Genomic DNA, 113153 nt, shown 5'->3' with positions numbered 1-113153 from the left:
CCGCCGAGCCGCGCGATGCCGGGCAGGCGGATCGCGCGTGCGCCGTTCGACGCGAGGGCGTGCATCGGCATCAGCGGCTCGCGACGCGCGCCGTGTCTGCGCGCCAGTAGCCGTCGAGCCCGAGCTGCTTGAGCGCGGTCGCGACGAACGTCGGCGCGAGCAGCGCGTTCACGTCGACCGGCGCGGACGTCAGGCCGGCCTGGCGGCTGTACGCGACGACGTCGCGGTAGTGGCCGGTCAGCGCGGGCGTGAAGAGCGGCGTCCATTGCTCCTTCCACGGCGTCGATTCGTCCGCGTATTCGCGGCGCACGACGCTTTCCGGCTGGCCGGACGCGCTCAGGATCTTCACGTACGCATCGCGGTTCTGCGGCTGCGAGATCCAGTGCGCGGCACGCACGTAGGCGGTCGCGACGAGCTGCGTGATGTCGGGGTAGCGCCGCACGAAATCGTCGGATGCCCACAGTTCCGCGCGCATCTTCCAGTCGTCGGGCGCGGTCTTGGTCGACCAGATGATCTTGCCGACGTTCTTGTCGACGAGCGAATACGCGTCGGACAGCGTGAAGAAGCCGTCGACGCGGCCGGCCGCGACCGCTGCCGCACCGGCCTGCGGGTCGAGGTTGTAGATCCTGAAGTCGGACAGCTTCAGCCCGTTCTCGGCGAGCAGCTTGCTGAACGTGACTTCCCACGGCCGGCCGCGATTGAGCGCGATGCGCTTGCCTTTCAGGTCGACGATCGACTTCGCGCTCGAGCCGGCCGGCACGACGAGATACGTATTGCTGCCGACCCCGCCCGGCACGATCAGACGCGTATGCGTGCCCGATGCGTTGACGACGACCGAGGGCAGGTCGCCGTAGCCCGCGAAGTCGATGCTGCCGTTCGTGAACGCCTCGTTGACGAGCGTGCCGACCGCCGCGGTCGACACCGGTACCCATTGCAGCTTCACGTGCCGCGCGGCGAGCGCCTTCTCGAGCGACTTGTCGGCGTCGATCAGCGCGGAGGCGCCCGCGTACTGCGTCTTGCCGCCGCCCGAATAGGCGACGACGGCGATTCGCACCACCTTGGGCGCATCGTCCGCGTGCGCGGCCGGTGCGGCGAGCGATGCCGCGGCAAGCGGCAGCGCGGCGAACAGCGCACGCAGCGGGCGGCGCAGCGAAGCTAGGGAGAGCGTGTGTTTCATGATGGTCGGGATCAGTGGGCGGAAATGAGGCTCACGCGGGGGCTCACTCAGTGGCTCACGCGCGTTTCTGCCGCGACGGCCGCAGCACGTCGGCGAGCGGGCGCGGGTCGATCCAGTCGGCGACGTCGAAGTCGGCTTCCAGAAAACCCCGGTCGTGCAGGAATGTCTTGAAGTCGTCGAGCGCCGCGACGGATTCGTCGTCGAGGTTGACGCCGAGGTGCCGGTGCAGCTGGTTGCCGTACGCGGCGCGGACCCAGTCGATCGACGACGCGGTTTCGCCGGCCACGTAGTGCGCGGTTTCGTCGGGATGCGTGCCGGCCCATTCGCCGGCCGCGACCACGAGCTTCAGGAAGCCGGCGACGATGTCCGGATGGTTCGCGAGCACGTCCGCGTTGACGGTCAGCGGGCGCGGCGTGCCGTTGTTGTTGCGGATCGAGCGCTCCGGATGAAAGCCGATGTCGATCACGACATGCGCGCCGATCAGCTGCGCGATCTCGAGGCCGGTCGAGCCCTTCACGTAGATCGCGTCGACCTCGCCGCGCAGCAGTGCGCCGGCTTCGGCCGCGTACAGCGCGCGGCTCGAGAAGCCGTGCGGCGACGCGAACAGGTCCGCCGCGCGCGCCGGCCCGACGGCCTGCAGCGTGCGTGCATGCACGTCGACGAGTTCGACGTCGGCGGTGGTCAGCCCGTCGAGGCTCAGCGCGTTGACGAAGCCGCGCAGCGCCGACGCGCGAAAGATGTCGATGCGGTCGTCGGGGCGGCTCGGGATCGCGACGCGGCGCCCGCGCAACGCCTTCACGGAGCGGATGCCCGACTCGGGCCGCGCGAGGATCAACTGCGATTCGTCGACCCACGACAGCCCGATCACGCGCGTGTTCGCGCCGTTCGAGCGCGCCCACATCGCGGGGATGCTGCCGCCCTGGCGAAACGACTGCGCCAGCGTGTGGTCGCTGATCGACGACACGTCGTGCCGCGTGGCGCCGCGCGGCGAGCGGATCGCGACGCCGTCGGCCGACGTCTCGCCGTTGAGCCAGCCGAGATGCACGGCGATGCCGAGCGGGGTCGGCACGGGCGATCGGGCGTACCAGAACGTCTGCTGCTTGTCCGATGACGAATCGGGCCTGTCTGTCATGTGTGAGATTCCCTCTCTGCGTAAGCATGGTCGAAGCGCGGTCGCGCGCGGTGCCGCTCGGTGTCGGTGCGCACGCGCGGGCCGGTCAGCGTTGCAAGTTCCGGGCCAGTGAACGGAAACGGCGCGGCCGCACGCGGTGCGGGCGTCGCGCGGAAAGGGCGATGCGTGTGTCGACGCATGGCCTGTTGCGCCAGCAACAGTCGCGTGGGCCGCTGTTGCGCGCGCAGCAGCGGTGCGGCCGATGCAGCAGCACGGCACGGGCCTGTCGCGACCGTGCCGGCCACGGCCGGGCGGGTGCGATCCGGTTGCCGTCGACGCCCGGCGTGCAAGGCGCCGCGCAGGTTTGCAGGCGGCCGCGCAGGTGCCGCGTCGGGCAGGTTGGCACACCGCGTGCTTTACAGCGCAGCACACGGGCGGCACGGCGATGCCGCACGCAATCCGAATGGCCCGACCAGGAGAATCCCGATGGCTGTTGAATTTCTGTGGCGCCTGCCGATGCATGGCGACGGCAGGCGCGCACACGACCTGCATACACGCGGCGAATGGAACCGCCAGCGCGGATCGCGCGTCGCGCCGAAAGTCGACGACGACGAATTCGGCTACATCGACTATCTGTCGCAGGTCGCGCGCGCGGCCGATATCGCCGGCTTCCACGGCGCGCTGATCCCGATCTTCCGCTTCACGGAGGAGCCGTGGGTCGTGGCGGCCGCGCTGGCGCGCGAGACGCGCCGGCTGCGGCTCCTGATCGCGCTGCAGCCGCATTTCGTGCATCCCGTCTACGCGGCGCAGATGGCCGCGAGCCTGCAGCGGATCAGCCGTGGCCGCGTGGAGTGGAACGTCGTCACGGGCGGCGGCGGCCCCGACCAGCGCGCGTACGGCGACTTCATCGATCACGACAGCCGTTATGCGCGCACGGACGAGTTCCTCGACGTCGTGAAGGGTGTCGCGGCCGGCGAGCCGTTCACGTTCGACGGACGCTTCTACCGCGTCGAAGGCGGCGGCCTGCTGCCGCCGCTGAGCGGCCAGAAACCGCCGCGCATCTACCTGGCCGGCGCGAGCGATGCCGCGCTCGCGGTTGCCGCGAAGCATGGCGACGTGCACCTGAGCTGGGGCGAGCCGCTCGCGAAACAGAAGGAGGTGATCGATGCGGCCCGCCGCGCGCTCGATCGCCAGAACGCCGAGCGCGACCTGCGCTTCGGCATGCGCATCGACATCCTGGCGCGCGAGACCGAGGAGCAGGCGTGGGCCGAGTTGCGGCAGATGTTCGCGACGGTGGGCGACGCGACGCGCAACGGCTTCGGCGGGCGCGGCGAGTCGTCGGAATCGGTCGGTGCCAAACGCCAGTTCGCGCTGCACCAGGGCAACACGCAGCACTTCGACGACCTGATCGTCGGCCCGAACCTGTGGGCCGGGATGTCGCAGATTCGCGGCGGCCCCGGCTGCGTGATCGTCGGCAGCCACGAGCAGGTGGCCGAGCGGCTCGCGGAATACGTCGACATCGGCGTGTCGACGTTCATCCTCGCGAGCAACCCGCATCTCGAGGAGGCGTACCGCGTGGGCGAGGAAGTGCTGCCGCTCGTCGACGGCGCGCTGAACGCGCGCGGCACGCAGGCGGCGCTGCGCGTGGCCGGCGCATGAGCGCAACGGCATCCCCCCGCATTCCAACGACAAGGACATTCACCATGACGACACTCGCTGCGCAGGCCACGGCCCGCGACGCACTCTGGTACACGCGCTGCCCGGTGCCGACCGCGCTCGGCATCGCCGTGCACCGCGGCTGGTTCGACGAGGAGTTCGGGCCGGACGGCATCGCGCTGCATTCGCTGCAGGAAACGGCCGACGCCGGCAAGCGCGAATCGCACTTCGATCACAGCCTCCCGTCCTCGTTCCGGCAGGGCGGCAACATTCCGGCGCTGTGGGCGCGGGCACGCGGCGCCGATACGCGCGTGATCGGCCTGTCGTGGACCAACGAGTTCCAGGCGATCGTCACGCTGCCCGATCGCGGCATCCGCACCGCGCGCGATCTGCGCGGCCGGCGGCTCGGGTTGCCGCGCCATCCGATCAGCATCGACTTCTGGCGCGCGGCCGCGCTGAAAGGTTTCCTGAGCGCGCTCGAACTGGAAGGGCTCGGGCACGGCGACGCCGAATGGGTCGACCTGCCCGACGAACGCGAACGCCGCACCGGGCCGGCATCGTTTACGCGCGGCCCGCACGAGTACGGGATCGAGATCGCGGCGCTCGTGCGCGGCGAGGTCGACGCGGTGTTCGTGAAAGGAGTCGAAGGGCTCGAAACCGTGCACCTGATCGACGCGCAGGTGGTCATCGATCTCGGCGCGCACCCCGATCCGCTGGTGCGGATCGGCAACGGCACGCCGCGCACGCTGACCGTCGATCGCGCACTGATCGACGCGCGCCCCGATCTCGTGAGCCGCTTCCTGTCGGTCGTGGTGGGCGCGGGCGACTGGGCCGCGCGTCATCCGGCGGAGACGGTGGCCTATATCGGCCGCGAAACGCGCGCGTCCGACGAATGGGTGCGCTATGCGTACGGCGCGGACGTGCACCGCCATCTGGAGACGGGGCTCGCGCAGACGTCGATCGACGGGCTGGTGGCGTTCAAGGACTTCCTCGTCGAGTGGGGTTTTCTCGAACAGGATTTCGATGCGCGCGCATGGATCGACCCGGCGCCGTTCACGCGCATCGACCGGCAACGCCATGCGTGGGTCGCGTAGCGCGCCGCGGCGCGTCATTGCAAGGAGTCGAGCATGACAGGTCTGACGATCGAATACGGCGTGCCGCCGGCGCGCCGGCATGCGGCACGTGCGGCGCCGCGCACGGGCGCGGGTGTGGCCGCCGCGGTGGCTGCTGCATGGCCGCCGTCGGCTTCGCCTGCCGCACGGCCGGATGCGCGCGCGGCGAAGCCGGGGCGGTGGCGCGTCACGGGTGCGATTGCACTTGCCGTAGCGGCGCTGCATGCGGGCGTCGCGCTGCTGGCCGCACGCGCTCCCGCCGCGCCGCCCGTGCAGCCGCCGCGGCCGCTGCCGATGACGGTCGAACTGACGCGGCCGCCCGAACCGTTGCCGCAGGCCGCGCATCCGCCGCCACCGGTGCCGCCGAAGCCGCAGCAGCCGCTGAAGCAGGCGCCGACCCCGCCGAAGTCGCGTGCGGCCGTCGCGCATCCGGCGCCTGCGCCGGCTGCCGCGCAGCCTGTCACACGCGAGGCGGCACCCGCGCCGACGGCACCGGCCGTAGCCGCACAGGCCGCACCGTCTCCCGCACCCGCCGCGCCGGCGGCGCCCGTGCGTGAAACCGCGCCGATCGGCGACGCGGCCTACCTGCGCAACCCGGCGCCCGACTACCCGGCCTTTGCGCAGGACCAGGGCTGGGAAGGGCGCGTCGTGCTGCGCGTGCACGTGCTCGCGAACGGCACGCCCGATGCCGTCGACGTCCGCACGAGCAGCGGCCGCCGCATGCTCGACAACGCAGCGGTGGCCGCCGTGAAGCGCTGGACGTTCGTGCCCGCGAAGCGCGGCGACGAAGCGGTCGACGGCTGGGTCAATGTGCCGATCGATTTCAAGCTGGGCTGACCGACCGGGCGGCCCGCCACATTTTTCAAGGAACTCACATCATGAACGGTATCCCGACCACCTTCATCGTCCAGGGCGCGCTCTGGCTGCTCGTCGTCTTTTCCGTCGTCACGTGGACGCTGATCGTCGTGAAGGCGATCCAGAGCCTGCGTGCGAGCGCACGCAACCGGCATTACACGCGCGCGTTCTGGGCCGCGAACAGTTTCCACGAGGCGGCCGCGCTCGACGGCGCCGACAGCCCCGTGGGCGAACTCGCCGCGACGGGCTTCGACGCGCTGCGCCGCGCCGACGAAAGCAGCGCGCACGATCTCGAACACAGCTGGAGCCGCCACGACCTGCTCGAACGCCATCTGCGCCAGCAGATCCACAACGCGCGCCGGCGCGCGGAAGCGGGGCTCGCCGTGCTCGCGTCGATCGGCAGCACCGCGCCGTTCGTCGGCCTGTTCGGCACCGTGTTCGGCATCATCCATGCGCTGACCGCGATCACGCACAGTGCGTCGGCGAGCATCGATGTGGTCGCGGGGCCGATCGGCGAGGCGCTGGTCGCGACCGGGATCGGCATCGCGGTCGCGGTGCCGGCCGTGCTCGCGTACAACTTCTTCGTGCGCCGCGTGAAGGCCGCGTCGGCCGATCTCGATGCGTTCGCAACCGATTTCGTCACGCTCGCGCAGAAGGCCGGTTTCCGCGTGCCGCCCGCCGCCACCGCGCCCGCGCCGGCACGCCGTGCCGACGGCGCCCGTCAGGAGGCGTTCGCATAATGGCCTTCTCGTCCTCTTCCGACAACGACGACGTGCTCAGTGAAATCAACATCACGCCGCTCGTCGACGTGATGCTCGTGCTGCTCGTCGCGTTCATCGTCACGGCGCCGCTGCTCAACAACGCGGTGCACGTGAACCTGCCGAACACCGTCGCCACGGCGCCGGCCGACCGCAAGCCGAACGTCACCGTGAGCGTCGACGACAAGGGCGTCGTGTATCTCGACAAGCGCGCGGTCGCGCTCGCCGCGGTGCCGGCCGAGCTCGCCGCGCTGAAGGCCGGCCGGCCCGACGTCGCGCTCGACCTGCAGGCCGACGAGCACGTGCCGTACGGCACCGTCGCGAAGCTGATGGCCGCGATCGAGCATGCGGGCATCACGCGGCTGTCGGTGCTCACCGCGCCGCGCGGCTGACGCGCGGTTCACGACTCCTTTTCCGAACGCATCCATGAGCATCACGGCTTCCCATCACGTCCAGTCGATCTGGTACACGCGCTGTCCGGTGCCGACGCCGCTCGGCATCGCCGCGCATCTCGGCTGGCTCGACAGCGAGTTCGCCGGCGACGGCATCACCGTCCGCGCGCTGCAGGAGAGCCAGCACGCGGCGCTGCATCGCGCGCACGTCGATCATTCGCTCGACAACACGTTCCGGCAGGGCGGCAGCATTCCCGCGCTGTGGGCGCGCGCCTCCGGCGCCGATACCCGGGTGGTCGCGCTGACCTGGGTCGACGAGGCGCAGGCGATCGTCGCGTTGCCGGAAACCGGCCTGAAGCGGCCGAGGGACCTGCGCGGGCGCCGCATCGGGCTGCCGCGCCGCGACGGCGAACGTATCGACATCTTCCGCGCGGCTGCGCTGCGCGGCTTCGTCAGCGCGCTGTCGCTCGACGGGCTCGGCCCCGCCGACGTCGAATGGGTCGACGTGCCCGCTTCAAACCTGCGCGCGCCCGTGTCGACGCCGCTGACGCGCGACGCGGCATTCAGCCATCCGTCGAGCCTGTCCAGCCGGCGCCTTTATGCGGCCGAAGCGGCCGCGCTCGTGCGCGGCGAGGTCGACGCGATCTACGTGAAGGGGTCGCTCGGGCTCGAGACCGCACACCTGATCGGCGCGCAGCCGGTCGTCGACATCGGCTTTCATCCCGATCCGCAGATCCGCATCAACAACGGCTCGCCTCGGCCGCTGACCGTCAATGCGTCGACGCTCGAACGCCATCCCGACATCGTTCGCCGCTTCCTCGCGCGCGTGACCGACGTCGAAGGCTGGGCGCGCGAGCACGAGCAGGAAGTGCTCGGCTATCTCGGCCGCGAGACGGGATCGGGTCACGACTGGCTGCGGCTCGCGTACGGCACCGACGTGCACCGGCGGCTGCGCACGGATCTCGACGAAGCGTCGATCGCCGCGCTCGACGATTTCAAGCGCTTCCTCGTCGAATGGCGGTTCCTGCCTGCGGACTTCGACGTGCGCGCGTGGATCGACCGGCGCGCGCTCGACGGCATCGCACCGCTGTCTCGCGACGCCGCGCGGTGAGCGCGCCGGCACGCGTCGCCGACGCATGGCGGCGCGAGCGCTTCACCGGCGGTTTCATGCTGCTGGCGCTCGCGAGCGGCACGACGATCAGCATGGCGCAGCTCGCGACGACGTTGTATGCGCTCGCGCTCGGCGTCGACAGCGCGCGGCTCGGCATCATCGCCGCGATGGAGCCGCTCGGCATCGCGCTGATGACGCTGCCGGCCGGGCTGCTCGTCGCGCGCTACGGCGCGCGGCGCGTGTACTTCGCCGCGAGCATGGGGCCGATGCTGCTCAACCTCGTCGTGCCGTATACCGGCGCATGGCCGCTGATCGCGCTCACGCAAGTGCTGATCGGGCTGTGCATCCCGTTCCGGATCGTATCCATCAACGGCGTGTTTCTCGCGCGTCTCGCGCAGATCGGCCTCGCGCGCGCCGGCTGGTACCGCGCGGCGATGTCGGTCGGAACCGGCATGGTCGGGCCGTGGCTCGCGAGCTGGCTGATCGGCGCGCATGGCGCGGTCGGGACGTTCTGCGCGGCGTCGGCGAGCTTCGCGGGCATGGCGCTGTTCAGCCGGACGCTGCTCGGCGACGCCGAGGCCGTGCCGCGCGGCGCCCAACCGGAAACCGGCGGCCTGCGCGCGTTGCTGGCGCTCGCATGGAATCACGACGTGCGCGAGCAACTCGTGCTGGAGGCCGTGAACAGTGCGACGCGTTCGCTTGCCGGCGCGTATACGGTCGTGCTCGCGATCCAGTCGCTCGGGTTGTCCCAGGCGCACGCCGTCGCGCTGCTGACGTTGCAGGGCGTGGTCGCGGTGATCGCGCTGTTCGGGCTCGGCCATGTCGCGCAGCGGCTGAGCGCGCGCCGTTGCCACGGGCTCAGCCTGGCCGGTGCCGTGGCCGGCCTGCTCGCGCTTGGGCTCGCCCGTGACGCGTGGATCGTCGGCGCGGGGCTCGCCGCGCTGTGCGCCGGCTCGTCGCTGCTGCATCTCGTCAACATGCAGCGCCTCGGCCGTCACCCGGCGGACAAGAGCCAGGTGTCGAGCCTGTACAACCTCGCGTCGATGACGGGCGCGTTCTGCGGCCCGCTGGCCGGCAGTGCGCTCGTGCCGGCCGTCGGGTTGCAGGCCGTGTTTCTGTGCTGGCTGCCCGTCGTCGTGCTGGTCGCGTGCGCGTTGCGCGTCGCACACGGGCGGCGCGATGCGTCGCAGCCCGTGACTGCAAAGCTCTCCTGACCACCATCGGAGCGGGTGTCTCGCGATCCGGCAGTGTTGCGTGACAAGCAGTTTGCTTCCGTTCACAGATGCGCATGCAGCAACGCGCACCCCGCATACCTGCCGGAAGCCCGATACGACGGGCTTCTCGAGGCTGGCATCCGAATTGCAACAGGGAACCCGTGCGTCGCGCACGCACGTGCGTTCAACCGATCAAACAGGATGACTCATCGATGTTCAGGAAAAAACTAATCGTCACCGCGCTGGGGGGACTGCTGACGGGCGGAGCCGTATCGTTGCCCGCGTGGGCGGAAGAAGGTGCGGTGACGGCGGCACCGGACGAGAAACCGGCACAACAGGGCACGGACGATGCAGCCGCGGCTGCACCGACGGCGGCCCGTGCGACCCGCGGCACGGCCATCCGCGAAACGAACCTCGGCACGGTCACCGTGACCGCGCGCCGGCGCAAGGAGAGCATCCAGGACGTGCCGGTCGCGGTGAGCGCGCTGAGCGGCGACGCGATCAGGAACAACGAGCTGCGCGTGGTCAACGACGTGACGAAGTACGTGCCGAACTTCACCGGGCAATCGACCGAGGGCCGCGAGCGGCCGCGCTGGTTCCTGCGCGGCGTCGGCAGCAACGATCCGTCGGACCTGTCGCTGAGCCCGATCGGCGTGTACTTCGACGACGTGTACATCAACAGCGTGTTCGGGCAGGGGTTCCCGCTGTTCGACCTCGACCGCATCGAAGTGCTGCGCGGCCCGCAGGGCACGCTGTGGGGCAAGAACACGGTCGGCGGCGCGCTCAGCATCACGTCGCAGAAGCCGACCTTCGACGTGAGCGGCTACGGCAAGATCGGGCTCGGCCAGTACAACAGCCGGCTCGCGGAGGCCGCGATCGGCGGGCCGATCGGCAAGAACGACGTGCTGGCCGCGCGCGTGTCGGTGTATCACGAGAACGCCGACAGCTTCTACACGAATACGGTGCAGCAAGGGCGCTTCGGCGGCTTCCACGACAACGCGGTGCGCTTCCAGGTGCTCGCCGTGCCCACGTCGGACACCAACTTCCTGTTCAACATCCACGGCCGCAACTACACGGGCGGCGGCAATGCGTGGCACGCGCAAGGCGCGGGGCCGGGCGGCGCGAACCAGTTCGGCTTCGTCGGCTCGAGCGATCCGTACACGGTGTCGCTCAACGCGCCGTCGAGCGATCACATCTCGACCTGGGGCACATCGCTCACCGCGCACTGGCGCATCAACCCGGCGGTCACGCTCACGTCGATCACCGCGTTCGAAGGGCTGCACCGCTGGTACCAGGACGACGAGGACTATTCGGCGTTCGACGCCGCACGCTCGCACGATCGCCTGTCGAGCCGCCAGTTCTCGCAGGAATTCCGGCTCGAATCGCCGCAGAACGACCGGCTGAGCTGGCTCGTCGGCACCCACCTGTTCACCGAGCAACTGGCCGAGCAGGGTGCCGGCGGCGGCTTGCCGGGCTCGCCGTCACCCGCGTTCTACCACCTGACCGACCTCACGCAGCACACGCAGAGCGCGGCGATCTTCGGCAGCGTGAAGTACCGGTTTACCGACCGCTTCAACGTGACGGGCGGGCTGCGTTACACGATCGAGCGCAAGAACATCAACCTGACCGGGCTGCAGGGCACCGGCAACGTGACGTTCGACAATCCGGGCAGCTGGTGGGAGCCGTCGTCGGTGTCGTCGCCGCTGGCGGTCAGCGCGCGGCAGAACCAGACGAACACCTGGCGCGCGCCGACCTGGGACCTCACGCCCGAATACGCGCTCAGCAGCAACGTGCGTGCGTACTTCCGCTATGCGCGCGGCTTCCGTTCGGGCGGCTACAACGGCAACGCGTATACGCAGAGCACGGTGTCGACCGTGTCGCCGGAGTACCTGACCGACTATGAAGTCGGCATCAAGAGCGAGTGGTTCGACAAGCGGCTGATCGTCAACGCGAGCGTGTTCCACTACGACTATCGCGACATCCAGGTGTTCGCGCTCGCGCCGAACCCGTTCGGCGGCCCGCCGGTGTCGACGCTGTCGAATGCGGGGCAGGGGCGCGCGGACGGCTTCGAACTGGAGCTGAAGGCGCAGCCGGTCAACAGCCTCTACCTGTTCGCGAACCTCGGGATGCTGAACACGCGCTACACGGAGTTCCGCTATGTGCCGACCGCCGTCGGCAACTCGTTCGCGCGCTCGCCGCATACGACGATCAATGCGGGCTTCGACTATCGCGTACCGGTGTCGTTCGGCACGCTGATCGCAGGCGGTGACGTGAACTACCGCAGCCGCGAATACTTCAGCGCGACCCGGCAGACGATGCCGCAGCTCTGGCAGGGCGGCTACACGGTGTTGAACGCGCACGTTTCCTACACGACGCCGAACCAGAAGTACATCGTGACGGGCTACGTGACGAACCTGACCAACAAGGTCTACAAGAAGCTCGAGCTGCTGCCGTCGTATGGCGCGTATCCGGTGCTGTACGGCGATCCGCGCACGGTCGGGATCACGCTGACGGCGAAAATCTGACGGGCGGCACGGGCACGGGCACGGGCACGGGCACGACTCGCACGCGGCGACGCGGCGGCCCGCCCGTGTTCGCCGCGCGTCAGATCAGCAGCGACAGCGTCCTGAACAGCGCGAGATCCGCCTTGCGTGCCGACCGCGCGTGCCGGCGGATCACGTGCAGCAGGCAGTCGATGAAGCAGCGCGCCGCGTCGCTCAGCGTGCTGCTGCGCCGCGTGACGATCCCGAGGTCGCGCGGCTCGAAAGTCTCCTTCAGCTGCAACGCGCGCATCCGTTCGCCGAACGGCGGCACTGCAGCGAGAATCGTCGGGCACCACGTGCACATGTCGGCCTGTTCGAGCATCGTCTGCAGCATCGCCACCGACTGCGCGCGGACGATGCGCCGTTCGTCGATGTCGGCACCGTGGCGCGTGAACAGGTAGTCGACGAGCGCGGCCTGCCCGTCGGCCGCGAAATTCAGCACCCAGTCGTTCTCGAGCAGGTCGTGGATCGAGCGCGCGTGTTCGCGCGGATGGCCGGCGCGCACCATTACCGATGTCTCGTAGCGCAGCATCGGCTCGAACGCGAATTCCTGCGTGCCGCCCGGTTGCACGTGCCCGAGCGCGAAATCCATGCTGCCGTCGCGCAACAGCGGCTGCGCGACGGCCATCAGCGCCTCGTAGAGTTCGAGGCGCACGTCGGGCATCCGCTCGCGAAAGCGCAGCACCGTTTCCGCCAGGAACGTCATCGTGAGCCACGGCGTCACGCCGATGCTCAGCCGGCCCTCGATGCGGCCGCGCATGCGTTCGAGATCGCTCTGCGCGTGTTCGAGCTGCTTCAGCACGAGCTTCGCGTGCGTGAGCAGCGTCTTGCCGTATTCCGTGAAGCCGATTCCCTCCGGCGCGCGCACGAGCAGCGGCAGGCGCTCGCCGGCCTCCAGTTCGCGCAGCGCGCGCGTGACGGCCGCCTGCGACAGCCCGAGCGTGCGCGCCGCGCCGCGGATGCTCCCGGCCTCCGCGCTCGCGACGAGCGCCTGAAGCTGATGCAGCCTGATCGTACCCATGGTGCGATACCCGACAACGAAAGGTTGTCATCATAACGAAACCGCGGCTGTTCGCCGGGATTTTCGCTGCCTACGATGCGGCCACGATCGGTCATTCGGGCGATCGGCAACCGGCGTACGTCGAGGAGAATCGGGGTTGAACCACAAACCAGTCCAGCCGGAATTGGCGGCCATCGAAACGGAGATGATTGCGCTGCGCCGACGGCTGCACGCGCATCCTGAGCTCGGCTTCGAGGAACATGCGACGAGCGACCTCGTGGCCGGCTTCCTGACAACGTGGGGTTATCGGGTGACGCGCGGGCTCGGCGGCACGGGCGTGGTCGGCACGTTGACGCGAGGCACCGGTAAGCGGCTCGGGCTGCGCGCCGACATGGACGCGCTGCCGATCCGCGAGGCGACCGGGCTGCCGCATGCGAGCCGGTGCGACGGCGTGATGCATGCATGCGGCCACGACGGCCATACGGCGATGCTGCTGGCGGCGGCGCGGTGCCTGGCCGAGCGCGCCCGCTTCACGGGCACGCTGAACCTGATTTTCCAGCCGGCCGAGGAAGGGCTCGGCGGCGCGAAGCGGATGATCGACGACGGGCTGTTCGAGCAGTTTCCGTGCGATGCGGTGTTCGCGATGCACAACGTGCCGGGCCTGCCCGCCGGCGTGCTCGGTTTCTGCGACGGCCCGGCGATGGCATCGGCCGACGAGGTGCGCGTGCGCGTGACCGGGCGCGGCGGGCATGGCGCGGCGCCGCATACGACGATCGATCCGGTGGTCGTCTGCGCGTCGATCGTGATGGCGCTGCAGACCGTCGTGTCGCGCAACGTGAACCCGCAGGACCTGGCGATCGTGACGGCCGGCTCGATCCATGCGGGCACCGCGTCGAACGTGATCCCGCCGCACGCGGAACTGGCGCTGAGCGTGCGCGCACTGTCGCCGGACGTGCGCGCGCTGCTCGAACGGCGCATTCGCGAGATCGTGCACGGGCAGGCCGCGAGCTACGGCGCGTCGGCCGAGATCGATTACCGCCACGACTATCCGGTGCTCGTCAATCACGCGGCGGAAACCGCCTTCGCGCGCGACGTCGCCCGTGAATGGGGCGGTGACGGCGCGCTGATCCCCCATCTTCGGCCGATCGCGGCAAGCGAGGACTTCGCGTTCATGCTGAACGCTTGCCCCGGCAGCTACCTGTCGATCGGCAACGGTGACGGCAATGGCGACGGCGGCGCCGGATGCGGGCTGCACCATCCCGGCTACGACTTCAACGACGCGTGCCTCGCCACCGGCGCGAGCTACTGGATTGCGCTGGCGGAGCGCTATCTCGCGTGACGCGCCCGCATGATTTTGACTGACGATTCACACGAGGAAGGAGACTGGCAATGAAGCAGGGGAAGCAATGTAAACGGATGGCGGCGCTCGCGTTGGCGCTGGCGGCAGGGGCGGCGCATGCGGGTGACTGGGCGGGCAGGGAGATTCGCCTCGCGGTCGATCCGACTTACCCGCCGCTCGAGTACAAGCTGCCCGACGGCACGCTGACGGGCTTCGGGATCGACATCACGAATGCGTTGTGTGCGGAACTGCATGCGCGCTGCGTGTGGGTCGAGTCGAGTTTCGACGGGATGATTCCAGGGCTGCTCGCGCGCAAGTTCGACGTCATCGCGTCGTCGATGACGATTACGCCGAAGCGGCAGCAGCAGATCGCCTTCACGAACCGGATCTCGAATGCGCCGGCGCGCCTCGTCGCGCGCAAGGGTTCGCCGCTGCTGCCGACGGCCGACGCGCTGAAGGGCAAGCGCGTGGGCGTCGAGCAGGGCTCCGCGCAGGCCGACTATGCGATCGCGAACTGGCAGCCGGCCGGCGTGCAGATCGTGTCGTACCCGAACCAGGACCAGGTCTATGCCGATCTCGTGACGGGCCGGCTCGACGCGGCGTTCCAGGCATCGATCGCGGCGAGCGACGGTTTCCTGAAGAAGCCGCAGGGCAAGGAGTTTGCATTCGTCGGCGCGGCGATCGACGACGCGAAGTATTTCGGGCAGGGCGACGGGCTCGGGCTGCGCAAGCAGGACAACGACCTGCGCGACGCCTTCAACCGCGCGCTCGCGACGATCCTCGCGAACGGCACGTACCAGCGGATCAACCGGAAGTATTTCGACTTCGACATCTACGGCACGAAGTAAGCGGTGGCGCCATGCATGGCGCGGTAACGACAAAACAAATAAGGATGACGGATGAACTGGAGATTGATTTTCGTCGCGATGCCGGCGCTGTGCGCCGCGCCCGCGTTCGCGCAAGGCAGCGTCACGCTGTACGGCCTCGTCGATGCGGGCATCGACTACACGAACAATGTCGGCGGCCACGGCGCGTGGCAGATGGCGAGCGGCTTCGCGCAGGGCAGCCGCTGGGGGCTGAAGGGCAGCGAGGATCTGGGGGGCGGCTACAGCGCGCTGTTCCAGGTCGAGAACGGCTTCAACGTGAACAGCGGCACGCTCGCGCAGGGCGGCCGCATGTTCGGGCGGCAGGCGTACGTCGGCCTCGGCAGCGCGCGGTTCGGCACGCTGACGCTCGGCCGGCAATACGATGCGGTGGTCGACTATCTCGCGCCGACCACCGCGAACGGCAGTTGGGGCGTCTATCCGTTCTCGCATCCGCTCGACAACGACAACACCGGCAATACGTTTCGGGTCAACAACACGGTCAAGTATGCGAGCCCGGATTTCGCCGGCTTCTCGTTCGGCGGCACGTACAGCTTCAGTAACGACACGGGCTTCGCGAACAACCGGCAGTGGAGCGTCGGCGCGCAGTACGAGCAGGGCGGGTGGCTCGTCGGCGCGGCCTTCCTGAATGCGGACAACCCGGGTGCGACGCCGGGCGGCGCGATCGCGGGCTCGGGATCGGTCGGCGCCGATGCGAACTTCGCGTCGGCGCGGCTGCGGATCTTCGGTGCGGGCATCAACTACACGGCGGGGCCCGCGACGGTCGGGTTCGCGTACACGAACAGTAACGTCACGCGGCCGACCGCGAACGTCGGTTACCTGTTCGGCGACGAGACGATCGAGCCCGTGACCGGCCCGCTCGCAGGCGGCACGGTGACGTCGATCAAGTACCAGAACTTCGAAGTGAACGGCAAATACCAGTTCACGCCCGCGCTGTTCGTCGGGGCGCAGTACGTGTACACGACGGTGCGCTACGACGCGACGACGGGCACCGCGAAGCCGAAGATCCATTCGCTCGGGCTGATGGCCGACTACACGCTGTCGAAGCGCACGGACGTGTACCTGATGGGCGCCTACCAGCGGATCGCGGGCGACGCGACGGGCTCGTCGCTCGACCAGGCCTATGTTCCCGGCGCGGCAGACCTGTCGTCGACCTCGAAGCAGCTGATGATTCACGCGGGGATCCGTCACCGGTTCTGACGCCGGAGGCAGCGGGCGAGGCCGCCCGCTGCCCGTCACCCCGATGCGCTTACCGCGCGACGCGGATCACGACCTTGCCGAAGTGCTGCCCCGACTGCAGGTACGCATACGCCTGCGGCGCTTCGTCGAAGCCGAACACGCGATCGACCACCGGCTTGATCCGCTTCGCGTCTACGAGGCGCACGACGTCGTCGAGCATCGCGCGGCTGCCGACCATGATCCCCTGCAGCCGCCTGATCCCGCCGATCAGCGACAGCAGCCCGAGCTCGGGGCCGCCGAAGCTGCTGAGGCCGCCGATCACCGACACGGTGCCGCCCATCTTCGTCGCGGCGACCGAGCGCGGCAGCGTATCCTTGCCGCCGACTTCGACGACCAGATCCGCACCCGCGCCGCCGGTGAGCCGCAGCACGTCGTGTTGCCATTCGGGCGTGGCGCGATAGTTGATGGTTGCGTCCGCACCGAGCGCGCGGGCGCGTTCGAGCTTCGCGTCGCTCGACGACGTGACGATGGTGCGCAGCCCCGCGGCATGCGCGAGCTGCAGCGCAACGATCGACACGCCGCCCGTGCCGAGCAGCACGACGGTCGCGCCGGGCCCCAGGCCGCCGTCGGCGAACAGCGCGTTCCAGGCGGTGATGCCCGCGCACGACAGCGTCGCCGCCTCGTCGTAGTCCAGATGCGCGGGAATCGCGACCAGCGCCGCTTCGTCGGACACGAAGTGCTCGGCCAGCACGCCGTCGAAATGCGAGCCGGGCGATCCCGAGGTTTTCTGCGGCGTCGGCGGCCCGTCGATCCAGCGCGGGAAGTAGGTGTTGATCACGCGATCGCCGGGCTTGAAGCGCGTGACGTCGCGGCCCGTTTCGATGACTTCGCCGGCGCCGTCGGCAACCGGAATCAGCGCTTCGTTGCCGATGCCGAGATAGTCGCCGCGCGCGAACATCAGGTCGCGATAGTTCAGGCCGGCCGAATGGATCTTCACGACGACGTCGGTCGGCCCGACCGCGCGGCGTGTCGCGTCGATGCGCCGAAGCCCGGCCGCACCGTCGCCCGGTTTTACTTGCCATGCGTGCATGTCGACTCCTTTTTCGAGATAGTGCGGACTATCATAGTGTTGCTCGCATGGACGCATTGACGATAATTCGGCCGATGACTGTCGCCTGCATGGACACAAACCTGTTACCCCACCGGAGCGAAATGGCATGGACGAGCGGCTGAGAGGCGTTGCCGAATTTGTCGACGTGGTGGATTCGGGCAGCTTCGCGGCGGCCGCGCTGCGGCTCGGCGTTACGCGCTCGGCGGTCGCGAAGGTCGTCGCGCGGCTCGAACGCCGTCTCGGCACCCGGCTGCTGCAGCGCACGACACGCCAGCTCGGCCTGACCGACGAGGGGCTCGTCTATTACGAACAGTGCCGGCGGCTGCTCGCCGAACTCGGCGAGACGGAGGCCGCGCTCGACGCGGGCCAGCGCGAGCCGGCGGGGCGGCTGCGCGTCAGCGTGCCGGTGCTGTTCGGGCGGCAATGCGTGGCGCCCCTCATGCGGCGCCTCGTGGAGCGCCATCCGCGGCTCGAAATCGACGTGTCGTTCAGCGATCGCGTGGCCGACCTCGTCAACGACGGCTTCGACATCGCGGTGCGCATCGGCGAGCTCGCCGATACGAGCGCGCTCGTCGGCCGCAAGCTCGGCGTGCAGCGCATGGGCATCTGCGCATCGCCCGCGTATCTCGAACGTCATGGCCGGCCGGCGGGGCTCGACGAACTCGCGTCGCACGTCGGCATCGCGTATTCGCGCGGCGGGCAACCGACGCCGTGGCCGATAGTCGGCGCGAACGGCGCGGTGCACGACCATCGTCCGGCCGGGCGCCTGCGGCTCGACGACCTGCAGGCCATTGCCGATGCGGCCGCCGCCGGCGCGGGCCTTGCGTGGCTCCCCTGCTGGCTGATGGCGCCTTACCTGCGCGACGGCCGCCTCGCGCTCGTGATGGACAGCAACAGCGTGTCGGGCGCCGAAGTGTTCGCCGTGCGGCCGGCATCGCGCCACGTGCCGTCGAAGGTGCGTGTCGTCATCGATGCGCTCGTGGACGAGATACCGAAGATGCTCGCGTCGGATGGTTGAGGCGGGCGCGTCGGTCGCGGCATCCCCGCGACGCATGGTCGGCCGGTGCGGCGTATGATCGTCGCACACCCAATCCGCCGGGGGCACGACGTGATGAAGCGTGAACCGCAGGTCGCCATCGTCATCGCTATCGCAGCGACCGTTCCGAACCTCACCCGTTACACGGTTCTTCGGTGATGCGCTGGCCGGCATGCAGCCCCGGTGCGCACGGGGCAGACCTCCCTGCGACAACCCGGCGCGCGCGTACATGACGACGATCGATACCACGAAGGCCGCGCGGCAACCCGGCTGGCTGCGCATCGCGCCCGCACTGTTCCTGCTGCTGTGGGCAAGCGGCTTCGTGTTCCTGAAGCTCGGCTTGCGCTATGCCGATCCGCTCACCTTCCTCGCGCTGCGCTATGCGTGCGTCGTCGCGCTGCTCGCGGGCCCGTTCCTGTGGCTGCGCCCCGCGTTGCCGCGCACGGGGCGCGCATGGCGCGATCTCGTCGTGGTCGGCCTGTTGCTGCAGGCCGGTTATTTCGCGTGTACGTACCTGAGCCTGAAGCTCGGCATGTCGGCGGGCGCCGTCGCGCTCGTCACGTCGCAGCAGCCGATCCTCGTCGGGCTGCTCGCGCCGATGATTGCCGGCGAACGCGTCGGCGTGTTGCGCTGGATCGGGCTCGCACTCGGCGCCGCGGGCGCGGTCCTGGTGATCCTCGCGCGTTCGTCGGTCGATGTCGCGTCGCCGTGGGCGCTCGCGTTCGCGCTGTTCGCGCTCGCCTGCATCACCGGCGGCACGCTGTGGGAAAAACGCTTCGGCACCGACGTCCATCCGGTCACCGCGAACCTCGTGCAGTACGCGGTCGGCCTCGCGGTCACCGCGCCGCTCGCGTTCGCGCTCGAACCGATGCACGTGCAATGGACCGCCGGGCTCGCCGGTTCGCTCGCGTACCTCGTCATCTGCAACTCGCTGATCGCGATCTCGCTGCTGCTCGCGATGGTGCGGTACGGCGAGGCGTCGCGCGTGTCGGCGCTGTTCTTCCTGATCCCGCCCGCGACCGCGCTGATCGCGCTCGTGGCGCTCGGCGAGACGATCGGCGCGCTCGCATGGCCGGGGATGGCGCTCGCGGCTGCCGGCCTGTTTCTCGTGATGCGTTACTGAATACCGAACGCGCGCGGGATGCGGGGCGGCGTATCGATGCCGGCCGATTCGTGCGTGGCGGATCGCGTCGCGGCGCGCGATGCCGATGGCGGAGGGGCGGGCCGGCTGACCGCCGCGCGCGCCGATGCCGGTCGCGCCGCGCGGCAGGCGCTTGCCATGCGGCGCGACGGCCCCCAGGCCGCGCCGTATCAACCCGCCGTCCGATGCGGATTGCAGTCCGCCGAATACTCCGCATGCTCGCCGTTGACGTGCAGAACCAGCGTTGCCTTGCAGATATCGCTCGAATCGACGCTCAGCAGCAGCGTCGCGAGCGGCTGGTCCTCGCCGCCAGCGAGCCGCGATTCGCCGGAGCGCGTCAGCGAGGCCGAGCCCGCGCCGCCGGTTCGGGTGATGCGCAGGCTGTACGACACGTCGACCGGTGCAGCCGCCCGCACGTGCGGCACGATATTCACGCCGCCGGCACTGGCGGCGATGTCGAAATAGGCGTTGAGATCGTGAATGCCAACCATGATCGTCCCCTGTCGAATGAAAAAAGGCCGAACGTGTATCCGTCCGGCCTTTCCGTTACGCCGGCGGCACTTAATGCTGCTTGACCGAAACGGTGTTGTTGAAGCCGTTCTGGTTGGTGTTCGCGTAGTTGGCGTGCCTTGTTGCACCAGCGTGGCGTTGTTGTTGTAGCCGGTCTGCGTCACGTAGCCCGGATTCACTTGTGCGAAATATGGCGGCGCCCGATTTTCGGGTTATTCGTTCCTTGCCGAACGCAGCACATGGTGAAAGGAGTCAGCAAGAGGCGTGCCTGTTGTCGTTTCAAGCGGAATCTATTTTGAAATCGTTATTAGTCTAATTTTTCGGATGCGTAACTCATTCGCGTAAAACGTTTGCGGGTTAGATATTTGATTAACAAGCTTTCTTTTATATTCGGCGCATCAAGATTAAATCAGACGATAATTCCCACCAGTCGTGATTTGGAAATTCCTGGCGCATCTGATGCGCAGTAAACGTACCGTGTTGCCACGGACACGCCCGTAACGACACGACGTAACGTCCGTTACGCACGTAGAATCGTCCGATCAAAGCACCGGTTCCGGGCCTCCACCCTGGAAACCTCTCTCCACGCAATTCATGTGAACGGACTTCGGGAGCACGCATGTCATCTCGCACCTATCTCGTCACCGGCGCATCGCGCGGCATCGGCCTCGCGGTCAGCACCTTGCTCGCACGGCACGGTCATCACGTCATCGGCCTCGCGCGAAATGTGCAGGGCATCGACTTTCCCGGCGAACTGCGCGCGTGCGATCTCGCCGACATCGAACAGACGGCAGCGACGCTTACCCGTATCGGCGAGGAGCACGCTGTCGACGGTATCGTGAACAATGCGGGCATCGTGATGCCGCAACCGCTCGGGCAGATCGATTTCCGGTCGCTGCAGACCGTGTTCGATCTCAACGTGCGGGCCGCGATCCAGGTCACGCAGCACTTCGCGGACGCGATGAAGGCGCGCGGCCACGGGCGCATCGTCAACATCTGCAGCCGGGCGATTTTCGGCAGTCTCGACCGCACCGCGTATTCCGCCGCGAAGAGCGCGCTCGTCGGCTGCACGCGCACGTGGGCGCTCGAACTGGCCGAACATGGTGTGACCGTCAACGCGGTGGCGCCGGGGCCGATCGAGACGGAACTGTTCCGGCTGACGCGGCCCGTCGGCAGCGAAGCCGAACGCAAGGTGCTCGCGACGATTCCCGCGCGCCGGCTCGGCACGCCCGACGATGTGGCGGCCGCGATCGCGTTCTTCCTGTCGGACGAGGCCGGTTTCGTCACGGGGCAGGTGCTGGCCGTGGACGGCGGCGGCAGCCTCGGCGGACGCAGCTGAAGCACGACGCGCGGGCGAGCCGTCGCGCGCGGCCCGGCGGCGGCCGGCTTCGGCGCTCGGCCCGCGCGCATGCATACGCGCGTGCCGATGGCCGGTATTCGGCTTGCGCGCATATTCCGCCGCCCCGTTAGCATGTGACGAATCGGACTTTGGGTGCCGCGCGCGCGACGCTAAGATCGCCGATCCCGTAGATCGCGCGTTCCAGAACGATGAAAAAGTCCGCTTCGCCGTTGCATGCTTTTCGTTTCCGTGTCGTCTGCGCCGCGATTGCCGGCGCGTTGTCGCTTGCATCGTGCGGCGGCGTCGACAGCGATCCGCCGTCGTCATCGACGAACCCCGCGCCGCCGCTGGCGGCGAAACGCCCGAACATCCTGTACATCATGGCCGACGATCTCGGCTATTCCGACATCCATGCATTCGGCGGCGAGATCAACACGCCGAACCTCGATGCGCTCGTCGCGTCGGGCCGCATCCTGTCGAACCATCACACGGGCACGGTCTGCGCGATCACGCGCGCGATGCTGGTGTCCGGCACCGATCACCATCTGGTCGGCGAAGGCACGATGGGGGTGCCGACCGACGAACGGCGCGGGCTGCCCGGCTACGAGGGCTACCTGAACGACCGCGCGCTGTCGTTCGCACAACTGTTGAAGGATGCCGGCTACCACACGTACATCGCGGGCAAGTGGCATATCGGCTCGGGGATCGTCGGCAGCGCGACGGGCAGCGGGCAGACGCCGGACCAGTGGGGCTTCGAGCGCAGCTACGTGCTGCTCGGCGGCGCGGCGACCAACCACTTCGCGCACGAGCCGGCCGGCTCGTCGAACTACACGGAAGACGGCCGTTACGTGCAGCCTGGCCAGCCCGGGCAGCCGGGCGGCGCGGGCGGCAGCCCGGCCGTGTTCTATTCGACCGATTTCTATACGCAGAAGCTGATCTCGTACATCGATTCGAACAAGCGCGACGGCAAGCCGTTCTTCGCGTACGCGGCGTATACGTCGCCGCACTGGCCGCTGCAGGTGCCCGAACCATGGCTGCACAAGTACGCGGGCGTGTACGACGCCGGCTACGACGCGATCCGCAATGCGCGGATCGCACGGCAGAAGGCGCTCGGCCTGATCCCCGCCGATTTCAAGCCGTTCGACGGCCTGCCCGAAACGACGGCGGCGTCGCCCGCGACCGCGAACAACGGCACCGCGAGCGCGAAGTACATCAGCGCGGTGCATTCGGCCGCCGACGGCTACAGCGACTACGGCCCCGGCAAGGTCGACAAGCAGTGGTCGAGCCTGTCGCCGGCCGAGCGGCGGGCGCAGGCGCGCTACATGGAGATCTATGCGGGGATGGTCGAGAACCTCGACTACAACATCGGACTCCTGATCCAGCACCTGAAGGACATCGGCGAATACGACAACACGTTCATCATGTTCCAGTCGGACAACGGCTCGGAAGGCTGGCCGATCGACTCGGGCGCGGACCCGACGGCGACCGACACCGCGAACGGGCAGGACCCGGTCTACTCGACCCTCGGCACCGACAACGGCAAGCAGAACGCGCAGCGCCTGCAGTACGGGCTGCGCTGGGCCGAGGTGAGCGCGTCGCCGTTCCGGCTCACGAAGGGGTATTCGGCCGAAGGCGGCGTATCGACGCCGACGATCGTGCGCCTGCCGGGCCAGACGAAGCAGTTGCCGACGCTGCGCGCGTTCACGCACGTGACCGACAACACGGCGACGTTCCTTGCGATCGCGGGCGTCACGCCGCCGTCGCAGCCGGCGCCGCCGCTCGTCAACACGCTGACGGGCGTCGACCAGAACAAGGGCAAGGTGGTCTACAACAACCGCTACGTGTATCCGGTCACCGGCCAGTCGCTGCTGCCGGTGCTCACGGGGTCGGCGACGGGCGAGGTGCATACGACGCCGTTCGGCGACGAAGCATACGGCCGCGCCTACCTGCGCAGCGCCGACGGCCGCTGGAAGGCACTGTGGACCGAACCGCCGCTCGGGCCGCTCGACGGGCACTGGCAGCTTTACGACCTCGCGTCGGATCGCGGCGAGACGACCGACGTGTCGGCGCAGAACCCGTCGGTGATCGGCACGCTCGTCGACCAGTGGAAGACCTACATGAGCAACGTCGGCGGAGTCGAACCGCTGCGTCCGCGCGGCTACTACTGATACCGGGGCGACACGATGCGGTTCCGGTTCTGGACGATCGGCGCGGCGCTGGCTGCCACGTTGTTCGCCGCCGCGTTCGCGGCCGGCTATGCGAATCCCGTCGCGCCGGGGGGCGACGCATTCGACGACGCGAATCGCGGCCGCGCACTCGCGCCGCTCGGCTCGGAGCGGCAGTGCGCGCGCTATTCGGGGCTGCCGGCCGGGTGGCGCGACGACCCGAAGGCCGGGATGGTGCACCTGCGCGGCGGCGCGTTCGTGTTCGGCAGCACGCGCGGCTACGCGGACGAGCGCCCGGTGGGCGACGGCCGCACGCGCGTCGGCGGGTTCTGGATCGACCAGACCGACGTGACGATCGCGCAGTTCGCCGCGTTCGTGCAGGCGACCGGCTACGTTACCGAGGCCGAGCAGCAGGGCGGGGCGGCCGTGTTCCATGTGCCGACACGCGACGAGATGAACGCGCGCGACCTCGCGTGGTGGTCGTGGGTGAAGGGCGCGTCGTGGCGTCATCCGCGCGGGCCGGGCAGCGGCGTCGACGGGATCGGCAACCTGCCCGTCACGCTTGTCACGCAGCGCGATGCGCTCGCGTATGCGCGGTGGCTCGGCCGCGACCTGCCGACCGAGGCCGAATGGGAATACGCGGGCAAGGCCGGCCGCGACGACGCGTCGCTCGACGCGGCGCCGCGCGACGCGCAGGGCAAGCCGGCCGCGAACTACTGGCAGGGCGCGTTCCCGGTGCTCGACACGGCCGAGGACGGCCATGCGGGGCTCGCGCCCGTCGGCTGCTACGCGGCGAACGGGTTCCGGCTCTACGACATGATCGGCAATGCGTGGGAGTGGACCCGGGACGCATACACGGGCCCGCACCAGTCGCATACCAACGGCGACACGGCGGCCGTCGCTCCGCCGACGCGCCGGCACGATACGCCGATGGTCATCAAGGGCGGCTCGTTCCTGTGCTCGCGTGACTACTGCGTGCGTTATCGCGCGTCGTCGCGTGAACAGCAGGAAGCCGATCTCGGCGCGTCGCATATCGGATTTCGCACGATTCTGAGGGATGCGTCATGAAGCGCGTCGTGCACTACCTGGGCGCGTGGCTGATGGTTGCGTGCGGGGTCGTTCATCCGGCTTTGGCCGTCGCCGCTGAATCGACTGCGGCGACTGCAGCGACTGCAGCGGCCGTCCGCGTCGGCGTGACGCGCGGCGTGCATGCGCAGATCCTCGACGAAGTGAAGCGGGTCGCGGCGTCACGAGGATTCGGCATCGACGTCGTCGAATTCGACGATGCGTCGCGCATCGACGCGGCGCTGGCCGATGGCAAGATCGACGCGGCCAGCTTCGAGGACGCGCAACAGCTTGCCGCGACGCGCGCGCGGAAGCGCTACGCCCTGACCGGAATCGCGCCGACCGTCACGCTGCCGATGGCGCTGTATTCGCGCAAGCTCAAGAACCTGAACGAACTGCAACCCGGCGCGACGGTCGCGATTCCCGACGATCCGCGCGGGATGGCGCGTGCGCTCGTGCTGCTGCAGAACGACACGCTGGTGACGCTGCGCGAGCAGGCCGGCCTGCATGCGACGCTGCGCGACGTGACCGGCAACCGGCTCGGGCTGAAGCTCGTCGCGCTGCGCCGGGAGCGCCTTTACGCAGCGCTCGACAAGGCCGCGTTCGTTGCAATCGACAGCGACGATGCCGCGCGTGCCGGGCTGCAACCCGCGCGCGACAGCATCAGCCTCGAGGACGCGCGCTCGCCGTATGCGAACGTGCTGACGGTGCGCGACGCCGATCGCGCGAAGCCGTGGGTGACGCAACTCGTCGCCGCCTATCACTCGGACGACGTCGCGCGCTTCATTCTCATGCGCTACCAGGATTCGGTGCGACGGCCGTGGTAGACACCTACCTGCTCGCGTGCAACGCATGCGGACGCTGCTGCAACAGTGCGCCGACGCTGTCGTTGCGCGAACTGTTCCGGCATCGTCATCGCTTCGTCGGTGCGCTGACGATCCGTCGCGTGCCGAAGCGGCGGATCGGCGAGCGCTGGCGCGCGGGCGGCCGTGAATACGCGCTCGATGCCGACGATGTCGCGGCTTCCGATGCGCTGGCCGGGCAGCTGTTTCATCGCACCGGCATCGCGGGGAGCGAATGGATCGTGCTGACGCTGCAGGGCTACGACTATCCGTCGCTCGGCCGTTGCGCGGCACTGGCCGACGACGGCCGCTGCAGCGTGCATGCGGACAAGCCGTCGATCTGCGGCGCGGTGCCGCTCGATCCGATGCTGCCCGACCGGTTGCAGTCCCGAGTGCTGGCCGCGCGGCGCGACGATGCGGGATGGCTTGGCGCGAACTGCATTGTCGACACCGCGGGCGCGCAGTCTCCCGTCGAATCCTCTTTCCCGATTCCACTGGTGACGGCCGGACAGGTCGCAGACCGTGCGGCGCTCGATGCGCATCGCGATGCGCTCGTGTTCGAGCGCGCGGTGTGGCGCGATGCGGTGTTCGCATCGTTGACCGGCGGCGGGCAGGAGGGACATCGTGCGCTGTCGCGGCTCGCGCCCGGCGGGTACCTGACCGTGTCGATCGTGCCCGTCCTGCTCGCCGTTGCGTCGGTATCCGCGCATTGCCGCACGCTGTGCATCGACTTCATCGACGCTCAGCGTGCATTGATCGCCGCGAACATCGAAGCGGCACTCGCACGCCGCCATGCCGGCGACCGCCCGGCGACGCGTGAATTGCGCGGCTTCGGGGAGGCGCTCGAACGTGCACGGCACGCGCTGGCCGCGATGCCGGCGCCCGCGGCCGGCATGCGTGAAGACGCGCCGCGCATCGACGCATGGCTTGCCGGCCGGGCCGGTGCCGATCCGCTAGCCGCGTGACGATCGCGGCACGCCGCGCGTGCCTTACAATCGCCGCTCTTTCAATCGCATTCGATGGAGCAGGCATGTACGCGTCGACCTTCATTTTTCGCGCCGGACAATACGACGACGAATTTCATCGGCTCGACCGGCAGATCGCCGACATGGCGCGCGCGACGCCCGGCTATCTCGGCGAGGAGACGTGGGAAAACGCCGAATCGGGGCTGATCCAGAACGTCTATTACTGGGAGTCGGAGGCGGCGCTGCAGCAGTTGATGCAGCATCCGGCGCATCGCGAGGCAAAGGCGAAGCAGGCGCGCTGGCTGGACGGCTATCGCGTCGTGATTTCGAAGGTGCTGCGCGAGTACGGCGACGGCAAGCTGACGCAGCCGCATGCAGGGCAATCCGCGTGAATGGCTGTCTGAATCATTTATTTCGCATTGCAGATAAGTAACGGCGAGCCGCGCCCGGAAGCCCGTGTTGGGACGCGGGTTTTCGCGGTAACGCGTGCAAATTCTTCGTCAAGCATGGCTAGGGTGGCGGGGCTTCACGTCGCCAGTCCGTCCACCAACAAGGTCCTCACTCGATGTCGTTCGGAGCCTTGTCCATGTCGAATGTCGCCTTGCTCGCGAAGCGCCGCCGCGCGCTGCGCGATCGTACCGTTTCCGTTTCCGTTCCCGCACTGACGCTGATTGCCGCGAGCATCGGCGCGCAGGCTGCCCCGCGCGACAACGACGGCGACAGCCGTTTTGCGCCGGGTTTCGTGCCGGGCTGGCGTGTACGACAACGTGTCGGGCAATCCCCAGGCCGGTGCGATCCTGCCGCCGAACTGCGCGAAGACCACCGGCGGCTGCGGCACGGCTGCCGGCGCGCCGGACGACGGCACCTACCCGTACGTGTGGAACAACGGCCGCTACGACGGCAGCTTCGGCATCACGTTCCGCATCTTCCTCGACCAGATCACGCCGGCCGGCGTCGTCGTCGGCACGCTCGAAGTGCCGAACAGCCTGCAGAAAGGTTTCGCGCACGACCAGATGGTGACGAGCTTCAGCTCGAAGTCGGAACTCGGGCTGCACCTGTCTCTCGACGGCAGCTATCTGACGTTCATGGGTTACGTCGCGCCGGTCAACGCGATCGACGTGTCGAACTCGAACACGCCGCTCGCGGTCGATACGACGGACCCGGACGAGCAGAACTTCTATCGCGCGATCGCGCGCGTCGATTGCCACGGGCACTTCCGCTTCACCGAGACGAATGCGTACAGCGGCAATAACGGCCGCGCAGACGACGGCGGGCCTGCGCAACCTGATGGGCCGCGTCGAACGCGACGGCACGGTGACTATCTGGGCGATTACGTCGACGGTCAGCGGCAACGACGATGTCGGTGCCGATCCGAACCGGCTGGTTGCCGTGCGTGACGTGTTGAAGAGTACGAGCGCGACGACGGCGGCGCACGAGCAGTTTGCCGTGCTGCGGACTGCGAAGTTTGCGGAAGTGTTGCGGGGTATCGCGTTCGCGCCGGGTACGGAGACGGGGCGGTCGCACTGAGGCGGGTGAAACCCGGCTGAAGCGAAGAGCGTGGCCGCATGCTTGCAAGTGGCCCGTACGCTCGCGAACCGCCGCAAAAAGCCCCGAATGCAGGGTGGCCTTCGGGGCTTCCATATCTTCAGCGATGTATGGATTGACGTTCGCTTTGGCGATCGGGCCATTTTTGGCTCGGTCGGGCCAAAAATGGCCCGGTAAATCCCTTTTATTTTCAATCGATTGGTGTTGAGCGGGCCACGAATGGCCCGATTTCCACTCGAAAAAATCAGTTTTCGTGGCTTCACGTTCCCCGTCGTCTGTGCGGAGCGATGCGCATCCCCACTAATGCGCTGATATCAAAGGATTAAATGCCGATTTGAGAAAATTGGCACGGGCATTGCGTTACGTAGGCAGTCATCTCCCGATGGCAACACGGTCAGACGGCCGTGTCGATTCCAACAACAAGGACTGCATCCATGCCGACTCCCGCTTATATCAGCATCCAGGGCAAGACCCAGGGCAACATCACGCAAGGCGCCTTCACGGCCGACTCCGTCGGCAACGTCTATCAGGAAGGTCACGAGGACCAGATCCTGGTCCAGGAAGTCGAACACCTGATCGCCACGCCGACCGACCCGCAGAGCGGCCAGCCGTCGGGCCAGCGTGTGCACAAGCCGTTCATCTTCACCTCGCCGCTCAACAAGGCCACGCCGCTGCTGTACCAAGCCTTGGCCTCCGGTGAAATGCTCCCTGAAGTGGAAGTGAAGTGGTATCGCACGTCGACCGAGGGCAAGCAGGAGCACTTCTTCACCACCAAGCTCGAAGATGCCACCATCGTCAACATCAACACCGTGCTGCCGCATGCGCAGGATGCAACCAAGGCTGAGTACACCCAGCTGGTGAAGGTCGCCATGGCCTACCGCAAGATCACCTGGACGCACGCCATCGCCGGCACCGAAGCGTCGGACGACTGGCGCAAGCCCCAGGAAGCCTGAGGTCGGGTCACCCGTGTGACCGGCGCTTGAGCCGGTCGCTCAACTCAGCATGTAGATCGCCGGCCCGATAACGGGCCGGCAAGGGGCGCTCATGGTTGATCGAACCGACTTGAACTTTACTTTCACTATCGGCGACGAATCATTCGAGGTCGTCGAGTTCACTCTGCACGAGGGCCTGTCCGAGACCTTTCTCTTGCAGGTTGAATTGGCCAGCGCGAATCCCGCCATCGACTTTGGCGAGGTGCTCGATCGTAACGGCCTGCTCACGATTTGGCAGGGCGGGCAGCCGGTGCGTTACGTGCATGGTGCCATCTCGTCGTTCGTTCAGCGTGATACGGGATTTCGACGCACTCGCTATTCCGCGGTGGTCGAGCCGCGTTTGGCGCGTCTGAAGCTGTCCTCCGACTGGCGCATCTTCCAGACTTTGAGCGTGCCCGAGATCGCCACGGCCGTGCTCAAGGCACACCGTCAAACGCTGGACTACGAGCAGCGTGTCACCAACGAGCATCTGGCGCGCGAGTATTGCGTGCAGGCAGGCGACACCGACTACGATTTCATCGAACGTATCTTGCGCGAGGAAGGCTTCTTCTACGCTTTCCAGCACAAGGCCGATGGGCATCGGTTGATCCACTGCGATCGGCTGTTTATCTTCGGCCGTCAGCAGGGCGAGCCGGTGATCTACAACCCGACGCCCGGCGGCGACCAAGCGTCCCGCGTACTGGCCGGCCAAGATCTGTCGCGTCAAGGAAACCGCCAAAGAGAAACAAACTGTACCGAAAGGGGCCACGGATCAGCCGGTCATCGGACTGAGCGTGCGTGCAAAGCCTTCGTTTGCCAAAGACTCGCCCGTCCTTGGCTACCTGCCACACGGTGCTCGCTTTACGGTGCTCCAGCGCGACAAACAGTGGGTCAAGATTAAGCGCGTGATCGAGAAAGCGATCGTGCCGCCATCGACCGCGCAGACGGAGGTGCCTGCCGCCGCGCATAGCGGATGGGTCTCGATGAGCTGGCTGGAAGCACGAGGCCAGGCGCCGGAGGACTTTGATGTCGTGGTTACGCCAGCGAGCCCGCCGGCGGTCAAAGCTGGCGAACTGTTGGGCCACATGGGTGAGTATCGGCGAGTACAGGATCCGGGGCAGAGCCGCAGGCTGATGCATCACGAGATCATCGTCGGCCCGGAACTGCGAGCCTTTCTGGAAAAGAGTCGTGCTGCTGCGGCAAGGGCCACGCCTCAGCAGAAAACTCTGCTGCGGGTGGCGCCAGATGCCCAATTGCATAACCCGGTACTCGCGCCGCCGCAGGCCGGTTTGCTGCCGGTAGATACCATTGTCGCCTTGGACGGTGCGCCGCCTGACGATGCCCTGTACGTCAAAGTCAAGCCAACGGCGGTTATGCAGTGGATCGACCGCAAAGCCAAATTGCCGACGGGTGCCAAGGAGGCCAATCTGTTCCGTCTCAACGATGGGGCCGTGTACACGGCAGCGGATATCGTCCGCGTGCCTCGGCAGGGGACGGTCGGTCAACCTGGAGCCACGCGCTTCCGCGGGGTTTTCGTCGGGGCTGCCAGCCAAACACCGGTCTGGATCACCAAAGACGCATACACTGCGCTGGTCAGTGTCCAAGGAGGCAAGTTGTTGACAGCGGACTTGGCACAAGGGTGGGTAAGTTTTCCACTGACGTTCGCAGCCAACGGCCCCAAAAACGGTGCGCAGCCGCAGCACGTGTCACGGCTCATGTTGCAGCAATCGAGACCGGACAAACAAATCCCCACGGAGCTGCCCAAGGTGTTTGCCCTGGATGAAGCTGGTAACGCATGGTGGCAGGTGCGACTGAAAACCGTTGGCACCACCGCCATCGGCTGGGTAGGCGAAGCGGGCCATGCTGGTGTTTCCCTGCACTCGCCGTATGAGTGGGTGGACTTCAAACTGATTGAGTCCAAGCCAACCACGGCCGCCTACGGCAGCTATTTTGCCGACTTCAAGCAGATGGAGGAGTTTCAGCGCGGGCGATTGGGATTGAAGGACGCCGACCTCGACGTGCCGCTGCGCGAAGTGCGAGCGCTGCTCGATGCCAATCACGACGGTCAGCTCACCTTGGCCGAAGTGAAGGCGGCGCAGCGCGATCGTGACACCATCTACCAACTGTCTCGCGTCATCCTGCGCTATCCGAGTGAATGGAAGGCAGACAAGAAGGCGTGGGATGCCTACGATGCGTTGATACCACCGTCGTCGAAGATGGTCTGGGAGTCGGAGAAAGCGCGCGTCACGCAATTAGTGTGGTGGGATGCGGTCGTTGGGAAAGTTAAGGACTTCCCGGTTGATTCGTTCGTGTTTCACATTCACCCCGTAGGACTATTGATTAATTTTCTTGACGGCAGTATTTCAATTGAGGAGGCGCGCGTTAGGGCATTTCTTCGAACAGTAAGATTCAGTGAGGGCACAGAGGGCGTGGCAGGGTATGAGAGGCTCTTTGGTGGTAAATCGTTCATAAAGGATTTTGGTAGAACATTTTCCGATCATCCGAGAATATTAATTAAAGATTCAGGGTACAGTTCTACTGCTGCCGGCGCTTACCAGGTAATGGGTTACACATGGGATGACTCCCCGTCGATAAGGTGGCGAGAACGATTTTATGTGAGCGATTTCTCGCCTGTCTCGCAAGATAGATATTGCGTTGTCATTCTTAAAATGAAGAGAAAAGCTCTTGATTTCATAAAGAGCGGAGAGCTTTCGAAGGCTGTTTTCCAAGCAAATTGCAAACTGGAATGGGCGAGTTTTCCAGGAGCTCCGTATGATCAAGGAGGAGTAAGTTGGGAGGATTTGAATGCAAAATTCACCACGCTCGTTCGTGAAGAGCTTGCTGGAAAATCTGATCTGGCGGTGAGTCGAGGTGCACTAGATGATCTTATTGATTGATAGAAGGTATATTTTATGGGCTGTCTTATCCATCTTATTTATTGGAGTTCAGAATTTCTGTATTTTGAATTCACATGCTCGAGGTGTAATTCCAAAATTCTCGAATTATCGAGCTGATGTGTATCGCGGCCCGATACAGATTCCGTCCTTTGCTAGGAATGATGGGGGATTGTGGCGAGATAATTATGGGAAACTCATAGGTCAGCCCGATGTGAATGCTGGTGGTCGATTTTATATTGCTAGGCATAGCTGTGGTGCGGAGTGTCGATATTTTACGCTTTCAGATCTCTTGAGTGGGCAGGAATCAATGGTGCTTGCAGAGTTTTCTAACAATGGCATTGAGCCCATGAAGGATGCGCAGGGGCGGACCATTGTAATTGATCTGCATACTCGTCCAGACAGCTTTCTGATTAAAGTTCGATATCATGCTGAATCTAAAGATGGTGGTCGAGAAACTTGTAAAGAAAGGTATTTTGTTTTGAGTAAAGATGGATCGAAGATTCGGGCAATAACGTCGATGATGAATGGTTGCGCAGCCATGAATTGACCCGTTAATACTGCCGATTGAATGAGAGAATAGTCTGGAAGGTGTTCGTGATGAGGATTGTCAGATTTGCCATATATAGTTGTCTTGTTCTGATTGCAGGCGGTGCCTTAGCTGTCGCACTAGATGAATCAACGAACTTTCCTGATGGTTCTAGTCAGATCAAGGTGCGATGCCAGGAATTCGGCAGCGGTGCGAATTGCGGGATCTATGCATCCGGCTCAGCCGGCGAGAAGAAGATCATCGATTACCCTAATGCGCCAACGAATATATCGATGACTTCCGGAGTTTTTGTTATTGACCTTCCTTGTGGAACACAGTGTTCGACAACCTACTTCTATAGCGAGAGGAAAGGGCTGGGTGGTCCGTTCCCCTTCGTCGAAGCTTATGACGTGGAGCGTGGCGTTGTTTTGCTCAGCAAACGGAATCCTCTTCCTATGTACGCCATGTTCTCAAAGCAATCTCGAGTCGTTGGGGAGATTGCGTTGGATATACCCCAAGGGATGGATGCTTTTGCCTCCATTAAAGAGGTTGTGGTCGAAGATCACCGATTTGTGATTACTTATACCGATCGTGCTGGGAACGTCTCGAAGATTCGCCGTCGGGTGCCCATCCTGAAGGGTAGGTTAACTCGGTAAATGGTTTGCGCGCCAAGTTTTCGTCAGGTTTGTACACAATCTCTTGAAGGGCGGAGTTTCATGAGAAGCTCAGGTCGTTGTATTGGCTAATGAAGATGAATTTGATGAGACGGTGGATTTGATGAATAAATACGTTCACTCAGTTGGAGGGGGCGTATCGAGGTTGGAGGGGGCGTATCGAGGTTGGAGGGGGCGGATAAAATCTACTTTTGTTTGGCATGTACCATTATAATGTTATGCCAATAAATGGGTGGTTGGGGTTGAGGGCTGAGTAAGCTTCGGGGGCGACGTTTTATTGTATTTTCGATGATTTTATTAATTTAAAAATTTCTAAACCTATGTTTGAATGAAGTGCCGAAAGTCTGTCGGTGAAAATGACTTTAAAAAATATTCCAATCTTTCATCTGAATAAATTAGTTGGGTACACCCGCTACCTCGGAAACGTATTTTTATGTAATGGGCGGTTCCTATGGTTGGCTCTATCCAACGAAGCACAAGAGGCTGGGACAGTTCGATGTGTACGAGGTTGACAATGTGTTGTGTCGCGATGATTTGCCGGGCTTAGGGTAACCTGCCACGTGCTATACGGCAGCCTTGTCGCCGTTTGTCATCAGAAACCTACCGCTATCCATTTATGTCGACGCCGTTATAGAGAGGCCTCCTGCACCGGGAAATTAAATTGGCGCCAAGGCAAAGCGTCATGTCGAATCCGTTCGTGCGTTTATTGAATTACTCAAGATTCGTACCAGAAACGTCGAGCGGTGAGAGGAAGCCGGATTCGCTTCGATGGGCAACTCGGTGAGGAAGTGAACCCGCCCCCGTCCTGGTCACAAGCGAGATACCCGCCCAGGAACCCGAAAAACACCGCCTTGCGCGCCCCACGCCTCAAAGCGCTTCAACCAACCGCCGCGTACTCTTCTCGCAATACTCGTGACACGCGACCCGCGCCGCAATCGACGCGCCGTGCACGAACCTCGGCGCATCCGCCCGCCGCGACATCGACACGACGATCGACGGCGGCGACGGCTGCAGCGGCAGCTCGACGACTTCGCCGCTCTCGATCAGCGCATCGACGAACAGCACCGGAATCGCCGCGACACCGAAACCGTCGCGCACGAGCTGAACGATCACGGAGATGGACGGCGACCCGGTGATGCGCGTGTCCGACAGCGGCACGCCGTGCGCATGCGCAAGGGTACGGACGATATCCTCGAGCGCACGGTGGGGCGCCGTACCGCGCCCGTACGTGAGAATCGGCTGGCGCAGCACCTGCCGCGCGAGGCCCGAGCGCGTATTCGGCAGCAGCCCCGCCCGCGCGATCCAGCGCACCGGATAGTTCGCGAGCGCATCGCACACGACCGACGCTTCGTCGCTGCCTTCCACGCGGATGATCAGGTCGAGCTCGCCGGCCATCAGCCGGCGCTGCAGCACGACGCTGACGTCGACGGTCAGGTCGATTTCCAGCTGCGGATAGTCGGCCGCCAGACGCCGCATGTAGTGCGGCAGCCAGCTGTGCACGACGGTCTCGATCACGCCGAGCCGCAGCTTCCCGCGCAACGCACTTTCGCCGGACGCGGCGGCCTGCAGTTCCTGCGTCGCCTCGACCACGGCTTTCGCGTAGCCGAGCAGGTATTCGCCGTTCGGCGTGAGCCGGAACTCGCGGCTGCCGCGGTCGACGAGTACCGTCTGCAATTCGTCCTCGAGCGCCTTCAGGCGCTGCGAGATCGCGGCCGGCGTCGCGTGCAGCGCGGCGGCCGTCGTGCGGAAGTTGCGCAGCTTCGCGAGCGTGACGAAGGTTTCGAGAAAACGCGTGTTCATGGTGGTCGGCAAGGCGTTGGGCGCGCAGCTTGTCCCGCTGAAAAAATGAACGGGACTGGGGAAAACCCGGCTTCGTGTAAAGAAATTCTATACACGAAGCGCAAAAAAACTCGTTGGCGACAAAATTTTTTCTTTTCTATTCTTCGCCGTATCCGATGACACGGCACCGTCATCCCGACGACACACCGACAAGCGACAGAACCTCATGACGCCTTCCGAATTCCGCCAGTCCGTGCGCCGCGGCGCATTCCGCGGCCCGACCGCGGGCCATTGCGGTCCGTACGCGCAAGCGAACCTCGCGATCCTGCCCGATGCGTACGCGCACGATTTCCTGCGCTTCTGTCAGGCGAATCCGAAAGCCTGCCCGCTGCTGGGCGTCGGCGAACCGGGCGCGTTCCGGGTCGACGCGCTCGGCGAGGATCTCGACATCCGCACCGACGTGCCGAGCTACAACGTCTATCGCGACGGCCGCCTGACCGAGCGCGTCGAGTCGCTGGACGCGCTGTGGCGCGACGATTTCGTCGTGTTCGCGATCGGCTGCTCGTTCTCGTTCGAGGACATGCTGGCACGCGAAGGGATCGGCCTGCGCCACGTCGAGGAGGGGCGCAACGTGCCGATGTACCGCACGTCGATCCCGAACCGCCGGGCGGGGATCTTCGGTGGCCAGCTCGTCGTGTCGATGCGGCCGATGCGCGGCGCCGACGCGATCCGCGCGGTGCAGGTCACGAGCCGGTTTCCGGGCGTGCACGGCGCGCCGATCCATCTCGGCGATCCGCGCGAACTGGGCATCGCCGACCTTAACGCGCCCGAATTCGGCGACGCGGTGACGATCCGCGACGGCGAGCTGCCGGTGTTCTGGGCGTGCGGCGTGACGCCGCAAACGGCGCTGATGGACGCGAAGCTGCCGATCGCGATCGCGCACACGCCCGGCCACATGCTGATGACCGACATCACGAACGCGTCGCTGGCCGTATTCTGATCCGGGGCGACGACGGCCCGCACCACATATCGCACGACGTACCGCACCACATACCGCACGCACGACCGCCGTTTGACGGCGCATCACGACAGGAGCATCACCATGGAAAGCAAGACCCTCGCGGCGAACGCCGCGGAGCCCGCGAGCCCCGAGCGCAACGGCCTGTTCTCGTGGTACGGCGACGCGCAGCCGCGCGAGCGCCGCGCGTTCTGGAGCTGCAAGGTCGGCTACATGCTCGACGGGATGGACACGCAGATGCTGTCGTTCGTGATCCCGACGCTCGTCGCGACCTGGGGTATCTCGTTCGCGGATGCGGGCTTCATCGGCACGGTCACGCTGCTCGCGTCGGCGGCCGGCGGCTGGATCGCCGGCATCCTGTCCGACCGGATCGGCCGCGTGCGCACACTGCAGCTCACGGTGCTGTGGTTCGCCGTGTTCACCGCGTTGTGCGGGCTCGCGCAAAACTACCATCAGCTGCTCGCCGCGCGCGCGCTGATGGGCTTCGGCTTCGGCGGCGAATGGACGGCCGGCGCCGTGCTGATCGGCGAAGTGATCCGCGCGCGCGACCGCGGCAAGGCGGTCGGCCTCGTGCAGTCGGGCTGGGCGATCGGCTGGGGGCTGTGCGCGCTGCTGTATGCGCTGCTGTTCTCGGTGCTGCCCGCCGAGCAGGCGTGGCGCGCGCTGTTCCTCGTCGGGCTCGCACCGGCACTGCTGGTCGTCGCGATCCGCCGCTACGTGAAGGAGCCGGACGTCTACGAGAAGGAGAAGGCCGCGCAGGCGAAAGTGGCCGACGCGCCGCGCCTCACGGAGATCTTCGCGCCGAAGCTGATCACGACGACGCTGCGCGCGGCGCTGCTGACGACCGGCGCGCAGGGCGGCTACTACGCGATCACGACGTGGCTACCGACCTTCCTGAAGACCGAGCGTCACCTCACGGTGATGGGCACCGGCGGTTATCTGGCGATGATCATCTTCGGCTCGTGGGTCGGCTACCTGACGAGCGCGTACCTGACCGACCGCCTCGGCCGCAAGCCGAACTTCATCCTGTTCGCGCTGGGCTCGATGGTGATCGCGTTCGCGTACACGTCGCTGAACCTGACCAACGCGTCGATGCTGTGGCTCGGTTTCCCGCTCGGCTTCTTCGCATCGGGCATCTTCTCCGGGATGGGCGCATTCCTCACCGAACTGTTCCCGACCCGCGTGCGCGGCTCCGGCCAGGGCTTCTGCTACAACGTGGGCCGCGCGATCGGTGCGCTGTTCCCGTTCCTGATCGGCGCGCTGTCCAAGCAATACGGGCTCGGCATGAGCATCGGCATCTTCGCGGTCGCCGCGTACGGCGTGGTGATCGTCGCCGCGCTGACGCTGCCCGAGACACGCGGCCGCGAACTGGACGCCGCCTGAACCGGCGGGGCGGTCCGCCCCGCGTTGTCCTCCCCTTTTCATCGACACCGTGACATGGCGCGCCGCGCGCGCCGTGCGGCGGCGCTCGTCCTCGATTTCACGACGCATCGACCCGACATCATGACTGACCGACACGACACTCCCGTTTCCTCCGACGCCGCGCGCTGGCAATTCTGGATCGACCGCGGCGGCACGTTCACCGACATCGTCGCGCGCCGGCCCGACGGCACGCTCGTCACGCACAAGCTGCTGTCGGAGAACCCCGAGCAGTATCGCGACGCGGCCGTGGCCGGGATTCGCCACCTGCTGGGCCTCGCGGCCGGCGAGCCGATCACGCCCGAGCGCGTCGACATGGTGAAGATGGGCACGACGGTCGCGACCAACGCGCTGCTCGAACGCAAGGGCGAACGCACCGCGCTCGCGACGACGCGCGGTTTTCGCGACGTGCTGCGCATCGCGTACCAGAACCGGCCGCGCCTGTTCGATCTCGACATCGTGCTGCCCGACGCGCTGTACGAAACCGTCGTCGAGATCGACGAGCGCATCGGCGCGCACGGCGACGTCGTCGTGCCGCTCGACGCGGAGCAGGCCGAAGCGTCGCTGCGCCGCGTGTACGACTCGGGCGTGCGCGCGCTCGCGATCGTGCTGATCCACGGCTATCGCTACACCGCGCACGAGCGCGCGCTGGCCGCGCTGGCGCGCCGGATCGGCTTCACGCAGGTATCGGTGTCGCACGAGGTGTCGCCGCTGATGAAGATGGTGTCGCGCGGCGACACGACCGTCGTCGATGCGTACCTGTCGCCGATCCTGCGTCGTTATGTCGAGCAGGTCGCGCACGAGATGCCGGGCGTGAACCTGCAGTTCATGCAGAGCAGCGGCGGCCTCACGCGTGCCGACGCGTTCCAGGGCAAGGACGCGATCCTGTCGGGCCCGGCCGGCGGCATCGTCGGGATGGTGCGCGCCGCGCAGGCGGCCGGCTTCGAGCGCGTGATCGGCTTCGACATGGGCGGCACGTCGACGGACGTGTCGCACTACCACGGCGAGTTCGAGCGCGTGTTCGAGACGCAGGTGGCCGGCGTGCGGATGCGCGCGCCGATGATGAGCATCCATACGGTGGCCGCCGGCGGCGGCTCGGTGCTCGGCTTCGACGGCGCGCGGCTGCGCGTCGGGCCCGAGTCGGCCGGCGCGAACCCGGGGCCGGCCGCGTACCGGCGCGGCGGCCCGCTGACGGTGACCGACTGCAACGTGATGCTCGGCAAGATCCAGCCCGATCATTTCCCGTGCGTGTTCGGCCCGCATGCGGACGAACCGCTCGACCGCGACGGCGTGGTCGCGAAGTTCGCCGCGCTCGCCGACGAGATCCACGCGGCGACCGGGCGGCGCGAGACGCCCGAGGCGCTCGCCGAAGGTTTCCTGGAAATCGCGATCGGCAGCATGGCGAACGCGATCAAGAAGATCTCGGTGCAGCGCGGCCACGACGTGTCGCGCTACGTGCTGACGACGTTCGGCGGCGCGGGCGGCCAGCATGCGTGCGGCGTGGCCGACGCGCTCGGGATGACACAGGTGTTCGCGCACCCGCTCGCGGGCGTGCTGTCCGCATACGGGATGGGCCTCGCCGACCAGACCGCGATGCGCGAACGCGCGGTCGAGGCGGTGTTGTCCGACGCGTCGCTGCCGGCGCTGAACGCGGCGCTCGACCGGCTGGCCGACGAGGCCGTCGGCGCGCTGCTCGAACAGGGCGTGCCGCAGGCGCGGATCGCGATCGAGCGCCGCGTGCACCTGCGCTACCAGGGCACCGATTCGACGCTCGACGTGCCGGCCGGCAGCGTCGCCGCGATGCAGCAGGCATTCGAGGCCGCGTACCGGCAGCGCTACGCGTTCCTGATGCCCGGCACGCCGCTGGTGGCCGAACTCGCGTCGGTCGAGGCGATCGGCCGCTCCGACGCGCCGGTGGAGATCGCCCCGCTCGCGCCGCGCGGCGACGGCAGCGACGGCAGCGACGGCGGCGCTGGCGCACTGCGCGCGCATTCCGCGGTGCGCTTTTATTCCGGCGGCCAATGGCACGACGCGGCGCTCTACGTGCGCGACACGCTGCTGGCCGGCGACGCGATCGACGGCCCGGCGATCGTCGCGGAAAAGAACGGCACGACCGTCGTCGAGCCCGGCTGGCGCGCGCAGATGACCGCGCAGGGCAACCTCGTGCTGACACGCACGACGCCGCTGCCGACGCGCCGCTCGCTCGGCACCGACGCCGACCCGGTGCGGCTCGAGATCTTCAACAACCTGTTCATGTCGATCGCCGAGCAGATGGGGCTGCGGCTGCAGAACACCGCGTACTCGGTGAACATCAAGGAGCGGCTCGACTTCTCGTGCGCGATCTTCGACGGCGACGGCAACCTGATCGCGAACGCGCCGCACATGCCGGTGCACCTGGGCTCGATGGGCGAGAGCATCCGCACGGTGATCGAGCGCAACCGCGGCCGCATGCGCGACGGCGACGTGTTCATGCTGAACGATCCGTATCACGGCGGCACGCACCTGCCGGACGTGACCGTCATCACGCCGGTGTTCGCGGACGGTTCGGACGCGCCGCTGTTCTACGTCGGCTCGCGCGGCCACCACGCGGACATCGGCGGCACGACGCCGGGCTCGATGCCGCCCGATTCGACGCATATCGACGAGGAAGGCGTGCTGATCGACAACTGGCAGCTCGTGTCGGCCGGCACGCTGCGCGATGCGGAAACCCGCGCGCTGCTCGCGTCGGGCCGCTACCCGGCGCGCAACGTCGAGCAGAACATGGCCGACCTGCGCGCGCAGGTCGCCGCGAACCAGAAGGGCGTCGACGAGCTGCGCCGGATGGTCGCGCAGTTCGGCCGCGACGTCGTGCTCGCGTTCATGGGGCACGTGCAGGACAACGCGGAAGAAGCGGTGCGGCGCGTGATCGGCGCGCTGCAGGACGGCGCGTACCGCTACCCGCTCGACAACGGCGCGGAGATTCGTGTCGCGATCCGCGTCGACCGGGCCGCGCGGCGCGCGGAAATCGATTTCACGGGCACGTCCGCGCAGCTCGACAACAACTTCAACGCGCCGAAGGCCGTGTGCATGGCCGCCGTGCTGTACGTGTTCCGCACGCTGGTCGGCGACGACATCCCGCTGAACGCCGGCTGCCTGAAGCCGCTCACGGTGATCGTGCCGGCCCGCTCGATGCTGAATCCCGAGTATCCGGCGGCGGTCGTGTCGGGTAACGTCGAGACGTCGTCGGCCATCACCAACGCGCTGTACGGCGCGCTCGGCTGCGTCGCGTCGAGCCAGGGAACGATGAATAACTTCACATTCGGCAACGATCGCTACCAGTACTACGAGACGATTGCGGGCGGCAGCGGTGCCGGCGACGGCTTCGCGGGCGTCGGCGCGGTGCAGACGCACATGACGAACTCGCGGCTCACCGATCCGGAGGTGCTGGAATGGCGCTACCCGGTGCGACTCGATTCGCACCGCATCCGCGCCGGGTCGGGCGGCGGCGGCCGCTGGCGCGGCGGCGACGGCGCGGTGCGGCGGATCCGCTTCCTCGAGCCGATGACCGCGTCGATCCTGTCGAACAACCGGATCCACGCGCCGTTCGGCGCGGCGGGCGGCGAGGCCGGCGCGCTCGGCCGCAACACGATCGAGCGCGCGGACGGCACGGTCGAGGCGCTCGAGCATATCGGCCGTGCGCAGATGGCGCCGGGCGACGTGTTCGTCGTCGAAACCCCGGGCGGCGGCGGATACGGCGCGGCGGGCTGAGCCGGGCGACCGGCGTGGGCGACCGGCGTGGGCGACCGGCGCGGGAGCCCCGCGCCGGCGCGCGGATAACATTGCAACGGACTGTGGAATAAAGCCGTGCATTAATGCCCGAACGGAATCAAAAAATACGGGAAACCGGATCGCAGGAACGCGATCCGACCCTGTCGCCACGATTCCGCCGCATCGCTGTCCCCGTATTCCGAAATCGGCCGCAAACGACCGCCCGGCGGGGCGTTCAGCCTGTCGCGCCAGACTCGTTGCGCACCGTCTCACGCGCGTTCAGGCAGGCTGCCAATCATGAAAAATCCGGCTTGCCAATCGAGTCCCAATTCCTTGACACTCCGCTCTAAATGTGAGTGCCATTCTCGATCGTCATTTGATAAGATGGCTCTCATCATTCGTTAGGCACAACCTGCGCGCATCATGCGCGAACGCCGGGTCGCATTAGCTGGAAACAAGTACGGGACGAGGCCCATCATCACGGCAACCACGGTTGCCCTTCCGGGAGCGCGCGCTGCGCGGCCCGGAAGGGCGGTCGGCCGACTCGCCTCCGTCTACACTGTGCGTTTTTTCTGGATCGGGGCGTCTCCATGGATGACGAAAACGATAGCGCGGTGCTCGAGGCGCACGTCGGTACGCGCAGCCCCTGCTGGCGTCTCGGCAGCGACAGCAATGCACTCGAACTGGCGGCCGTCCGCGGGCTGACCAACGTCGCCGTCGCGCTGACGGCCGAACAGGCCGCGAGCATCCGCGCGCTGACCGGCGTCACGTCGCACCTCGTGCTCGACATCGCGCTGTTCGGCGAATCGGTCAGGCTCCATCTCGTCGGCCGGAAGGTCGACACGACCAACTGGGCCGGCACCGCCTCCGCCTATTCCGATGCCGAGTCCGTCGCGATCGATCTCGCGCACGGGCTCGCGTTCGCCGAACAGGTCGTGTCGGAGGTGAACTCGCTCGTCGTGATCCTCGACCGCAACGGGATGGTGCAGCGCTTCAACCGCCTGTGCGAGGAAGTGACGGGCAAGCGCGAGGTCGACGTGATCGGCCGCAGCGCGTTCGAGCTGTTCATGAGCCCGGAGCAGGGCGCGCAGTCGCGCAGCAACATCACCGGCTTTTTCGCGAGCAACCAGTCGTTCGCGGTCGAGCGCTACATCAATACGGTCAACGGGCCGCGCCTGTTCCAGTTCCGCAACAAGTTCGTCCAGAGCGGCAGCGGTGTCGACGAGCAGTTCCTGATCTGCTCGGGCATCGACATCACCGAGGAGCGCAGCGCGCAGCAGCGGCTCACCGAACTCGCGAACACCGACGTGCTCACCGGGCTGCCGAACCGCCATGCGATCAGCGAGCGCATCCACGCGGCGATCGCCGCCGAAACCGCCGCGACGCGCGGGCAGGTCGGCATCCTGTTCCTCGATCTCGACAACTTCAAGCGCGTCAACGATCACTACGGGCACATCACCGGCGACCGGCTGCTGCAGGACGTGTCGGCGATCATCAGCGGCTGCCTGCCGTCCGGCGCGACGCTCGCGCGGCTCGGCGGCGACGAATTCCTCGTGCTGTTCGAGCACGGCACGCGGCCGCTGCTCGAAGCGACCGCGCAGATCATTCTCGAGCGGCTGCGCACGCCGATCCATCTCGGGCTGATGGAGGTCTACACGAGCTGCTCGATCGGCATCGCGATGCATCCGCAGCACGGCGACTCGCTCGAGACGCTGATCCGCAGCGCGGATACCGCGATGTACGTCGCGAAGGAAGAGGGCAAGCATACGTACCGCGTGTTCTCGCTGGAGATGAACCAGAAGGTCGCGAAGTACATGTGGCTCGACACGAACCTGCGCAAGGCGCTCGAAGAGGAGCAGTTCGTGCTGCACTACCAGCCGGTCGTCGATATCGCGACCGGCGACGTGCATGGCGTCGAGGCGCTGATCCGCTGGCAGTCGCCCGATCGCGGGCTCGTCGCGCCGATCGAATTCATCCGCTTCGCGGAGGAGTCGGGCCTGATCGCGCCGCTCGGGCGCTGGGTGATGCGCACCGCGGCCGCGCAGGCCGCCGCGTGGAAGGCGAAGGGGCTCGGTATCCGGATCGCGGTGAACGTGTCCGCGCGGCAGTTGCAGGACATGAACATCGTGCACCAGATGGCGTCGATCCTCGACGCCGCGGGGCTGAAGCCCGGCCTGCTCGACATCGAGCTGACCGAGAGCTGCTTCATCGAGGACGAGGATGCGGCCAACGGGCTGATGCGCCAGTTCCGCCAGCTCGGCGCGGAGATCCATCTCGACGATTTCGGCACCGGTTATTCGTCGCTGTCGCAGTTGTCGCGCCTGCCGCTCGACGCGATCAAGCTCGACCGCAGCTTCATCACGGCCATCGACCGCAATCCGCGCTCGCAGGCGCTGGTGCGCTCGGTCGTGTCGCTCGCGAAGGCGCTGAATTTCGCGGTGATCGCCGAAGGTGTCGAAACGCATGCGGAAGCCGAATTCCTCAAGCAGCTCGACGTCGATCACGCGCAGGGCTACTACTACGCGCGCCCGATGCCGGCACAGGCGTTCGAGGCGTGGCTCGCGGAGACGAGAAAGCTCAGGCTGATCGCCTGAGCTCCGTTCATGAAAGGGCGCCGCCCGCAAGCGGCGCCCGTCGCACTACACCGTGCGCAGCTTCGACACGCGCCGGTTCTGCAGCATCACGAGGCGTTCCATGTACGCGAGATCCTTCGGCTCGATCGTGAACGCCGCATGCACCCATGCTTCCGTGATGTCCATCAGCTCGGAGCGCGACAGCTGGAACACCCGCTCGCGTGCGCGCAGCATCGCGCGCACGCCGTTCAGCTTCGGCTTCGTCACGTCGATGAAGGTACGCGTCGCGAGATACGCGTCACCCGCGTCGAACGTCTGGTCGATCAGGCCGCGATCCTCGTACCACTCGGATGCGTGCGCTTCACCGGTCGCGATCAGCTGCTCCGCGAGGCCCCGATCGGCCTTGCGCGCGACGAGCGAATAGCCGCCCATGCCCGGGAACAGGTTGAACGCGATCTCGGGGAACCCGAGCTTCACGCCCTTCTGCGCGAGCACGTAGTGATGCGCGAGCGCGGCCTCGAAGCCGCCGCCGAGCGCGCTGCCCTCGACCATCGCGATCGAGATCGCCCCGGTGCCGAAGCCCGTGTAGATCTCGTACACGCCGTCGATGCACGAGCGCGCGTAGGCCATCAGCAGGTCGCGCTTGCCGCTGCGGATCGCGTCGACGAAGAAGCTCAGGTCGCCGCCGACGTTGAACAGCTCGGGGACGAGCGAGCCCGTCACCCAGAAGTCGAACGGCAGGCCCGAGTCGCGTGCGACGCGTGCGAGATGGATGATGTCGGTAACGAGTTGCTGGTTGAAGCACGGCCGCGGCTCCGATCGCAGCATCATCCACATGACATTACGTCCTTCTTCGTAAAAGGCAGTCAGTTGCGTGAGTTCGCCGGCTTCATAAAACGGGCGGCACGCGGGATGGGATTGGAGTTGCATGGTATGTCCTCGAGAGATGTGGTTTTTGAAGACCGTCGCGCCCGGTGCCGAGCGGGAGACGGGTTTCCCGCAGGGCGCCGGGCGCGAGGCATCGCCATTGTTGCGCGCGCACAAAAGTCGAATTGCGGGGAACAACGCACGAACAGGACGCAGGTGTCGGTCGCGCCGGGGCGTGCGGGGAAAGTGGCGGCGAGCGGGGCGGGCCGGTATCGGGCGGTACGACGTGTGGGGCCGGCTGGCGGGGGAAGGCGGCCGGCAAGATCGCCGTGAAGGTCGCCGGGGCAGGTTCGTCGTGTTGCGCGAGTGCGTGCAGGTGGACGATCCGGCGCGTGGCTGTCGACGTCGTTCGTTGACACGCCGAAAGCGGTGCCGGGTCGCCGGGCGGCCCTTGTGGAAGATGTGGACTGGCGCCGCACCAGTGCGTCGATCAGTCTTGAAGGATCACGCAGCGCGTGGCACCGGGCGTTCCGGGAGGGGACCATGACCGCCTTCCGGAAGGTGCGGCAATTGCTCGTCGGCAGGCCGCTCGCCCCCCTCGATCCGCGCACGCGGCATGCGATCGCCGTGACGCCGCTGCCGGCCTGGGGCGGGCTCGGCGCCGACGGCCTGTCGTCGTCGTGCTACGGCCCGGAGGAGGCATTCCTCGCTCTGGCACACCGCACGCCGCTCGCATTGTTCCTCGCACTCGCGACGGCGGCCACCGTGTTCATCATCTCGCTCGGTTACAACCGGATGATCGCGCTGTTTCCGACGGGTGGCGGCCACCGCGTCGCGACGTCGCTGCTCGCGACGAGCACGGTGATCGCGCTGTGCTTCACGATCAACCGCCGCTACGCGTATACGCGCGCGCAGCTCGCCAAGGAGGACGAACTGTTCTCGGGCAAGCCGCCTGAAGCCGACGAGGCGACCGCGCCGGGCAGGCCCGATCCGTCGCAACCGCCGGCCGTGCTGCTGGTCGGCAAGCATCGCGGCGCGAGCATGCGCGCGCTGCTGTGGGTTACCGGCTGTTTCCCGGGCACTTCCGCAACGTGATCGTCCTCGCGGTCGGCGAGGTCGATGCGAAGGCATACGACGGGCACGAACATCTCGAACGGCTGCGTCACGCGATCACCGAAGCTCGACGACGATGTCGCGCATTGCCGTCGCAGCGGCATCGCGGCCGACTACCGGATCGCGTTCGGCACGAACTCCGTCGTCGAATTCATGAACCTCGCGTCGTCGACGCTCGACGAGTATCCGAACGCCGCGAGCTTCGCGAGCCAGCTGATCTTCCGTCGCGTGAATTGCCTCACGGCCCGGCTGCACAACCAGACGCCTGTCGAGTTGCAGACGCGTCTGCACGTCGAGGGCAAGCAGACGGTGCTGCTGCCGATGAACGTCGGTCAGCGGGACGGGCAGCCGCGTTGCACACCCGCGTGGGCGCGACGCGGCAAGCGCCGCCGGCGACTGCCTCTTGGCGGCCGTCAGGGCCGATGATGCCGATGCGGACGGTTCGGCCGCCGCAGCAGCGGATGATGGAGTCTGGCTCTCGCGCGGTCGCGCCCCGGTCGCTTGAAGAAGAACAGCGCGGCGAGTGCGGCGAATGCCAGCAGGACGACGCCTTCCACGATTGCGCTTTCCATGGTGCCTCCCGGCCGCGCGCGATGACACATCGATGACTCATTGTAGGTCGGCCTGCACCGGCTTGACGCGTGCGGATGCGTCGCCCACACTGGCCGGCACGAGGGCCGCGCGCGTGACCTTGCCCGCCGCGCGGCCGCGTTTTCCGAACCGCGACGAGGTGCGATGTGGTGCGCTTTTCTGTCGGCCTGGCCGGCTGGATGTTGGCATGTGCTGTTGTGCTCGGCGCATCGCATGCGGCCGGTGCGAGCCCGGGCGCGAGCGCGGCCGCGGACGTGCCGCACGACACGGCCGACACGGCGCCCGTCACGCTCGTCAGCGACGTCCATGAATTCGTGATCCAGCACGACGGTTCGCTCGACGAGCACGACGATTCGACGCTGCGCGCGAACAACGCGAACGGCATCGATGCCGTCGCGCAGCGCTACGTGTGGTTCGACAAGAATCTCGAGAAGGTGGACCTGCTCGCGGCCGAGACGATCGACCGCGACGGTGTCGCGCATCCGGTCGGCGTGGACGGCATCCGCGACGTGCAGGAACCGCGCTCGGCCGGCGCGCCGACGTTCCAGGACGGGCTGTTGCGCACCGTCGTGTTTCCCGGCGTCGAAGCCGGGTCGAGCACGCGCGTGGCGTTCCGCAAGACCCGCACGAAGCCCGTCAACCGCGGCTACTTCGGCTACACCGTGGAGCCGTCGCGCGAGCCGGTCGACAACCAGCGGCTGATCTTCGACCTGCCGGCCGACATGCCGCTGTACGCGGATGCGCGCGGCTACGTCGCGCTGCCGCCGGTCACGGCGAACGGCCGCACGCGCTACGAGTTCGACTACCGGCACGGCCCGTACGACCGCATCGAGAGCGGCGCGGTCGGTTACGCGACCTACGGCGACCGGCTCGTCGTGTCGACGCTGCCCGACTATGCGGCGTTCGCTGCGCGCTACCGCAACGCGGCCGTCGATCCGGGCACGGACGATCCGGCCGTGACGCAACTGGCGCGCACGCTGACCGCGGGCGCCGCCGATCCGCGCGACAAGGCGCGCATCCTGTACGACTGGGTGCAGGCGAACGTGCGCTACGTCGGGCTGTTTCTCGGCGAAACGGCTGCCGCGCCGCATCGCGTCACCGACATCCTGCGCAACCGCTACGGCGACTGCAAGGATCATGTCGCACTGTTCGGCGCGCTGCTCGCGGCGGTCGGCATCCGCAGCGAACCGGTGCTGATCAACCTCGGGTCCGTCTACACGCTGCCGTCGGTGCCCGGCTACGGCGGCGGGGCGATCAATCATGCGATCACGTGGCTGCCCGATCTCGCCCGCTTTGCGGATACGACGACGGCCGGCATCGCGTTCGGCTATCTGCCGCCCATCGTGATGGATCGCCCCGTGCTGCTCGTCGATTCGGGCGTGCTGTCGCGCACCCCGGCCACGCAGCCGCGCGGCCGCGTCGCGCGCGTCGAAATCGATGCGGCCGGGCCGGGCGCCGCGCAGTTTCACGCGTACATCGAGGATGACGGCTGGACGGCCGAGCTCGAACGCAACCTGTTTCGCCGCGCGACACCCGACGCCATCGTCCAGCTCGCGAACAACCGTCTGCGGCAAAGCGGCTTGCGCGGCCGCGCGCAACTGTCGACCAGCGACCGGCGCGTGACCGACGGGCCGTTCGACGTGACGCTTTCCGGCACGGTCGATCATTTCGTATGGCCCGACGGCACGACCGCGTTGCCCGCGCTGTCGAGCCTGACGGGCGGCATCGCGACGCAGGTCGAGAGCTGGCTGGCCGAACCCGTGCGCACGCAGCCGTGGGGCTGTATCGGCGGCACGTTCGACGAGACCGGCCAGATCGCGCTGCCGGCCGACGTCGCGGTGACCGACCTGCCGGCCGATACGGCCGTGCACGACCGCTTCGTCGACTTCACGTCGCATTACGTATTCGACGCGGCCGCGCATGTCGTGCAGGTCTCGCGGCGGATGACGGCGGATTTCGGCCGCCAGGTGTGTACGCAGGACGAATTCACGGCGTTGCGCGCGTCGCTCGAACGCATCGAGCGCGACACGCAGGCGCAGATCGTCGTGCGGGCGAAAGGGCGCTGAACGTTGATCGGGCAGGGGACGTGAGCGCGTGGAGACCGTCGGTCGACGCGCAGGAGGGACATCATGACGGAACGGGATCACGAGATCGCCGATCTCTCGAAGGAATTGCTGGGCCGGATCGTGCAAGGCACCGTTGCCGGCGGCGCGGTGGTGGATGCGGAGCAGTGCGCGGCGCTTGCCGTGCAGTGCGCGACGGCGCTGGTCGACAGGCTGGAAGCGCGCAGCGGCTGAGCGCGGCAATCACGCGTGGCGACGATTCGGGCGACGGCTGGCGGCATCACGCGCGATACATGGCGCGTGCGTGACACGTCGCGCCTTACGCTTCGACGCGCGCCTCGCCGTCCGCGCGCACGGCGCCCGGCGGCTTGCCCACCACACGCTTGAACGCGCGGCTGAACGCGGCGAGCGAGCCGTAGCCGAGCCGGTACGCGACGGCTTCGATCGTCTCGTGGTCGCGCGTGATCCATTGCGCGGCGAGCCGCATCCGCAGCTCGGTCAGGTAGCGCACGGGTGTCATCCCGGTGGCTGCGAGAAAGCGTTCGGCGAACACCGAACGTGACACGCCCGCTTCGGTGGCGAGTTCCGCCACGCTCCAGTTGCGGCCCGGATCGCGATGCAGCGCGACGATCGCGCGGCCGAGCTTCGGTTCGCGCAGCGCCTGCACCCAGCCCGTCGCGTCGCCGCAGCCGCATTCGACCCAGCCGCGCACGATGAACGCCGCGACCACGTCCGCGAGCCGCGCGAGGATGCCGGCGAAGCCCGCGCGCGCCGAGCAGGATTCGCGCTCCATCGCATCGAGCATCGGGCGGATTTCCGGGTAGCGCGCGAGCAGCGTGCCGACGTGCATGAACTCGGGCATCGTGCCGACGAGCGGCTGCATGCCGCCGAGGTCGAGCTCCATGCACGCGCTGAAGATCAGCGCGTCGCCGGCACCCGGCTCGGTCGTCGCGCAGCTTGCCGGCGACGCGCCCGCCGACGCCACCGACGCGACCGTATCGCAGATCTTCGCGACCTCGAAGCCGTTGATCTCGCGGCACGGCGCATCGGGGTCGGAGACCAGCGCGTGCATGCCGCCGTGCGGCAGCAGGATTGCGTCGCCGGCTTCGAGCTGCATCGTCTCGCCGTTCGCGTCGCGCAGCAGCACGGGCCCGCGCCCGACGAAATGGAACTGCGCGCGGCCCGGCGCATCGCCGAAATTCAGCCCGAACGGCCGCGCCACCTGGATGCGGCGGTACTGGACGCCGCTCAGGCGCATCCCCAGCAGCAGTTCGCTGACGAGGTCGTGTACGTCGGACGCGGAGGAAGGCAAGGGCTCGGACATGGCGAGATTCGGACGATCGATCAACAAGAGCGGATTGTATGTCATAGACCGTCCTGCCGTGGTTCCTTACGATACGCCGTCATCGGTATTTTCCCTAAACGACACGGAACGACGCATGAATCCCGGAATTTCCTCTGTCGCCGCGACGGCGGCCCCCCGCGAACCGGCCTGGGGCGCGGTATTTGCGATGGCGCTCGGCGTGTTCGGGCTCGTCACGGCCGAATTCCTGCCCGCGAGCCTGCTGACGCCGATGGCCGAGAGCCTCGGCGTGACCGAAGGCGTCGCCGGGCAGGCCGTCACGGCCACCGCGACGGTGGCGCTCGTCACGAGCCTCCTGATCTCCGCGGTGACGCGCACGATCGACCGGCGGCGCGTGCTGCTCGCGTTTTCGGTGTTGCTCGTCGCGTCGAATCTAGCGGTCGCGTTCGCGACCAGCCTGACGATGCTGCTGATCGGCCGCGTCGTGCTCGGCGTCGCGCTGGGCGGCTTCTGGACGATGGCGACGGCCACCACGATGCGGCTGGTGCCGACGGCGATGGTGCCGCGTGCGCTGTCGATCATCTTCAGCGGCGTGGCGGTCGCGACGATCGCGTCCGCGCCGATGGGCAGCTACTTCGGTCACCTGATCGGCTGGCGCAACGTGTTCCTGATCGCGGGCGCGCTCGGCGGCATCGCGTTCGTGTCGCAGCTCGTCACGCTGCCGTCGCTGCCGCCGAGCGGCACGACGCGGCTGCGGACGCTGATCGACGTGCTGCGCCGGCCGACCGTCGGCCTCGGGATGTTCGCGACGATCCTCGTGTTCACCGGGCATTTCGCGTTCTTCACGTATCTACGGCCGTTCCTCGAACAGGTCGCGGGCGTCGGCGTGAACGGCCTGTCGGCGATCCTGCTCGGCTACGGTATCGCCAACTTCGTCGGTACGTCGCTCGCGGGCCGCGTGCTCGAACACCGGCTGCGGCCGATGCTGATCGCGATGCCCGCGCTGATGGTCGTGCTCGCCGTCGCGCTCGTCGCGCTCGGCCGCGCGCCGATGATCGATGCGGTGCTCGTCGCGTTGTGGGGGATGGCCTTCGGCGGCGTGCCGGTCGCGTGGTCGACCTGGGTCACGCGCACCGTGCCCGATGAAGCCGAAAGTGCGGGCGGGCTGATCGTCGCGGCGATCCAGCTTGCCATCGCGACGGGGGCGGCGGCCGGTGGCGTCGTGTTCGACGCGAACGGCGCGGCTGGCGTGTTCGTGGGCGCGGCCGTCGTGCTGGCCGTCGCGGTCGCGGCGATCGTGACGGGCGTGCCGAAGCGGGTCGGCGTCGCCGCGTCCTGACCGGCCGGCAGGCCGGCGCGGTGGTGCGGTGGTGCAGGCCCGCCGGCGGCCGTCCGCCCGTCGAGCGTCAGGCGGTGCCGGCGCCCGCGATGCGGTCGAGGTCCGCGAGCGCATCGTCCGGCAACACGAGGCCGGACGCCGCGAGGTTCTCGCGCAGATGCGCGGCCGACGACGTGCCGGGAATCAGCAGGACGTTCGGCGCGCGGCGCAGCAGCCACGCGAGCGCGACCTGCATCGGCGTCGCGCCGACGCGCGCCGCCACGTCGGACAGTGTCGACGACTGCAGCGGCGAGAAGCCGCCGAGCGGAAAGCACGGCACATAGGCGATGCCGTCGCGGGCGAGCGCGTCGATCAGCGCGTCGTCGCCGCGATGTGCGACGTTGTAGCGGTTCTGCACGCACACGATGTCGCAAATCCGCCGGCCCTGCGCGATCTGCGCGGGCGTGACGCCGCGCCCGTCGCGCCAGTCGCGCAGCAACCGGCCCGGTTCATGCGGCGGCGCGTGCCGATCGCGGCGGCCGGCGTTCATCGTGCATCATCTAGCCGCCCTGCCTGACCATCTCCGCCAGCGTCTTCATCGCCTGCAGGTACGGATACGGCCCGTGACTGATGCGGGCCACGCCGTAGTCCGCGAGTTCGGCCAATGTCGGCGTTTCCGCGACGCGCATCACGTTCACCGGCAGCGGCGATGCGGCCGTCAGCGCGCGAATGAGCGCCGGCGAGCGCAGCCCCGGCACGAAGAGCCCGTCGGCGCCGGCCGCCGCGTACGCGCGTGCGCGGGCCAGCGTGGCATCGAGCAGGCGCTCGTCGTGCGTGTCGGCCGGCGCCTTGAAGAACACGTCGGTACGCGCGTTGATGAAGTAGTCGGCGCCCGCGCGATCGGCCGCCTGCCGTGCTGCCGCGAGACGGGCTGCGGCAGCTTCGACGTCACGCAATTCGCCCGTCGCCGGAAAGCTGTCCTCGAGGTTGCAGCCGATCGCGCCGGCCTCGATGCTGAGCGCGATCGTTTCGGCGACATCTTCCGGCCGCTCGCCGTACCCGCTTTCGAGATCGACGGTGATGGGCAGGGCGGTCGCGCGCGTGATGCGCTCGAGCACCTCCATCATGACCGCGCGCGGCATCTGCTCGCCGTCGACGAACCCGTTGGCCGCCGCGACCGACCAGCTGCCGGTTGCCAGCGCGACGGCGCCCGCGTCGGCCGCCGTGCGCGCGCTGCCGGCGTCCCACACGTTGAATAGCGCCAGCGGCTGGCCCGCGCGGTGAAGCGACCGGAAATACGCGCCTTTCTCGTTGCTGCTCATGTTTGTGTCTCCTTGTGGAAAACCGGGTCGGTCGTCGTGCCGAACGATACTGCCACCGAATCGAGCGCCGCGAGAAAATCGCGCGCGTCGAACAGTTCGCCGAGACTGCGCACGCCGCCTGACACCACGGTGTTGCCCGTCATCAGGCGCATGGCGGCCTCGACGATGATCGGTGCGCTGACCGCGTAGATGTCGCGCCCGGACGCGGTCGCGCGGTGCGTCGTGCCGCCCTGCACGACGATCGCGTCCATCGCGAACTGCTGCGCCGAGCGGCCCAGCGCGTCGGTCGGCACGGGCGGCGGCGTGGCGGCATCGCGCACGTCGCGCAGCGCGAGCGTCGCGAGCCACGATTCGATCGTGTCGATGCGCAGGTGGCGCGAGAGCGTCATCACTTCCGAAAACGGCAGCAGCGTGACGTCGACCTGACCGATCGGCGGCGGGAACGGCCATGCGCGTTCGCGTGCGGTCGACGGCACCGGCGTCGGCTTTCCGTCCTTCTGCACGAGCCGTACCGCGCGGTTGCGTTCGCCCGTCACGCGCGTGCCGCGCGTCGGGTGCCAGCGGTCGAGCCCGGTCGCGATATCGACGCGCTCGATCGGCTGGCTCTTGTCCACGACGGCCGTGACGAGCAGGTCGGCCAGGCCGCCGTAGAACGCCGCGGCCGGCACGACGGTCACGCCCGCGGCGCGTGCCCGGGCATCGCAGTGTTCGGCCAGCGCCAGCACCGACGGCTGCTCGGCCGTCAGGTCGAGATAGGGGATGGCGGCCCGCAGTGCGGCATCGGCCAGCGGCAGCGCGGTATCGAGATACGGCCCCGCGCAGTTGATCACGGTATCCGCGCCGCGCAGCGCGGTGTCGAGCGCGGCCGGATCGTCGATCGCGGCGACGCGCGCGAGCGACGCTGCGCCGCCGCCTTCCGCGAGCCGCGCCGCATCGCGGCCGATGCGGATCGCGCGCAGGCCGCGCCGTGCCAGTTCGGCGACGACAAACCGCCCGGTATGACCCGTGGCGCCATAGACTGCAACCGTCATTCGATCGTCCATGATCAACTCCGATACAGATCGGTCTGTTTTATAGTACAGACCTGTATCGTCGTCAATCCCGCGGTGCTATGATCGGCTCACTGTTGCGGCAAGGGCGGCCAGCATGGCCGGGTCGGGATGAAAAAGGAAACAGGTACACCAGGGAACGCGCCCGATACGCGCGAACGCATTCTGCAAACGGCCAGCGAGCTGTTCTACCGGGAGGGTACGCGCGCGGTCGGCGTGGACCTGATCGTCGCGCAGGCGGGCGTGGCGAAGACGAGCCTCTATCGTCACTTCGCGACGAAGGACGACCTGATCGAAGCGTTCCTGCTGCGCGAGGACGCCGATTTCTGGGCGCATTGGGATGCGGTGGCCGCGCAGTACCGGCGCACGCCGCGCGAGGAACTGGATGCGCAGCTGCAATGGATCGGTGAACGCATCGCGCGCCCCGGCTATCGCGGTTGCCCGCAGATCAACATCGCCGCCGAATACGCGGACGGCAATCATCCGGCCCGCAAGGTGGCCGTCGCGCACAAGCAGGAGCTGCGGCGCCGGCTGACCGAACTGGCGGGCGCGATGGGCGTCGACGAACCGGAAACCTTCGCGCTGCGGCTCGCGACCGTCATCGACGGCGCGCTGAGCAGCGGGCAGGCGCTGCATGCGCACGGGCCCGTGGCCTTCCTGCAGGAATTCGCCCAACTGCTGTTGCCGAAGAAGGGCCGGAAGCAGGCCGGCCTGCCGCGGTAAGTCGCGCGCCGGTTCCGTTCAGCCGCGTTCGGCCGGATCGACGGACAGCACACGCAACTGGCCGCGCAACTGATCGACTTCCCCCGGTGCGAACGGCCGTTCGATCTCGGCATGCGTCTGCTGCCACAGCGGAAATGCCTCGGCCAGCAGGTCGTGGCCGGCCTGCGTCAGTTCGAGCAGACGGCTGCGCCGGTCGTCCGGGTCCTGCGCGATCGTGACGAGGCCGCGCCGCTCGAGCGGTTTGAGCGCGGCCGTGAGCGTGGTGCGATCCATCGCGAGCACCGATGCGACCGATTTCATCGGCGCCGGCTGCGGCCGGTTCAGCGACATCAGCAGCGAAAACTGGCCGTTGGTGAGGTCGAGCGGGCGCAGCACATCGTCGAAGATCCGCGCAAGATTGCGCGCCGCGCGCTGCATGTGCAGGCACAGGCAGCAATCGCGCACCATCAGCGTCGTTTCGAAAGGGAGCTTTTCTTTTCGTGCCATGTTGCAATTGTGTTGATATCAACCTATCGTGTCAAGGTCGAGGCGCGGCAGTCCGTCGTGCCCGTCACCGGAGGAGGCGGCATGAGTGCTCAACAGCAGTTGTATCTCGCGGTATTTCTCGGCGCCAAGGATAGCCCGGCCATGAAGGCCTGGCTGGCGTTGCCGGAAGACGAGCGGCGCACGCGCGAGCGCGACGGCATCGCCGCGTGGCATGCATGGGTCGACCGCAATCGCGACGCGATCGTCGAGATGGGCGGGCCGCTCGGCAAGACGAAGACGATCGATGCGGCCGGCGTCACCGACACGGCGAACGCGATGAGCGGCTTTACCGTCGTGCGGGCGGCGTCGCACGACGCGGCGGCCGCATTGTTCGAAGGCCATCCGCATTTCACGCTGTTCCCGGGTGTGGCGATTGACGTGATGCCGGTGCTGGCGATTCCCGGCGCGTAAACGACGAGCGAGGCCAGGCGTTGCGGATCGGCGAGGCGCCGTGGCCGGCATGCGGAAATTTCCGACATTCTGGATGGAGACTGGCGATGAAGCTTTACGGATTTGCCGGCACCCGCACTCAGCGCGCGCTGTGGGGGCTGAAGGAGCTGGATGCCGACTTCGAGTTCGTCTCGGTGAACCTGCTCCAGGGCGAGCACAAGCGGCCCGAATTCCTGCGCCTCAATCCGGCCGGCAAGGTGCCCGTGCTGGTGGACGGCGACCTCGTGATCCCCGAGTCGGCCGCGATCGTGCTGCATCTCGCGGACAAGTACCCGGAGAAGGCGTTGCTGCCGGTCGATCCGGCGCTGCGCGCGCAGGCCTACCGGTGGGTGATGTTCGCGGTGACGGAGCTCGAGCAGCCGCTGTGGCGGATCACGCGGCATTCGTTCCTCTATCCGCCAGAAAAGCGCTCGCCGGCCGACATCGAACTGGCGCGCGAGGATTTCAGGACGATGGCCGCGATTCTGGACAAGCATCTGGAAGGGCGCGAGTTCATCGTCGGCGACACGCTGACGGTGGCCGATTGCGTGACGGCTTACCTGATCGACTGGGCCGGCGAATGCAACCTGATCGAATCGTTCCCGCAGTTGCGGGCGTACCTCGAACGGCTGTATGCGCGGCCGAAGGCGCCGCAGCGGATCGCGGACGCGCGCAAGGCGGCGTGAGCGTGCGGCGGCCGGCCATGGGACGCATCGGCCAGGCCGGCCGTTCCGTTTGCGCAGTGGGCGGATGCCTGCCGGCCGTGTGTCATGGCGGTAATGCGTGCGTCGCGCGCGCAGCGCACGCAGGCGCTTGCGCTCACGCTACGTCGTCAGGCCCGCCGAGCGCGCGACACAGCATCGACAGGTCGTTGAGCGTAAGGTGCGGCGTGGCGGCCTGCTGCTGCACACGTTCCGGTTCCGGATGCGTGTCGCGAACCACCCACGCTGCCTGAAGCCCCGCGTTCAACGCACCGACGATATCGAGGTGATAGTCGTCCCCGACGTGCAGCAGTTCCGCCGGCTGCACGTCGAGCGTTTCCGCCGCCGCATGGAAGATCCCGGGCTCCGGCTTCGCGACCCCGAACGCCTGCGCGCTGAGCGTCGCACGAAAGTATTCGCCGCCGCCGGTCATCCGGAGGTCGGCGTTGCCGTTGGTCACCGCGATCAACGGAAACCGCGCGCTCAACCACGCGAGCGCGGGCAACGCATCGTCATAGAATTCGACCCGGTTGCGCGCGGCAAAGAACGCCGCGTACGCGTGCTCGGCGAGCGCGACATCCTCGTTCGCACGCTCCAGCGCAAGCCGGATCGATCCGATCCTCATCGCACGGAAATCGCCGGCGAGCCCGGGGCACAATCGTTCGTATTCCTCACGCAACCCGCTCAGCGCCTGCTGCGTGGACAGCACGCGCGCGGTACCGGGCGCGTGCTCGATCAACCATGCGTGAAGCGCCGCTTCGGCCCGTACGACGGCCGGCCCGAACGGCCACAGGGTGTCGTCCAGGTCGAACGAGAGGGCGGAAACTTTGGCGAGACGCATGGCGGTTGACGAGAGGGTTTCGTTTACCACGGCCACGGAATGGAAATTCCGGTGCCGTTTTCGAGGGCCTGTCGATACAGGAAGCGGGCGACGGTCAGGTCCTGAAGCGCCAGCCCGGTCATGTCGAAGACGGTGATCTCGTGCGGCGCGCGGTCGACCGACGCGGTTCCGGCGAGGATGTCACCGATTTCAGTGCATGGCAAATCCGGCGCCCACTGGCACTCGCCGATGCTGCGGGCCTGATCGTGATCGTCCACGACGATGCGCGCGCGTTCCAGCACGCCTGCCGGAAGCTCGCGCTTGCCGGCCGTGTCGGCGCCGACGCAGGTCAGGTGGGTGCCCGGCCGAACCGCATCCGCATCGAACAGCGCGCCGCCGCCCGGTGTGGCCGTGATGACCACGTCGCTATCGGCCACCGCGTCGTTCCGGTCGCGTGCCACGCCGATCGTGCATCGCTCCCGGAACGCCGATTCGAACTCCGGGTCGGGCTCGCCGCTGACGTTCACGTACCGCACCGTGCACCGTTGCGGCAGCAGCCCGAGCGCGTAGTCGAGCTGGACGCGCGCCTGCACGCCCGTGCCGAACACGCAGATTCGCGTGCTGTCGCGACGCGCGAGCAGTTGCAGCCCGAGGCCGCCGGCGGCACCGGTTCGCGCGGTGGTGATCGCATTGCCGTCCATGATGCACAGCGGGCGGCCAGTGGCCGGATCGAACAGCGCGACGGTGGCCTGATGCGGTTCGCCGCCGAGCGCCCGGTTCCCGGGCCAGAACCCGGCCGCCTTGAAGCCGAGCAGCGCCTGGCACGCGACGTCGCCCGACTTGATCCCGAATACGCCGCCTGTGTGCAGCTTCTCGCGAACCACCGGAAACACGCGCCCGGCCCGTTGACTGTGCAGCACGAATGCTTCGCGAACCGCCGCCGTCACTTGCGCGGCCTCGAGGGCGGGTTCGACGGCATCACGGTCGAGAAGCAGGAGTCGGGCGTCTGTCGGCATGTTCGGGCAAGCGCTTTCGGCGCAACGCAAAACGAGGGTGTTTAAATTTTGTCCAGTTTTGGACAAATAGTCAATGTATCGGTGACACGGTGCGGGCGCGCGGCTCGGCTCACCACCCGTAGAAGCGCGGCCACGCCTGCGCGCTGCCGCCGTCGCCGATCGCCTGATACTCGGGATGTTGCGCACCGGTGGCGCACGCGTGATTCGGCAGGATGCGCAGGCGGGTGCCGATCGGAAACCGTTGCGCGATGCCGGAGTCGGGCGCGCCCGCGCGCGACACGATCCCGTGCTCCTGGTTGGCGGCGCTCATCACGTAGTCGCCGAGCACGTCGCCGTGTTCGGTGCAGACCTGCCCGTAGCCGAAATCGCGCGCCTGACGCTGCGTGCCGCGGTCGCGGCTCATCGCCATCCAGCCTGCGTCGACGATCGCCCAGCCTTTCTCTTCCTGGTGCCCGATGACGGTGGTCAGTACCGACAGCGCGATGTCGGACAGGTCGCACACGCCGATGTTGTGCATCACGAGGTCGAACATCACATACACGCCGGCACGCACCTCGGTGACGCCGTCGAGGTGTCGCGCCGCGAGCGCGGTGGGTGTCGAGCCGATACTCACGACCGGGCAGGGCAGCCCGGCGGCCCGGAGGCGTTCCGCCGCGCGCACGGTGCGGCTGCGCTCCTGTTCGGCGATGGCCGCCAGCGCTTCGGGCGTGCTGTATTCGTAGCTCGAGCCCGCGTGCGCCAGCACGCCGCCGAGCACGAGCCCGCCGTCGACCAGCGCGCGGCCCACGTCGATCAGCAGGCCCGCGTCGGGCGGGATCCCCGAGCGGTGGCCGTCGACGTCGACCTCGATCCACACTTCGAAGCGCTCGCCATGCGCGCGCCCGAATTCGGCGATCGCGTGTGCAGCCGGCAGGCTGTCCGTGACCAGCTTCAGGTCGCAGCCCTGCCGGCGCAGCGCGAGCGCCTGGCCGAGCTTCGCGGGCACCATGCCGACCGCGTAGACGATGTCGCGGATACCGTGCGCGAAAAACTGTTCGGCTTCCTTGAGCGTCGACACCGTGACGCCTTGCGCGCCCGCGGCGACCTGGGCATCGACGACGTGCGTGCATTTGGTGGTCTTGACGTGCGGCCGGAACCTGACGCCGAGCGCGTCCAGATGTGCCTGCATGCGGCCGATGTTGTGACGCATGCGGCCGACGTCGATCAGGGCGGCCGGGGTGTTGAGGGTTTGAAGGTCCACGATGCGTTGCCTCGGAATGTTGCCGGTGCGAACACTGTAGAGGTGTCGACGGGCCGCGTGTTTAACGCAACGCTAATACGGCATTAAACACCGTTTAATCGACCGGATCGCGCGAGCCCGAACCCGAACCCGGCGCCACTCATGCCTTGCCGCGCCACGGCGGCGGGCTCAGCAACCGCGTCGCGGCTTCGAGGAATACCCGTTGCCGCGCGGAACGGCCGGTGCGCGACGGCAGCAGCGCCGTGACCGGCGCGGGCGGCAGGTGCCAGTCGGGCAGTAACCGGACGAGCCTGCCGTTCGCGAGCAGCGGAGCGACGTCCCACTCGGAGCGCTCGACGATCCCGAGCCCGGCCAGCGCCCATTCGGTGATGACGGTGCCGTCGTTGGAGGACAGCGCGCCGGTGACGCGGATCACGGCGGACCGGCGTGGGGCACCCTTGACGTCGCCGCCGGACGAGAAGCGCCATCGCGGGATGTCCTCGTCGTTCTCGCGCAGGCACAGGCAGTCGTATCGGGCCAGGTCGGACGGATGGTTCAATGCCTCGATGCGACGGGCATAAGCAGGGCTCGCGCACAGAAATCGCTCGTTGGGCGCAAGCGGATAGCCGATCCACGACGACGACTTGAGGCTGCCGACGTGCACGACCACGTCGGCCCCCGACGCGCTGGTCAACGGGCTGTCCGACAGGTGGAGCGTGATGTCGAGTTTCGGGTGCGCGCGCTGCAGGTCGCGCACGATCCGCGCGACGTACTTTCGCCCGAAGCCGAGCGGGGCGACGACGCGCAGCGTGCCCCGCACGTCGCCGTGGTCGCCTGAAATGCTGACCGGCAGCGCGTCCACGCGCTCGAGAATGTCGACGGCTTCCTGGTACAGCCGTTGCCCTTCGTCGGTCAACGCGACCCCTTTCGGTTGCCGCACCGCGAGCCTGGCGTTCAAGCGCGCCTCCATCCGCTGCAGGCGGATCGTGACCGCGGGCGGTGTGAGATCGAGCAGCCGGGCGGCGGAGGCCAGCGAGCGCGACGTACCGATCGCGCGTACGAGCCGAAGGTCGTCGAGGTCGAGCATTTCGTGTCTCTTAATGTGAACGATGCAGGGCATTAAACCGCATATCACGCGTCGTAGCCATCGAGGCGGCGGCGCGGGCGACATGGCCGGTGTCGACGGCTTAAAGAACGGTCGCGTTGCGCCGATATAGAGACGGCGTCCGGCTTTCTGTGCAGCGTGTCCAGACCAGCACGGTGCATGCCGTGGAAGGCCGGGACCTATTGCCGTCCTGCCCGAAAAAGCCGTGCGCGTGCGCGGCAAAGCGGTTGCGCGGCCGGCCGGCGTCGATCACGAGCACGCGGCGGCGCGCCCGCGCAAGCTGCATCGCGGCCGACAGCCCCGCAAAGCTGCCGCCGATCACGATCACTTCATGATGGTCATGCATGCACCCGCTCCTTTCCTGAACCTGCGTGATTGAAGGACGTGTTCCGATGGCGGTCAACTCACGAAACACGAGAAGTTGCATGATAGGGCGGTGGTATCATTCACGCAACTTCAAAAGTTTCGAGAGAGAGGCGCCGCCCGTGAGAACCGATAGCCGCTTGTCGCGCATGCTGCACGTGCTGATCCACATGGACCACGCCGACGGCCCGCTGACGTCGGAGACGATCGCGACGATGCTGGGCACGAACCCGGTGGTCGTGCGACGCCTGCTCGGCGGTTTGCGCGACCACGGCTACGTGCAGTCGGAGAAGGGGCATGGCGGCGGGTGGGCGCTGAGTGTCGCGCTCGACGACATCACGCTGCTCGACGTCTATGGCGCGGTGGGCGAGCCACCGCTGTTCTCCGATCTCGTCACCGACGACGAGGCCGAATGCCTGGTCGAGCAGGCCGTCAACGCGCACCTGTCGGCCACGCTGAAAGAGGCCGAGACGGCGCTGCTCGCGCGCTTCGGCGAAGTCACGCTCGGCATGCTGTCGCGCGATTTCGAAGCGAAGGCGGCCCGGCGGCGCAAGCCGCGCTGACGCGCTGCAGCATCGCGGCCGGGCACGGCCGCCGTGCGCGCCGGCGCGGCCGAAACCGTCGCGCCGCGATGTTCTGTCCCCCAACTTCTGCCCGGTTCGCCCGCCACAGGGCAAAATACGGGTTTTCCGCACCCGCGAGGGCGCGACCGAATCACGCGCCGGGCGGCGGCAGTGCGCAATCCGCACGCCGCCGCCGGGCGCCCATGCAAGATCGCTCGCCGTGTCGCGAGCCCACAGGAGTCCAGACCTCATGCCCGAATCCAACCTGTCCTTCTTCGGCCGGCTGTCGCTTGCCGTCGGCACGTTCTTCTCCGTGCTCGGCAATCGCGAGTTCGCGGCCGGCGTGCTGCGCGTGCGCGACGGCGCCCCGGCATCGGTCGCGCCGACCCCGGCCCCGGCTGCCGCGCCCGTTGCGCCGGCCCCCGCACCCGTGAAGGCGCCTGCTCCCGAGCTGCGCGAAGCGAGCCCGCAGGCCGCACTGCAACTGCTCGGCCTGCTGCAGCGCGACGCGCGCTTCATCGACTTCGTCGAGGAAGACATCGCCGGCTATGCGGACGCCGAGATCGGCGCGGCCGCGCGCCTCGTGCACGACGGCTGCCGTGCCGCGCTGCGCGAACACTTCACGATCGTGCCGGTGCGCGACGAAGCCGAGGGCAGCCGCGTGACGCTGCCGGCCGGTTTCGACGCGACGGCCGTGCGCGTGACCGGCAACGTGGTCGGCGCCGCGCCGTTCACGGGCACGGTCAGCCATCGCGGCTGGCGGGTGGCCGACGTGCGCCTGCCGAAGCTGACGGGCAGCCACGACGCCTCGGTCGTCGCACCGGCGGAGGTGGAACTGTGAGCGATCCGCGCTATTCGATCGGTATCGATCTCGGTACGACCCACTGCGCGCTGTCGTATGTCGACAGCGCCGCGAGCGACGGCGAAACCATCACGCAGCAGGTGCTGCCGATCGCGCAGCTCACCGCGCCCGGCGCGCTGGAGTCGCGCGACCTGCTGCCGTCGTTCCTCTACCTGCCGCATGAAAGCGAACTCACGCAGGGCGACCTGACGCTGCCGTGGACGGCCTCGCGCGGCTTCGCCGTCGGCGAGATGGCGCGCACGCGCGGCGCGGGCACGCCGATCCGCCTCGTGTCGAGCGCGAAGAGCTGGCTGTGCCACCCGGGCGTCGATCGCCGCGCGGCGATCCTGCCGAGCGATGCGCCGCCGGAAGTGTCGCGCGTGTCGCCGCTGGAAAGCTCGATCCGCTACCTGACGCACCTGCGCGAAGCGTGGGACCACGCGCATCCCGACGCGCCGTTCGCCGACCAGGACGTGACGGTCACGATCCCCGCGTCGTTCGACCCGGCCGCGCGCGAGCTGACGGCCGAGGCCGCCCGCGCCGCCGGCTACTCGCGGATGACGCTGCTCGAGGAGCCGCAGGCCGCGCTGTACAGCTGGATCCAGAAGAGCCAGGGCGGCTGGCGCAAGCAGGTGCAGGTCGGCGACCTGATCCTGTGCGTCGACGTCGGCGGCGGCACGACCGACCTGTCGCTGATCGCGGTGGTCGAGCGCGACGGCAATCTCGAGCTGCATCGCGTGGCGGTCGGCGAGCACATCCTGCTCGGCGGCGACAACATGGACCTCGCGCTCGCGCACGTCGTCGCGCGCAAGCTCGCGCAGCAGGGCACGCAGGCCGATCCGTGGCAACTGCGGGCGCTCACGTACGCATGCCGTTCCGCGAAGGAAACGCTGCTGTCCGATCCGTCGACCGACGCGGTGCCGCTCGTCGTGCCGAGCCGCGGCTCGAAGCTGATCGGCGGGTCGATCCGCACGGAGCTCACGCGCGCGGAACTCACGCAGACGATCCTCGAAGGCTTCTTCCCGCAGGTCGACGCAGCCGCGCGCCCGGTGAGCCGCGCACGCGTCGGCCTGACGCAGCTCGGCCTGCCGTATGCGCAGGATGCGGGCATCACGCGCCATCTCGCGGCGTTCCTCGGCCGCCAGGTCGCGGCGCTCGACTCGCTCGAGGGCGTGCAGCGCACGCTGCCGCAGGGCGCGACGTTCCTGCACCCGACTGCCGTGCTGTTCAACGGCGGCGTGTTCAAGTCGACGCTGCTCACGCAGCGCGTGCTCGATACGCTCAACAACTGGCTCGCCGCCGAAGGCGCGCCGCCCGCCCGCCTGCTCGAAGGCGCGGATCTCGATCTCGCGGTCGCGCGCGGCGCCGCGTACTACGGCTACGTGAAGCGCGGCCGTGGCGTGCGCATTCGCGGCGGCACGGCGCGTGCGTACTACGTCGCGATCGAATCGGCGATGCCCGCGGTGCCGGGGCTCGAGCCGCCGGTGCAGGCGCTGTGCGTCGCGCCGTTCGGGATGGAGGAAGGCTCGGACGCGGCGCTGCCGCCGCAGGAGTTCGGCCTCGTCGTCGGCGAACCGGTGCAGTTCCGCTTCTTCGGTTCGTCGGTGCGCCGCCAGGACCAGGTCGGCACGCTGCTCGACTACTGGTCGCCGGAAGAACTGCAGGAGCTCGAGGAAATCCAGGCGACGCTGCCGGCCGAAGGGCGCACCGTCGGCGAGGTCGTGCCCGTGAAGCTGCATGCGCGCGTGACCGAAGCCGGCACGCTCGAACTCGAGGCGATCCCGAGCGGCACGAACGAGCGCTGGAAGGTCGAGTTCGACGTGCGCGGCGCCGCCTGAGCGCGATGAAGCGCTATACGGTCGGGATCGACCTCGGCACGAGCAATACGGTCGTCGCTTACGTCGAGGCCGCTTCCGACGCGATCCGCGTGTTCGACGTCGAGCAGCTGGTCGGCCCCGGCGCGGTGGCCGCGCAGCCGCTGCTGCCGTCGGTGCGCTATCACCCGGCGGCGGGCGAGCTGCCGCCGGACACGTTGCGGCTGCCGTGGACGGTCGCCTCGAAAGCAAACGCGAACGCGGCCGCCGATCCGCCGGCCGTGATCGGCCGCTACGCGCGCACGCTCGGCGCGCAGGTGCCGGGCCGGCTCGTCACGAGCGCGAAGAGCTGGCTGTCGCACGCGTCGGTCGACCGGCTCGCGGCGATCCTGCCGTGGGGCGCGGCCGATGGCGTCGAGAAGGTGTCGCCGGTCGACGCGAGCGCGAGTTATCTCGCGCACGTGCGCGATGCGTGGGACGCGCGTTTTCCCGATGCGCCGCTCGCGAAACAGGACGTGATCCTGACGGTGCCCGCGTCGTTCGACGACGGCGCGCGCGCACTGACGGTCGAGGCCGCGCGACGCGCGAAGCTGCCCGCGCTGCGGCTGCTGGAAGAGCCGCAGGCCGCGTTCTACGACTGGCTGTACGGCCAGCGCGACACGCTGCGCGACACGTTTGCCGCCGCGCGGCGCGTGCTGATCTGCGACGTCGGTGGCGGCACGACCGACCTCACGCTCGTCGATGTCGCGCCGGGCGACGACGGCGAGCCCACCTTCACGCGTGTCGGCGTCGGCAACCACCTGATGCTCGGCGGCGACAACATGGACCTCGCGCTCGCGCGCCTGGTCGAGACGCGGCTGACCGAGCCCGGCACGCGGCTGTCGGCCGCGAGCCTGTCGCAGCTCGTCGAGCGCTGCCGCGCGGCGAAGGAGCGGCTGCTCGGCGACGATGCGCCGGCGTCGGTCACCGTCACGCTGCTCGGCGCGGGCAGCAGGCTCGTCGGCGGCGCGCGTTCGGCCGAGCTGACGCGGCAGGAAGTCGAGCAGATCGTCGTCGACGGGTTCTTTCCGCAGGTCGAAGCCGGCGAGCTGCCGCGCCGTGCGCGCGCCGCGATCGTCGAATTCGGGCTGCCGTATGCGAGCGACGCGGCCGTCACGCGGCATGTCGCCGCGTTCCTGCACCGCCATGCGGACGGCCCGCTGCCCGACACGCTGCTGCTCAACGGCGGCGTGTTCCGCGCGGGCGCGCTCGCCGGCCGTCTCGCGCAGACGCTCGGCGCATGGCGCGGCGCGCCGCTCGACGTGCTGCACAACGCGCATCCGGACGTGGCCGTCGCACGTGGTGCCGTCGCGTACGGGCTCGCGCGTGCCGGGCATGCGCCGCGCATCGGCGGCGGGTCCGCGCGCAGCTATTTCCTCGTGCTCGACGACGGCGCGGCCGATTCCGCCGCACGCGGCGTCTGCCTGCTGCCGCGCGGTGCGGAAGAGGGCCGCGAGATCCGGCTCGACGATCGCACGTTCGCGTTGCAGCTCGGGCAGCCGGTGCGTTTTCACTTGATGTCGACCGTGGCCGAGACCCCGTACCGGCCCGGCGATCTCGTCGATCTCGACGGCGGCGATTTCGTGCGGCTGCCGCCGATCGCGACGGTCGTCGACGCGAAAGCGGGCGGCGACGCACGCGAAACGCCGGTGAAGCTCACCGCGTCGCTGACCGAGGTCGGCACGCTCGAGATGCATTGCATCGCGACCGACGACGCGGCGCGCCGCTGGAAGCTCGAATTCCAGTTGCGCGGCGATGCGCCGGTGCACGGCGACGACGCCGCGCCCGCGCGACATCCGCGGCTCGATCAGGCGATCGAGCTGATCGAGCGCTCGTTCGGCAGCAAGGCAGCAGGTGTCGCGCCGAAAGACACGCGCCGGTTGCGCGCACAACTCGAACAACTGCTCGGCGCGCGTGAAGCGTGGGACGTCGCGCTCGCGCGCGAGCTGTTCGACGCGCTGCTCGCGCGCGCACGCCGCCGCCGCCGTTCGGCCGATCACGAGCGTGCGTGGCTGAACCTTGCCGGTTATTGCCTGCGTCCGGGTTTCGGTCATCCGCTCGATGCCTGGCGCATCGAGCAGCTGTGGCCGCTGTTCGACGACGGGATCCAGTACGTGACCGACGGGCAGGTGTGGTCGGAGTGGTGGACGCTGTGGCGGCGCGTGGCCGGCGGCCTCGACGACGATGCGCAGACGCAGGTGCGCGACGCGATCGCGTTCCTCGAACCGTCCGACGACAAGCGGCGCAAGCTGCCGTTCGATCCGGGCAAGGTCGGCCCGGCCGACATGACGCGGCTGTCCGCGTCGCTCGAACGGCTGCCCGTCGAGCGCAAGGTCGAACTGGCCGACCGCCTGATCGCGCAATTGCAGAAGCCTGCCGAGCGTGCGCTGTGCGCGTGGGCGCTCGGGCGCATCGGTGCGCGCCGGCCGTTTTACGGCAGTGCGCACAGCGTCGTGCCGGCGGAAGTCGCCGGTGGCTGGCTCGATGCGCTGTTCGCGCTCGACTGGAAGCAGGTCGAGCCGGCCGCGTTTGCCGCTGCGCAGATTGCGCGGATGACCGGAGACCGTTCGCGGGATTTGCCGGATGTGACGCGCGACGCGGTAATCAAGCGCCTGTCGGCTGCGAATGCATCGTCGGCGTGGATCGACATGGTGCGTGAAGCGATCGCGTTCGACGAAGCCGACACGGTGCGCGTGTTCGGCGAGACGCTGCCGGCCGGGTTGAAGTTGCTGGCGGGGTGAGCGGCGCGCTGGGGCGACGGTATCGTCCGGATGCCTGAGCATGCCGTCGATGCTCACGTATTCGACGACCTTGAAAAAACGGCTGCCGATGCATCGGCAGCCGTTTTCGTTTGTACGGATCGTGCGCCGGTCAGACCTGCGGCATCGCCTCACGCAACGCTGCGGCCGACTCCACGGCGATCACATCCGGCGCAACGGCCCGCCGCGCGAGATGAATCCCCGCAAGCATGCAGCGCACCGACCCGCCGGCCAGCTCGATCGTCGGCACGTCGAGCGGCAGCAGCCGCGCGGAGCGCTCGATCAACGTGCGCTGGTCGCGCGTGAGGCAATCGAACGCGCGCCGCGACAGCGCGAGCACACGCCCGTCCTTGCCCGACAATTCCAGCGTATTGCCCGCGAAATTCGCGATCTGCGATGGATCGAGCGCGATCACCGCGCGCCCCGTTTCGGTCAGGCGTTGCGCGATTTCGCCGCGACGCCGGCTGTCGGCGATCAGGTCGAGGCCCACCATCGCGAATTCGGTCGCGACGCTCATCATCACGTTCGTGTGATAGATCGCGCGCCCGTCGGCATCGGCCGTATCGAAGCAGATCGGCTCGAAATTGAAGTGCGTGCAGAAGCGTTCGAGCGCGACCGGATCGGCGCGGCGCGAGCGCGCGGTGTAAGCGATCCGCGCGACGTGATCGAGCACCATCGCGCCGGTGCCTTCGAGGAACACGTCATCGTATTCGAGGCCCGAGTAGTCGATCACGTCCTGCACGCGATATTCGGCCTTCAGCATCTCGATCACGTCCGCGCGCCGCTCGCGGCGGCGGTTCGGGCTGTACATCGGATACAGCGCGACATGGCCGCCCGGGTGCGTCGAGAACCAGTTGTTCGGAAATACGGAGTCGGGCGTGTCGCGCTCGCCGTGGTCGTCGAATACATGCACGCGCACGCCCGCATCGGCGAGCGTCTGCGCGGCGGCCGTGACTTCGTCGCGCGCCGCGGCCGATACCGACGGCAGGTCGGGCGCGCCGTTGCCGGCCGTGCGCTGGAAGGCGTTGTCGGCCGCGGTCTGCGGGTTCGGCAGGAAGCGGTGCGGCCGGATCATCACGACGGCGGCCGGCGCCTGGATCGATACGAGATTCATGACAGGCAGGAACGAAGGGCAGGAAAACGGGCGGCGCACCGGCCGCCCGGGCATCGCGGTCAGCGCGCGAACGCGGCGACGGCTTCGGTCACGTATGCCGCGTGACCCTGCGCGATCGCGGCCGGATCGTCGATCAGCGCGAACAGGTTCTTCGGGTCGACGGCCGGCGGAATCAGCGCGATCTCGACGCCCGCGTTGTGCTGCTGCGCGAGCGCATAGAGGTAGCGCAGCGCCGAATAATCCTCGAGCGCGAAGCCGACCGAGTCGAACACCGTGACTTCGTCCGCGCGTTCGCGGCCGGTCGTCTCGCGTTGCAGCACGCGCCACAGTTCGGTGACGGGGAAGTCGGCCGGCATCTGCTGAATCTCGCCCTCGATGCGCGACTGCGGCTCGAATTCGACGAACACGCGGCCCGCATGCAGCACGCCCGCTTCGAGTTCGGTCTTGCCCGGGCAATCGCCGCCCACGGCGTTCAGGTGCATGCCGGGCTCGATCATGTCGGCCGTGACGATCGTCGCGTATGCCTTGTCGGCGGTGACGGTCGTCACGATGTCGGCGCCGCGCACGGCATCGGCGGTCGATGCGGCACGCACGGCGCGCAGCGCCGGGTACGCGGCGAGGTTCCGCACGAGCTTGTCGGTCGCGCGCGGATCGACGTCGAACACGCGGATTTCGTCGATGCCGAGCAGCGTATGGAACGCGATCGCCTGGAATTCGCTCTGCGCACCGTTGCCGATCAGCGCCATCGTGCGCGCGTCGGGGCGGGCGAGTACCTGCGCGGCGAGCACCGACGTGGCGGCCGTGCGCAGCGCGGTGGTGAGCGTGAGTTCGGCGAGCAGCAGCGGGTAGCCGGTGTCGACTTCGGCGAGCGCGCCGAACGCCATCACCGTGTGCATCCCGCGCGCGGCGTTGACGGGGTGGCCGTTCACGTACTTGAACGCGAATAGCGATGCGTTCGCGACGGGCATCAGTTCGATCACGCCGTCGCGCGAGTGGCACGCGACGCGCGGCGACTTGTCGAAGTCGGCCCAGTGCAGGTAATCGGCGCGCAGCGTGTCGACGAGTTCGCGCAGGAACGTCGTGACGCCGGTTTTGGCGATCAGTCGGGCGGTGGCGGGAACGTCGAGGAAGCGGGTCATGCGTCTGTCTCCATGTTCTCAGTGCCGGTACGGATGTCCCTGGCGTTCTGGTCGACCGGGCGGTGCTTCGGCGCGGCGTGTCCGGCCGGTCGATACGTCATTATTTCCGCGAGTCGAGCCAACAAATAGACAGCAAAAGTGGCAGATTTATCGATAGACTTGGCAGAATGCCAGCCATATCCGGCAATTTGACAAGTTTCGCTGGCGCGGAATGCGCAGCCTCCGGCACGCTGGCGGCCGGTTCACGTTCAACAGGAAGGTCCACCCATGATTACGCTCGACGATGTCGACCGGCAGCTCATCGCGCTGCTGCGCGACAACGCGCGACTGCCCGTCGTCGCGCTGGCGAAGGCATTGCGCGTCGCGCGCGCGACCGTGCAGAACCGGCTGACGCGGCTGGAGAAAAACGGCGTGATCGTCGGTTATACGGTGCGGCTCAAGCCGGCGGCGGAACGCCACCGGATCCGCGCGCTGATGTCGATCGCCGTGCAGGGCAACCGCGGCGCGGAAGTGGTGAAGGTGCTGCGCGGGCATCCGAACGTGACGTCGATCCACAGCACGAACGGGCGCTGGGATCTCGTCGCCGAGCTGCATGCCGATTCGCTCGAGCACTTCGATCGCGTGCTCGGCGCGATCCGGTTGATCGACGGGATCGCGAATACCGAGACGAGTATCCTGCTGTCGACGCACAAGGCGTGACGCGGGCGGCGCCTGCGTCAGCCCGTGTTCGGGTTGGGCCGGGCGTCAGGCGTCAGGCGAGTGACGCCGGTTCCGGAAACACCGGCTCGCCCAGCGTCAGCATCAACCGGTTCGCCCACGCGAAGATCGCGACCGCGTGCGACAGGTCGAGAATCTCCTCATGCGTCAGCCCTTCGGCTTCCAGCGCGGCGACATCGCTCGCGTCGACCGTTTCGGGCCGCTCCGTCAGCGCGATCGCATAACGCACGATCGCGCGTTCGCGCGCCGTCGTGCCGGCCGTCGCCGGATCGTCGAATACCTGCTCGATCGCGTCGGTGCGTTTCGCGAGCTGCGTGAAGCGCTGCGCATGCACGGATGCGCAATACACGCAACCGTTCACGCGCGACACGGCCGTGCTGGCGAGTTCGCGCTCGGCGCGCGACAGTCCGCCGGGGCCGTACATGATCGCGTTGAACACGCCCGAGCGCTGCCGCAGGATCTCGGGCAGGTGGACGAGCAGCAGGTAATAGTCGGACGTCTTCGCTTGCGGGTGGCTCGCGTCGAGCACGGCCAGCTGCTCGGGCGTTGCGGCATCGAGCGAAACGGTGTCGAGCCAGGCGCGCCAGCCGAGCGTGTCGGACGTGAAGCCGTGGGCGGTCGTCGTCATGCGGCCTCCGTTGCAGTACGTGCCTGAAGCGCCTGCGCGGCAACGGCGACGCGCAACTGGTACGCGACGAACGCCACGAGCTGCGACAGCGCGACGATCGCGGGCGTCGTGAGCCCGGCCGACTTCAGCGCATCGAGATCGGACGGGCGCGCATCGACAGGGGCGAGCGTCAGCAGGCGTGCATGCGCAAGGATCGCGCCGATGCGTCGAGGCAGCGCGTCGAACGCATCGGCGTCCGCGCGTGCGATATCGTCGAGCGTGCCGCCCGCGTCGATCAGCCGTGCACGATAGGTGTCGGTCAATGCCGGCGCCTTCGACTTGTGCGCGACATACCGGGCCGTGTGCAGTCTTTCGATCAACGAAAGATCGGGCAGTGCGGGATCGAACAGGGCAGCCTCGCTCAGCCGCGTATGAAGCAGCACCTTTTCGCGCGCGCGGCGCAGTGCGGCGATCGCGTCGCCGTCGCGCAGGCCGGCCGCCGCATCGATCGTGTCCGGCGCATCGGCCGGCGTGATGGATTCAGTCATATCGTTCGGGATTCCTTGGTCGTCTATGGGGTCGATGGACGCGCGCTCATGCATCGGCGTCGCGCCATTCGTCGCCTTGCAGTTCCGCGTTCGCGTATGCGACGAGCGCGTCGTAGTGGCGATCGCGATCCGCGTCGAACAGCCGGCTCGCGATGCCGCGCGCGAGCCGCTCGGCGCCCGCGCTGATCGCCGGGATATCGCCGGACAGCTTGCCGTGGCTCAGGCTCGCCGCATGGTTGAAGCAATGGATTCGCGTGACAGCCGGGCATGCACCGGGCTCGCGCTCCTGGAACGAGAATGCGGGGCCGAGATCGGGCGATTCCGCGAGTTCGTCGAGCCACAAATCCGGCGCCGGCCGATAACGATCCTTCCAGCGCCGCACGTGCGAGCCGAACGACGCGAATTCCGCGCGCGTCGTCCAGTCCGAATGAAAGCCCGTCGCGAAGATCATGAAATCGACGGTGTAGCGCCCGCGCGGCGTCGTCACGTCGAGGGCGTCCGCATGTTCGGCGAGCGTCTCGATCGGGCTGCCCGCATGAAAATGCGCATGCTCGTGACGCGACACGCGCAGCACGCTGTCGCGCGGCGGCGGCGTCTGCGACGTCAGCGCGTAGTGCATGAAGCGCCACTTCGTCGCGTCGTCGAGATCCGCGTAGCCGTGCACGAGCCCCGGGCTGCCGATGCCCGTCAGCTTGTTGATGCGCGGAATGTCCGCGCGGCGGAAGAACAGGTCGACGCGCGCGGCGCCGGCTTCGAGCGCGGTACCCGCATTGTCGAACGCGGACGCGCCCGCGCCGACCACGCCGATGCGCTTGCCCGCGAGCGCCGCGAAGTCGATCGGCTCGGACGAATGGGCCCAACGCGCGCGCGGCGCGCGGTGCGCGACGGGCGGCACGTACGGGCCGCCGAGCCCGTCGCGGCCGGTCGCGAGCACCACATGCCGCGCGAGCAGCGTCTGCGCTTCGCCGTTGCCGCGCACGTCGAGCGCGAGCAGGCCGTCGTCGCGCGGGCGCAGCGCGACGAGCGTGGTGTCGTTGCGCACCGGCAGGTCGAGCACGCGCCGGTACCAGCGCAGGTAGTCCATCCATTGCGTGCGCGGAATCTTGTAGAGCGCGTCCCATGCGTCACGGCCGTATTGCGCTTCGAACCAGGCGCGGAACGTCAGCGCGGGCAAGCCGAGCGCGGGGCCCGCGAGCTGCTTCGGCGAGCGCAGCGTGTCCATCCGCGCGAACGTGACCCATGGCCCTTCGTAACCCGCCGGCGCGCGGTCGATCACGCACTGGTTGTCGATGCCGAGCAGGCGCAGTTCGGCGGCAGCCGCGAGCCCGGCCATGCCGCCGCCGACGATCGCGACGTCGAGCACGCGTGTGCCGTCGGCCTCGCGCGGCGGCACCCACGACGGCGCGGGCAGGTCGAGCCAGCGCAGGTCTTGAGCGAGCCGGGTTTCGAGTGCGTGGAGTGCATCGGCGGGCATCGTCATGCGGCCTCCGGGCGCGTGCGGCGCGATCGTGCCGTGCGTGGCGGGCTGGAAGGGCTTGCAGGATTTGAGGGACTTGAAGGACGTGACGGGCGCCCGGCACGCAGCCGGTCGCCGCGCAGCAGCGCGTCGTGCGCGGCGGCCTCGTGAAAGATCACGTCGTCGAGCAGTGTGCGCGTCGTCCGGTGCAGCGCGTCGAGCAGCGCATCGACGGCCGCCGTGCGCGCCTTGCCGGCCGGCGTCGCGACGCCGAACGCGAACGGGATGTCGACGTCGAGCGGGCGGGCGACGACGCCGGCCACCGGCAGTGCGACACCGGTGGCCGGATCGACGATGCCGATGCCGATGCCGGCACGCGCCGCCATCACCGCATTCAGCGACGCATTGGTTTCGATGAAGACGCGTGCGTCGACCCGCGCGGCCGCGAATGCCGCATCGATCCGCTGGCGCAGCCGGTGCCGGTTCGCGACCGTCACGATGCGGCGGCGCGCGAGATCGCGCAGCGCGATGCGCGGCTGCGCCGCGAGCGGGTCGCCGGCGGGCAGCACGGCGACGCAGGGCGTCTGCGCGATCCAGTGCACGTCGAGCCCCGCATGCGCCATCGGCAGCGTGACGACGCCGATGTCGGCCGTGCCGGCCAGCACCTCGTGCACGACATGCTCGGCCGATTCGCTGCGCAACTGGTAGTGCGGCGCCTGCGCGCCGTCGGGCAGCGCGGCGAGCGCGGCCGGCACGAGCGTCGCCGCGAGCGAAGGCGTCGCCGCGATGCGCACGGGTTCGGCGGTTTCGTCGCCGAGCGCCCGTGCGCGCGCCTCGATCGCACGCAGGCCGACCAGCGAGCGCTCGACTTCCTCGTAGAGCAGGAAGGCGCGCCGCGTCGGCGTGACGCGCGGGCCGTGCCGGTCGAACAGCGCGTAGCCGAGATCGGCTTCGAGCTCCTGGATCTGCCGCGTGACGGCCGGCTGCGAGCGGCCGAGCAGTTCGCCCGCGCCGGTCACGCTGCCGGCCGACATGACCGCGGAAAACGCTTCGAGTTGATGCAGCTCCATGACACCTTCCGATGATGCGATTTGCGCATTGTAGGAGTGTGAGCATGCGTGATTCATATAATGAATTTTGCTATCGACAGCGCGAAAACTGCGAAGCGCACGATCGTCGCGATGGCCGGAGGGGCGCGCGGGCGCGCCGGTGGCGATGCGTGACGTACAGGAAACGCCAATCGAATCAACGCGATGCGATGCATGCCGGCTCATCGCGCGCGGCAGCGCGTGTGGGTGGCCGTTCGCGGGCGTCGCCGGTTTCGCGCCGCGCCCGATATCGATATACGCAAAACTTCGTTGGATCGTCCTGAACCGGATGGTTACATGCCCTCACTCTTTTCGACTGACTGAAGCTGGGGGACGCATGAACGTTTCGGGGAACGACGTACGCGGCGCATGGCGGCGCGTGCTGGGCACGGTGGCGGCGCTCGCTGCCGCATGGGGCTTGTCGACGGGCGGCGCACTCGCCGCGGGCGTATCGGGCGAGCCGGTGGTGATCGGCGTGAGCGGCCCGCTCACGGGCCAGGACGCGCAATACGGCGAACAATGGAAGCGCGGCTTCGATCTCGCGCTCGACGAGATCAACGGCAGCGGCGGCATCCATGGCCGGCCGCTCGCGATCGACTTCCAGGACAGCCGCAGCGACCCGCGCCAGGCCGTCGCGATCGCGCAGAAGTTCGTCGCCGATCCGCGCATCGCGATCGAGCTGGGCGACTTCTCCAGCGCGACGTCGATGGCCGCATCGCCGATCTACCAGCGCGGGCAACTGATCCAGTTCGGCTTCACGAACTCGCATCCGGACTTCACGAAAGGCGGCGACTATCTGTGGAGCACCGCGCTGAGCCAGGCCGAGGAGCAGCCGCTGCTCGCGCGCTACGCGGTGAAGGAGCTCGGCTTCAAGCGGATCGCGGTGCTGTACCTGAACACCGACTGGGGCCGCACCAGCAAGGACATCTTCGCGAAGGCGGTGGCCGGGCTCGGCGCGCAGGTCGTCGCGGCCGAAGGCTATCAGCCGGCGGAGAAGGATTTCCGTTCGACGCTCGTGCGCATCGGCGAATCGAAGCCCGATTCGATCGTGCTGATCTCGTACTACGCGGACGGCGCGCAGATCGTGCGGCAGGCGCGCACGTCGGGCGTCACGCTGCCGATCGCGGCGGTCGGCTCCGTGTATTCGCCGAAATTCCTCGAGCTGGGCGGCGCGGCCGTCGACGGTGTGTATACCGAATCGAACTTCTTCCCGGCCGAGCCGCGCCCCGAGGTGCAGGCGTTCGTGCAGCGCTATCGCGCGAAATTCCATGCCGATCCCGATTCGTTCGTCGCGCGCGCATACGACGCGCTGATCCTGTCGGCGGAAGTGCTGCGCCGCTACGGCACGACGCGCCAGGCCGCGCACGACGGCTTCGCGAAGATCAGCGACGTGCCGAGCGTGATCTTCGGCAAGGTGCGCTTCGATCCGCAGACGCGCCGCGTCGCGGGCGCGCGCACCGTGTATCTCGTCGTGAAGCAGGGGCAGTGGGCGCTGTGGGACGGCGCGAAACCGCAGCTCGCCGCGCGCTGACCCCGAACCGCATGCACGTGACGGACGCATCGTGATGGCTTCCTGGCTCGACTACACGCTCAACGGCCTCATCGTCGGCAACATCTACGCGTTGCTCGCGGTCGGGCTCGCGTTGATCTTCGGCGTGTCGCATCTGATCAACTTCGCGCACGGCTCGGTGTACATGGTCGGCGCATTCATCGGCTGGCTGTGCCTGACGCGCTTTGGGCTGCCGCTGCCGGTCGCGCTCGCGGCGGTCGTCGTCGGCTGCGGCGCGCTCGGCGTCGCGATCGAGCGGATCGGGCTGCGGCCGCTGCGCCACGCGGCGCGCATCGCGCCGCTGCTCGCGACGATCGGCATCAGCTTCATCCTCGACCAGCTCGCGCAGCTCGCCTTCGGCGCGGACCCGCGCGCGGTGCCGACGCCGCTGCCGGACTGGCATCTGCGCATTGCCGGCGCGACGTTGGGCTCGCTCGACCTGCTGATCGCGGGCATCGGCATCGCGGCGGCCGCGCTGCTGTACGGCTTCCTGCGCTTCACGCGACTCGGCTGGGCCGTGCGCGCGACCGCGCAGGATCGCGACGCGGCGCTGCAGATGGGCGTGGACGTCGACCGCGTGAACCAGACCGTGTTCGCGATCGCGTGCGCGCTCGGCGGCGTGAGCGGGCTGCTGGTCGGCATGTACTACAACAGCATCGATCCGGCGATGGGCTTCCAGGCCACGCTGAAGGGCGTGGTCGCGCTGCTGATCGGCGGGCTCGGCAACGTGCCGGGCGCGATCGCCGGCAGCCTGCTGCTCGGCCTCGTCGAGAGCTACGGCGTCGCGCTGTTCGGCACGAGCTACCGCGACCTGTTCGCGTTCGGGCTGCTGATCGTGTTCCTCGTGTGGCGGCCGAACGGCCTGTTCAGCGCGAACCGCGCGCTGCCGCCCGAGCCGATGACGGGTACCTTCCTCGCGGCCGCGAAGGCCGTGCGCGTGCCGCGTCCGGTACTCGTCGCGCTGATTGCATTGGCCGCCGTGCTGCCGTGGCTCGGCGCGTCGCCGTACGTGCTGCAGACGCTGACCAACGCGTGGCTGTACGGGCTGCTCGCGCTGAGCCTCACGCTCGTCGCGGGCACGGTCGGGCAGATCTCGCTCGGCCACGCGGCGCTGCTCGTGATCGGTGCGTATGCGTCGGCGCTGCTGTCGTCGGATCTCGGCTGGTCGCCGGCCGTGACGATCCCGTGCGCGGGCGCGATCACGGCCGTGCTCGGCACGCTGCTCGTCTACCCGGCGTTCCGGCTGCGCGGGCACTACGTGTCGATCGCGACGCTCGGCATCGGCGAAGTGGTGAGCCTCGTGATCCTGAACTGGGACAGCCTCACGCGCGGCCCGCTCGGCGTCACCGGCATCGCGCCGCTGCCGTGGGCGAGTACCGCGCGCGCCGCGTACTGGTTCACGTTCGTGGTGCTCGTCGGGTTCGCGCTCGTGCAGGTGCGGCTGCTGCGCTCGCATCTCGGCCGCACGCTGCGCGCGGTGCGCGAGGACGACGTCGCCGCGCGTGCGCACGGCATCGCGCCGAACCGCTACAAGGCGATCGCGTTCGCGGTCGGCGGCGTCGCGGCCGGTGTGAGCGGCGGGATCGCCGCGCACCTGTACAGCTACATCAATCACCAGACCTTCGATTCGCAGGTGTCGATCCTCGCATTGACGATGGTGATCCTCGGCGGGCTCGGCAACGTGCTCGGCGGCATCGTCGGCGCGATCGCGCTGATCGGGCTGCCCGAGCTGTTCCGCTGGGCGGCCGATTACCGGATGCTGATCTACGGCCTCGTGCTGCTGCTGCTCGTCCGGTTCCGGCCGCAGGGCCTGCTGGGTACGGTGTGAGGAGGCATGCGATGACCACCAATCGACCCTTGCTCGACGTGCAGGGCCTGACGCGCCGCTTCGACGGCGTGACCGCGCTCGACGGCGCGAGCCTGACGCTCGCCGACGGCGAACTGTTGAGCGTGATCGGCCCGAACGGCGCGGGCAAGTCGACGCTGTTCAACCTGATCGCGGGCGCCGACCGGCCCGACGCCGGCCGCGTGACGTTCGACGGCCGCGACATCACGGGCACCGCGCCCGAACGCCTCGCGGCGCTCGGCATCGCGCGCACGTTCCAGCACGGCCGCGTGTTCGGCAACCTGAGCGTGCTCGACAACGTGCTGATCGGCGCGCATGCGCGGCTGCGTGCGGCGCGGCCGGGCTGGCCTGCACTCGGTGCGGCTGCCGAAGTGCTGCGCGCGCTCGTGCGGCCCGCGTCGGTGCGACGCGAGGAAGCCGCGCTGCGCGACGAGGCGCGCGGCATCATCGCCGGGTTCGGCGAACGGCTCACCCCACGCATCGATCATCCGGCCCACAGCCTGTCGTATGCGAACCGGCGGCGCGTGGAGATCGGCCGCGCGCTGGCGCTGCATCCGCGCCTGCTGCTGCTCGACGAACCGACGGCCGGGATGAACGAGACGGAGACGGCCGAGATGCTGCAACTGATCCAGTCGCTGAAAGCGCGCGGCCTGACGATCCTGCTGATCGAGCACAAGCTCGAACTCGTGATGCGCGTGTCCGACCGCGTGATGGTGCTCGACAACGGCGTGAAGATCGCCGAAGGCGCGCCGCGCGACGTGCGGCACGATCCTCGCGTGATCGAGGCGTACCTCGGCCGCCGCCATGCGGGCGGCACGCCGGCCGAGCGCGCGGCGCAGGCAGCCGCATGAGCGCCACTTCTTCCGGATTGCAAACGAACATGACCGATGCGCTGCTGAAACTCGAACACCTCGACACGTTCTACGGGCCGGTGCAGGTGCATTTCGACGTGAACTTCGAAGTCGGCCGAGGGCAGATCGTCAGCCTGCTCGGCGGCAATGCGAGCGGCAAGTCGACCACGATGAAGCTGATTCTCGGGTTGATGCGGCCGAAGCGCGGCGTCGTGCGCTTCGACGGCGACGACGTGACGGCGCTCGCGACGCCGCAGCGCGTGCGGCGCGGGATCGCGGCCGTGCCCGAGGCGCGGCGGCTGTTCGGCGACATGAGCGTGCGCGAGAACCTGCTGATGGGCGCGTACACGCGCGGCGACCGCGCGGCGGTGGCCGAGGACTACGAACGCGTGCTCGACCTGTTTCCCCGGGTGCGCGAGCGGCTGACGCAGCGCGCGGGCACGCTGTCGGGCGGCGAGCAGCAGATGCTGGCGATGGCGCGGGCATTGATGGCGCGGCCGAAGCTGATCTGCATGGACGAGCCGACGATGGGGCTGTCACCGCTCTATGTCGACAAGGTGCTCGAACTGATCGACGCGATCAACAAGCAGGGCGTGACCGTGTTCATGGTCGAGCAGAACGCGAGCCTCGCACTGGAGATCGCGCATTACGGGTATGTGCTGCAAACGGGGCGCGTCGTGCTCGAAGGGCAGGCCAAGGCGCTGCTCGACGACGAGCGCGTGCGCGATGCGTATCTCGGTGGCGAGGCGGTGGCGGCGTAGCGGGCGGGGCCGATGGCGGTGCCCGGATCCGGCCTCGCGAAAAACTGCGAGGTACACCGACTTGTCAGGTAGATTACGCGCAGTCGCCATTACCGCCACCGGGAGCGCCGCGCCATGTTGACCTACGCCATTCAGAAAACCGGCTACGACTACACTCAACTCGATCCTCAGGGCGTGACGGACTACGCGTCGTTCACGCGTGCCTTCGATACGTTCCCGTGGGCGGCGCAGCACGCCGAATGGGACGACACGCAGGAAGGGCCGTTGCCCGCGCTCGTGTTGCAGCACGCCGACGATCAGCGCGAATTGTGGGTGACCGCGCTGAGCGACGCGCATGCGGACGGCTTCCAGTTGAATGCCGTTTCGATGCGGATGAAGAAGGGGCTGTTCGGGATCGGCAAAGGCAAGCTGGAACGACATGTCGACACGATCGACGTCGACACGCGCGCGGAAGTCGACACATTGTGCCGGCTGTTCTGCGATCGTCGGTATGACGAGCTGGACCAGTTGGTCGCGCGGCATGCGGAGCGGAACCGCCTCGACGACAACGACGACGACTGAGCGCCTGCCGCGCCCGATCCGGCACCGGTCCGTCCCTTCATGCCTGCGCGGCGCCGATCCCTGCCGCACGCGGAAACGTCAGCACCACCGCGAACCCGCCCGCATCGGGAAACGCAAACCCGATGCGCCCGCCGTGCGCCTTCATCACTTCCTGCACGATCGCGAGCCCGAGGCCCGACCCCGTGCGCCGCTCGCTGCCGTCCGGTGCGATCCGCACGAACGGCTGCAGCGCGGCATCCCAATGCTCGCGTGGAATGCCGCGGCCGTTGTCGGTGACGGTCAGCGTCACGGTGTCGCCTGCGTCGCCCTTCGTCGCGACCGACACGACGATGTCGTCCGCATGCCCGTGCAGCAGTGCGTTGTGCAGCACGTTCGACAACGCTTCCTGCAGGCTGATCGCGTCGCCGTCGATCCAGGCGAGCGGCGCGTCGCTCGCGAATGCGACGGCGACATCGCGCTCGCCCGCGAGCGGAATCGCGCGGCCGAGCACGTCCTTCGCGAGCGCGACGAGGTCGACCGGCTGCAGCGGTACGGCTTCGGTGCGATGGATCACCATCGCGTGATTGAGCAACTGGCCGGTGAGCCGGCCGACGTCCGAAGAGGTCGCGCGTAGCGCGTCGAGGCGTGCCGCATGGCGCGCGGGATCGGATTCACCATCGAGCAGCTCGATCTGCGCGTCGAGCCGCGCGAGCGGCGTGCGCATCTGGTGCGCGGCGTCGGCGATGAAGCGCTGCATCGCGTTGATGCGTTCGGCCAGGCGGTGTATCAATCCGTTGATCGACCCGATGATCGCGTCGATCTCGCTCGGCGTGTCGACGGCCACCGGCCGCAGGTCGGCCGGGTCGCGCGCGGCGATGATCGTGCCGATCTGCGCGAGCGGGCGCAGGCCGCGCCGGATCGCGAGGCCGCTCGCGCCGATCGCGAGCACGCTCATCAGCAGGATCAGCGTCCACACCTTGAGGCTCATGTCGTTCGTGAGCTGCTGGCGCGCGTTGGTGGTTTGCGCGACGGTCACGAGCGCCCAGCCCGGCGTGCTTTCCTCGGGCATGTAACGCGCGATGGTCGCGGTGCGGATCCGGTGCCCCTGGTACAGGCCGTTCGCGAACGCCGGGCCCTGTTTCGCGGCGGCGAGCGTCACGGGGCTCGCGAGATCGTTGTAGCCGGCCACGACGATGCCGCGCGAATCGACGACCTTGTAGTAGACGAGGTCATAGCGCGACAGCGTCGACAGCGCGGCCACCGGCGGATTCAGCGCGAGCACGCCGCCCTGCACGTAGAGGTTTTCCGCGACCTGGATCGAGGCGCCGGCAAGCAGCTGGTCGTATGCGCGTTCGGCCGCGACGCCCGCGTAGTAGCGCGCGATCGCCGCGAGCGCGAGCGCGCCGGACGCGACGACGAGCGCGATGAAGAGCAGCGTGCGCCCGAACAGCGTCTTCGGGAACCAGTCAGTGCGCCGCAATCTGATACCCCATCCCGCGCGCGGTACGGATCTCGACCGAGCTGCCCTGCAGCTTCCTGCGCACGCGTGTCACGTACTGCTCGACCGCATTCGCGGTCGGCTCGTTGCCGAAGCTGAACAGCTGGTTCAGCAGTTCGTCCTTCGAGAAGATGCGTTGCGGGCGGCTCGCGAGGATTTCGAGCAGCGCGAATTCCTGGCGCGACAGCGACAGCGGCTGGCCGTCGAGTTCCGCCAGGCGGCTGCTGCGGTCGATCACGAGGCCGCCGAGCGTCAGCACGTCGTTCGCGTGGCCGCTGTTGCGGCGCAGGAGCGCCTGCACGCGCGCGTCGAGCTCGCGGTAGTCGAACGGCTTCACCAGGTAGTCGTCGGCGCCGAGGCCGAGGCCGCTCACGCGGTCGTCGATCGCCGAGCGTGCGGTGACGAGCAGCACGGGTGTCGTGCTGCCCGACGCGCGCAGGTTGCGCAGCACGGTGAAGCCGTCCATGCCGGGCAGGTTCGCGTCGAGCACGACGAGGTCGAAGCGCTCGACGCGCAGCAGCCCGTTCGCGGTCGCGCCGTCGGTCTCGAGATCGACGGCATGGCCGAGCCGCGCCAGGCGGCTGCGGATCGCCGCGCCGATTTCGGCATCGTCCTCCACGACGAGAATACGCATGGTGCCGTTTCGCAGATGGGTGGGTTAGGGGTTTTCCCGGGGCCGGGATGTCAGCATTTTCTCAGACTCGGTCGATAACCTGTGTCGAGCCGGATGCAGCACGCAAGGACGGCATTAATACCAGAAATATTCAAGGAGACGGCAACATGCAGCATGTCACGGGCACGACGAACGCGCGGCGCAGCGCGACGCGGGTTGTCGCGTGGCCGTTTTCCGTCCGTCGCACGGCGGCCCGCGCATGACGACGTCGCCGCGCCGCCGCGCGTTGATCGCCGCCGGGATCGGCATGCTGGCCGCGCCGCCGCTCGTGCGCGCGAAGCCGCGCACCGTCCGGATCTCGAAAGGCTTCGGGGTGCTGTACCTGCCGCTGCTCGTGATGGAGAAGCAGCGGCTGTTCGAGCGGCACGCGGCGCGCCACGGCGTGCGCGACGTCGCGGTCGACTGGGTGCTGCTCGACGGCGGCAATTCCGTCAACGACGCGATGATGGCCGGCACGCTCGATTTCGCGGGCGCCGGCGCTCCGGGGTTCATCGAGCTGTGGGCACGGGCGCGCGGCATTCCGAACGTCGAGGTGATCGGCATCAGCGGGCTGTCCACCACGTCGCTGTCGCTGAACGCGAACCGCGCGGGCCTCGTGTCGCTGCGCGACTTCACGCCGTCCGACCGGATCGCGGTGCCCGGCATCCGCACGTCGCTGTCGGCGGTCGTGCTGCAGATGGTCGCGAGCCGGCAGCTCGGCGCGAAGCATTTCGCGCAGCTCGATTCGATCACCGTGAACCTCCCGCATCCGCAGGCGATGCAGGCGCTGATCCGGCGCGAGAACGGCGTGACCGCGCACTTCACGTCGCCGCCGTTCTCGACGCTCGAGCTGCGGCAGCCGGGCATTCACCGCGTCGTGAATTCGGTCGACGTGCTCGGCCCGCTGACGCTCGACGTCGTATTCGCGCCGAAGCGGCTCGTCGATACGGACCCCGCGCTGGCCGTCGCGTTTCTCGGCGCGCTCGACGAAGCGAACCGCCTGATCGCGCAGGACCCGCGCGCGGCAGCCGCGCTGTATGCGGCGTCGTCGGGCGTCGGCGTGTCGCACGACGACGTGATGCGGATGCTCGCCGCGCCCGACACGCGCTTCTCGGTACTGCCGAACCAGCTGATGGACTACGTCGAATTCCTGTACCTGGCCGGCACGATCAAGGCGAAGCCGCGTGCATGGCACGAGATGTTCGCGCCGATGCTCGACGACTACCGGTCGCGCTGATGCCGCCGCTTCCTTTCCCCGACATGCCCCGCACCCGCGCGATCGTCGCGCGCGGCGCCGATTCAAACGACATGCAACCGCTGTGCAACCGATTCACGCAAGGAGCCTGAAGTGAATGCTACCGACACCCTGGACCCCGCGTCCGCCGAAGAACAGCGCATCATGTCGAAGATGGCGCGGCGCCTGCTGCCCATCCTCGTCGTGATGTTCCTGATCGCGTTCATCGACCGGCAGAACGTCGGCTTCGCGAAACTGCAGATGGTGCACAGCCTCGGGATGACGGAAGCCGCGTTCGGGCTCGCGTCGTCGCTGTTCTTCATCGGCTACCTGCTGTTCGAGGTGCCGAGCACGCTCGCGCTGCATCGCTACGGCGCGCGCGTGTGGCTCGCGCGGATCATGCTGACGTGGGGGCTGATCACGGTGCTGATGGGCTTCACGACGTCGATGCCCGCTTTCTGCGCGCTGCGCTTCGTGCTCGGCATCGCCGAGGCCGGCTTCTATCCGGGCGTGATCTACTACCTGACGTTGTGGTTTCCGCAGAGCTATCGCGCGAAGGTGCTCGGCATCTTCACGCTCGGCAGCGCGCTCGCGAACATGCTCGGCTCGCTGGTCGGCGGCGTGTTGCTGAGCCTGAACGGCGTGTGGGGGCTCGCGGGCTGGCAGTGGGTGTTCGTGGCGACGGGCATCCCGGCGGTGATCGTCGCGATCGTCGTGTTCCGCGTGCTGCCCGCGTCGGTGCGCGACGCCCGTTTCCTGGACGACCGCGAGAAGCAGATCGTCGAGGCCGCGCTCGAACGCGAGAAACCCGCGCAGGCCGAGCACGGCCAGCCGTGGAAAGCGCTGCTCGACCCGCGCGTGATGCTGTTCGCGGCGACCTACATGCTGATGTCGACGTCGCTGTACGGCGTGACGTACTGGCTGCCGACGCTCGTGAAATCGTTCGGCGTGTCGAGCACGACGAACGGCTTCCTGAGCATGCTGCCGTGGGCGCTCGCGGTGCTGCTGCTGGTGTGGCTGCCGGGGAAACTGCGTCGCGCGAAGAGCATCCTGCGCACGATCGCGATCGTCGCGGCGCTTGGCGCGCTCGGCTTCCTGCTGAGCCTCGTGCTGCCGTCGACGCCGCTGCGCTTCATCGCGCTGGTGCTCGGCGGCGCATGCATCCCGCTGCTGTACCCGTGCTTCTGGTCGATGCCGCCGCGCTACTTCACCGGCGCGCGGGCGGCGGCGAGCGTCGCGGCGATCAACTCGATCGGCAACCTCGGCGGCTTCTTCAGCCAGAACCTGATGCCGTTTGCCGGCAAGGTGACGGGCACCGCGTTCGGGCCGATGATCGTGCCGATCGTGTGTCTCGCGCTGCTCGGAATCGGCGCGCTGGTCGCGTGGACCCGCTCGGAGCGGGGGATGGTGGCGGTGCGGGCGTGAGGCTCGCGGCGCGGCCGGATTGTGGTCCCGGACACGTTGGTCAGGCCGAATGGCCGACTGCACGCGTAAAAGAGGGTTTGCTACCATGGATTACATATGTAATCCATGGAGTGTGCGATGAAAACCGCGACCATACCGGCGCTGCGTGTCGATCCGCAATTGCGGGAGGCGGCAGAGTCGGTCCTTGAGGAAAACGAGACGTTGTCTGCGTTCATGGAGTCGGCGCTTCGCGATGGTATCGCGCGTCGTCGCCTGCGGCGCGAGTTTGTCACCCGTGGCCTTGCATCGCGTGACGAGGCGCGTCGTACCGGCGAATACGTCGACGCCGCCGACGTGCAGGCCGAACTCGATGGCGTGCTGAACGCTGCGAGAGCAGCGAAGGCGGCGGATTGATCTATCGGGTCCGATATACACGTGCGGCCCGTGGGGATCTGGTGCGGATGCATCGATACCTGCTCGAACGTGATAGCGATGCAGCGGCAGCGGGCTGCGGACGCGATCGAACAAGGTATCGCCATGCTCCGAATGTTTCCGTTCACATGCCGCAAGATCGACGACGGGAATCCGTTTCTGCGCGAGCTGATCGTGTCTTTCGGCACGTCGGGCTATGTCCTGCTGTTCGAGATTGAAGCGGCCGAGCAAGTCACGATTCTGGCCGTGCGACATCAACGGGAAGAGGACTACCACTGACGCATGATCGACGCGGCGGCCGGCATTTGCCGATATTGCCGCCTCGATCAGCGATCGATCCTCGACCCTCCATTCCCGCCATGCGCGACCGCAGCAGGCGCAGGCGACAGCGGAATCTCCACCTCGATCGTCGTCCCCTCGCCGAGCGTCGTCGCGATCCGCAGCGTGCCGCCAACGAGATACGCACGCTCGCGTAACCCGACCAGCCCGAACGATCCCGATTTGCGCGGCACGCCGGGATCGAATCCCGCGCCGTCGTCGCGAATCGTCAGCTCGATCGCCTGGTTCGCCTGCACGAGCGCGACGTTCGCATGCGACGCGGCCGCGTGCCGTGCGACGTTCGCGAGCGCTTCCTGGGCGATGCGGAATACCGCCGTCGCGTAAGGCTCGTCGAGTTGCAGTTCGGGCGGGTCGACATGCAGCGCACAGTCGATACCGTGACGGTGCCGGAAATCCTCCACGAGCCATTGCATCGCGGCGGCGAAGCCGAGATCGTCGAGCATCAGCGGGCGCAGGTCAGACGCGATGCGGCGTGTCGCGGCCACCGCGCCGCGCGCCAGCGTGTGCATCGCCGCGATCTTGCGCGCCAGCAGTGCGTCGTCCTGCGGCACGCGATCGATCAGCCATTCCAGATCGTTCTTCAGCGTCGCGAGTGTCTGCGCGAGTTCGTCGTGCAGCTCGCGTGCGATCCGGCGCTGCTCGGCTTCGCGAGCGCTCGCGCTGATCGCGGCGATCTCGCGCAGCTCCTCGCGCGACGCCTGCAGCGCACGCTCGGCGCGTACGCGTTCCTCGACTTCGCGCCGCAGGTCGCGGTTCGACGCGCTCAGTTGCGCGGTGCGTGCGGCAACGCGCTGTTCGAGCCGCTCGTTCGCGTCGTTCAGCTGCGCGCTCTTCTGCACGACGAGCAGATGCTGGTAGCGCGCGCCGGCCAGCGCGCGCACCGTCTGCGCATGCAGCCGGCCGTTTTCGAACAGCATCGCGAACAGCACGACGCCGGACGCGACCAGACCGTACGCGCGCCCCGCGTAGAAGCCGAGATCGTAGCGCCCGTGATTCAGCATCGCCGACAGCGCGATGTCGAACAGCCACGCGACGAGCACCGTCATCACCCACAGGTCGAGCACGGAATGCCGCCGCCGCCGCTGCCACATCAGCATCAGCGCCACCAGGTTCAGCCCCCAGACGATCGTGATCGCGTTCGTCATCGTCGCGGCCATCCGGTTGCCGTTCATGATGCGCGGCAGCAGGTCGTGGCCGGCCGTCGCGAGCAGCGCGAGCGCGGCCGTCGCGCCGAGCGCGGCCGCGATGCACAGCACCACGGGAATCGCCGCGCGGCGTTGCGGCGCCGGGATCGGGCCCGCGGCAGGCGATGCCGCGCGCAGCAGCGCGTACGCGGCGACCGCCAGCGGAAAGCCGCCGTGCCAGAACAGGTAGAGCCAGGCGGTGGTCTGGTCGCCGGCGCCGAGCAGGCCGGTCGGCGCGAACAGCCCGGGAAAGGTCAGCATGTGGGTGCCGGCCATGAAGCCCGTGAACAGGTAGCCGCCCGCGAGCACGAGCAGCGGCTTCTCGCGCAGGATCGCGTACTGGCCGAGCAGCAGGCCGGCCGTCACCATGTCGTTGACGACGATCGCCGACTGGTACACGGGGATGAACGCCCAGCCCGGCGCAAGCGGCCGGCCCGCGAAGGGCGCAAGCGCGGCGAAGATCACGGCGGACACGAGCACGGTCGCGAGCGCGAGCCGCCGTTCGCGCCGGCCCGGCGGCAGCGACGACATGAACAGGCGCGACGCGTCGGAGGTGTCGTCGTCCGGGGGCGAGGGCGGAAGGTGGAAGGCGGCCGTCATGCGTCGCCGCCGGGGTCGAGGTCGTGGCGCACCGCGTAGCGGACCAGCGCGGCTTCGTGCGGCAGTTCCATCTTCTCGAGGATCCGTGTCTTGTACGTGCTGACCGTCTTGGCGCTCAGCGCGAGTTCGGTCGCGATCTGCGTGACGGTCTGGCCGGCGACGATGCGGCGCATCACGTCGAGCTCGCGCGCGGACAGCCGTTCGTGCGGCAGTGCCGCGGCCGGCGCGCGCAGCGTGAGCGCGAGGCTTTCGGCCGCCGACGGGCTCACGTAGACGCCGCCCGCCGCGACCTTGCCGACCGCCTCCACGAGCTCGGCGGTCGCGCTGTCCTTCGTCAGGTAACCGGTTGCGCCGGCCTTGAACGCGCGCGCCGCGTATTGCGCCTCCGCGTGCATCGTCAGCACGAGCATGCGCAGCGACGGCGCGTGGTGTTTCACCAGCCGGATCAGCTCGATGCCGGTCGGCGCGGGCATCGACAGGTCGAGCAGCAGCACGTCGGCGGTACCGCGCTCGACCAGCGCGAGCGTGGCCGAGCCGTCGCTTGCCTCGCCGACGATTTCGAAACCGCCGGCCGTTTCCAGGATGTGACGCAGTCCGTCCCGCATGACTGCGTGATCGTCAGCCAGAATTACCCTGATCATCTAGCGATCCTCTTCGGGATGACGCCGCGCCCTGCTGTCCGGTGGTCGCCGCGGCCGTTCTTCTGACCAATATATTCCGCCGAATCCGAAAACGATACTCATCCGGTAAATTTTCGAGACGGGTTTTCGACGAATGTGCACTGAAACGAAATAATTCCCGAGAAAACATACGCGGCGGGGCGGGCGCGAATCAGGGTATTCCCGAGTGGTCGCGGCGGCGGGAACCGGGCGGCGCGGCGGGTCGCCAGCCGCCCCACGAACCGTCCGGATTCGGGACTAAACTGGTGCCCGATGCCACGACACTAACGAGGAGCCCCGTGATGATCGATCTTGCCGATATCCTGCCGTCCGCACTGCCCGCCGCCGTCGCGTGGGCCGAAGCGGAGGCGGCGCGCGGGATCGCGCAGGGTGCGCCGCTGACGCCGGCGCAGGCCGACGACGCGCGCACGGTGGGTGTCGCCCAGCCGGAGCGGATCCGCGTGGTGATCGTCGAGCGCATGCCGTTTCCGGAGACGCCGACGCTCGCCGCGATCGCCCGCGACACGGGGCTGTTGTCGCCGGGGACGATCGGGCTCACGCTCGGTCATGCGGTGTACGTGCTGCGCGGGCAGGACACGCGCCGCCTGCTGACCCATGAATTTCGCCACGTGCATCAGTACGAGGCCGCCGGATCGATCGGCGCGTTTCTCGCGCGCTATCTGCAGGAGATCGCGACGGTCGGCTACCACGACGCGCCGCTCGAGGCCGACGCGCGGCAGCACGAGTTCGATTGATCCGCCACGCCGGCGCGACCGCGCACCGCCCGATGAACGCTCCCCATGCCATCGCCGGCCCGGTGTTCTCACGCCGGGGCGCTTCGCCATGGAGCGTGCAATGAGCGACACGATCCACGCGTGGATCGGCGCGATCGGCGCGCATCCGCTGCTCATGCTCGCGGTCGTGTTCGTGACCGCGTGCGCCGAGGCGATCGCGCTGATCGGCACGGTCGTGCCGGCCGGTGCCGTGATGTTCGCGGCCGGTGCGCTGATCGGCGCGGGCGCGCTCGACGGCTGGACGACGATCGGCGTCGCGGCAGTCGGCGCCGTGATCGGCGACGGCATCAGCTACGAGCTGGGGCGGCACTACCGCGGAATGATCCGCAACGCATGGGCGCGCTTCGGTTATGCGGGCGCCTACGGGCGCGGCGAGGAGTTCGTGCTGCGCCATGGCGTGAAGAGCATCGTGCTCGCACGTTTTCTTGCGCCGGTGCGCGCGGTCGTGCCGGTCGTCGTCGGTTGCGCGACGCTGCCGCGCCGGTCGTTCTATCCGGTCAACGTCGTCTCGGCACTCATCTGGGCGCCCGTGCACGTCGCGCCGGGCATCGTGTTCGGCGCGTCGGCCGCGCTGGCCGCGGCGATCAGCGTGCGGGTCGCCGTGATCCTGCTGGTCGTCGCGGCGCTGGTCGCGCTCGTGTGGATCGGCGTGCGCGTCGCGCTGCGGCGCGGTTGGCCGCTGTTGCATCGTGCGCTCGTCGAAGGGGGGCACGCATGCGCGCACCGCTGGCCGCGGGTCGGCGCGCGGCTGCACGACGCGATCGCATACGTGCGCGGCCTGCCGGGCGCGGTGCCCGCGCTCGCGCTGCTGTTCGTCGGCTGCGTGTGGCTGTTCGCGGGCCTTGTGCAGGATGTCGTCGCGAACGATCCGCTAACGCACGCGGACATCGCGCTGTACGCGTTCCTGCAGAACCTGCGCACGCCGCCGGTGGACGCCGTGATGCGCGCGCTTGCCGTGTTGCACGGGCACGATACGGGGCTGATCGTCGCGGCGGCGTTTCTCGTCTGGCTGATGATCCATCGCTGCTGGCTGACCGCCGCGTGGTGGCTCGCGACCGTCGGCGTCGCCGTCTTGCTCGTGCCGGCATTTGGCGCGGGCGTACCCGGCGCGACGCCCGCGAGCCTGCCGCCCGGCGCGCTGCACGTACCGCTGCCCGATGCCGAAGCCGCGTTCGCGATTCTCGCAAGCAGTGGCCTCGGCTGGGTGCTGACGCGTGACCGGCCCGCGCCGTGGCGGATCCCGGTCGTGACTGCGGTGGTGCTGTGGATCGTGCTCGGCGGCTTCGCGCGGCTGTATGTCGGAGACACGTGGCTGTCGGGCCTGCTGGGCGGCTGGAGCCTCGGGCTGGCCTGGTTCGCGTTGCTGGCCGGCGCCCATGCGTACTGGCGCGTGCGCGAGCATGTGCAGCCGAGGGGCGCGCTCGTCGCGGTGACCGTGGTGCTCGCGACGGCCGGCGTATGGACGGTTCCCGCGCAATGGCAGCTCGACCGGGCGGCGCGCCCGCATGTCGGCGACGTGGTCGCGATGACCGTCGACCAGTGGCTGCGCGGCGGGTGGCAGCGCGTGCCGGTGCGGCGCACCGAGATCGGCGGCGACCGCGAGGAGTATCTGCCGCTGCAATGGAGCGCGACATCGGACACGCTCGACCGGCATCTCGCGCAGGCCGGCTGGCAGCGCGCGACGCCGTGGTCGCCCGCCACCGCGCTGCGCTGGCTGCTGCCGCAGGCGCCGGCCGAGGCGCTGCCGGTGCTGCCGCGTTACACGCACGGCGAAAGCACGCGCCGCGTGTTCGTGCGCGTCGATCCGGGCCAGCCGGAAAGCCGCCTCGTGCTGCGGCTGTGGCGTTATCCGTACGTGTTGCAGGACGCGCTCGGCATGCGGCCGCTGTGGTACGGCGCGCTGTATCGCGAATCGCTGCATCGGCCGGCGCGGCTGATGACGATCGTGCGCTCGACGACGATCGACGATGCGGCGTCGATTGCGAAGGCGCTGGCGGTCGAGCCGACGATCGGGCATCCGCCAGCGGGGACGACGGCCGCGCCGGCCGAGATGCTGCTGGTATGGATGGTCCGGCCGTGAGCGGGCCGTGCGCCGCTTACGCGTGCGCCGGCTGCGCGGGGACGACGGACAGGCGCAAGCCGACGGTCTTGAGCACCGCGAGCAGCGTTTTCAGCGTCGGGTTGCCGTTGGGGGACAGCGTGCGATACAGCGATTCGCGGCTGATGCCGGCTTCGGCCGCGACCGCGCCGAGCCCGCCGTACGCTTCCGCGACGGTGCGCAGCGCGAGCAGGCCGGCCGCGCGGTTGTCGGGATCGTCGAGCGACTCCATCGCGACGCGCAGATAGGCCACTGCGAGTTCGCGGTCGGCGCCGAGTTCGGCGACTTCCGCGTCGTGGTGCGATACCGCACCTTTGAGCTTGGTCATGTTTGCCTCCGTTTCCAGTTCGACCAGTGTTCCTTGGCGCGCCTGATGTCGTCGGGTTGGCTGCTTTTGTCGCCGCCCGACAGCAGCAGCACCAGTGCGCCGCCGTACCGCCCGAAATACACGCGATAGCCGGCGCCGACGTGGACGCGCAGTTCGATCACGCCTTCGCCGACAGGCTCGCAATCGCCGAAGTTGCCCGTCTGCACGCGGCGCAGGCGTTCGCGAATCCGGGCCTGTGCAAGCTTGTCGCGCACGGCGTTCAACCATTCGGTGAAGGGCTCGTGACCATCGTCGCGCTGGTAGCGAAGAAGTTCGAACTTGGAGAGCATTGTAACTTATAAGCTACAAAAGGGTGAATGAGAAAGGAGGCGGTCGTGCGAGCTGCCGGGTGGTGCGCGCAGGGGCGTGCGCGCATTGGCGAGTCGGGACGACACACGACGCCGCATGCGGGGCAGTTGCAGTGCAGGCAGCGAAACCGGCTTCCCGGACGAAGATCATTCTTTCATCCGGTACCTGGCGTGGCGATTCGGCCGAATGGCCGGTGTCGATGGCGCGTGCGGAGGGCACGCGCCATGAATGGGACGTGAAGCAAGTGCGCGAACAGTCTGACGGCGGGCGCGTCGCGCGGCGCGCCCGCCGGAAAATCCTCGTGCGTTACCGTTGCGTCGTCATGCCGTCGCGGCAACGCGCGCCGACGCAAACTCCGCCAGCGTGCGCAACGCGTCCCGCGCCGAGCGCAGGTAAAACGACTGCAGATGAAACACATGCCAGCGCGCCGCATGAATCTCCAGCCGGCACGGCACGCCGCAGGCCTGCGCGTGACTGGCCAGCCGCTGCGCGTCCGACAGCAGCACTTCCTGGTCGCCGGCCTGGACGAGCATCGGCGGCAGGCCGCGCAGGTCGGTATCGAGCGGGCCGCGGGCCGCCGCCGATCCGGCGCCGTGATACCAGCGCAGCCCTTGCTCGAGCCAGCCGCGGCGGATCATCGGATCGTCGTGGCGGCGCGAGGCCAGCGTCGCGCCGCCGAGCGCGGGATCGGTCACGGGCGAGATCAGCAGCAACGCGGCGGCGGCGGGCTCGCCGCGCTCGCGCAGCGCGATGGCCAGTGCCAGCGCCAGCGCACCGCCGGCCGAATCGCCCGCGATCGCGATCCGGTGCGGAGCGTGACCCTGCGCGCGCATCGCGTCATAGACGGCCAGCGCATCGTCGAGCGCGGCCGGGCCTGGATGCTCGGGGGCCAGCCGGTAATCGGGCACCCACACCGGCAGGCCGGCGTCGTTCGCGAGCCGCGTCGTCACGCCGCGATGCGTATGCGGCCCGCCGAGGCAGAATGCGCCGCCATGCAGATAGAGGATCGCGCCGCCCGTGTCGCCGCGTTTCGGCGCAACCACTTCGACCGGCACGCGGTGCGCGTGCGTACGGTAGCGCAGCGTGCCGCCCGTGCCGGGCATCAGCGGCGACAGCAGCGCGACGACGCGGCGTTGCATGCGTGCACCGAACGGCGGCCCGATCAGCGGCCGGAACGCCACGCGCAGGAAACCGCGCAGCGAGGCGGCCGTGAGTGCCTCCAGCGGGCCGGCGGGTGGCGCGACTACGACGTCGCGCGTCGGGGCAACCGATTCGGGCACCGAATGCGTGAAACGGTAGGCGGACATCCCGGTGAAGCGGGTGATCCACCGGTAGGTCAGCGTGAAGCCCGGCCAGTTCGTGCTGTTGTGTCCCGATGCATCGACATACCAGCTCTTGCAACTGTTCCACACCGATCCTTCGAGCCGCTGCTGCACATGCGCGTTGAAGCGCCGGTAGCGGCGCGCGTCGACGTCGATCTCGCGCGCGCCGTTGCGCCGCATCGCGTGCAGGCAGCGCATCACGTGCGCGATCTGGCTTTCGAGCATGTAGACGATCGAGTTGTGGCCGAGATTGGTGTTCGGGCCGTACAGCATGAAGAAGTTCGGAAAACCGGGCACGGTAAGCCCGAGATACGCCTGCGCGCCGCGCCGCCATGCGTCGTTCAGGTCGAGCCCGTCGCGGCCCGTGATGCGCATCGGCGACAGGAACTCGGTCGCCGCGAACCCCGTGCCGTAGACGATGGCATCGACCGGATGATGCACGCCGTCGACGGTCTCGATGCCGCGCTCCGTCACGCGCCGGATCCGCTGCGTGACGAGTTCGACGTTGTCGCGGCTCATCGCGGCCAGGTAGTCGCTCGACAGCAGGATGCGCTTGCAGCCGATCGGGTAGTCGGGCGTGAGCCGTGCGCGCAACGCGGCGTCCGGCACGTCGCGCGCGAGCAGCTTGCGGAACGGCCGGCCCACCGCGACCTTCATCAACCGGTGCAGGCGCGTGAACGCGATCGCGCGCGATTCGTAGCGCATGTAGATCGATGCGCGATGCAGCTTCATCGCCCACGGAAGCGTGCGGAACAGCGCCTTCTCCCACGGGCGGTACGCGCGGTCGGGGCGCGGCATCACGTAGGCCGGCGAACGCTGGAATACGGTCAGGCGCTGCACGTCGCCGGCGATCGCGGGGACGAACTGGATCGCCGACGCACCGGTGCCGACCACCGCCACGCGCTTGCCGGCGAGCGCATAGTCGTGATCCCAGTGCGCGGAGTGGAATGCGCGGCCGCGGAACGTGTCGATGCCGGGCAGGTCGGGCATCGCGGGGCGGCTCAGCTGCCCGGTGCCGCTGACGAGCACGGCGGCGCTGAGCGTCGTGCCGTCGGCGAGCGTGACGCGCCACAGCGCGGCGGCTTCGTCGTAACGCGCATGCGCGACGTCGGCGCCGAAACGCAGATAGCGCGCGAGGCCGTACTTGCGCGCGCAATGCTGGAGGTACGCATGGATTTCGGGCTGCGGTGCGAACACGCGCGACCAGGCCGGATTGGGCTCGAACGAAAACGAGTACAGGTGCGAGGGCACGTCGCACGCGGCGCCCGGGTAGCTGTTGTCGCGCCACACGCCGCCGACGTCGTGCGAGCGTTCGACGATCGCGAAATCGTGGATGCCGGCACGTTGCAGCGCAATGGCCATGCCGATGCCGGCGAAGCCGGCGCCGATGATGATCGCCGCGAGCGGTGCGGCGGATTCGGTCAGGTGGGCAGCGTCACGCGACGACATGGCGGGTCTCCTCAGGCTGGACGGCTTCGTGCGCGGCGTGCGAAGCGGGAGCGGAATCCGTCGCTGTCCTGACGGTTTCGCGCTGCGGCCGCGCGGGCGTGCGGCACACGCCGCGGATCAGGTCGACGGCCTTCTCGGCGATCATGATCGTCGGTGCGTTGGTGTTGCCGCCGACGAGCGTCGGCATGACCGACGCATCGACGATGCGCAGCCCCTGCAGGCCGCGCACGCGCAGCTGCGGATCGACGACGGCGAGCGCGTCGTGCCCCATCCGGCACGTGCCGACCGGGTGGTACACGGTGTCGGTGCGCCGCCGCAGCACGTCGCGGATTTCATCGTCGGTGTCGACGTTCGCGGTGAACAGGTCGCGCGTGGTCCAGCCGGCGAGCGCCGGCGCTTCCATCAGCCGCCGCGTGAGCCGGAAGCCCGCGACCATGTCGTCGAGGTCGCGCGGATCGTCGAAGAACGCGGGGTCGATGCGCGGTGCCGCGAGCGGATCGGCGCTGTCGAGCGTGACCGAGCCGCGGCTGCGCGGCCGCAGCAGGCACACGTGGCACGACAGCCCGTGGCTGGCGTGCAGCTTGCGCGCGTGATCGTCGACGAGCGCGACGACGAAGTGCAGCTGGATGTCCGGTGCGTCGAGGTCCACGCGGGTCTTCAGGAAACCGCCGCCTTCCGCGAAATTCGACGTCAGCATGCCGCGCCGTTCGCGGCGAAAGCGCGCGAGCTCGCGCAGCATGCGCATGCCGCCGCGCGCGGATACGCCCATCGTGTCGACGCTGCGCGTGCGATAGCCGAAGATGAAATCCGGATGATCCTGCAGGTTGCGGCCGACGCCGGGCAGGTCGGCGTGCACCGCGATGCCCCGTTGCCGGAGCTCGCTGCCCGGGCCGACGCCCGACAGCATCAGCAGTTGCGGCGTTTGCAGCGCGCCGGCCGCGAGCACGACTTCACGCCGGGCGCGCAGCGTGCGGACCTCGCCGTGCTGCCGGACTTCGACGCCGGTCGCGCGCGTGCCGTCGAACAGGATGCGCAGCACCTGCGCGTGGGTCTCGACCGTCAGGTTGTCGCGGCGGCCGATGTGCGGCAAGAGGTACGCGCGCGCCGCGCTCCACCGTTCGCCGTGCTTCTGCGTGACCTGGTAGATGCCGATGCCTTCCTGCTGCGCGCCGTTGAAATCGTCGGTGAGCGGCAGGCCGGCCTGTTGCGCCGCTTCCAGGTAGCGCGCATGGAACGGGTTGCCGGTGCGCAGGTCGCTCACCCACAGCGGGCCGTCGCGGCCGTGCCACGCATCGTCGAAGCGCTCGTTGTGCTCGCTCAGGCGGAAGTACGGCAGCACGTCGTCGTAGGCCCAGCCTTCGTTGCCGAGCGCGGCCCAGCCGTCGTAGTCGATGCGATGGCCGCGGATATAGACCATCGCGTTGATGGCCGACGAACCGCCCAGCGCCTTGCCGCGCGGCTGGTAGCCGATGCGCCCGCCGAGGCCGCGCTGCGGCACCGTGTCGAAGGCCCAGTTGTTCACGCGGGTCGGCATCATCGCGACCGCGCCGGTCGGCACGTTGACGAGCGTGCCGTCGCCGCGGCCGCCGGCCTCGAGCACGCAGACGGTCACGGCCGGGTCCTCGGTCAGCCGCCCGGCGACAACGCAGCCGCCCGACCCGCCGCCGACGACGATGTAGTCGAAAGTCCTGCTCATGGGTTCATCCTCCGATGGTCGATGGATCAGGCGGGGCGCGGCAGCGCGCACGGGCGGCCGGCGCGCGGCCGGGCAGGGGCAGGGGTTCGTGCAGGCACGGCGCGCCGGCGCGCGAAGCGGGCTGCGGGATCGGTCGGGCGACTGCGTCGCATGGTGTCTCCTCCGGGGGGGCGTTGGCGTCGTTCGGGCGACGACTGGATGACGCCGATGGTGCTGGCCGCATGGGAAAACACCAATGCTGCTTCGGGACAATTGTTTTAGTATTTGGGCCAAATCGGCGCTTCGAGGGTTTCTCCGCATGAGCTTCTGGGACTTCACCCGGAGTCCGGCCAGCGCCCGGCTGCTGGTCGATTTCGGCGACGAACGCGGCGTGCCGCACGCGACGCTGCTGGCCGGCACGGGGCTCGCCAACGCTCAGCTCGACGATCCGAAGGTCGAGGTGACGGCCGCGCAGGAACTGCGGCTGACCGGCAACCTGCTGCGCGCGCTCGGGCGGGCGCCGGGCCTCGGGTTCGAGGTCGGCCTGCGCTACCACTTCTCCGCGTACGGCGTGTGGGGCTACGGGCTGATCGCGAGCGCGACCGCGCGCGACGCACTCGCGCTGGCGATGCGCTTCCTGCCGCTCACCTATGCGTTCACCGTGATCACGTATCGTGAAGAGGGCAGCACGTGCGTGCTCAGTTTCGGCGCGCCGGAACTCGATGGTGCACTGAGCCGGTTCCTCGTCGAGCGCGACATGACGGCGGCGGCCGTATTGCTGCGGGAAATCGGCGGCGACGCATTCGAGCTGTCGCGCTTCACGGTGCAGGCGACACGCGCGCCGTCCGTGCCGGTGCCGCGCATCGCCGGCGTCGAGCCGGTTTTTTCGGCGCGCGCGAACAGCCTCGCGTTCGACCGCGCGTTGCTCGACCGGCCGCTGCCGCACGCGAATCCGCTGACGGTGTCGATGTGCGAGCAGATGTGCGGCCAGCTGCTCGAAGCGCGGCGCGCGCGGGTGGGCACGTCGGAGATGGTGCGCCAGTACCTGGGCGCGACGCCCGGCCCCGCGCCGTTCTCGCTCGAGGACATGGCGCGGCTGCTGAACACGAGCCCGCGTACGCTCAAGCGCCGGCTGCAGGAGGAGGGCACGACGTTCCGGGCGCTGCTCGCGCAGGCGCGCGGCGCGATGGCCGAGACGCTGCTCGGCGACGCACGCCTGTCGCTCGCGGAAGTGGCCGAGCGGCTCGGCTTCAGCGACCTGTCGAGTTTCTCGCAGGCGTTCAAGCGCTGGTACGGCGTGCCGCCGGGCGCATATCGCAGCGCGGCGCAACGGGACGGCGGCCGTTCCTGAATCACGCCACGATCGCCGGCTGTCCTGCCGGCATTCCAATCAAGAGAGAACCCGCATGATCACGATTCGCCCGATGACCGACGACGATTTCCCGCGCTTCTGGCCGACCTATCGCGCCATCGTCGCTGCTCGGGAAACCTATGCATTCGATCCCGATGCGACGCCTGAAGCGGCGCGCGCGTTATGGCTCGATGCGCCGCTCTGCACGTGGATCGCCGAGGAGGACGGCGTGGTACTGGGCTCGTACTACCTGAAGGCGAACGCGGCCGGCCCCGGCAATCACGTGTGCAATTGCGGCTACATGGTGAGCGAGGCAGCGCGCGGCCGTGGCGTCGCGCGCCTGATGTGCGAGCACTCGCAGCAGGTTGCGCGCGAGCGCGGTTTCCTCGCGATGCAGTTCAACTCGGTCGTCTCGACGAACGAGGTGGCGATCGCGCTGTGGCAGAAGCTGGGATTTGAAATCGTCGGGCGCCTGCCGCGTGCGTATCGTCACGCGCGGCTCGGGTTCGTCGATTGCCTCGTGATGTTCAAGTGGCTCGGCGACAAACCTGCCGCCGGAGCCTGAGCGCGCAACTGGCGAATCAGACGGCGAACGCGCCGTCGAACACGATCCGGTCGTCGAGCGCGAGCGTGCCGCGCGCGAAGATCAGGTCGAGATGGTGGCTGCCGTTTTCGCCGCCGCCGAGCCCGAGGTGCAGGCCCGGATGACGTTCCTCGAACCCCGCATTGCGGCCGTACAGCCCGCGAATGCCGAGGTTCGTGCCGATGCCGAATTCCTCGATCCGCCGGTGATTCGGATGCCGGTCGAGATAGGCCGAGAAATCGCGCCGGAAGCCCGTGTCGTCGGTATCGAAACCGACGATCGTGCTGTTCTCGACCTGCAGCGTCGCGAGCCGCTCGGCCACCTTGTACTTGATCGCGAACGGCACGGTGCCGAGAAACGTGCCGCTGAAGACGATCGTGCCGTTGAGATCGGTCACGTGCGTCGCGATCTCGCCGGGCACGACGTCGAGGTTGCCCATTCCGTCCACGCTCGTCCATTTCTGGTCCGGCGCGAGCGAGCCCGTCAGCGTGTTCCCGGCTTCGTCGATGAAGCGGATCTGCGATGCGCGCGCGGCCGCGTCGATCAGCCGGCCGTTGCGTGCCGCGATGTCGTCGAGCGATTCGGCGAACGCCTCGTCGAGATGCGGGCCGTAATCCTTGAACAGCACCGACTTGCTCCAGTGCTCGACGATCGCCGGGCGGATCGCGGCGAGGAACGGCGGCCCGCTCGGCGACGGTGTCGGCAGGCACGACGAGTCGTACAGCAGCACGAACAGGTCGGCTTCATCGAGTGCGGCGGTGATATCGGCGGGCGGGGTGCTTTCGAGGCAGAGGGTCGTGGCGTCGAGTGAATCGGGCAGGGCGGCAAATGCGCGCAACGCGATGTCGCGGTTGCGGGTGTCGTGGCCGACCAGCAGTTTTCCCGATTCGCCGCGCGCCAGTTTGTCGCGCAGCGCGGGGTGGAAGCCGAGTGCGCGGTGCAGGTTCAGCATGCGTGTCTCCGGAAGCGGCGGAAGGGCCGCGGCCCTTCCGCGAGAACGGGTGGCCCGCTCAGACCGGCCAGAGCGCGGTGCCGAACGGCACCACGGCGTCCTCGACCATCATGTCGATGGCCTCGGGGTGCGTGTCTTCCTGCATCCAGTCAAGCAATTCGATCTGCTGGGTGTCCTGCATGTCAATTCTCCTGTGGTGAACATGAGTGTTTCAACATGAAAGCGCGGCTAAAAAGTTGCCACTCCTCATCAGGCATTTCGTGAATGACGGATGAGTGGCGTTGATATTAGTCTGACGAATTTACGAATGCAATGCGTTGCAAGGATTTTAGCCTCGGTGTGCTAAACAACGGGGATTGACGAGGCGCGTGCGGTAAAACGCGGGTAAATGGCCTGACGGATTCCAGGTCATTTTTTCAATGAAATGAATCGGAATCGATGCATTGCATTCGGCGAATTTTTATCGGGAATTCGATGGCCTCGATCATGGCGACCGACGTCGTTCGCGGCAGCGATGCATGCGAATGCATCGCCGCTCGGCGCGGGCGTGGCGGCGGCCCGATGCCGTGTCAGCCGAGCAGCGCCTTGCCGAGCGGTTTGACCGGCTCGGAGCGGAGCACCAGCGACGTCGTGACCGCGCCGAAACGGGCGATCGCGTCGATGATGGTTTCCAGTTGCCCCGGTGTCGGCACGAGTACCTTCAGCAAGAAGCAATCCTCGCCGGTCATCCGGTGGACCTCGATGACGTGCGGCATCTCGGCGAATGCGCGCAGCGCGGGCTTGATGTGTTCGTGCGTCGTCTTCAGCCGAATGATGGCCATCATCCCCAACCCCAGCGCCGCCGGGTCGATGCGCGCGCCGTAGCCGGCGATGATGCCGCGTTCTTCCAGCCGCTTGACGCGCTCCGACGTCGCAGGCTGCGACAGCCCGATGCGCCGGCCCACTTCGGACAGCGGCATCCGCGCATTTTCCTGTAGTGCCTCGAGGATCGAAAGATCCAGGCGATCGAGCTCTCCATTCGACATGTCTGTTCTCCCGCTCCGTTAATTCATCGGCATATTGTCTCAATAACCGATGACTTGCCATTCCCGGCCGGTTTCCGGCGGACCAGACTGAGCGCTCGCCTGTTCATGGAAACGGAGATGGAGATGGACCAAACGATCGTGATCGTGCCGGGGATCGGCAACTCGGGACCGGATCATTGGCAGAGCCACTGGGAGGCCGCGATTCCGGGCGCCATCCGCATGGCGCCCGCGTCATGGGATGCCCCCGACCTGCGTGACTGGATGGCGGCACTGGATGAAGCCGTCGCGCAAGCCGCGGCGCCGCCGGTGTTGATCTGCCATTCGCTGGGGTGCCTGCTGTTCGCGCACTGGCGCGCGGCGTCGGCGCGCGTCGTGCGCGGCGCATGGCTGGTTGCGGTGCCCGATCCGGGCGGCCCGCGTTTTCCGGCCGCGGCGCGTGCGTTCGCGAACGTGCCGGGCGGCGATTTCGGCGGTTTGCCGGTGCTGGCGATCGCCAGTTCGGACGACGGGTACGACCCGTCCGGGCGCGGCATCGCATGGGCGAGCGAACGTGGCGCGACGCCGCTGCGGCTCGGCCCGCGCGGCCACCTGAATGCGGAAGCGGGATTGGCGCAGTGGCCGGAGGGGCGTGCATTGCTGACGGCCTTCGTGGCCGGATTGCCGCGCTAGCGCCGGCAAGCGGCTGCCGTCGTTTCGCGCGTGCTACCTGCCGGCGCGTGCCTGGCCGTGACGGCTCAAGTATGATCGGTCGACAGAATCGGAAGCCTCGACGGACAGTCGGGACCGGTGCGTGCGAAACGCCGGTTCCGTCGCGCCGCTCCCCCTCGGCTTCGAACGACAAAGGAGACACGCGATGCGCGCAGCGCCGCAACCGGAGCCTGCCGGCCCGTCGCAGCCGGACACCGGCGCGACCCGCCACACCCCCGAACGTGACCCCGATCGCATGGCCGCGTGGCGGCTCGCGATCGGCCTGTCGCTCGGCAGCGCGATCGCGCTCGGCCTCGCGCGCTTTTCGTATGCGCTGCTGCTGCCGCCGATGAAGGCCGATCTCGGCTGGACCTTCGCGCAGGCCGGCGCGCTGAACACGGCGAACGCGGCCGGCTACCTGATCGGTGCGCTCGTGTTTCCGTTGCTGTCGCGGCGCTGGCGCGCGGGCATGCTGCTCGCGGCCGGGTGCGTGCTGACCGCGTTGCTGATGGCCGCGTGCGGGTTCACGTCCGGCATGCACGCGCTGCTCGTGCAGCGGCTCGCGACCGGCGTCGGCAGCGCGCTGATCTTCATCAGCGGCGGCGTGCTGGCCGCGCGGCTCGCGTCGGCGTCGCCGCGCGACGCGGGCCTGCTGCTCGGCCTCTACTACGGCGGCACCGGATGGGGCATCGTCGCATCGTCGCTGCTCGTGCCGGCGACGCTCGCGCAGGGGGTACACGGCTGGCAGCCCGCGTGGTTCGCGCTCGCGTTCGCATGCGTGCTGTTCTCGGCGGTGGCCGTGTCGGCCGCGCGCCGCATCGAGCGCGTGCACGCGGCACCCGCCGCGCCGCGCGACGGTGCGGTGCCGGCCGCGACCGCGAGCCCCGTGCGATTCGCCCTCGCGCTCGCCGGCTACGGCCTGTTCGGCGTCGGTTACATCGGCTACATGACGTTCATCGTCGCGCTGCTGCGCGGCGCGGGAATGAGCGGCACGGTGGTCGCCGCGTTCTACGTGATGCTCGGCGTCGCGACCGTCGTCTCGGCACGGCTGTGGTCGGGGCTGCTCGACCGGATGCGCGGCGGCCAGGCGCTGGCCGTGCTCAATGCGCTGCTCGGCATCGCGACGCTGATGCCGGCGATGTTCGTGCATCCGGTTGCCGCGTTCGCGTCGGGCGTGCTGTTCGGCGCGACGTTCCTGTCGGCCGTCGCGTCGACGACGGCCTTCGTGCGCCACAACCTGCCGCCCGACGGCTGGGCGAAAGGGATCAGCGCGTTCACGACGGTCTTTGCATTCGGGCAGATCGCCGGGCCGGTCGCGATCGGCTGGGTGTCGGACAGCGCGGGGCTCGCGCGCGGGCTCGTGTATTCGGCGCTGACGCTGTTCGCGGGTGCCGCGCTCGCGGCCGGGCAGCGCGCGTTGCGGGCCGCCGCGTAGTCACGCGCGGTTCACCGCACGCACGCCGTGCGCGACACGCGATGAAACGCACGGCCGAAGTAGATCAGGCTGTCGCCGTCGTCGCGCACGCGGATCGACGTCGCCTCGATGAACATCACCGAATGCGAGCCGACTTCCTTCATGTCGGCGATCGTGCCCTGCAGGCTCGCGAGCGCATCGCGCAGCACGGGCACGTCCTGCTCGCCGCGATCCCACCCGGGCAGTTCGAAGCGCCGGTCCATCGGCAGCTCGGTGAGCCCCGCGAAGTGCCGCGCGAGCTGTTCGTGTTCGGCCGGCAGCACGTTGATGCAGACGTGGCGATTGCGTTCGAACGTCGCATGCATCGCGCTCGACCGGTTGAGGCACACGAGCAGCGTCGGCGGCGTGTCGGTGACGGAGCACACGGCGCTCGCGGTGATCCCGCAGCGGCCGTGCGGCCCGGCGGTGGTGATCACGTTGACGGCGGCGCCGAGGTGGGCCATCGCTTGCCGGAAGGCCTTCTGCGCGTCGGTCGGCTCGACGCGTGCCGGTGGCTGGATATCGGTCGTGGAAGACATGGGCGCTCCTGGTTGGACGAGAGCGGCGATCGTGCGGCGCTGCGGGTGCAGCGCCTGATCGCCGACGATGACCCAAGCGTACGTCGCGAAAAGGCTGGCGACCATTCGCACGATTGACGATGGAGATGGCGTTCTCGCCAACGCGTCTAAAGGTTCTACCTAGGGACGCGGCGCGGCGCGCGAAAAAAACCGGGAATGTGCGTTCGTGCGGCCCGTGAAGGGGTTTTCAGCGGGTTTTCGGCTCGTTATGATGTGCCGCGCATCCCCAGCGAACGACGTGCGCGACGCGCCGGCAACCGGCCCCGTATGCGGCGCGTGCGATACCCATACCGATATTCAGCGAGACCCCCGCGATGACGTCACCCGCACCGATCGTATACATCGTCGACGACGACGGCGGCATGCGGACGTCGCTCGCCTGGCTGCTCGAATCGGTCGGCATCGCGTCCGAGGGGTTCGCGAACGCCGCGGATTTTCTCGCGCGCTTCGACGTGAACCTGCCCGCGTGCCTGGTGCTCGACGTGCGGATGCCGGAGAAGAGCGGCTTCGACGTGCAGGCCGAACTGAACGCGCGGGGCGCGACGCTGCCGGTGATCTTCGTCAGCGGGCACGGCGATATCCCGATGTCCGTGCGCGCGCTGCAGAACGGCGCGATCGATTTCGTCGAGAAGCCGTACAACTCGCAGCAGATGCTCGAGCGCGTGCAGCGCGCACTGCGGCTCGCGCAGCAGCGGCACGCGGTGAGCCAGCGCCACCGCGAACTGCGCCAGCGGCTCGATGCGCTGACCGCGCGCGAGAAGGAAGTGCTGCGCGGCGTGGTGGACGGCAAGGGCAGCAAGCAGATCGCGTCGGATCTGTCGATCAGCGTGAAGACCGTCGACGTGCATCGCGCGAGCATCAAGGAGAAGCTCGGCGCGACGTCGATCGCCGCGCTCGTGCGGGATGTGATGGTCGTGTGGGGCGACGACGGGGAGTCGTCGCGATAGGAGGCTGCGGGCACGCCGACGTTCGCCTGCTCGCACGAGTTCCGCACGAGTTCCGCGCGTGTCCCCCACAAGTCCTGCGCGCGGCACCGGTCGACAGCGCAAGCGATGCAGCCCGCCGCTCAGCGCATGTACAACCCGCCGTTGATGTCCCAGCACGCGCCGTTCGCGAAGTGCGCGTCGCCCGACGCGAGCAGCACGGCCGCATCCGCCACGAAACCGGCCGACCCGAGCTTGCCGCCCGGCAGGCTCGCGAGCACCTGGCGCAGCTTCTCCGGTGCGACGCTTTCATGCACGATCGGCAGGTCGAGCGGGCCCGGCGAGATCGCGTTGACGGTCACGCCCCGCGCGGCGAGATCGCGCGCGAACACCTTGGTCAGCGTCAGCGTGCCGCCCTTCGCGGCCGCGTAGTGCGCGCCCGTCGCCGAGCCGCCGTTCTGACCGGCGAGCGATGCGATGTTGACGATGCGGCCCGCGCCCCGTTCCGCGAAATACTGGCCGAACACCTGGCAGCCGAACAGTACGCTGCGCAGGTTCACGTCGATCACCTGGTCGAACTGCTCGGCGGTGATCTCCATCGCGGGCACGACCTTCGATGCGCCCGCGTTGTTCACGAGCACGTCGATCGTGCCCCAGCGCGCGACGAGCGCATCGCGCGCCGCTTCGAAATCGCGTTTCGACGTGACGTCGAGCTGCAGCGCGATCGCGCGTTCGCCGCCCGGGTCGAGTTCGCGCGCATGCGCATGAATGGCGTCGGCGGCGACGTCGGCCAGCGCGACGCGATAGCCGGCCGCATGGAAACGGTCGGCGATGACGGCGCCGAGCCCGCGTGCGGCGCCGGTAACGAGGACGACTCGGTCTGACATGGTGCGTGATTCCCTGGTTCGCAGGCGCGTGAAGGATGAAGCCGCGCCTGCATCGTGGTTCATGCGGCGAGGGCCGCTTCGAAGTGTGCCGCGATCGCGCAGACCCGCTCGTCCGCGCCCTTGCGCCCGACGATCTGCAGGCCCGCCTTCAGCGGCGAACCGGCCAGCGGCAGCGGCAGGCTGAGCGCCGGATGGCCGCTCAGGTTGAACGGCCGGATCAGCGACGACATCGCGATCACCGATACACCGTCGCGCGCCTGCTGCAGCGTGATCGGCAACGCGGGCAGCGTCGGCAGCACGAGCGCGTCCGCGAGTTCGAGCGCGGCGTCGACCTGCGCGGTGAAGCGTGCGCGTACGGCTTCGGCTTCCGCGAGGGCGGAGGGTGTCGTCGTCGCGGCGGTGCGCAGCCGCGCATCGAGATCGGCGCCGAGCTTGCCGGTGTCGACCAGATGGCCGAACGCGCGCGACGTTTCCGCGTTGATCACGGTGAGCCCCGCCGCGAAGGACGCCGGCATTTCGTCGAGCACGAGCGCGTGCGAACGCAGGCCCGACGCGCGCACGGCCGCATCGAGTGCGGCGGCGATCGCCGGATCGGCTTCGACGCGGATCTGCGCGATCGTGCAGCCCGCCACGGAGGCAGCTGCTTGCGCACGATCGAAGCCCGGTGCGATCGCGGCCATCACCGCGGCCAGCGTGCGGATATCGCGTGCGAACGGCCCGACGCAATCGAGCGTGGTATCGGCCGGCGCGACGCCGCGCCGCGACACGCGGCCGAACGTCGGCTTCAGTCCGGCCACGCCGCAGCAGGCGGCCGGCCCGCGAATCGAGCCGCCGGTGTCGGTGCCGAGCGCCGCGTCGACCGCGCCGAGCCCGACGAGCGAAGCGGAACCGCTCGACGAGCCGCCCGGGATGCGCGTCGCGTCCTGCGGATTGACGGGCGTGCCCGTGTAGTCGTTGATGCCGGTCATGCCGAACGCGAGCTCGTGCATGTTCGCCTTGCCGGCGATCTGCCAGCCCGCGTCGAGCAGCAGGCGGACGACGTCCGCGTGTTGCGCGGCCGGCGGTGCATCGGCGAGCGCGCGGCTCGCCGCGCGGGTCGGATGGCCCGCGATGTCGATCGTGTCCTTGATCGCGATCGTGGGGCCCGGGCCGCCGAGCGTGAAGGTGTCGATGAAGCCTGTCATGGTCGATATCGTGCGGAAGCGGTGGAAAGCATCAGGGCCGTGGCGCGGCAGCGAGCGGCCACGGGCCGTCGAGCACGCGTTCGGTGCGAAAGTGCTGGATCAGCCAGGTCGCCCCGTCGCCGGCCGGCGTGAAATCGACGGTCAGCCGCGCGGCGATCAGCTCGGCCGTGCCGTTCGCGTAGCGCGACGCCTGCAGCATGATCCAGCGGCCGCGCGCGCTCGTGTTGCCGGCGCCGATCTCGATCGACTCCGACGTCAGGAAGTGCAGGTTCGCCGAGAAATGCGGATCGGGCGGCAGGTAGCGGCCCAGCATCGCGACGATCGCGGCCGTGCCCTCGAGGCGGCCGAACTTGCGCGCGTACTGCGGGCCGATGCCTTCCCACACGGCGTCGGGTGTGAACAGGCCGGCGAGCCGCGGGCCGTCGCCGGCATCCTCCGGCACGTCGCACAGCGCCATGTAGCGCGTCATCGTCGCGCGCACCGCGCGCTCGGCGTCGAGCGCCGCCACGCGCCGCGCGAGTGCGTCGATCGGGCCGGGGGACGAGCCGGGAGACAGGTCGGTCATCGCGCGCCTCACGACGCGGGTTTCGCGGCCGGCGGCACGGTCAGCGCGCGGCCGACCCGCGCTTCGATCTTGCCGTAGCGCCACAGGTTGTATTCGCCGACCGGCGTCGTGCGATACAGGTTGCACACGGCGACCGTCGTGTCGAAATCGGCGACGTCGGCCATGATGTAGAAAGTCCACGGCGCGCCGTCGGCCTGGCCGACCACGAGGCGATCGTCGTCCATCACGCCGAGCACGCGCACGCCGGGCATCGCCTCGACGGCGGCGAGCATCGCGCCGTACGCCTGCCACACTTCGCCGATCTTCTCGCGCGGCAGGTCGAAGAAGTTCTGCGACACGCCGCAGCAGAACAGGACACGCAGCGGCAGCGGATTCGAATCGGACATCTCGGGTTCTCCAGGGGAAACGGTTGGGCGCATGCGCCGGCCGGTAGCGGTGCTTCGGCATCGGCGCCATGCACGTTCGGGAAACAGCGCTGCCCGGGCGCGGGTTGCGCGGGTTACAGGTAGCCGGGAAACGGCGTGACGCCGGTGAACACCGCGCCCGCGCCGTCGAAGTTGCCTTCCGCGAGAAACGCATGCTGCGTGACGACCATCGCGTCGCGCAGCAGCCGCTGAAGCGGATGCGTGCGATAGATCGCCGCCGTGCCGCCGAGGCGGTACGCGCGTTCGACGACGCTCGCGCCTTCGCGTGCGACATGCGTGGCCGCGAGCCGCAGCAGGCTGACCTGGTCGGGCGTCACGGGATTGCCCGCGAGGATCGATTGCCACACCGTGTCGGTTGCGTCGTAGAAGAACGCGCGTGCCGAGCGCAGTTGCGCTTCGGCCTTCGCGAGCTCGATGCGGAAATACGCGCGATCGGCGAGGCGCGGCGCGCCGGTCGTCGTCTGCCGGCCGCCCGACATGCGGTTCGCGACGTCGAGCGCCGCGCGGGCGAGGCCGAGATTGACGACGGCCAGCACCTGCGCCGCATACGCGACGGTCGGGTAGCGGTACAGCGGCTCGTCGACGGTCGGCTCGCCGCCGCGCACGAAGGTCCACGCTTCGGGCACGAAGCGGTCGTCGACGCGCAGGTCGTGGCTGCCGGTGCCCTGCATGCCGACCACGCTCCAGTTCTCGACGATCTCGACATCGGCCGCGCGGAACACGGCCGTGCGCGGCTTGTTCGGTGCGGCGTCCTGCGCGCCGGGCACGGCGATGCCGACGCCGAGCCAGTCGGCACCCTTGCAGCCGCTCGCGAATTTCCACGTGCCGTTCACGCGCCAGCCGCCCGGCGCGGACTGCGCCGGCTGCACCGGGAACAGGCCGCCCGCGAACACCTGGTCGGGGCCGCTCGCGTACAGCTCGGCCTGGGTCTCGAGCGGCAGCGCGGCGAGATAGACGTTCGCGGAGCCGAAGCTCGCGACCCATGCGGCCGAGCCGTCGGCGGTCGCGATCCGTTCGATCATGTCGAGGAAGGCAGTCGGCGCGAGCGCGTCGCCGCCGAAGCGGCGCGGCGTGCCCGCGCGATAGATGCCGGCCTGCCTGAACAGCGCGATCACGTCACGCGGCACGTGCGACAGGCGATCGAATTCGTCGCGGCGCGCGGCGACGGTTTCGATCACGGCGTCGAGCGGCGACAACGGCGCGGCCGCGGTGCCTGCCACGGGCTGGGAGGACGGCGCGGGTTCGATGGCGAGGGCGGCTTGCGGCATGGTGGTCTCCTGGACGGATAGGGGTTCGGATGCGGGGCGGCATGCGTGCTGTCTCGGGTGGCAACACGACGATGCGACCAGTCTAGAAACGCCGAAAACACGCAGCAATTGGTGCGTTGGGCCGCGCGACTGGTGAGGTTCCGTGCCGGCCTAAAGAAATCTTCAGATGCGATCGGCGCGCGCCGGTGCTATGTTGGCTTTCCGGCCGCGCGACGCCGCGCGCCTTCATCCGAAGCCGATCATGAGTTTCCCTGACGAAGACGATTTCCACCGGCTGCTCGACGCGCTGACCACTTGCGTGCTGCTGCACGACGCGCAGACGAAGGCGATCGTGTGGGCGAACCGCGCCGCGTGCATCGCGCTCGGTTTTTCCGTCGAGGAACTGCTGCCGCTGAAGGCGCCGGACATGACGCGTCCCGAGCCGAAATACCAGCGCGAGATCGCCGTGAGCGCGTGGGATCGCGCGCTCGTCGACGGGCCGCAGGTGTACGAATGGTGCTACCGGTCGCGCACGGGCGTCGACATGCTGTCCGAGGCGACCGCCACCTACGTGCCGCTGCGCGGGCGCGACGTCGTGATGGTGCAGTTCCGCGACATCAGCGCGGAAGAGGCGGTGCGCCGGCAACTGCGCCGCTACGAGGCGCGGCTGCGCGAATTCATGCAGGATCTCGACGAAGGTATCGCGGTCGTCACGCCGCGCGGCGGCGTGCAGTTCATCAGCGAGTCGGGCCGTCGCGTGCTCGGGCTCGCGCCCGACGAAGCGCTCGGCGAGGTGCTCGACTACTGCTCCGAGGCCGATCGCGACCGGCTCGTCGCGCAATTGCACGATGCGCCGTCCGCGTGCCCGTCCGCGCCGCAGCGCTACCGGATCGTGCGGCGCGACGGCTCGCCGTGCTGGCTGCGCATCCTGTGCCGGCAGGTCGAGATCGAGGGCGACCTCGACGGGCTGCTCGTGCAGTTTCGCGACGTGAGCGACGAAGTCGCGATCGAGGACGCACGCCGCGCCGAAGCGCGCATGCTCGAACACGCGGGCCGCTACAACGCGATGGGCGAGATGGCGAGCGTGATCGCGCACGAGCTGAGCCAGCCGCTCGCGGCCGTGCGCAATTTCATCGAAGGGGCGGTGCAGCGGCTGAACGGGCGCGGCGCCATCGACGACGCGATCTGGGGGCTGCGCAGCGCGGACCGCCAGGCCGAGCACGCGGCGCTGATCATCAAGAGCGTGCGCGAATTCATCGTGAAGCGCGAGCCGGTCGTCGCGCTCGCCGACCTGCGCGACATCCTCGCGGACGTCGCGTATTTCATCGAGCTGCGTGCGAAGGATGCTGGCGTGACGGTCGCGATCGTGCAGGCCGATGCGCCGCTGCCGATCCGTTGCGAGCGCGTGCTGATCGGGCAGGTGATCCTGAATCTCGCGTTCAATGCGATCGAGGCGTTCGCCGGTTGCGATCGCGCGCCGCGCATGCTGACGCTCGGCACCGCGAACGTGGCCGGGCACGCCGAGCTGCGCGCGATCGACAACGGCCCGGGCATCGCGGCCGGTGCGCACGGCCGGCTGTTCGACGGCTTCTCGTCGTCGAAGGCCGGCGGCAACGGGATCGGACTGTCGCTGTGCAAGAGCATCGTGACGCGCCACGGCGGCCGGATCGGCGCGAGCCCGGCCGAGGGCGGCGGGCTCGACTGCCGCGTGACGCTGCCGCTCGCGGGCGCGTAGTCGCTGCATCGCGTTAAGGCCGCAATGGACATCACGGACATCACGGCGCGCCCGCGGCGCATGATGGAGCGACGCCCGGCCCATGGTCAGCGCCCCAGCGCCCGCGCGGTCCGGCCGCCGATGCCGAAGTCGGTGTTCGGGATGTCCTTGATGATCACGCGCGTGGCCTGCAGCGGTGCATCGAGCACGTTCGCGCCCGCGTTGGACAACGCGGCGATCAGCGCGCGCTTTTGTTCATCGGTGCGGCCGGCGATCAGGATCGCGACGATCACGGGCAGCGACGGCGGCGCGCCGTCGGCGGCGGTGCGCCCGCCGAGGCCGATATGCGTGGCGGGCAATTCGGTGAGCAGCACGCGCACCGATTCGAGCGGTGCACCGATCGCGTCGACGGTCGCACCGCTGAGCCGCGCGATCAGTTCGGCCTTGCGTGCATCGTCATGGCCGGCGGGCAGGAATACTTCGAGTGTGGGCATGGTCGTCCGGAAAGGTGAAGGTTGCCGGCTCACCTTTGCGCTTGCAGCGGCGAACCGGCCACGGCTCACAGCAGGAAGCCGATCGCGCTGAGCGCTTCGGTCGAGTCGATCAGGCGCACGACCTTTTCGGCAATCCGCATCTCGCCTTCGGCATCGACGTGCAGCGTGTGCGTGACGTCGGCCGCGAACAGCGTCGCGACGCCGCGCTTGTACGCGACGACGACCTGCGCCGATTTCAGCTCGACGGTGCCGGCGCTGCCGCTTTCCAGCGTGAAGCGCGACACGGTGCGCACCGTGCGCGCCGCGTCGGCGGCCGACGCCGAGTAGCCGGACACCATCCGTTGCACGCGCTTCTCGCGCATGTCCTGGTCGTCGAACACGTAGTTCAGCGTCGCGGCGAAATCGGTCGTGTCGGGATCGATCGGCACCACGTAGTGACCGGCCGGATCCCACAGGTCGAGCCATGCGCGATAGTCGCGGCGGTCGAGCATCTCGGCTTCGCGCCACACGAATTCGACCGCGCGGGCGAAGGTCTGCTCGGAAAAGAGGGCGTTGCGGTCGTCCATCATTGCTGCTCCATCATCTTGCGCCATTGCTGGTAGGCCTCGCGCATGCCGGTTTCGTCGGTCGCATGGGCGGTCTTTTCGCCGTTCGCGGCGGTCGTCTCGCGGTTCAGCCCGCGATTCACGAGGATCGGCACGTCGGGGCCCGCGTGCGCGCCGCGCTGCACGCGCTCCCACGCTTCCGCGTCGTCGGGGCTCCCGAAGCCGAACGGGCCCTGGAAGTGCTCGTGAATGCGCAGCCGCTCGCGGTTCGCTTCGTCGGGGCCGCCGTCCATCGCGAGCGCGACATGGCGGATCTCGGTTTCGTTTGCCGCGATCGGCCGCAGCACGCGGAAGAACGCCATCGACAGCGCGAGGTTCGGGAACAGGTTCAGGTTGAAGCCGACACCCATCAGCGAGCGCACGATGCGGCGCACTTCGTCCGGCGAGTGGCGCTCGGCGAGCTTCGCCGCGAGCGGCGCGAAGCGCTCGGGCAGCGGTGCGCCGTCGTCTTCGTCGAGATCGATCAGCTCGGGCATCAGCACCGCGAGGCTGTGGCCGTTGCCGAGCCCGCGGCAGAACGCGTCCTCGCTCGTCATGAAGCTCGTGATCGCGGCGGCCGTCTCGTCGTCGATCGACTTCATCCACGACTTGTGCACGACCGGGAAGTGATAGAGGTCGGTCGTGTTCTCGAGCTGGATTTTCCAGTTGCCCTTGAACTTGAACTTGTGCTCGCCGTTCGCCTTGATCGGGTAGCCGGCGCCCTGCTTCATGAACAGGTCGATCCACGGCTTCGCACCGCCGAGGAAATCCTCGAGCGGCTCGATCGTGTCGTTGAAGCTCGCGAAGACCAGCCCCTGGTACACGCCGACGCGCAGCTTCACGAGCGGCAGGTCGCCTTTCTCGCACACGCCTTCGTAGCCGTCGCCGTACGGCAGCGCGCGCAACGTGCCGTCGAGCGCGTACGACCAGCTGTGATACGGGCACGTGAAGCCCTTTGCGTTGCCCTTGTGCGATTCGCAGACGGTCGCTCCGCGATGGCGGCAGCGGTTCTGCAGCACGTTGATTGCGCCGGTCTTGTCGCGCACGACGATCACCGGCTGGCGGCCGATCGTCGTCGTGATGAAGTCGCCCGGATTCGGCAGCTCGCTCTCGTGCGCGACCCAGATCCAGGTGCGGTAGAAGATGCGCTCGAGCTCGGCTTCGAACAGCGCGGGATCGTGATACATCGCCGGCGCGATGCGGTCGGGTTGCGCGAGGCCGTGCAACGCACGGGTGTCGATCGTCTGGTAGGGAATGTCGCTCATCGTTGTCGTGGGGAAGAGTCGCGAAATCGGGCCGCGCAGCGCACGGTATCGAGTACCCAGTCTCGTCCCCTGCTACATATCCGTCAAATTGATCTAAAATTGGCAACTCAATAAATGCGGCAAATGATGGAGGCTACGATGACGTCGGTCGATCATCTCGATCTGAACCTGTTGCGCGTATTCCAGGCGATCGTCGAGGAACGCAGCCTGACGAAGGCCGGCGAGCGGCTCGCGTTGTCGCAGCCGGCCGTCAGCTATTCGCTCGGCCGGCTGCGCACGCTGTTCGACGATCCGCTGTTCGTGCGCACGCGCTCGGGCATGCAGCCGACGCCGGTCGCGCTCGAACTCGCGGGCATCGTCGGCAAGGCGCTCGACATGGTGCGCGTGGCGCTGCGCTACGCGGAGCGCTTCGATCCGGCCACGAGCACGCGCACGTTCCGGCTGTCGTTGTCGGATGCCGGCGAGATGGCGTACCTGCCGGCGATCTGCCAGGCGCTGCGCGAGCGCGCGCCGCGCGTGACGCTGAGCGTGCAGCCGCTGCCGGTGGAAGAGATCGAGGAAGCGCTGCGCGCGAGCCGGCTCGATTTCGCGATCGGCAACCTGCCGGAACTGATGCCGCGTACGCGCCACCAGGTGCTGTTCGAGGAAACGTATGTGTGCATGACGGGCCGCCGGCGCGGGTTGCCGAGCGGCGGCGCGCTGAGCCTCGAGCAATTCGTGCGCGCCGCGCACGTCAACGTGAAATCGGTCGAGCACAGCCACCACGCGCTCGACGACGCGTTGCGCGCGCAGGGTGTGGGCCGCAACATCGCGCTCGAGGTGCCGCACTTCGTCGCGCTGCCGAGCGTGCTGTCGGTCACGGATCTCTACGCGACGCTGCCGAAGCGGCTCGCGCGGATCCTGAACCGCGACAACGCGTTCCGCCTGTACGACCTGCCCGTCACGCTGCCGCCCGCGCCGGTGACGATGCACTGGCACGAGCATTTCCATGAAGACGAAGGCAACGCGTGGATGCGCACGCTGCTGGCCGAGCTTGTCGAGGGGTTCGACAACGCGTGACGGCGGCCGGCGCGTGCCGGATGCGTCAGAGATCGAGCACCAGCACCGCCGAGCGCGCGCGCGACACGCAGCAGCAGATCACCGTGTTGCTCGCGCGCTCGGCCTTGCTGAGGCAGTGGTCGCGATGATCGGGCTCGCCGTCGACGACGGGCACCATGCAGGTGCCGCACACGCCTTCGCCGCACGACGTGTCGACCTCGACGCCGATGCGCGCGAGCGCGTCGACGATCGACGTGTCGGGCGTGACGCGTACCGATTGCCCGCTGCGGTGCAGGCGCACTTCGAATCCATCGGCAGGCATGGGGTCGGCATCGGCGGCGACGGGTTCCGCCGCGAAACGTTCGAGATGGATCGAGTCTTCGGGCAAGCGCGTCGCGGCTGCCGCGACGACTGCCTCCATGAACGGCCCCGGGCCGCACGTGTAGACGTGCGCGTGTGCGTCGACCGATTCGACGCAGCGGCCCAGCGCGGCCGCGAGCGCGTCGGGCTTGACGCCGTAGTGGAACGTCACGTGCGACGCGAACGGCTCGGCCGACAGTTCGTGGACGAAGGCCGCGTGCTCGCGGCTGCGCGCGAAGTAATGCAACCGGTAGCGCGCGCCGCGCCGGTGCAGCGCATACGCCATCGACAGCAGCGGCGTGATGCCGATGCCGGCCGCGATCAGCACATGCTCGCTCGCGTCCTCAGTCAGACGAAACAGGTTGCGCGGCGTGCCGATCGACAGCTCGGCGCCGACCCGCACATCGTCGTGCAGCGAACGCGAGCCGCCGCGCGACTGCGCCTCCTTCTTCACCGCGAACAGGTAGCTGCCGCGTTCGTCGGGGTTGCCGCACAGCGAGTATTGCCGCGTGACGCCGGACGGCGCGGTGACGTCGATATGGGCACCGGGTTCATACGCGTCGAACGGCTGGCCGTCGATGCGCGAAACCCGGAAACAGCGGATGTCCTGCGCCGCGTCGATCAGCGCGTCGATCCGGACCTGGTGGCGGTTCGCTTGCATGGGAAATTCCGTGGGGTACGAGGAAAGCGGCGCGGCAGACACCGCGCCGTCATGCGATCGAGAATAGGGACGGGCATCGCATAAATCAAATCGATTAAAAAGCGATGCCTGAATTAGTGGGATGGATGATGGTCGGCGACGGAGCGCGCCCGTCGTTCAGCGTGCGGCGATTGCGTTGCCCGCCTCGGCCGCCTGCGGTGCCGCTGCCGACGCATGGCCGCGTTCGCGATCGAGGCTGCGACGATAGTGCCGGCAACCGGCGGCGAGCAGCAGCGCGGCGAGCGTGGCCGCCGCGACATTGACGATCGACATCGAATGGCCGACCGCCGCCGGCGCGCCGAACACGCGATCGGTGAACAGCGCGACGACGGTCGTACCGATCCCGAGCGCGATCAGGTTCGACACGAGCAGGAACAGCGCGGAGATCTGTGCGCGCATCTGGTTCGGCGCGAGCGTCTGCATCGCGGCGGTCGACGTCGGCATCGGGAACGACGCGAAGAACATCGCGACGACGAGCATCGCGAGCGAAGCGGGCAGCGAGTCGAGTTGCGTGAACAGCGTCGCGGGAATCACCATGCACGCGGCGCCGATCGCGCCGGCGCGCATCGGCGCATCGCTGCGGCCGCGCCGCAGCATCCAGTCGTTGAGCCAGCCGCCGCAGAACACGCCGGCCGTGTTCGCGACCAGCAGCACGATGCCGAGCGTGTAGCCGGCTTCGACGGCCGTCATCCCGAAGCGGCGGATATAG

The 113153-nt window shown here is 68.4% G+C and carries 102 protein-coding genes and 4 pseudogenes (2 of these 106 running past the window's edge); 59 read left to right on the top strand and 47 right to left on the bottom strand.

Features of this window, described 5'->3' with window-relative positions:
* The 3 genes in view from APZ15_RS21715 to APZ15_RS21705 are tightly spaced (at most 55 nt apart) and all read right to left on the bottom strand, a layout consistent with a single transcriptional unit that may run on beyond the window.
* Positions 1-71 carry the 5' end (the start) of an ABC transporter permease gene (locus APZ15_RS21715; RefSeq protein ID WP_027790744.1) on the bottom strand. 745 nt of this gene lie to the left of the window's left edge, so 71 of the gene's 816 nt are visible here — the first part of the coding sequence; its start codon is at positions 69-71; its stop codon lies off the left edge, out of view.
* A complete protein-coding gene (locus APZ15_RS21710) occupies positions 71-1177 on the bottom strand; it encodes a PhnD/SsuA/transferrin family substrate-binding protein (RefSeq protein WP_027790745.1) in 1107 nt (368 codons plus the stop codon). The genes APZ15_RS21715 and APZ15_RS21710 overlap by 1 nt, the downstream gene beginning before the upstream one ends.
* 55 nt (positions 1178-1232) lie before the next feature.
* Positions 1233-2309: an ABC transporter substrate-binding protein gene (locus APZ15_RS21705; protein WP_027790746.1), complete on the bottom strand. Its 1077-nt coding sequence runs from the start codon at positions 2307-2309 to the stop codon at positions 1233-1235.
* A 465-nt stretch (positions 2310-2774) separates the two neighbouring features.
* On the opposite strand from APZ15_RS21705, the gene APZ15_RS21700 reads away from it, so the two are divergent.
* The 8 genes from APZ15_RS21700 (at position 2775) to APZ15_RS21665 (ending at position 11911) form a co-directional block, all read left to right on the top strand.
* Complete coding sequence (locus APZ15_RS21700) at positions 2775-3947, top strand: LLM class flavin-dependent oxidoreductase (protein WP_027790747.1); 1173 nt, start codon at positions 2775-2777, stop codon at positions 3945-3947.
* A gap of 44 nt (positions 3948-3991) precedes the next feature.
* The gene (locus tag APZ15_RS21695; protein WP_027790748.1) at positions 3992-5038 is read left to right on the top strand and encodes an ABC transporter substrate-binding protein; all 1047 of its coding nucleotides are present in this window, start codon (positions 3992-3994) and stop codon (positions 5036-5038) included.
* Between the two features lie 33 nt (positions 5039-5071).
* A complete protein-coding gene (locus APZ15_RS21690; protein ID WP_027790749.1) occupies positions 5072-5893 on the top strand; it encodes an energy transducer TonB in 822 nt (273 codons plus the stop codon).
* A 41-nt stretch (positions 5894-5934) separates the two neighbouring features.
* Positions 5935-6651 (top strand): MotA/TolQ/ExbB proton channel family protein, encoded by a 717-nt coding sequence (locus tag APZ15_RS21685; protein ID WP_027790750.1) that lies wholly within the window; start codon positions 5935-5937, stop codon positions 6649-6651.
* Entirely contained in the window at positions 6651-7061 is a 411-nt protein-coding gene (locus APZ15_RS21680) for an ExbD/TolR family protein (RefSeq protein ID WP_009694203.1), read from the top strand. The genes APZ15_RS21685 and APZ15_RS21680 overlap by 1 nt, the downstream gene beginning before the upstream one ends.
* Positions 7062-7095: 34 nt before the next feature.
* Positions 7096-8172: an ABC transporter substrate-binding protein gene (locus tag APZ15_RS21675; RefSeq protein ID WP_027790751.1), complete on the top strand. Its 1077-nt coding sequence runs from the start codon at positions 7096-7098 to the stop codon at positions 8170-8172.
* Positions 8169-9386 carry an MFS transporter gene (locus APZ15_RS21670; protein WP_027790752.1) on the top strand — a complete coding sequence of 406 codons (1218 nt, stop codon included), beginning with the start codon at positions 8169-8171 and terminating at the stop codon, positions 9384-9386. Before APZ15_RS21675 ends, APZ15_RS21670 begins: the two co-directional genes overlap by 4 nt.
* 212 nt (positions 9387-9598) lie before the next feature.
* On the top strand, positions 9599-11911 hold the full coding sequence (locus tag APZ15_RS21665) for a TonB-dependent receptor (RefSeq protein ID WP_027790753.1): 2313 nt from the start codon (positions 9599-9601) through the stop codon (positions 11909-11911).
* A gap of 79 nt (positions 11912-11990) precedes the next feature.
* Here the strand turns inward: APZ15_RS21665 and APZ15_RS21660 are convergent, their stop codons facing one another.
* Positions 11991-12950, bottom strand: coding sequence for a LysR substrate-binding domain-containing protein (locus tag APZ15_RS21660; protein ID WP_027790754.1), 960 nt, complete (start codon positions 12948-12950; stop codon positions 11991-11993).
* Between the two features lie 184 nt (positions 12951-13134).
* Here APZ15_RS21660 and APZ15_RS21655 point away from each other — a divergent pair, with 184 nt between their 5' ends.
* From APZ15_RS21655 to APZ15_RS21645, 3 genes are read left to right on the top strand one after another with little or no spacing between them, the layout of a single operon-like run.
* Positions 13135-14268, top strand: a complete 1134-nt coding sequence (locus APZ15_RS21655; protein ID WP_088611412.1) for a M20 aminoacylase family protein — start codon at positions 13135-13137, stop codon at positions 14266-14268.
* 50 nt (positions 14269-14318) lie between these two features.
* Positions 14319-15116, top strand: coding sequence for an ABC transporter substrate-binding protein (locus APZ15_RS21650; protein ID WP_027790756.1), 798 nt, complete (start codon positions 14319-14321; stop codon positions 15114-15116).
* A 51-nt stretch (positions 15117-15167) separates the two neighbouring features.
* Positions 15168-16352: a porin gene (locus APZ15_RS21645; RefSeq protein ID WP_027790757.1), complete on the top strand. Its 1185-nt coding sequence runs from the start codon at positions 15168-15170 to the stop codon at positions 16350-16352.
* A 49-nt stretch (positions 16353-16401) separates the two neighbouring features.
* Here the strand turns inward: APZ15_RS21645 and APZ15_RS21640 are convergent, their stop codons facing one another.
* A complete protein-coding gene (locus APZ15_RS21640) occupies positions 16402-17421 on the bottom strand; it encodes a zinc-dependent alcohol dehydrogenase family protein (RefSeq protein WP_027790758.1) in 1020 nt (339 codons plus the stop codon).
* Positions 17422-17548: 127 nt separating this feature from the next.
* Between APZ15_RS21640 and APZ15_RS21635 the strand changes: the two genes are divergently transcribed.
* Together APZ15_RS21635 and APZ15_RS21630 are read left to right on the top strand one after the other, a co-directional pair.
* Positions 17549-18460, top strand: coding sequence for a LysR family transcriptional regulator (locus tag APZ15_RS21635; protein ID WP_027790759.1), 912 nt, complete (start codon positions 17549-17551; stop codon positions 18458-18460).
* A gap of 247 nt (positions 18461-18707) precedes the next feature.
* The gene (locus tag APZ15_RS21630) at positions 18708-19601 is read left to right on the top strand and encodes a DMT family transporter (RefSeq protein WP_027790760.1); all 894 of its coding nucleotides are present in this window, start codon (positions 18708-18710) and stop codon (positions 19599-19601) included.
* 188 nt (positions 19602-19789) lie between these two features.
* Here the strand turns inward: APZ15_RS21630 and csgH are convergent, their stop codons facing one another.
* On the bottom strand, positions 19790-20293 hold the full coding sequence (csgH, locus tag APZ15_RS41070) for a curli-like amyloid fiber formation chaperone CsgH (protein WP_138143389.1): 504 nt from the start codon (positions 20291-20293) through the stop codon (positions 19790-19792).
* A gap of 455 nt (positions 20294-20748) precedes the next feature.
* On the opposite strand from csgH, the gene APZ15_RS21620 reads away from it, so the two are divergent.
* The 12 genes from APZ15_RS21620 to APZ15_RS41060 all read left to right on the top strand — a co-directional run bounded on the left by APZ15_RS21620 (position 20749) and on the right by APZ15_RS41060 (position 33100).
* The gene (locus tag APZ15_RS21620; RefSeq protein WP_027790762.1) at positions 20749-21468 is read left to right on the top strand and encodes an SDR family oxidoreductase; all 720 of its coding nucleotides are present in this window, start codon (positions 20749-20751) and stop codon (positions 21466-21468) included.
* Between the two features lie 209 nt (positions 21469-21677).
* On the top strand, positions 21678-23636 hold the full coding sequence (locus APZ15_RS21615) for an arylsulfatase (RefSeq protein WP_027790763.1): 1959 nt from the start codon (positions 21678-21680) through the stop codon (positions 23634-23636).
* 15 nt (positions 23637-23651) lie between these two features.
* Positions 23652-24701, top strand: a complete 1050-nt coding sequence (locus tag APZ15_RS21610) for a formylglycine-generating enzyme family protein (RefSeq protein ID WP_027790764.1) — start codon at positions 23652-23654, stop codon at positions 24699-24701.
* Positions 24698-25525, top strand: coding sequence for a MetQ/NlpA family lipoprotein (locus tag APZ15_RS21605; protein WP_027790765.1), 828 nt, complete (start codon positions 24698-24700; stop codon positions 25523-25525). Before APZ15_RS21610 ends, APZ15_RS21605 begins: the two co-directional genes overlap by 4 nt.
* The gene (locus tag APZ15_RS21600; RefSeq protein WP_027790766.1) at positions 25519-26505 is read left to right on the top strand and encodes a YkgJ family cysteine cluster protein; all 987 of its coding nucleotides are present in this window, start codon (positions 25519-25521) and stop codon (positions 26503-26505) included. Before APZ15_RS21605 ends, APZ15_RS21600 begins: the two co-directional genes overlap by 7 nt.
* Before the next feature lie 65 nt (positions 26506-26570).
* The gene (locus APZ15_RS21595; RefSeq protein WP_027790767.1) at positions 26571-26897 is read left to right on the top strand and encodes an antibiotic biosynthesis monooxygenase family protein; all 327 of its coding nucleotides are present in this window, start codon (positions 26571-26573) and stop codon (positions 26895-26897) included.
* Positions 26898-27272: 375 nt separating this feature from the next.
* On the top strand, positions 27273-27902 hold the full coding sequence (locus APZ15_RS21590; RefSeq protein WP_226153299.1) for a hypothetical protein: 630 nt from the start codon (positions 27273-27275) through the stop codon (positions 27900-27902).
* 582 nt (positions 27903-28484) lie between these two features.
* Positions 28485-29003, top strand: coding sequence for an Hcp family type VI secretion system effector (locus tag APZ15_RS21585; protein WP_027790769.1), 519 nt, complete (start codon positions 28485-28487; stop codon positions 29001-29003).
* A 91-nt stretch (positions 29004-29094) separates the two neighbouring features.
* On the top strand, positions 29095-29922 hold the full coding sequence (vgrG, locus tag APZ15_RS21580; protein ID WP_027790770.1) for a type VI secretion system tip protein VgrG: 828 nt from the start codon (positions 29095-29097) through the stop codon (positions 29920-29922).
* Entirely contained in the window at positions 29816-31918 is a 2103-nt protein-coding gene (locus APZ15_RS21575; protein ID WP_158605824.1) for a hypothetical protein, read from the top strand. The genes vgrG and APZ15_RS21575 overlap by 107 nt, the downstream gene beginning before the upstream one ends.
* Positions 31902-32465 (top strand): hypothetical protein, encoded by a 564-nt coding sequence (locus tag APZ15_RS41065; protein WP_138143388.1) that lies wholly within the window; start codon positions 31902-31904, stop codon positions 32463-32465. The genes APZ15_RS21575 and APZ15_RS41065 overlap by 17 nt, the downstream gene beginning before the upstream one ends.
* A gap of 47 nt (positions 32466-32512) precedes the next feature.
* On the top strand, positions 32513-33100 hold the full coding sequence (locus APZ15_RS41060) for a hypothetical protein (protein ID WP_138143387.1): 588 nt from the start codon (positions 32513-32515) through the stop codon (positions 33098-33100).
* An 885-nt stretch (positions 33101-33985) separates the two neighbouring features.
* On the opposite strand, the gene APZ15_RS21570 is transcribed toward APZ15_RS41060, so the two are convergent.
* Positions 33986-34918 (bottom strand): LysR family transcriptional regulator, encoded by a 933-nt coding sequence (locus APZ15_RS21570; RefSeq protein ID WP_027790772.1) that lies wholly within the window; start codon positions 34916-34918, stop codon positions 33986-33988.
* Between the two features lie 205 nt (positions 34919-35123).
* On the opposite strand from APZ15_RS21570, the gene APZ15_RS21565 reads away from it, so the two are divergent.
* From APZ15_RS21565 to pdeR, 4 genes are all read left to right on the top strand, one after another.
* The gene (locus tag APZ15_RS21565) at positions 35124-35897 is read left to right on the top strand and encodes a putative hydro-lyase (RefSeq protein WP_027790773.1); all 774 of its coding nucleotides are present in this window, start codon (positions 35124-35126) and stop codon (positions 35895-35897) included.
* A gap of 102 nt (positions 35898-35999) precedes the next feature.
* On the top strand, positions 36000-37298 hold the full coding sequence (locus APZ15_RS21560) for an MFS transporter (RefSeq protein ID WP_027790774.1): 1299 nt from the start codon (positions 36000-36002) through the stop codon (positions 37296-37298).
* A 120-nt stretch (positions 37299-37418) separates the two neighbouring features.
* Positions 37419-41081, top strand: coding sequence for a hydantoinase B/oxoprolinase family protein (locus tag APZ15_RS21555; RefSeq protein ID WP_027790775.1), 3663 nt, complete (start codon positions 37419-37421; stop codon positions 41079-41081).
* 590 nt (positions 41082-41671) lie between these two features.
* On the top strand, positions 41672-43675 hold the full coding sequence (gene pdeR / locus APZ15_RS21550) for a cyclic di-GMP phosphodiesterase (RefSeq protein ID WP_027790776.1): 2004 nt from the start codon (positions 41672-41674) through the stop codon (positions 43673-43675).
* 45 nt (positions 43676-43720) lie between these two features.
* Here the strand turns inward: pdeR and APZ15_RS21545 are convergent, their stop codons facing one another.
* Positions 43721-44584 carry a crotonase/enoyl-CoA hydratase family protein gene (locus APZ15_RS21545; protein ID WP_021161677.1) on the bottom strand — a complete coding sequence of 288 codons (864 nt, stop codon included), beginning with the start codon at positions 44582-44584 and terminating at the stop codon, positions 43721-43723.
* Between the two features lie 480 nt (positions 44585-45064).
* Here APZ15_RS21545 and APZ15_RS39635 point away from each other — a divergent pair.
* A pseudogene (locus APZ15_RS39635) lies at positions 45065-45967 on the top strand (hypothetical protein); the annotation flags it as partial.
* 80 nt (positions 45968-46047) lie between these two features.
* On the opposite strand, the gene APZ15_RS41810 reads toward APZ15_RS39635, so the two are convergent.
* A complete protein-coding gene (locus tag APZ15_RS41810; protein ID WP_167562615.1) occupies positions 46048-46206 on the bottom strand; it encodes a hypothetical protein in 159 nt (52 codons plus the stop codon).
* Positions 46207-46404: 198 nt separating this feature from the next.
* On the opposite strand from APZ15_RS41810, the gene APZ15_RS21530 reads away from it, so the two are divergent.
* On the top strand, positions 46405-48291 hold the full coding sequence (locus APZ15_RS21530; RefSeq protein WP_088611413.1) for a DUF3857 domain-containing transglutaminase family protein: 1887 nt from the start codon (positions 46405-46407) through the stop codon (positions 48289-48291).
* Positions 48292-48354: 63 nt separating this feature from the next.
* Positions 48355-48522 (top strand): hypothetical protein, encoded by a 168-nt coding sequence (locus APZ15_RS41805; RefSeq protein ID WP_021161681.1) that lies wholly within the window; start codon positions 48355-48357, stop codon positions 48520-48522.
* Between the two features lie 85 nt (positions 48523-48607).
* On the opposite strand, the gene APZ15_RS21525 is transcribed toward APZ15_RS41805, so the two are convergent.
* Positions 48608-49657 carry an AraC family transcriptional regulator gene (locus APZ15_RS21525; protein ID WP_027790780.1) on the bottom strand — a complete coding sequence of 350 codons (1050 nt, stop codon included), beginning with the start codon at positions 49655-49657 and terminating at the stop codon, positions 48608-48610.
* Positions 49658-49727: 70 nt separating this feature from the next.
* Here APZ15_RS21525 and APZ15_RS21520 point away from each other — a divergent pair, with 70 nt between their 5' ends.
* The gene (locus APZ15_RS21520; RefSeq protein ID WP_021161683.1) at positions 49728-50930 is read left to right on the top strand and encodes an MFS transporter; all 1203 of its coding nucleotides are present in this window, start codon (positions 49728-49730) and stop codon (positions 50928-50930) included.
* Between the two features lie 67 nt (positions 50931-50997).
* On the opposite strand, the pseudogene APZ15_RS21515 reads toward APZ15_RS21520, so the two are convergent.
* The 3 genes and pseudogenes from APZ15_RS21515 to APZ15_RS21505 form a co-directional block, all read right to left on the bottom strand.
* Positions 50998-51378, bottom strand: a pseudogene (locus tag APZ15_RS21515) (aldo/keto reductase); the annotation flags it as partial.
* 91 nt (positions 51379-51469) lie between these two features.
* Positions 51470-52231 (bottom strand): isocitrate lyase/PEP mutase family protein, encoded by a 762-nt coding sequence (locus APZ15_RS21510; RefSeq protein ID WP_027790782.1) that lies wholly within the window; start codon positions 52229-52231, stop codon positions 51470-51472.
* Positions 52228-53274 (bottom strand): saccharopine dehydrogenase family protein, encoded by a 1047-nt coding sequence (locus APZ15_RS21505; protein ID WP_027790783.1) that lies wholly within the window; start codon positions 53272-53274, stop codon positions 52228-52230. Before APZ15_RS21505 ends, APZ15_RS21510 begins: the two co-directional genes overlap by 4 nt.
* 117 nt (positions 53275-53391) lie before the next feature.
* On the opposite strand from APZ15_RS21505, the gene APZ15_RS21500 reads away from it, so the two are divergent.
* Complete coding sequence (locus APZ15_RS21500; protein WP_027790784.1) at positions 53392-54003, top strand: TetR/AcrR family transcriptional regulator; 612 nt, start codon at positions 53392-53394, stop codon at positions 54001-54003.
* A gap of 18 nt (positions 54004-54021) precedes the next feature.
* On the opposite strand, the gene APZ15_RS21495 is transcribed toward APZ15_RS21500, so the two are convergent.
* On the bottom strand, positions 54022-54489 hold the full coding sequence (locus tag APZ15_RS21495; RefSeq protein WP_027790785.1) for a MarR family winged helix-turn-helix transcriptional regulator: 468 nt from the start codon (positions 54487-54489) through the stop codon (positions 54022-54024).
* Between the two features lie 81 nt (positions 54490-54570).
* Between APZ15_RS21495 and APZ15_RS21490 the strand changes: the two genes are divergently transcribed.
* Both APZ15_RS21490 and APZ15_RS21485 read left to right on the top strand, forming a co-directional pair.
* A complete protein-coding gene (locus APZ15_RS21490) occupies positions 54571-54939 on the top strand; it encodes a hypothetical protein (RefSeq protein ID WP_027790786.1) in 369 nt (122 codons plus the stop codon).
* Between the two features lie 86 nt (positions 54940-55025).
* A complete protein-coding gene (locus APZ15_RS21485) occupies positions 55026-55643 on the top strand; it encodes a glutathione S-transferase family protein (protein ID WP_027790787.1) in 618 nt (205 codons plus the stop codon).
* Between the two features lie 133 nt (positions 55644-55776).
* Here the strand turns inward: APZ15_RS21485 and APZ15_RS21480 are convergent, their stop codons facing one another.
* The 5 genes and pseudogenes from APZ15_RS21480 to APZ15_RS39630 form a co-directional block, all read right to left on the bottom strand.
* A complete protein-coding gene (locus APZ15_RS21480) occupies positions 55777-56499 on the bottom strand; it encodes an HAD family hydrolase (protein WP_027790788.1) in 723 nt (240 codons plus the stop codon).
* Between the two features lie 23 nt (positions 56500-56522).
* Positions 56523-57494 (bottom strand): ornithine cyclodeaminase family protein, encoded by a 972-nt coding sequence (locus APZ15_RS21475; protein WP_027790789.1) that lies wholly within the window; start codon positions 57492-57494, stop codon positions 56523-56525.
* A gap of 109 nt (positions 57495-57603) precedes the next feature.
* On the bottom strand, positions 57604-58734 hold the full coding sequence (locus APZ15_RS21470; RefSeq protein ID WP_027790790.1) for a DSD1 family PLP-dependent enzyme: 1131 nt from the start codon (positions 58732-58734) through the stop codon (positions 57604-57606).
* Between the two features lie 139 nt (positions 58735-58873).
* Positions 58874-59800: a LysR family transcriptional regulator gene (locus tag APZ15_RS21465; protein WP_088611380.1), complete on the bottom strand. Its 927-nt coding sequence runs from the start codon at positions 59798-59800 to the stop codon at positions 58874-58876.
* A gap of 202 nt (positions 59801-60002) precedes the next feature.
* Positions 60003-60164: pseudogene (locus APZ15_RS39630) on the bottom strand (FAD-dependent oxidoreductase); the annotation flags it as partial.
* Positions 60165-60303: 139 nt separating this feature from the next.
* Here APZ15_RS39630 and APZ15_RS21455 point away from each other — a divergent pair.
* From APZ15_RS21455 to APZ15_RS21440, 4 genes are all read left to right on the top strand, one after another.
* Positions 60304-60744 carry an Rrf2 family transcriptional regulator gene (locus tag APZ15_RS21455; RefSeq protein ID WP_027790793.1) on the top strand — a complete coding sequence of 147 codons (441 nt, stop codon included), beginning with the start codon at positions 60304-60306 and terminating at the stop codon, positions 60742-60744.
* Positions 60745-60994: 250 nt separating this feature from the next.
* Complete coding sequence (locus APZ15_RS21450; RefSeq protein WP_027790794.1) at positions 60995-61585, top strand: DUF2760 domain-containing protein; 591 nt, start codon at positions 60995-60997, stop codon at positions 61583-61585.
* Positions 61582-63423, top strand: a complete 1842-nt coding sequence (locus tag APZ15_RS21445; RefSeq protein WP_027790795.1) for an Hsp70 family protein — start codon at positions 61582-61584, stop codon at positions 63421-63423. The genes APZ15_RS21450 and APZ15_RS21445 overlap by 4 nt, the downstream gene beginning before the upstream one ends.
* A 5-nt stretch (positions 63424-63428) precedes the next feature.
* The gene (locus APZ15_RS21440; RefSeq protein ID WP_027790796.1) at positions 63429-66179 is read left to right on the top strand and encodes an Hsp70 family protein; all 2751 of its coding nucleotides are present in this window, start codon (positions 63429-63431) and stop codon (positions 66177-66179) included.
* 130 nt (positions 66180-66309) lie between these two features.
* On the opposite strand, the gene ctlX is transcribed toward APZ15_RS21440, so the two are convergent.
* Positions 66310-67311 (bottom strand): citrulline utilization hydrolase CtlX, encoded by a 1002-nt coding sequence (gene ctlX, locus APZ15_RS21435; protein ID WP_027790797.1) that lies wholly within the window; start codon positions 67309-67311, stop codon positions 66310-66312.
* Between the two features lie 59 nt (positions 67312-67370).
* The gene (locus APZ15_RS21430) at positions 67371-68450 is read right to left on the bottom strand and encodes an ornithine cyclodeaminase (protein ID WP_027790798.1); all 1080 of its coding nucleotides are present in this window, start codon (positions 68448-68450) and stop codon (positions 67371-67373) included.
* Between the two features lie 267 nt (positions 68451-68717).
* Here APZ15_RS21430 and APZ15_RS21425 point away from each other — a divergent pair, with 267 nt between their 5' ends.
* Complete coding sequence (locus tag APZ15_RS21425; RefSeq protein WP_027790799.1) at positions 68718-69149, top strand: Lrp/AsnC family transcriptional regulator; 432 nt, start codon at positions 68718-68720, stop codon at positions 69147-69149.
* A gap of 52 nt (positions 69150-69201) precedes the next feature.
* On the opposite strand, the gene APZ15_RS21420 is transcribed toward APZ15_RS21425, so the two are convergent.
* The 4 genes from APZ15_RS21420 to APZ15_RS21405 are packed head-to-tail and all read right to left on the bottom strand — an operon-like array spanning position 69202 to position 72848.
* The gene (locus tag APZ15_RS21420; RefSeq protein ID WP_027790800.1) at positions 69202-69795 is read right to left on the bottom strand and encodes a peroxidase-related enzyme; all 594 of its coding nucleotides are present in this window, start codon (positions 69793-69795) and stop codon (positions 69202-69204) included.
* The gene (locus tag APZ15_RS21415) at positions 69792-70322 is read right to left on the bottom strand and encodes a CMD domain-containing protein (protein WP_027790801.1); all 531 of its coding nucleotides are present in this window, start codon (positions 70320-70322) and stop codon (positions 69792-69794) included. The genes APZ15_RS21420 and APZ15_RS21415 overlap by 4 nt, the downstream gene beginning before the upstream one ends.
* 46 nt (positions 70323-70368) lie before the next feature.
* Complete coding sequence (locus APZ15_RS21410; protein WP_027790802.1) at positions 70369-71802, bottom strand: flavin-containing monooxygenase; 1434 nt, start codon at positions 71800-71802, stop codon at positions 70369-70371.
* Positions 71799-72848, bottom strand: a complete 1050-nt coding sequence (locus APZ15_RS21405; RefSeq protein ID WP_027790803.1) for a LysR family transcriptional regulator — start codon at positions 72846-72848, stop codon at positions 71799-71801. The genes APZ15_RS21410 and APZ15_RS21405 overlap by 4 nt, the downstream gene beginning before the upstream one ends.
* 355 nt (positions 72849-73203) lie before the next feature.
* Between APZ15_RS21405 and APZ15_RS21400 the strand changes: the two genes are divergently transcribed.
* The 5 genes from APZ15_RS21400 (at position 73204) to APZ15_RS21380 (ending at position 78434) form a co-directional block, all read left to right on the top strand.
* Positions 73204-74397 carry an ABC transporter substrate-binding protein gene (locus APZ15_RS21400; protein WP_027790804.1) on the top strand — a complete coding sequence of 398 codons (1194 nt, stop codon included), beginning with the start codon at positions 73204-73206 and terminating at the stop codon, positions 74395-74397.
* 34 nt (positions 74398-74431) lie between these two features.
* Positions 74432-76243, top strand: a complete 1812-nt coding sequence (locus APZ15_RS21395) for an ABC transporter permease (protein WP_027790805.1) — start codon at positions 74432-74434, stop codon at positions 76241-76243.
* Between the two features lie 11 nt (positions 76244-76254).
* Positions 76255-77112: an ABC transporter ATP-binding protein gene (locus APZ15_RS21390; protein WP_027790806.1), complete on the top strand. Its 858-nt coding sequence runs from the start codon at positions 76255-76257 to the stop codon at positions 77110-77112.
* Positions 77109-77873, top strand: coding sequence for an ABC transporter ATP-binding protein (locus APZ15_RS21385; protein WP_027790807.1), 765 nt, complete (start codon positions 77109-77111; stop codon positions 77871-77873). Before APZ15_RS21390 ends, APZ15_RS21385 begins: the two co-directional genes overlap by 4 nt.
* A 114-nt stretch (positions 77874-77987) precedes the next feature.
* Positions 77988-78434 carry a hypothetical protein gene (locus APZ15_RS21380; RefSeq protein WP_027790808.1) on the top strand — a complete coding sequence of 149 codons (447 nt, stop codon included), beginning with the start codon at positions 77988-77990 and terminating at the stop codon, positions 78432-78434.
* 37 nt (positions 78435-78471) lie between these two features.
* On the opposite strand, the gene APZ15_RS21375 is transcribed toward APZ15_RS21380, so the two are convergent.
* Both APZ15_RS21375 and APZ15_RS21370 read right to left on the bottom strand, forming a co-directional pair.
* On the bottom strand, positions 78472-79893 hold the full coding sequence (locus APZ15_RS21375; protein WP_027790809.1) for a sensor histidine kinase: 1422 nt from the start codon (positions 79891-79893) through the stop codon (positions 78472-78474).
* Complete coding sequence (locus APZ15_RS21370; protein WP_021158397.1) at positions 79880-80545, bottom strand: response regulator transcription factor; 666 nt, start codon at positions 80543-80545, stop codon at positions 79880-79882. The genes APZ15_RS21375 and APZ15_RS21370 overlap by 14 nt, the downstream gene beginning before the upstream one ends.
* A gap of 238 nt (positions 80546-80783) precedes the next feature.
* On the opposite strand from APZ15_RS21370, the gene APZ15_RS21365 reads away from it, so the two are divergent.
* The 4 genes and pseudogenes from APZ15_RS21365 to APZ15_RS21350 all read left to right on the top strand — a co-directional run bounded on the left by APZ15_RS21365 (position 80784) and on the right by APZ15_RS21350 (position 83912).
* The gene (locus tag APZ15_RS21365; protein WP_027790810.1) at positions 80784-81800 is read left to right on the top strand and encodes an ABC transporter substrate-binding protein; all 1017 of its coding nucleotides are present in this window, start codon (positions 80784-80786) and stop codon (positions 81798-81800) included.
* Positions 81801-81911: 111 nt separating this feature from the next.
* On the top strand, positions 81912-83222 hold the full coding sequence (locus APZ15_RS21360; protein ID WP_021158399.1) for an MFS transporter: 1311 nt from the start codon (positions 81912-81914) through the stop codon (positions 83220-83222).
* A 117-nt stretch (positions 83223-83339) separates the two neighbouring features.
* Positions 83340-83615 (top strand): YlcI/YnfO family protein, encoded by a 276-nt coding sequence (locus APZ15_RS21355; RefSeq protein WP_027790811.1) that lies wholly within the window; start codon positions 83340-83342, stop codon positions 83613-83615.
* Positions 83612-83912 (top strand): annotated as a pseudogene (locus APZ15_RS21350) (type II toxin-antitoxin system RelE/ParE family toxin). The gene APZ15_RS21355 and the pseudogene APZ15_RS21350 overlap by 4 nt, the downstream one beginning before the upstream one ends.
* Before the next feature lie 47 nt (positions 83913-83959).
* On the opposite strand, the gene APZ15_RS21345 reads toward APZ15_RS21350, so the two are convergent.
* Both APZ15_RS21345 and APZ15_RS21340 read right to left on the bottom strand, forming a co-directional pair.
* Complete coding sequence (locus APZ15_RS21345) at positions 83960-85756, bottom strand: sensor histidine kinase (protein WP_027790812.1); 1797 nt, start codon at positions 85754-85756, stop codon at positions 83960-83962.
* Positions 85753-86397: a response regulator gene (locus tag APZ15_RS21340; RefSeq protein WP_027790813.1), complete on the bottom strand. Its 645-nt coding sequence runs from the start codon at positions 86395-86397 to the stop codon at positions 85753-85755. The genes APZ15_RS21345 and APZ15_RS21340 overlap by 4 nt, the downstream gene beginning before the upstream one ends.
* 320 nt (positions 86398-86717) lie before the next feature.
* On the opposite strand from APZ15_RS21340, the gene APZ15_RS21335 reads away from it, so the two are divergent.
* Together APZ15_RS21335 and APZ15_RS21330 are read left to right on the top strand one after the other, a co-directional pair.
* Positions 86718-87170, top strand: a complete 453-nt coding sequence (locus APZ15_RS21335; protein ID WP_027790814.1) for a hypothetical protein — start codon at positions 86718-86720, stop codon at positions 87168-87170.
* A gap of 100 nt (positions 87171-87270) precedes the next feature.
* The gene (locus APZ15_RS21330) at positions 87271-89289 is read left to right on the top strand and encodes a VTT domain-containing protein (RefSeq protein WP_027790815.1); all 2019 of its coding nucleotides are present in this window, start codon (positions 87271-87273) and stop codon (positions 89287-89289) included.
* A 16-nt stretch (positions 89290-89305) separates the two neighbouring features.
* On the opposite strand, the gene APZ15_RS21325 is transcribed toward APZ15_RS21330, so the two are convergent.
* From APZ15_RS21325 to APZ15_RS21310, 4 genes are all read right to left on the bottom strand, one after another.
* Positions 89306-89635, bottom strand: coding sequence for a helix-turn-helix domain-containing transcriptional regulator (locus tag APZ15_RS21325; protein ID WP_011356110.1), 330 nt, complete (start codon positions 89633-89635; stop codon positions 89306-89308).
* A complete protein-coding gene (locus APZ15_RS21320; protein WP_027790816.1) occupies positions 89632-89964 on the bottom strand; it encodes a type II toxin-antitoxin system RelE/ParE family toxin in 333 nt (110 codons plus the stop codon). The genes APZ15_RS21325 and APZ15_RS21320 overlap by 4 nt, the downstream gene beginning before the upstream one ends.
* Before the next feature lie 339 nt (positions 89965-90303).
* Positions 90304-92754, bottom strand: coding sequence for a flavin-containing monooxygenase (locus tag APZ15_RS21315; RefSeq protein ID WP_027790817.1), 2451 nt, complete (start codon positions 92752-92754; stop codon positions 90304-90306).
* Positions 92741-94450 (bottom strand): GMC family oxidoreductase, encoded by a 1710-nt coding sequence (locus APZ15_RS21310; protein WP_027790818.1) that lies wholly within the window; start codon positions 94448-94450, stop codon positions 92741-92743. Before APZ15_RS21310 ends, APZ15_RS21315 begins: the two co-directional genes overlap by 14 nt.
* A 298-nt stretch (positions 94451-94748) precedes the next feature.
* Between APZ15_RS21310 and APZ15_RS21305 the strand changes: the two genes are divergently transcribed.
* Both APZ15_RS21305 and APZ15_RS21300 read left to right on the top strand, forming a co-directional pair.
* Positions 94749-95780 carry an AraC family transcriptional regulator gene (locus tag APZ15_RS21305; protein WP_027790819.1) on the top strand — a complete coding sequence of 344 codons (1032 nt, stop codon included), beginning with the start codon at positions 94749-94751 and terminating at the stop codon, positions 95778-95780.
* Positions 95781-95835: 55 nt separating this feature from the next.
* Entirely contained in the window at positions 95836-96345 is a 510-nt protein-coding gene (locus APZ15_RS21300) for a GNAT family N-acetyltransferase (protein ID WP_027790820.1), read from the top strand.
* A gap of 16 nt (positions 96346-96361) precedes the next feature.
* Here the strand turns inward: APZ15_RS21300 and APZ15_RS21295 are convergent, their stop codons facing one another.
* The 3 genes from APZ15_RS21295 to APZ15_RS21285 all read right to left on the bottom strand — a co-directional run bounded on the left by APZ15_RS21295 (position 96362) and on the right by APZ15_RS21285 (position 98340).
* Entirely contained in the window at positions 96362-97315 is a 954-nt protein-coding gene (locus APZ15_RS21295) for a CgnE/CgnB domain-containing protein (RefSeq protein WP_027790821.1), read from the bottom strand.
* Positions 97316-97373: 58 nt separating this feature from the next.
* Complete coding sequence (locus tag APZ15_RS42530) at positions 97374-97496, bottom strand: hypothetical protein (protein ID WP_021158412.1); 123 nt, start codon at positions 97494-97496, stop codon at positions 97374-97376.
* Between the two features lie 388 nt (positions 97497-97884).
* The gene (locus tag APZ15_RS21285) at positions 97885-98340 is read right to left on the bottom strand and encodes an Lrp/AsnC family transcriptional regulator (protein ID WP_027790822.1); all 456 of its coding nucleotides are present in this window, start codon (positions 98338-98340) and stop codon (positions 97885-97887) included.
* Positions 98341-98463: 123 nt separating this feature from the next.
* On the opposite strand from APZ15_RS21285, the gene APZ15_RS21280 reads away from it, so the two are divergent.
* Entirely contained in the window at positions 98464-99009 is a 546-nt protein-coding gene (locus APZ15_RS21280) for an RBBP9/YdeN family alpha/beta hydrolase (RefSeq protein WP_027790823.1), read from the top strand.
* Between the two features lie 184 nt (positions 99010-99193).
* Positions 99194-100462, top strand: coding sequence for a YbfB/YjiJ family MFS transporter (locus APZ15_RS21275; protein WP_027790824.1), 1269 nt, complete (start codon positions 99194-99196; stop codon positions 100460-100462).
* Between the two features lie 11 nt (positions 100463-100473).
* On the opposite strand, the gene hpaC is transcribed toward APZ15_RS21275, so the two are convergent.
* A complete protein-coding gene (gene hpaC, locus APZ15_RS21270; protein ID WP_027790825.1) occupies positions 100474-101019 on the bottom strand; it encodes a 4-hydroxyphenylacetate 3-monooxygenase, reductase component in 546 nt (181 codons plus the stop codon).
* Between the two features lie 353 nt (positions 101020-101372).
* Between hpaC and APZ15_RS21265 the strand changes: the two genes are divergently transcribed.
* The gene (locus APZ15_RS21265) at positions 101373-102005 is read left to right on the top strand and encodes a response regulator transcription factor (RefSeq protein WP_027790826.1); all 633 of its coding nucleotides are present in this window, start codon (positions 101373-101375) and stop codon (positions 102003-102005) included.
* Between the two features lie 119 nt (positions 102006-102124).
* Here the strand turns inward: APZ15_RS21265 and APZ15_RS21260 are convergent, their stop codons facing one another.
* The 5 genes from APZ15_RS21260 to APZ15_RS21240 all read right to left on the bottom strand — a co-directional run bounded on the left by APZ15_RS21260 (position 102125) and on the right by APZ15_RS21240 (position 106310).
* Positions 102125-102868 carry an SDR family NAD(P)-dependent oxidoreductase gene (locus APZ15_RS21260; RefSeq protein ID WP_027790827.1) on the bottom strand — a complete coding sequence of 248 codons (744 nt, stop codon included), beginning with the start codon at positions 102866-102868 and terminating at the stop codon, positions 102125-102127.
* A 59-nt stretch (positions 102869-102927) separates the two neighbouring features.
* Positions 102928-104052 carry an amidase gene (locus APZ15_RS21255; protein WP_027790828.1) on the bottom strand — a complete coding sequence of 375 codons (1125 nt, stop codon included), beginning with the start codon at positions 104050-104052 and terminating at the stop codon, positions 102928-102930.
* Positions 104053-104083: 31 nt separating this feature from the next.
* Positions 104084-104617 carry a nuclear transport factor 2 family protein gene (locus tag APZ15_RS21250; RefSeq protein ID WP_027790829.1) on the bottom strand — a complete coding sequence of 178 codons (534 nt, stop codon included), beginning with the start codon at positions 104615-104617 and terminating at the stop codon, positions 104084-104086.
* A gap of 8 nt (positions 104618-104625) precedes the next feature.
* A complete protein-coding gene (locus APZ15_RS21245) occupies positions 104626-105003 on the bottom strand; it encodes a hypothetical protein (RefSeq protein WP_021161073.1) in 378 nt (125 codons plus the stop codon).
* Between the two features lie 113 nt (positions 105004-105116).
* Complete coding sequence (locus APZ15_RS21240) at positions 105117-106310, bottom strand: acyl-CoA dehydrogenase family protein (protein WP_027790830.1); 1194 nt, start codon at positions 106308-106310, stop codon at positions 105117-105119.
* Positions 106311-106476: 166 nt separating this feature from the next.
* On the opposite strand from APZ15_RS21240, the gene APZ15_RS21235 reads away from it, so the two are divergent.
* On the top strand, positions 106477-108024 hold the full coding sequence (locus APZ15_RS21235) for an ATP-binding protein (protein WP_027790831.1): 1548 nt from the start codon (positions 106477-106479) through the stop codon (positions 108022-108024).
* 86 nt (positions 108025-108110) lie between these two features.
* Here APZ15_RS21235 and APZ15_RS21230 read toward each other — a convergent pair whose 3' ends face one another.
* The 3 genes from APZ15_RS21230 to APZ15_RS21220 form a co-directional block, all read right to left on the bottom strand.
* Positions 108111-108497 (bottom strand): tautomerase family protein, encoded by a 387-nt coding sequence (locus APZ15_RS21230; RefSeq protein ID WP_027790832.1) that lies wholly within the window; start codon positions 108495-108497, stop codon positions 108111-108113.
* A 65-nt stretch (positions 108498-108562) separates the two neighbouring features.
* Positions 108563-109066, bottom strand: coding sequence for an aromatic-ring-hydroxylating dioxygenase subunit beta (locus APZ15_RS21225; RefSeq protein ID WP_027790833.1), 504 nt, complete (start codon positions 109064-109066; stop codon positions 108563-108565).
* Entirely contained in the window at positions 109063-110346 is a 1284-nt protein-coding gene (locus APZ15_RS21220; RefSeq protein ID WP_027790834.1) for an aromatic ring-hydroxylating oxygenase subunit alpha, read from the bottom strand. Before APZ15_RS21220 ends, APZ15_RS21225 begins: the two co-directional genes overlap by 4 nt.
* A 138-nt stretch (positions 110347-110484) precedes the next feature.
* On the opposite strand from APZ15_RS21220, the gene APZ15_RS21215 reads away from it, so the two are divergent.
* A complete protein-coding gene (locus APZ15_RS21215; protein WP_027790835.1) occupies positions 110485-111405 on the top strand; it encodes a LysR family transcriptional regulator in 921 nt (306 codons plus the stop codon).
* Positions 111406-111430: 25 nt separating this feature from the next.
* On the opposite strand, the gene APZ15_RS21210 is transcribed toward APZ15_RS21215, so the two are convergent.
* Together APZ15_RS21210 and APZ15_RS21205 are read right to left on the bottom strand one after the other, a co-directional pair.
* A complete protein-coding gene (locus tag APZ15_RS21210) occupies positions 111431-112405 on the bottom strand; it encodes a PDR/VanB family oxidoreductase (protein WP_027790836.1) in 975 nt (324 codons plus the stop codon).
* Between the two features lie 156 nt (positions 112406-112561).
* Positions 112562-113153, bottom strand: the 3' end of a protein-coding gene (locus APZ15_RS21205; RefSeq protein WP_027790837.1) for a spinster family MFS transporter. 806 nt of this gene lie beyond the right edge of the window; only the last 592 of its 1398 coding nucleotides appear in the window; the start codon falls outside the window, past its right edge; the stop codon is at positions 112562-112564.

Source organism: Burkholderia cepacia ATCC 25416, assembly GCF_001411495.1.
Lineage (GTDB): Bacteria > Pseudomonadota > Gammaproteobacteria > Burkholderiales > Burkholderiaceae > Burkholderia > Burkholderia cepacia.
This window is presented reverse-complemented; position numbering and strand designations above follow the sequence as displayed.

Bases quoted from the DNA above. Each gene is read 5' to 3' on its own strand.
- APZ15_RS21710 (WP_027790745.1), bottom strand. From the start codon at position 1,177: ATGAAACACACGCTCTCCCTAGCTTCGCTGCGCCGCCCGCTGCGTGCG.
- APZ15_RS21705 (WP_027790746.1), bottom strand. From the start codon at position 2,309: ATGACAGACAGGCCCGATTCGTCATCGGACAAGCAGCAGACGTTCTGG.
- APZ15_RS21700 (WP_027790747.1), top strand. From the start codon at position 2,775: ATGGCTGTTGAATTTCTGTGGCGCCTGCCGATGCATGGCGACGGCAGG.
- APZ15_RS21695 (WP_027790748.1), top strand. From the start codon at position 3,992: ATGACGACACTCGCTGCGCAGGCCACGGCCCGCGACGCACTCTGGTAC.
- APZ15_RS21690 (WP_027790749.1), top strand. From the start codon at position 5,072: ATGACAGGTCTGACGATCGAATACGGCGTGCCGCCGGCGCGCCGGCAT.
- APZ15_RS21685 (WP_027790750.1), top strand. From the start codon at position 5,935: ATGAACGGTATCCCGACCACCTTCATCGTCCAGGGCGCGCTCTGGCTG.
- APZ15_RS21680 (WP_009694203.1), top strand. From the start codon at position 6,651: ATGGCCTTCTCGTCCTCTTCCGACAACGACGACGTGCTCAGTGAAATC.
- APZ15_RS21675 (WP_027790751.1), top strand. From the start codon at position 7,096: ATGAGCATCACGGCTTCCCATCACGTCCAGTCGATCTGGTACACGCGC.
- APZ15_RS21665 (WP_027790753.1), top strand. From the start codon at position 9,599: ATGTTCAGGAAAAAACTAATCGTCACCGCGCTGGGGGGACTGCTGACG.
- APZ15_RS21660 (WP_027790754.1), bottom strand. From the start codon at position 12,950: ATGGGTACGATCAGGCTGCATCAGCTTCAGGCGCTCGTCGCGAGCGCG.
- APZ15_RS21655 (WP_088611412.1), top strand. From the start codon at position 13,135: ATGATTGCGCTGCGCCGACGGCTGCACGCGCATCCTGAGCTCGGCTTC.
- APZ15_RS21650 (WP_027790756.1), top strand. From the start codon at position 14,319: ATGAAGCAGGGGAAGCAATGTAAACGGATGGCGGCGCTCGCGTTGGCG.
- APZ15_RS21645 (WP_027790757.1), top strand. From the start codon at position 15,168: ATGAACTGGAGATTGATTTTCGTCGCGATGCCGGCGCTGTGCGCCGCG.
- APZ15_RS21640 (WP_027790758.1), bottom strand. From the start codon at position 17,421: ATGCACGCATGGCAAGTAAAACCGGGCGACGGTGCGGCCGGGCTTCGG.
- APZ15_RS21635 (WP_027790759.1), top strand. From the start codon at position 17,549: ATGGACGAGCGGCTGAGAGGCGTTGCCGAATTTGTCGACGTGGTGGAT.
- APZ15_RS21630 (WP_027790760.1), top strand. From the start codon at position 18,708: ATGACGACGATCGATACCACGAAGGCCGCGCGGCAACCCGGCTGGCTG.
- APZ15_RS21620 (WP_027790762.1), top strand. From the start codon at position 20,749: ATGTCATCTCGCACCTATCTCGTCACCGGCGCATCGCGCGGCATCGGC.
- APZ15_RS21615 (WP_027790763.1), top strand. From the start codon at position 21,678: ATGAAAAAGTCCGCTTCGCCGTTGCATGCTTTTCGTTTCCGTGTCGTC.
- APZ15_RS21610 (WP_027790764.1), top strand. From the start codon at position 23,652: ATGCGGTTCCGGTTCTGGACGATCGGCGCGGCGCTGGCTGCCACGTTG.
- APZ15_RS21605 (WP_027790765.1), top strand. From the start codon at position 24,698: ATGAAGCGCGTCGTGCACTACCTGGGCGCGTGGCTGATGGTTGCGTGC.
- APZ15_RS21595 (WP_027790767.1), top strand. From the start codon at position 26,571: ATGTACGCGTCGACCTTCATTTTTCGCGCCGGACAATACGACGACGAA.
- APZ15_RS21585 (WP_027790769.1), top strand. From the start codon at position 28,485: ATGCCGACTCCCGCTTATATCAGCATCCAGGGCAAGACCCAGGGCAAC.
- vgrG (WP_027790770.1), top strand. From the start codon at position 29,095: ATGGTTGATCGAACCGACTTGAACTTTACTTTCACTATCGGCGACGAA.
- APZ15_RS41065 (WP_138143388.1), top strand. From the start codon at position 31,902: ATGATCTTATTGATTGATAGAAGGTATATTTTATGGGCTGTCTTATCC.
- APZ15_RS21570 (WP_027790772.1), bottom strand. From the start codon at position 34,918: ATGAACACGCGTTTTCTCGAAACCTTCGTCACGCTCGCGAAGCTGCGC.
- APZ15_RS21565 (WP_027790773.1), top strand. From the start codon at position 35,124: ATGACGCCTTCCGAATTCCGCCAGTCCGTGCGCCGCGGCGCATTCCGC.
- APZ15_RS21560 (WP_027790774.1), top strand. From the start codon at position 36,000: ATGGAAAGCAAGACCCTCGCGGCGAACGCCGCGGAGCCCGCGAGCCCC.
- APZ15_RS21555 (WP_027790775.1), top strand. From the start codon at position 37,419: ATGACTGACCGACACGACACTCCCGTTTCCTCCGACGCCGCGCGCTGG.
- pdeR (WP_027790776.1), top strand. From the start codon at position 41,672: ATGGATGACGAAAACGATAGCGCGGTGCTCGAGGCGCACGTCGGTACG.
- APZ15_RS21545 (WP_021161677.1), bottom strand. From the start codon at position 44,584: ATGCAACTCCAATCCCATCCCGCGTGCCGCCCGTTTTATGAAGCCGGC.
- APZ15_RS41810 (WP_167562615.1), bottom strand. From the start codon at position 46,206: ATGGAAAGCGCAATCGTGGAAGGCGTCGTCCTGCTGGCATTCGCCGCA.
- APZ15_RS21530 (WP_088611413.1), top strand. From the start codon at position 46,405: ATGTTGGCATGTGCTGTTGTGCTCGGCGCATCGCATGCGGCCGGTGCG.
- APZ15_RS41805 (WP_021161681.1), top strand. From the start codon at position 48,355: ATGACGGAACGGGATCACGAGATCGCCGATCTCTCGAAGGAATTGCTG.
- APZ15_RS21525 (WP_027790780.1), bottom strand. From the start codon at position 49,657: ATGACATACAATCCGCTCTTGTTGATCGATCGTCCGAATCTCGCCATG.
- APZ15_RS21520 (WP_021161683.1), top strand. From the start codon at position 49,728: ATGAATCCCGGAATTTCCTCTGTCGCCGCGACGGCGGCCCCCCGCGAA.
- APZ15_RS21510 (WP_027790782.1), bottom strand. From the start codon at position 52,231: ATGAGCAGCAACGAGAAAGGCGCGTATTTCCGGTCGCTTCACCGCGCG.
- APZ15_RS21505 (WP_027790783.1), bottom strand. From the start codon at position 53,274: ATGGACGATCGAATGACGGTTGCAGTCTATGGCGCCACGGGTCATACC.
- APZ15_RS21500 (WP_027790784.1), top strand. From the start codon at position 53,392: ATGAAAAAGGAAACAGGTACACCAGGGAACGCGCCCGATACGCGCGAA.
- APZ15_RS21495 (WP_027790785.1), bottom strand. From the start codon at position 54,489: ATGGCACGAAAAGAAAAGCTCCCTTTCGAAACGACGCTGATGGTGCGC.
- APZ15_RS21490 (WP_027790786.1), top strand. From the start codon at position 54,571: ATGAGTGCTCAACAGCAGTTGTATCTCGCGGTATTTCTCGGCGCCAAG.
- APZ15_RS21485 (WP_027790787.1), top strand. From the start codon at position 55,026: ATGAAGCTTTACGGATTTGCCGGCACCCGCACTCAGCGCGCGCTGTGG.
- APZ15_RS21480 (WP_027790788.1), bottom strand. From the start codon at position 56,499: ATGCGTCTCGCCAAAGTTTCCGCCCTCTCGTTCGACCTGGACGACACC.
- APZ15_RS21475 (WP_027790789.1), bottom strand. From the start codon at position 57,494: ATGCCGACAGACGCCCGACTCCTGCTTCTCGACCGTGATGCCGTCGAA.
- APZ15_RS21465 (WP_088611380.1), bottom strand. From the start codon at position 59,800: ATGCTCGACCTCGACGACCTTCGGCTCGTACGCGCGATCGGTACGTCG.
- APZ15_RS21450 (WP_027790794.1), top strand. From the start codon at position 60,995: ATGCCCGAATCCAACCTGTCCTTCTTCGGCCGGCTGTCGCTTGCCGTC.
- APZ15_RS21440 (WP_027790796.1), top strand. From the start codon at position 63,429: ATGAAGCGCTATACGGTCGGGATCGACCTCGGCACGAGCAATACGGTC.
- ctlX (WP_027790797.1), bottom strand. From the start codon at position 67,311: ATGAATCTCGTATCGATCCAGGCGCCGGCCGCCGTCGTGATGATCCGG.
- APZ15_RS21430 (WP_027790798.1), bottom strand. From the start codon at position 68,450: ATGACCCGCTTCCTCGACGTTCCCGCCACCGCCCGACTGATCGCCAAA.
- APZ15_RS21425 (WP_027790799.1), top strand. From the start codon at position 68,718: ATGATTACGCTCGACGATGTCGACCGGCAGCTCATCGCGCTGCTGCGC.
- APZ15_RS21420 (WP_027790800.1), bottom strand. From the start codon at position 69,795: ATGACGACGACCGCCCACGGCTTCACGTCCGACACGCTCGGCTGGCGC.
- APZ15_RS21415 (WP_027790801.1), bottom strand. From the start codon at position 70,322: ATGACTGAATCCATCACGCCGGCCGATGCGCCGGACACGATCGATGCG.
- APZ15_RS21410 (WP_027790802.1), bottom strand. From the start codon at position 71,802: ATGACGATGCCCGCCGATGCACTCCACGCACTCGAAACCCGGCTCGCT.
- APZ15_RS21405 (WP_027790803.1), bottom strand. From the start codon at position 72,848: ATGGAGCTGCATCAACTCGAAGCGTTTTCCGCGGTCATGTCGGCCGGC.
- APZ15_RS21400 (WP_027790804.1), top strand. From the start codon at position 73,204: ATGAACGTTTCGGGGAACGACGTACGCGGCGCATGGCGGCGCGTGCTG.
- APZ15_RS21395 (WP_027790805.1), top strand. From the start codon at position 74,432: ATGGCTTCCTGGCTCGACTACACGCTCAACGGCCTCATCGTCGGCAAC.
- APZ15_RS21390 (WP_027790806.1), top strand. From the start codon at position 76,255: ATGACCACCAATCGACCCTTGCTCGACGTGCAGGGCCTGACGCGCCGC.
- APZ15_RS21385 (WP_027790807.1), top strand. From the start codon at position 77,109: ATGAGCGCCACTTCTTCCGGATTGCAAACGAACATGACCGATGCGCTG.
- APZ15_RS21380 (WP_027790808.1), top strand. From the start codon at position 77,988: ATGTTGACCTACGCCATTCAGAAAACCGGCTACGACTACACTCAACTC.
- APZ15_RS21370 (WP_021158397.1), bottom strand. From the start codon at position 80,545: ATGCGTATTCTCGTCGTGGAGGACGATGCCGAAATCGGCGCGGCGATC.
- APZ15_RS21365 (WP_027790810.1), top strand. From the start codon at position 80,784: ATGACGACGTCGCCGCGCCGCCGCGCGTTGATCGCCGCCGGGATCGGC.
- APZ15_RS21355 (WP_027790811.1), top strand. From the start codon at position 83,340: ATGAAAACCGCGACCATACCGGCGCTGCGTGTCGATCCGCAATTGCGG.
- APZ15_RS21345 (WP_027790812.1), bottom strand. From the start codon at position 85,756: ATGACGGCCGCCTTCCACCTTCCGCCCTCGCCCCCGGACGACGACACC.
- APZ15_RS21340 (WP_027790813.1), bottom strand. From the start codon at position 86,397: ATGATCAGGGTAATTCTGGCTGACGATCACGCAGTCATGCGGGACGGA.
- APZ15_RS21335 (WP_027790814.1), top strand. From the start codon at position 86,718: ATGATCGATCTTGCCGATATCCTGCCGTCCGCACTGCCCGCCGCCGTC.
- APZ15_RS21330 (WP_027790815.1), top strand. From the start codon at position 87,271: ATGAGCGACACGATCCACGCGTGGATCGGCGCGATCGGCGCGCATCCG.
- APZ15_RS21325 (WP_011356110.1), bottom strand. From the start codon at position 89,635: ATGACCAAGCTCAAAGGTGCGGTATCGCACCACGACGCGGAAGTCGCC.
- APZ15_RS21320 (WP_027790816.1), bottom strand. From the start codon at position 89,964: ATGCTCTCCAAGTTCGAACTTCTTCGCTACCAGCGCGACGATGGTCAC.
- APZ15_RS21315 (WP_027790817.1), bottom strand. From the start codon at position 92,754: ATGTCGTCGCGTGACGCTGCCCACCTGACCGAATCCGCCGCACCGCTC.
- APZ15_RS21310 (WP_027790818.1), bottom strand. From the start codon at position 94,450: ATGAGCAGGACTTTCGACTACATCGTCGTCGGCGGCGGGTCGGGCGGC.
- APZ15_RS21305 (WP_027790819.1), top strand. From the start codon at position 94,749: ATGAGCTTCTGGGACTTCACCCGGAGTCCGGCCAGCGCCCGGCTGCTG.
- APZ15_RS21300 (WP_027790820.1), top strand. From the start codon at position 95,836: ATGATCACGATTCGCCCGATGACCGACGACGATTTCCCGCGCTTCTGG.
- APZ15_RS21295 (WP_027790821.1), bottom strand. From the start codon at position 97,315: ATGCTGAACCTGCACCGCGCACTCGGCTTCCACCCCGCGCTGCGCGAC.
- APZ15_RS42530 (WP_021158412.1), bottom strand. From the start codon at position 97,496: ATGCAGGACACCCAGCAGATCGAATTGCTTGACTGGATGCAGGAAGAC.
- APZ15_RS21285 (WP_027790822.1), bottom strand. From the start codon at position 98,340: ATGTCGAATGGAGAGCTCGATCGCCTGGATCTTTCGATCCTCGAGGCA.
- APZ15_RS21280 (WP_027790823.1), top strand. From the start codon at position 98,464: ATGGACCAAACGATCGTGATCGTGCCGGGGATCGGCAACTCGGGACCG.
- APZ15_RS21275 (WP_027790824.1), top strand. From the start codon at position 99,194: ATGCGCGCAGCGCCGCAACCGGAGCCTGCCGGCCCGTCGCAGCCGGAC.
- hpaC (WP_027790825.1), bottom strand. From the start codon at position 101,019: ATGTCTTCCACGACCGATATCCAGCCACCGGCACGCGTCGAGCCGACC.
- APZ15_RS21265 (WP_027790826.1), top strand. From the start codon at position 101,373: ATGACGTCACCCGCACCGATCGTATACATCGTCGACGACGACGGCGGC.
- APZ15_RS21260 (WP_027790827.1), bottom strand. From the start codon at position 102,868: ATGTCAGACCGAGTCGTCCTCGTTACCGGCGCCGCACGCGGGCTCGGC.
- APZ15_RS21255 (WP_027790828.1), bottom strand. From the start codon at position 104,052: ATGACAGGCTTCATCGACACCTTCACGCTCGGCGGCCCGGGCCCCACG.
- APZ15_RS21250 (WP_027790829.1), bottom strand. From the start codon at position 104,617: ATGACCGACCTGTCTCCCGGCTCGTCCCCCGGCCCGATCGACGCACTC.
- APZ15_RS21245 (WP_021161073.1), bottom strand. From the start codon at position 105,003: ATGTCCGATTCGAATCCGCTGCCGCTGCGTGTCCTGTTCTGCTGCGGC.
- APZ15_RS21240 (WP_027790830.1), bottom strand. From the start codon at position 106,310: ATGCCGCAAGCCGCCCTCGCCATCGAACCCGCGCCGTCCTCCCAGCCC.
- APZ15_RS21235 (WP_027790831.1), top strand. From the start codon at position 106,477: ATGCGATCGGCGCGCGCCGGTGCTATGTTGGCTTTCCGGCCGCGCGAC.
- APZ15_RS21230 (WP_027790832.1), bottom strand. From the start codon at position 108,497: ATGCCCACACTCGAAGTATTCCTGCCCGCCGGCCATGACGATGCACGC.
- APZ15_RS21225 (WP_027790833.1), bottom strand. From the start codon at position 109,066: ATGATGGACGACCGCAACGCCCTCTTTTCCGAGCAGACCTTCGCCCGC.
- APZ15_RS21220 (WP_027790834.1), bottom strand. From the start codon at position 110,346: ATGAGCGACATTCCCTACCAGACGATCGACACCCGTGCGTTGCACGGC.
- APZ15_RS21215 (WP_027790835.1), top strand. From the start codon at position 110,485: ATGACGTCGGTCGATCATCTCGATCTGAACCTGTTGCGCGTATTCCAG.
- APZ15_RS21210 (WP_027790836.1), bottom strand. From the start codon at position 112,405: ATGCAAGCGAACCGCCACCAGGTCCGGATCGACGCGCTGATCGACGCG.